This window comes from Lysobacter sp. 2RAF19 (assembly GCF_052115395.1).
Taxonomy (GTDB): Bacteria; Pseudomonadota; Gammaproteobacteria; order Xanthomonadales; family Xanthomonadaceae; genus Noviluteimonas.
In genome coordinates this window covers 443083-527458 of record NZ_JBFRGO010000003.1, presented here as the reverse complement: position 1 = coordinate 527458, position 84376 = coordinate 443083, and the positions used below count along the sequence as shown (strand labels likewise).

Below are 84376 nucleotides of genomic sequence, written 5' to 3'. Positions count from 1 at the left end.
GCGACAGGATGTTGCCGTTCGGATACCCCGGCGCCCAAGCCATGGCTCGGCGGCCGTGGCCGTCATAGCGATAGCTTTCCTTGCCGGTGACGGCTCGCAGGCGATTGCCGAAGTCGAAGTCGAAGTCCTGCCCGTTCTTGTTGTCGAGGCTTCCCTGCACGTCGTACGTCAGCGACGTTGTTGCGAGTCCGTCGTTGCAGTTGGTCGCGTTGCTGCGGACGAACTCCAGGCGCTTCGCTGCGCTGTAGCAGTAGCGCAGGTTTCGCGTCGGATCGACGAGGGCCGTAAGATTGTCGAGCGTATCGTACCCGTACGTAATCGTCCCGCCGAACATCGGTGAGTCCACGGACTTGAGGCGGTCCAGCCCGTCGTAGGTCATGGTTCGGTTGCCGCGCGCGCCGACCAGGCCATCGCTGATTGCAGCCACGTTGCCATTGCCGTCGTAGTCGTAGCTGTCGTCAAGCGTAACGCTTGCGCCGTATGCGTCCTTTCTACGGTCGGGCAACTGCCGCGTGTTTTGGGTCAGCGCATGCACGATGCCATTGCCATAGGTGAACCGGGCAATGGAACCGTTCGGGAAATAGCTCACACCAGTCGCGTAGGTCCCGACCTTGGTCGCCTGGCCTAGCGCATTGGGGGCGTAATCAACTGTGACACCGTTGGGATAGACGTGTGTCGACAGATTGCCGTTGTCGTCGTAACCGTAACCAAGGCCCCACGTGTACCAACCGGGCTGGCTGATCGACTCACCCTGCCCGTCCAACAACCGGCGCCGATTGTAGTGGTAGGAATTGATCACCGGGGCGCCGTCGTTGACGGCGTTGTACGTCGTGATCTGCTCCGGCAACCCATCCGGCGTGTAGGTCCAATCCTGATCACCGACGCCATCAGGGAAGCGCAGAGTCTTCAATCGATTGCGCGCGTCGTACGTCCGATCAGCGCGGCGGCCGGTAGTGTCGATGGCGCAGTCGGTGGTACTCGACCACGGCAGTCCGGCAGCCGACCAGGCGAGGTTGCCCGCGGCGTCATATCCCATGGCCGTTGAGCCGGTCTCCAGCTCTACGCGCTTGCATAGCTGCTGATTGGCGTCGTAGACGTAGTAGCGACCACTCCATTCCGAACTGTCGGCGTTGCTGCGCACGAGCGAAGTCGGCTTGCCGAACACGTCGCGATGGATCGTGGTGCGCGCGCCTTCGGGGAGGAGCATGACCTTCGGCAAGTCCTGCGTCGGCTGGTCGTACACGTAGTACGAGGTGGTGGTCGACTGGCTACGCGGGTTGGTGGTCTTGGTTTGAAAGCCGGCCAAATAGGAGATTGTCGTCGTCAGGAGACCCGTCGCGTCGTTTTCCCAGTTCTGCCTGATCTGTGTGACGCGGCCCAATGCGTCATACGCAGTGGACGTCCCAAGCGTTATCGCCGTGTAATCCGTCAAGGTGGGCAATGCGTACGACTTGAAGATGGCGCGGCCGCCAGCGTCGTAGCGCGACACGTGAACGCTTCGCGTTTTGACGATATCGGCATTGTCGTAAGTCATCGTCACGAGCGGACGCAACAATGCGTCGAAGTAGATCACCTTGCGCGCATTGCCGGTGCTGATTGTTTGCCGCCAGTGCCCACCCACGATGCCGTACTCGCCCGTAGGCACCCACTCGAAGGCTTGCGTGGTCTGGTTCCATTTTTTCGGCTGCGACAGTTCCGGCGTATCGCAAGTGTGATCGACGGTTTCCGAAGGATGGGAGATGCTTGTCAAGCGACCCATCGGGTCGTAGCTGTAGCACGTCCGATAGCCATTCTCGTCCTCGGCCCAGTCGATCAGGCCGAGCGTATTGGCACCAGCCGCAACGCTTGCGCCCAGCGGTTGATCAGGCGTGCCTGGGTATTCGATAAGTTGGGGAACGCCCCGATACCAATTCGAAAACTTGGTTCCGATGCCACGGCCATCGATCAGCTGGCGAAGCGTGCCGTCCGCGTGGTAACCCGCCGTGTATTCCGGCTTGCCGAACTTGAAGGTCGCCGTGGGCAGGGCAGTGACCGCGTGATAGTTGGCACGCGAGGTCTCGACCCCATCGGTGGTCTGGCGCTTGACTTGGCCGAGCACCCATTTGCTCGTGTTGTTGTTGTATTCGGTCGTATCCAACTTGCTGTAGCCCAGCGAGCTGAAGCGCGTCACGCTCAGCGGATTGGCGTACGCGTCGAATGCGTAAATGCCATTCGCCTGATTGATTTGCCAGGTGAAGGTGGTGCTCTGCTGGATCACCTGACGTTGCAGAACCGGCCCATGTTGTTCGGCCGAGTGGTCTCCTCGCGCGTGCGGGCTCGCCCCGATGCGTGCAGGGAACGCCTGGTTCGCGGGATTCAGCAGGTAGGTCGTGCTTTCGGTGCGAAGGATGTTGGTCGGACCGGTTCCGGTTTCGGTCTTGACGAGCTTGCCTTCGCCTTGCCGGAACTTGTTGCTGAAGGTGTAGCGCGTCCACTGATTGTCCGGACCGCTGGTTTCGACCGTTTTGGTAGACGGGCAGCTGGTTCCGGGGCAGTCCTTGGAATAGCTGCCATTGGCCGCACCGTAAACGTATATCCACGTGTAGGGCGTGGCAATGCCGGGGCCCTCGATCCGCTTGGAAATGATCGAGATGCTGCTGTACAGGATCGGATGCAGAGCGATCCAAACAGCGCCCTGGCCCGGGCCCTTGCCGACCCACGCACAAGCTGCGTCGGCGACGTACGATCGACCATGCAAAGTAGGCTTGAACGTAAAGGTGCCGACCGCTCCGGACGGATGCGTGATCGAGCCGGTGTACGTGGATTGTTGCGGATTCATCGGCGAACCCCAGCACTGGGGTTCAGCCTGATCGTCGGCGGCGTGAACGCGAGCGAGGCCTCCGATTTTGTATTGCCACTTCGACGCGTCCGGCAACGTGACGGACAGCAACGTGGAGCCACTCTCGCTGTAGCCGTAGGTCCAGCTGCGTGTGCCATCCGTCATCGATGCCACGCGACCATCCACCCACGTCAGGTCGATGCGACGCCCATCGCTGGCCACGATCGAGCGCAGCTGGCTCCTGACGGTGGGGTCCCAGTCATAGACAACCGAGTTTCCGAAGCGATCCTCGATTCGGGTGGGATAGATCGAGACGGACTTTCGACGAAGGAGGTAGCCGTTGAATGCCATCGTCGTGGCATCGCTGTTTTGTGCGCTGGCGCGTCCGGCCGCCGCGGCTGCGAATCCGCCATCAATCGGCGGCATCCCGACAGCCTTGGTGATTTGCGGCTCGGCCCGCTCCACGATCCAGTCGAACCAGTAACGCGTGCCATCCGGTGCCGTGGCCAGGAAGGCCTCACCCGCAATGTTGTTGTTCAGCGCAGTGCTCGGCAGACACGAGAAATACCACTGCTGTTGGGTCACCCAACGATAGCTCTTGCCGTCGGTCGGCTTGTTCGGGTTGTCTGACGTGACGACCAGCATTTCCTGATCGCCGGCACCAGGCACGTACATGCTGTTGCCGTGCCAGTACTCGCTCGGTGCAAACGTGCCGCCTTGCCCGCCGGTGAGATAGGGCGGCGCGCCTTCTTGGGGAGTCGACACCGTGCACCGCTGACTGCCATTCCCGATGCTGCTGATCCAGCCGGTCTGCCCGAACACGCCATGCAGGCGGGGAATGTCGAATTCCCAGTCGCCGAACGGGAGGGTAGGACGAACCTGCGCGGCCCCATAGGATCCAGTCTTGTCGGTCACCTCGTAACGACGTCCGAACCTGACAGGTACTAGCCCTTTGCCCGGCAGGCTGACGTCGGTCACCTTGAACTCGGTGGTACCCGTAAAGAAATTGGTCTCCTCGCCGAACAGGTCGGCACCCAACGCACCCACGACCTCCGCCGATTTGACGACCTTGCCGTATTCCTGGGGGATGGTGATGTCCTGAGCGGACGCCGTAGGAAGCAACGCGACGCATGCTACGAGCAGCAGCGCAGATAGATCCTTGTACATGTAGTCCCCAATCAACGAAGTTCGCGAGGGTCGCCGGATGCGGCATCGCCCCTAATCAAAAAAGCGACCACTCGTATGGGCGATCCTGCAATCGTCCTGGCGTGCAACCAAGCAGACGACTGCCCGTTGCTCGGCGGACAAATCTCACTACTAGTGGCGCTGCGAAGCGCTGTCGGGCTTGCTCGATTAAGAACGATCGGCTATCTGCAAAGCTTGCTTTGCAGCCATCAAGGATTTCCTCAGCGAGTGCCCCTGATCGAAGCGACCCGCAAGGTGATGCCCCAGCGGCGCGCCAACTCGCGATCGTTCCGCAACTCGAAGCACAGGTCGCATTCGCCGAACATCGCATCGCGGTGCTCACCGGCCGCGTGCCGGAGGCCTTGATCGCGCAGCTCGATCAGCCCGCGCCCCTGCCCGCTTTGCCGGAGCAGATCGACGCGGGGACGCCGGGTGACATCGTGCGGCGGCGTCCCGACGTCGCTGCCGCGGAAGAACGGCTGCATGCGTCGACGGCGCGCATCGGTGTGGCGACTGCGGATCTGTTTCCGCGCTTTACGCTCGGCGGGTTGATCGGTAGTCAGTCGGTGGATGCCGGGAATCTGTTCGAGCGCGACAGCGAGACGCGCGTGGTCGCGCTCGGCATCGATTGGTCGTTCCTCGATGTCGGCCGCGTGCGTGCGCGCATTGCCGCGGCGGATGCGAATGCCGAAGGTGAGCTCGCACGTTATCGGCAGACGGTGTTGCTTGCGCTGGAGGACACGGAAAATGCGTTGATTCGCCAGAATCGGGCGCGCGTCGAGGATGGGCATCGTGAGCAGGCTGCGCTGGACAGTGCGAATGCGGCGCGTCTTGCTCGCGTGCGTTATGAGGCCGGTGCAGTCGATTTGTTCGAGGTGCTCGATGCCGAGCGGGTGCAGTTGCAGGCGCAGGAGGCCCCTCTCCCGCCAGGAGGGGGGTTGGGGAGAGGGTCCGGCTGAGTTGCGCCGGTAGAGCCCGCTCCAAACCGATTGGCGCGCCGCCCGAACGTGTGAAGTTCCAAATTTTTTTGGGAAAAAAATTTGAAACTCCCCACGCTGGGGTATCACCTTGCGGGTCGCTTCGATCAGTGCGCTTTCGCTCGGGCATTTTCTGGGGGCTGCAAAGCATGCTTTGCAGGGAGCTGATCGTTTTCGGGAGAGCGTGCGACGTCAGCTTCAGTATTGTGGCTGCTGGCTATTTCAAGTGCCGCTGCCCAGGAGAAGCCGCCCCAATGAGGCCCTCCTGAAGTCGACTGCCCACTGCGAGACGCCTGACCAATGATGAGGCAGTTACGTTCTTGGTAAGTGAGAACGTCAAGCAGGACACCCGCGCTTGAACGATCGGCTGTCTGCAAAGCTTGCTTTGCAGCCCCCAATCAATGCCCGAGCGAAACCCAAGGATCGAAGCGACCCGAATGGTGATGCCCCAGCGTGGGGAGTTTCAAATTCTTTTCCCAAAAAAATTTGGAACTTCACACGTTCGGGCGGCGCGCCAATCGGTTTCGAGCGGGCTTCACCGACAGACCTTCAAAAAAGCGAACCGTTCGCAGGCTCGGCATAACTCAACCGACCATCGACGATCAACGCCGCCCCCGTATACGGATGCTCCTCACTGCGCCCAGGCGACAAAAGGTGAACCACCTCCCACCCATCGGCCTTGAAGTCATCCGAAATCAACCCACGATGGCACTGCCACCACATCGCCTCCGCACACATCACCGCAGTCGGTGACGCACCCGCAAGCCTGGCCAACGCAACACGCGCATCCCGATACCCGAGCGTCTCCATGTAATCGGCATACCCGCGGAAACTCGCATTCCGCCACCGCGTATTCGGCGAATCCTCCGCCGGCGTGCGCCGCCCGCCGAGATCGACCATCGGCACGTAAGCGATGCCCGCCTGCGGCAGCGTCCGGGCCATCGTCTCCCCGGAGAACTGCGGATTCCGCCGCGACCCCGCGAACCGCCGCACATCGACCAACGTGCGAATCCCCGCCGCATCGAGCATCCCGACGAACACCGCCCACTCGCGCGTCGAATGCCCGATGGTCCACAAGGTGCGCATCCCCGAATGCTAGCGGCTCGCCTGCCCCACGCACGGTGAAACCCCGTTGACGCCCCCGCGACTAGGCTGGTCCACATGAATGGACATACCCCCGTGAGCCTGGCCCGCAGCGCGCAGATCATCGCCTTCCTGCTGAAATACCGCGGCGCCGGCGTCTTTACCGGCATCGACCTCGACAGCGCGGCGGCCAGCATCGATACGCTGGAACCGGGCGAAGGCAACGCCGAACAATTCGTCGACGACCTCGAAGCCCTCGGCCCGACCTTCATCAAGATCGGCCAGGCGCTGTCGACGCGGCCGGACATGGTGCCGCCCGCCTACATCACCGCGCTGCAACGCATGCAGGACGAAGTCTCGCCGGTGCCTTTCGAAATCGTGCGCGCGGTGTTCGAGAGCGAGATCGGCGTGCGCATGAACAAGGTGTTCGCATCGGTCGACGAAACGCCGATCGGCAGCGCATCGCTCGCGCAGGTGCACCGCGCGGTGTTGCGCGACGGGCGCGAGGTCGCGGTGAAGATCCAGCGGCCCTTCGTCGCCGAACAGGTACGCATGGACCTGGACACCATCGCCTCCTTCGCCGACAAGGCCGACCGCATCACCGACATCGGACGGCGCCTGCGCTTCGCCGACTGGGTCCACGAATTCCGCAAGGCCTTGTTCGCCGAACTGGATTACCGCGTCGAAGCCGACAACCTCGAACGCTTCTCCGAGCACTTCCAGGACTATCCCGAGTTGTTCGTCCCGCAGCCGGTGCGCGACCTGTGCTCGGTGCGCGTGCTGACCATGGACCTGGTGCGCGGTGTCAAGGTGACCGCGATTTCCGGCGTGCGGCGCACCGAACAGGACATGGGCCTGCTGGGCAAGGCGCTCATGCAGGGTTACCTCGACCAGATGTTCGTGCATGGCGAAATCCACGCCGACCCGCACGCCGGCAACATGCTGGTGACCGACGACGGGCGCCTGGGCCTGTTCGACCTGGGCATGATCGCGCACGTGCCGCCCAAGCAGCGCGAGCGTTTGCTCAAGCTGTTGTTCGGCGCGGTCGACGGGCGCGGCGAGGAAGTGGCGAGCGAAGCCATCGCGATGGGCACGCGGCTGGAGGACTTCGAACACGAACGCTTCCAGCGCGAAATCGGCCAACTCGTCGCGCGTTACGCCGCGCACGCCGGTTCGCAGTCGATGTCCGAAGGGCGGCTGGTCATCGAACTGGTGCGCATCTCCACGGCCTGCAACCTGCGCACGCCGCCGGAGCTGAGCCTGCTGGGCAAGACGCTGCTGAACCTGGAACAGGTGGCCTTCGCGCTGCAGCCCAACCTGGACGTGAAGCGGATCACCGAAGACCACATCCAGCACGTGATGCGAGAGCGGATGCGGCAGTCCTTCTCGCCGGCCAACATCGCCGGCGAAGTGCTGGAGATGCAATCGTTGTTGCGCGAATCGCCGCGCAAGATCTCCGACATCCTGTCGCTGATCTCCGAGAACCGGCTGATCGTGCACCTGGGCGGCCTGGACGACTCGCAGCTGATGGAAAACCTGCAGAAGATCGCCAACCGCATCACCGCCGGCGTGATCACCGCCGCGCTGATCCTGGCTTCGGCGATGCTGATGCGCGTGGACACGGCGGGGGCGCGCCTGTTCGGCTACCCGGCGCTGGCGCTGGTGTTGTTCCTGCTGGGGACGGTGCTCGGGCTGCTGCTGGTCTGGAGCTCGTTCCGTCGCGACCACAAGGCACGGCCGAAGGAGGAAAGGGGGACGCGGTGAAGCGGGAATGGGGAATAGGGAATGGGGAATCGTTGGACCGGGGCGATTTGAGGCGATGGCGACCTGCGGCGAATCAACTATTCCCTATTCCCCATTCCCCATTCCCCATTCCCCATTCCCCATTCCCTTAGAATTCACACCCCCACGCTTCACCCGCCCCCCAGCAAATGTCCTCCCCCTTCGGCACCGAAACCGTGCTCGATGTCCGTCACTGGACGGACGCCTATTTCAGTTTCACCACCACGCGCGACGACGGCTTCCGGTTCGAGAACGGCCAGTTCGTCATGATCGGCTTGCCGGTGGAACAAGCCGACGGCGCCACCCGCCCGCTGCTGCGCGCGTATTCGATCGCCAGCGCGAACTGGGAAGAGCAACTGGAGTTCTTCAGCATCAAGGTGGCCGACGGCCCGCTCACCTCGCGCCTGCAGCACATCCGCCCCGGCGACACGGTGCTGATCGGCCGCAAGCCCACGGGTACGCTGTTGATCCACGACCTGCACCCGGGCCGCAACCTGTACCTGCTCGGCACCGGCACGGGCTTTGCGCCGTGGCTGGCGGTGATCAAGGACCCGGCGACGTACGAGCGCTTCGAGCGCGTGATCCTCTGCCATGGCGTGCGCAACGCCGCCGACCTGGCGTATCGCGACTACATCGTCAACGAATTGCCGCAACACGAATTCCTGGGCGACCAGGTGCGCGCGCAATTGCTGTATTACCCGGCGGTATCGCGCGAGCCCTTCGCCGTCGACGGCAAGGACCAACGCGGGCGCCTGACCGATCTGATGGCCAGCGGCCGGATGATGGAGCACCTCGGCCTTGCGCCGCTGGACCCGGCGCACGACCGCGCGATGGTCTGCGGCAGCCCGCAGATGCTGGCCGACTTCCGCGCGCTCTTCGATGGCCGCGGGTTCAGCGCCGCGCCACGCATCGGCGTGCCCGGCGAGTTCGTGTTCGAGCGCGCGTTCGTCGAGAAGTAGCGCGTTCCCCACGACCGCGCCTCACCGCCGCGGAAAACCGATCGACGTGCCTTGGAGCACGAAGGGCGTGCCGTAAAGCGTCGGCGTGGCCTTCCGCGCGCGATACGGAATGAACAGGTCCATGCAGCGCCCACCGACGTGCGAGAGGTGCAATCGGATCGCGCTGTCCATGCCCTCGCGCGGCACGTGCAGGTGGATGTCGAACACCAGGGCGTGCGCCACGGCGGCGGCATCGATCTCCGCCACTTCCTTCGCCAGCGCGTGCTGGCACGGCGGGTCCGTGCGCATCGCCGGACCGAACCCGACGTGCACCAGGCGATCGGGCGCCACGACGTAACCACCGAAAGGCTGGAACGCGCCGAAGCGGTCGAGCATCGTGCGGGCGAAGGCCAGCAGTTCGTCGCGCAGCAGGTCGCATTCGGGTGTCATGGTTGCGGCCCCAGGTCGTCGCGCCGGATGACGGTGCTCGCGTCTTCGACGGTCGCGGTGACATGCGTGCGCGTGCCGGTGACGACCACATGCGTGCGACCGGTGGCTTGTGCGTGCTCCAGTTGCGCGCGCAGTTGCGAGGACATCGCCACGCGCTTGGCATCCTTGATTTCGCCCACCTGCGTGGCGTTCTCGAAATCGGGAATCGTGCGGCCGTGTTGCGTGACCACCGGCCGCGTGTTCTTCGCCTCGCCCAGCGCGGCAAGGATGCGGGCCTCGGCGCGAATGCCACGGATGAGGTTGGCCGGGCTGGCGGCGAAGGCGCCGGGGCCGTCCTGGAATTGCGTGACGAACAGGCCGGCCAGCAGGCGCAAACCGCCGAACTGGCCTTCGCGATGCACGCGCGCCATCGCCGCGGCCTGCCCTTGCGGCGGCGCCTGCCCATGCGCGGCCACCCATGCGATGGATTGTCGTCCGTCGGGATCCACGCGCGCGGCAGGGTCGCCATCGGCATAGGCGTAACGCGAGCCGGTGGCGGGCGCCGGATCGACCGACACGAAGCGCGCCGACGCCGGCAGCGCGACGCACGACAACAGCAGGCACAACACCCACGCGAAGACGCGTCGTTCCATGATCGCTCCGTGATCTGCGGGAGGCTCCATCACGCGCCTTCGCGCTCCCGTGCGACAAGACGAAACGCCGCCGGTGCCTGCAGAAGATCGGCTACGGCGCGTTCACTTGTTCTTGACCGCAAGCATTCGCCGGTGGGTTAACGTTTTTCGATATGGAGACGACGCGGAAAGCCGCTTCCCACCCCCTTCCCGACGTGCACCATGCGCCGCCGCTTTCGGTCGCCCGCTTTTTCACGCGCCGCTCCCTGCGCGCGCTCACGCAGGCCGAGCGCGACAAGGTTGTCGAAGCGCAGGTGCAATCCACGCGCCCGATCGTCAGCGGCGTGGTGGCCAGCGGCGCGACGATCCTCGCGCTCACCGGCATGTTCGAATTCGCCGGCATCACGCCGGACATCGGCTGGCCGTGGTGGGCGGTGGAACTGGTCGCGCTGACGGCCGCGGCCTGCGCGATCGCGATCTGGCATCTCAACGATTGGCGCCCGCGCCTGCTGCTCACGGTGTTGAGCGTGTTGCTCGTCGGGATCTTCCTGTCGGTGCCGATGCCCGGCGTCGGCACCGTCCTTGCCGGGCGTACAGGGCTGTTCCAGTTGATGCCGATCGCGCTGCTCGCGCTGATGGCGCGGCGCGTTTCGATCCTGGCCATTTCCGGGGCCATGCTCGCGATCGCCGCGTTGCGCGTGGGCCTGCACGGCAATCCGCCCGCGGGCGCGGCGCTGTATTGGCTGACGCTCGCCGTCTCAATCGGATTCGGCATCATGCTCGGCGGCTATCGCACCGATTTCGCCGTGGGCGCCTACCGCATCCGCCAGAAGCTGCGCGAACAGGCGACCACCGACGAACTCACCGGCCTGCGCAATCGCGCCGGCTGGAACCGCGAAGCCGGCGATGCCTACGACGATGCGATCAAGCGCGGGCGCCGCGCGAGCGTGGTCTTCCTCGACATCGATCACTTCAAGCGCGTCAACGACACCTTCGGCCACGCCACCGGCGACCGCGTCATCCAGCAACTCGGCCAGATCCTGCGCGAACGCGCGGGCGAGCGTTGCCTGTGCGCGCGCCTGGGCGGCGAGGAGTTCGTCGTGCTGCTGATCGACCAGGCGCCCGAATCGGTCGAAGGGTTCGTGCAACGCGTGCGCCGCGAATTCCAGGACGCGGCGCACGACACGGGCGTCACCGTCAGCGCAGGGGTCGCGCACCGCATCCCGGCCGAGAGCATGGGCCAGCACATGCGCCGCGCGGACCTCGCGCTCTACGAGGCGAAGGCCGCGGGCCGCGACCGCATGCAGGTCTCCGAAGCCTAGGCGTTCGCCGGGCGCAGGGCGTCGCGATAACGGCGGCTGCACGGCACGATCGTGCCGTCGCGCAGGACCACGCGCGCATCGCCCGTCTCCAGCGGCTCGATCTGCGCGATGCAATCCAGGTTCACCATGTGGCTGCGGTGCACGCGCACGAAGCGGGCCGGATCGAGTTGTTGTTCGATCGTCGCCATCGTGCTGCGCAGCGGATATTCGTGGCCGCGCACGCGCAGGTTCACGTAGTTGCCGGAAGCCTGCAGCGCTTCGACATCATTGGCGGCGATCAGGAATTCCTTGCCGAGCTTGCGGACGAGGAAACGCTCCGGCCGTTCGGCGAGCATGGGTGCGGGCGCGTCGTCGGGCTGCGACAGCACGCTCGCCTCGCCCTGCCAGCGGCGCAGGAACCAGCGCCACGCTTCCATCGTCACTACCAGGGACGCGTAGCTGCGGACGTCCTTCAGATATTCGTAGCCCCATTCGCGCAGGACCGGGCCGAAGTCGTAGTGCTCGCCCTGCGTCGCGTAGACGGCCTTGCGGATGGCGACCATCGCCGCGACGTGGGCGATCGACCAGGCCACGCTCCCCAGCAAGTGCAGCGGCAGCGCGCGCCGCCAGGTGTCGAAACGCACGGGATTGATGCGCGTGAACCTGGCCGCGGCCGGCACCAGCGCCAGGCACACGACCGCGCTCGACCATTCCCACACCGCCGGTTGCCAGGCCTGGAAGTCCAGGTGCGCCCGCTGGATGTCGAGCCAGGTCACCGCGCTGTTGGCGGCGGCGTTGAGGCAATACATCACGACCCAGAAGCCGACCTCGAAGGTGCGGCGCCAGGGGCGGAAACGGTCCCACGCGGTGGGGCTCATCGGGATGGAGGCATCGACATGCCGCGCATTGTGGCGGAGGGACGCGCTTGGGCGGAACCGGTTCGTCCCTGCGATCCGCGATTCGTCCCCGGGATCGGCGAATCAATCACTTGGCGCTGTCTTTCGCACCACGGCGCGTCGAGGGTGGGCCATCCCAACCACCGGACCGCCACCATGTCCACCACGCGACGCCACGACATCGACGCCCTGCGCGCCATCGCCTTCGGCATGCTCATCCTCTATCACTGGGCGATGCTCTACGTGGGCGGCGACTGGGGCTGGCACATCAAGTCGACCTACACCACCGAAGCGATCCAACTGCCGATGCTCGCGGTCAACCGCTGGCGCATGGACCTGATCTTCCTGATCTCGGGCCTGTCGGTGCATTTCCTGCTGCGCGATTCCGGCATCGGCCGCTTCGTCGCGCTGCGGACCTGGCGCCTGTTGCTGCCCCTGGTCTTCGGCATGTGGGTCGTGGTGCCGATCCAGCCCTACGTCGAAGGCGTGTCCAACGGGCTGGTGGCGCCGGGCTTCCTCGACTTCCTCGTGCGCTATTACGGCCACACGACCTGGCCCGAAGGCGCCTTCGCCGGTTGGGAACACGGCTTCACCTGGAACCACCTGTGGTACCTGGCCTACCTGTGGACCTACACGATGGTGCTTGCGCTGCTGCTGCCCCTGCTGCGTCGCCTGCCCAATCCACTCGCGAAGTTGCGCGGGATCTGGCTGCTGATCGTTCCGGCGCTGCCGATCGCGGTGTTCACCCTGTTGCTGCAGCCGCATTTCGAAGACACCGGCGACCTGGTGCACGACTGGTACCGCCACAGCGTGTACTTCACGATGTTCCTCTACGGGTGGTGGCTGGGCACGAACGAGGCGTTGTGGGCCGAACTCGCGCGCCTGCGCCGCCGTGCCCTGGTCAGCGCGGTCGCCTTGTTCGCCTTCTATGCCGCGTGCGTGTACGTGTTGCCCGAGCAAGTGTCCGACACGCTGCAGGCCGCGATCTGGATCCTGCGCAGCCTGTACATCTGGTGGATGCTCTGCGCGATCCTCGGGTACGGCCGCACCTACCTCGACCGTCCCTTCGCATGGCTGCCGTGGGCGAACGAAGCGGTCTACCCGTGGTACGTGCTGCACCAGAGCCTGATCGTCGGCATTGCCTTCGTGCTCGTGCCGATGCACCTGGGGCCGATCGTCGAAACGGCGCTCGTGTTGATCGGCACCGTCGCCGGTTGTGCGCTGTTGTTCGCGGTGATCCGCCGCGTGCCGGTGCTGCGCCCGGCGTTCGGCATCAAGCGCCGTCAGGCCAGGGCGGCTTCGATGTCCTTGGCCAGCGACTCGGGCGTGTCGGTCGGTGCGTAACGCTTGCGCACCTTGCCATCGCGGCCGACCAAAAACTTCGTGAAATTCCACTTGATGGCGTCGATGCCCAGGAACCCGCCCTTCTCTTCCTTCAACCACTTGTAGAGGGGATGGGCTTGGGCTCCGTTGACGTCGATCTTCGCGAACAAGGGGAAGTCGACGTCGTAGGTCAGCGAGCAGAAGTTCTTGATTTCCGATTCATCGCCCGGTTCCTGGTGGCCGAACTGGTCGCACGGGAAACCGAGGACCACCAGCCCGCGGTCGGCGTAGTCCTTCCAGAGTTTTTCCAGGCCCGTGTACTGCGGCGTGAACCCGCACTTGGACGCGACGTTGACGATCAGCAGTACCTTGCCGCGCCAGTCGGCGAGCGACTTGTCATGGCCGTCGATGTCCTGCGCGCTGAAGTCGAAAGCGGTGGTCATGTTGCCATCCGGGGCGACGGGGGAGTCGCCCCGGAATATAGCTCAGTGCTTGCCGGAGGGTTCGGAGACTTCCTTGACGACCTTGGCGGTCTGGCCATCCTTGCCGGCCAGCGCGATGTCGGCCAGCGACACGATGCCGGTGAGCTTGCCCTTGGCATCGACCACCGGCACGCGGCGGATCTGCGAGGACTCCATCAGCGCGGTCGCGTCCTTGAGGGTGCTGTCTTCGCGCACGCTCTTGACCGGGGCGCTCATCGCATCGGAGGCGGTCGCGCCCATGGTGTCGCGGCCTTCGGCCACGATGCGCACGGCGATGTCGCGATCGGTGACCACGCCCACCAGCGCGCCCTGAGTGTCGACGACCGGGATCTGGCCGCAGTCGTTCTCGATCATCAGGCGCGCCACGTCGCGCAGGGGCGTCTCGGGGGTGGCGGACGCGGGGTTGGCGGTCATCACCGTGGTGACGTTGCTCATGGGGGCGCTCCGTTGGAAAGGGGAACCGGGATTGTTGCGACGCGGCGGTCGGGCGCATGTGAACCGGGCGCGGGCCGGGGCCGAAACGGCCGCATTCACCGGACATGGCTTTCGTCATGCGTAGCCTGCACCGGGCTGGGGTAAATTCGGCAGTTCCGTCCGCCGAGAACCCTACCAATGAAGCACCCGCTCGCCTGCGCCCTGGCGCTCGCCCTCGCCGCAGGCACGCCTGCTTTGACGTATGCGCCCGCCGCGGCCGCGCAGACCCAAGGATCCGCCGTGCAGAACCCCGCCTCCAATCCGTTCTTCGCCGACAGCACGCTGCCCCTGCACTACCCCGACTTCGCGAAGATCAAGGACACCGACTTCGCCCCGGCCTTCGACCAGGGCATGAAGGAAGAACTCGCCGAAATCGAGCGCATCGCCAACGACAAGTCCGAACCGACTTTCGACAACACGATCCTGGCGATGGAGAAGAACGGCCGCACGCTCACGCGCGCCGCCACCGTCTTCTACAACCTGCTGGGCGCCGACAAGAACGACGCGCGCGAACAGATCGACGAGAAGTATTCGCCCATCTTCGCCGCGCACCGCGACGCCATCCGCCTGAACCCCAAGCTGTTCGCGCGCATCCAGTCGCTCTACGACCGCCGCGCCTCGCTGGGCCTGGACGCGCAGCAGACGCGCCTGGTCGAGCGTTACTACACCGACTTCGTCCGCGCCGGCGCCAAGCTGAGCGAAGCGGACAAGACCAAGCTCAAGGACATCAACGGCGAGCTCGCCACGCTGGGCACGCAGTTCGACCAGAAGCTGATCGCCGGCCGCAACGCCGCCGCGGTCGTCGTCGACACGCGCGCCGAACTCGACGGCCTGTCCGATGCGCAGATCGACGCGGCCGCCGACGTGGCCAAGGCGCGCAAGCTCGATGGCAAGTACGTCCTGACCATCCTCAACACCACCGGCCAGCCCCCGGCTGCGCAGCTGACCAACCGCGCGCTGCGCGAGAAGCTGTATCGCGCCTCGATGGCGCGCGGCGACGGCGGCGAGTTCGACACCACTGCGATCATTTCGAAGGTCGTCAAGCTGCGCGCGCAGAAGGCGCAGTTGCTCGGCTATCCGAACTGGGCCGCGTTCGTGCTCGAAGACGAAACCGCGAAGACGCCGCAGGCCGTCAACGACATGCTCGGCAAGCTCGCCCCGCCGGCGGTGGCCAACGCCAGGCGCGAAGCCGCCGACCTGCAGGCGATGATCGACAAGGAACAGAAGGCCAAGGGCCAGCCGACCTTCAAGCTGGAACCGTGGGATTGGTCCTTCTATTCGGAGAAGGTGCGCAAGGAGAAGTTCGCGTTCGACGAGAACGAACTCAAGCCGTACCTGGAACTCGACAACGTGCAGCAGAACGGCGTCTTCTACGCCGCGCACGAGGAATACGGCCTGACGTTCAAGGAACGCAAGGACCTGCCGGTGTACGAGCCGGACGTGCGCGTGTTCGACGTGTTCGACAAGGACGGCAAGCAGCTCGCCATCTTCATCTCCGACATGTACGCCCGCGATTCCAAGCAGGGCGGCGCGTGGATGAACTCCTACGTCGACCAGTCCGAGCTCACCGGCTTCCTCCCGGTCGTGGCCAACCACCTCAACATCACCAAGCCGCCGGCGGGCCAGCCCACGCTGCTGACGTGGGATGAAGTGACCACGATGTTCCATGAGTTCGGCCATGCGCTGCACGGCATGTTCTCGAACGTGAAGTACCCCTACTTCACCGGCACCAGCGTGCCGCGCGATTTCGTCGAATACCCCTCGCAGGTCAACGAGATGTGGGCCGACTGGCCGACGGTGCTGCCGAACTACGCCAAGCACTACCAGACCGGCAAGCCGATGCCGAAGGAATTGCTCGACAAGGTGCTGGCCGCGGGCAAGTTCAACCAGGGCTTCACCACCACCGAGTACCTGGGCGCCGCGCTGCTCGACCAGAAGTGGCACCAGATCACCCCCGACCAGGTGCCGCCGGCTTCGGGCGTGATGGCCTTCGAAGCCGCTGCGCTGAAGAAGGACGGCGTGGACTTCGCCGCGGTGCCGCCGCGTTACAAGACGCCGTACTTCAGCCACATCATGGGCGGCTACTCGGCCGGCTACTACGCCTACATCTGGTCGGAAGTGCTCGATGCCGATTCGGTGGAATGGTTCAAGCAGCACGGTGGCCTGACGCGCGCCAACGGCGATCACTTCCGCGACACCCTGCTCTCGCGCGGCGGCAGCAAGGATGCGCTGGTGTTGTTCAAGGACTTCGCCGGCCATGGGCCGGAGATCGGTCCGCTGCTGAAGCGTCGCGGCCTGGATGGTGCGGCGGATGATTCGAAGAAGCCCGAAGGCGAAGCCAAGCCGACGGAGAAGACCGCCGCGGGCGGTTGATCCTTCGACGCGATCGTTTTGAAAGCGAAAGGGCCGCAATCGGCCCTTTCCTTTTGCATCGGTTTGCGCGGCGATCAGGCCGCCGATTGCACGCGCACGGGCTTGTCGTCGCAGCAGCACACATCCTTGCTCAGCTTCGCCACTTGCCAGGCCGAATGCGCTTCTTCGCGCACTTCGTTCCAGCCCAGTTGCGAATCGCCGCGCACGCGCGACCAGTCGCTCGCCATCTGCGGCTCGACCTTCTGCCAGGTCATGTCGGGATAGAAACCCGTCGCCAGTTCGCCCAGGGCTCGGGCGCGCGCGGAGGTGACTTCGTCGATGTCGCGCGGGGCGGCATGGAGGTGGATGACCATACGGGGCTGGACCTGGGTTACGCGGGGGATGGCGCGCAATGTGCGCACTGCTGTGTAACAACGAAGTGAAAGACCGTTCACCAAAGCGCATTCACCTTCCGGCGATCGCAATACCGCCGCTTACGGAGGAGGCGCTTGCAGGAACAGCTCTGCAGGCGTTAAACCGTCGCCATGAACTCCCCACACTCCCCCGCCGGGGGCCGCGGCGCCCTGCGCGCCACCGTGCGCGCCTGGTCGCGCCAGGGCATCGCGCTGAAACTCGTCGGCTCCTTCCTGACCGCCAACAAGGTGGGCGGCTTCGACTGCCCGGGCTGCGCCTTCCCCGACAAGGTGGGCCATCCGCTCGTCGACAGCTGCGAGCAAGGCCAGAAGGCCATCGCGTGGGAAATGACGCGCAAGGCAGTCGGCGCGGAATTCTTCGACGGCAAGACACCCGCGCAACTGCGGGCGCTGGGCGATTTCGACCTGGAGTTCCAGGGCCGGCTCACCACGCCGGTGCTGTACGACGGACGCGTGGGCACCTTCCGCGCGATCGATTGGGACGAGGCCTACGCGATCGCCGCGCGCGAGTTGCAGGCCTTGCCGCCGCAATCGGTCGCCTTCTACGCATCGGGGCGCAGCAGCAACGAGGCCGCGTTCCTGTGGCAACTCGCCGCGCGGGGCTACGGCAGCCCCCACCTCCCCGATTCGTCGAACTTCTGCCACGAACCCTCCGGCCATGCGCTGAAGCAGAGCATCGGCACCGGCAAGGGCACCTGCACGCTCGAGGACTTCGAGCACGCCGAATTGTTCATCGTCATCGGCCAGAATCCGGCCAGCAACCATCCGCGCATGATGTCGGCGCTGTACGAGGCGAAGAAGCGCGGCGCCACGATCCTCGCCATCAATCCCTTGCGCGAACGCGGGTTCACGCATTTCTCCGATCCGAAGAACCTGGGCGAGCTCGCGCGCGACACCGGCATCGGCGTGGCCGATGCGATTTACCAGGTCGCGATCGGCGGCGACTTCGCGGCGCTCAAGGGCGTGATGAAGGCGCTGCTGGAATCCGAACGCGCGGCGCCGGGCACCGTGTTCGACCAGGCGTTCATCGCGCAACACACCGAAGGCTTCGATGCACTGATCGCGGACCTCGACGCTTGCGACTGGCCGACGCTCGTCGCGCGTTCGGGCCTGGCCGAAGCGCAGATGCGCGAGATCGCGGCCCACTACGCGCGTGCGAAGTCCACGATGATCACCTGGTGCATGGGGCTGACCCATCATCCCGACGCAGTGGCGACGATCCAGCAGGTCGTCAACCTGCTGTTGTTGCGCGGGAACATCGGGCGTCCGGGTACTGGCGCGATGCCGGTCCGCGGGCATTCCAACGTGCAGGGCGACCGGACGATGGGGGCGACCTCGCAAGTCACCGACGCGTGGCTCGACAACATCGAACACACCTTCCCGGGCGTGACCCTGTGTCGCGAAGCCGGACGCGATGCGGCCGGCGTGATCGACGGCTTGTTCGACGGCAGCGTGCGTGGCCTGCTCTGTCTCGGCGGCAACTTCGGCGTCGCTGCACCCGATGCACCGCGCGTACTGGCTGCGCTCGAACGTTGCCGCTTCACGCTGCACATCGCGACCAAGCTCAATCGCACGCATTGCCATCCGGGTGAAATCGGCTTGTTGCTGCCCACGCTCGGCCGCACCGACCGCGACCTGCGCCCCGGCGGCGAGCAATGCATTTCCACCGAAGATTCTTCCAGCACGGTGCGCGCCTCGCGCGGCGTGCAGGCCCCGATCAGCGAACTGCAGCGCAGCGAACCGGCGATCGTCGCGCAACTGGCGCAGGCGATCGGCTGCGCGCCGAGCGTGCCGTGGCGCGAATTCGCCGACGACTATGCCGCGATCCGCGACCGCATCGAACGCTGCCAACACGGTGTGACGGACGGCTTCGAACGCTACAACGATCGCCTGCTGCAGGACGGGCGCTTCATGCTGCCCAACGCGGCCGCGCATCGGCAATGGAATACCGCCAGGGGCAAGGCGCGCTTCATGGCGCACGCCTTGCACGACGACACGCCGGTGCAACAGGCGCGCCTGGCCCACGGCGACGCGGCACTGACGCTGATGACCATGCGCGCGCACGATCAATTCAACACGACCGTGTACAGCAGCGACGACCGCTATCGCGGCATCGAAGGCGACCGGCGCGTCGTGTTCCTCAACGGCGGCGACCTCGCGCGCCGCGGGCTGCGCGACGGGGATCGCGTCGACATCGAATGTCTGGTCGAAGACGGGCACCAACGACGCGTCGAAGGCTTCACCGCACGCGCGTGGGACATTCCCGCCGGATGTTGCGCGGCGTATTTCCCCGAAGCCAGCGGCCTGATCGCCGCGAGCGTGTCTTCGGCGCACACCCGCACGCCGCTGTACAAGGAGATGCCGGTCCGCGTCACCGCGGCCGCGTGAGGCGCGGCTACGCCGGATGGAACACCGGCTCGGGCTCGCGCAACAGCGCGCGACGCCATGCGCGTTGTTCATCGAGCGTGGTTTCGACATGGAACGCCAGTTTGCCCGCGATCCAGGTCGCGACCGCGATGCCGTCGCGATACAACACGCGCGCGCCGAGCTGACGCGGCACCTTGTCGCCGACCAGGACCGTCCCGACGAGGTTCAGCGGATCGAGGGCCGACAGACTCACCAGGGCCCCATCGTGCGGGCGCTTGCGCACGGCGCGCAGCGCGCCGATGGCGTCGGGCAATGCGAACTGTTCGCCCGACAGGCCGGCGATGAAGCGCCCGCCGCGGATTTCGCCGCGGGCCTCCAGGCGGTGATACACGCGCAGCAATTCGCGCCAGGGCGGCAGCCACGCCGCTTCGCGTTCGAGCAGGCGCCAACACACCACGCCATATCGACGCAGCAGCGTGCGCGCGATGTGCTCGACCGATTCGGGTTCGACGGCCTGCGTTTGCGACGGCTTGCGCGTCAGCGTCCAGCGGCCGGCGTCTTCGATGCCGAACAAGGCCGCACGCCGCCCGCGCCGCGCGCCGAAGGCATGCGGGCGCTTGGACTGCGGCACCAGCAGCGCGCGCAGGCCCGCGAACCTGTCGCAGTGCACGCGGCCGCGCGCGACGAGTTCGGTGAGCGCGTCCTCGAGTTCCGTGCGCAGCAGGTGCGCGCCGGCGGTGAGTTCATCGAAGAAGGAGGCACCGTTCTCGCGCAGGTAATCGGCGACCTTCTCCGCGCGCGAAGACAACGCAGGCTCCTCGTCGTTGCGCTGCGCGGCGACCTGCGTCCAGGCCGCGAGTTGCTTGCGCGGCAGCAGCACGATCGGCGTGGCGCGCACGGGCGCGGTGCGGCCGCCCTGCGCATCGGACGGCGCATTGCGCAGGCGTGCCCAGGTCGTGCGGCCGGCGGTGCACAGATCGTCGAGCCACGCGATCGAATAATCGTTGACGCGCGCCGGCAGCAGGTCCGATTCCCACGCCGCCGCGGGCGCTTCGAAGCCTTCCAGTTGCGCGACGACGCCGGCGAGCGCTTCGGGCCCGCTGACGCGCGACGACGGGGACACGCGCTGCCAGTCGAACAGGAAGCGCATGTAGTCGCGCGGCTCGACCGGTTCGATTTCGCGACGCAGGCGGCCGATGGTGTAGCGATGGATGCGGGCCAACAGGTGGCGCTCGCACCATTCGTCTTCGTTCGTCGCCTGCTCGCCGGAACTGAAACGGCCGCGCATGGCGAAGCCTTCGGATTCCAGCGCGGCCAGCGCGAGGTCGACGTCGTTGCGCGGTAATGCGAGCGTTTCGGCGAGCGCGGCCGCGGTGATCGGCCCGACGCCGGTCAGGCGCGCACGCACCAGCGCGAGCGCGGCTTCTTCGCGCGGCCATTCGCGCAGATAAACCTCCGGCGTGGCGATGTCCGGGGCGCAAGACGCGCCCGGATGCAACGCCTGGAGTTGCGGCAAGCGTTCGGCGGCCCACCACTGGCCCTCGCCCACCGCCGCGCGCGTGGCGCGACGGTCCTTCGCCAGCGATTGCAGCAAGGGCAGCCATCCGTTCGCGTCGGCGTCGGCCTGCGTGACGGTGCCGATGCCCATGAGCGCTTCGTGCATTTCGTCGGCGTTGCGCGCATCGGGCCAGGCTTGCGCGCGCACCGCGTCGATCGCGTCGGGATCCAGGCGCGCCAGATCGCCCGGCGCATCGTCTTCGGAGTAGCGGCGCGCCATGACCGCCTGCGTGCGGCGTTCTTCCAGGGGCGCATCGTCGAGGAAGGCATACGGCCGCGCGTTGAGGGCTTCGGCCGCGAAGGGCGATGGTGCGGTCAGATCGCGTGCGACCACTTCGATCTCGCCCGACAGCATGCCGTGCAACACCGACAGCCAACCTTCGGCGTCCATCGCATCGTGCAGGCAATCATCGAGGGTCTGCGCGACGAGCGGATGGTCGGGCACCTCGCGTTCGCCGATCAGGTTCTCCGCGCAGGCGACCTGGTCGGGGAACACGGTCGCGAGCAGATCCTCGGACTTCATGCGCTGCAACTGCGGCGCGACCTTCTTGCCGCCGACGAAACGCGGCAGCGCGAGCCCCGTCGTCGCATTCCAGCGCCAGCGCACGCCGAACAGCGGTGCATCGAGCAAGGCCTGCACGAGGATGTCGAGCGCCGAATTCGGATGCAGGTAGGAGGCCACTTCGATCAGCGGGAAGCTGTGGCTGGTCGAGAGCGACAACACGATCGCGTCTTCGGTCGCGGCCGCCTGCAGTTCGAAGTTGAACTTGCGGCAGAAGCGCTTGCGCAAAGCCAGGCCCCACGCGCGGTTCACGCGCGAGCCGAAGGGCGAATGCACGATCAGTTGCGTGCCGCCGGATTCGTCGAAGAACCGCTCCAGCACGATGCGCCGTTGCGTCGGCATGGTGCCGAGCGCCGTCACCTGCCGCGCGAAGTAATCGGCGAGCTGGCGCGCGGCGGCTTCGTCGAGCCCGATGTCCCGCGTGAGCAGTTCCAGCGGATCTTCCGACGCTTCCACGCGCTCGGACAACACGGTGCGCAGGCGCGAGACGCCGGCGGAGAGTTCATCGGTGCGGCCCGGCGCTTCGCCCAGCCAGAACGGGATGCTCGGCGGCATGCCTTGCGCATCTTCCACGCGCAGGCGGCCGGCCTCCACGCGCAGGATGCGGTAGCTCGTGTTGCCCAACTGGAAGATGTCGCCGGCCAGGCTTTCGACGGCGAAATCTTCGTTGACCGTGCCGATGTTGGTCGACTGCGGCTCGAGCAGCACGGCGTAATCGCCGGTGTCGGGGATCGTGCCGCCCGACATCACCGCGATCTGCTTTCCGCCCGCGCGCCCGCGCAGCCGCTTGTGGACGGCATCGCGGTGCAGGTAACTGGCGCGGTGGCCGCGGCGCGTGGTGAAGCCCTCGACCAGCATCTGCACGATGGCGTCGAAGTCCTTGCGCTCGAGCTGCGCGTACGGCCAGGCGTTGCGCACCAGCGCGAACAACCCGTCCTCGTCCCATTCCTGCGCGCAGACTTCGGCGACCAGTTGCTGCGCCAGGACATCCAGCGGCGCCCGCGGCATGCGCAGCGCATCCAGTTCGCCGCGACGCACGCAGTCGAGCAAGGCCGCGCATTCGGCCAGGTCGTCGCGCGATTGCGGGAACAGGCGGCCCTTCGGCACGCCGCCCACGAAGTGTCCGGAGCGTCCCACGCGTTGCAGGAAGGCCGCGATCGCGCGCGGCGAACCGAGCTGCACGACCAGGTCGACATCGCCGATGTCGATGCCCAGCTCCAGCGACGCGGTCGCGACCAGCACCTGCAATTGGCCGGTCTTCAGGCGTTGTTCGGCCGCCAGGCGCAGTTCCTTGGCGAGCGAACCATGGTGCGCGGCGACGTGTTCCTTGCCGAGCAGATCGCCCAGGTGGCGTGCGGCGCGCTCGGCCATGCGACGCGTGTTGACGAAGACGAGCGTCGTCTTGTGTTGCCGGACCAGTTCGGCGATGCGCGCGTAGACCTGTTCCCACTGCTCGTTGGACATCACCGCCTGCAGCGGCGTGGGCGGCACTTCGAGGGCGAGGTCGCGTTCGCGCGCATACCCGATGTCGACGATGTCGCAATCGGCCACGCCTGCCTCGACGTGGCCGGCGCCAACGAGGAAACGCGCGACTTCCTCGATCGGCTTCTGCGTCGCGGACAAACCCACGCGCGTGAGGCGGCGGCCGCACAGCGCGTCGAGACGTTCCAGCGAGAGTGAGAGGTGGCTGCCGCGCTTGCTCGCGGCGACGGCGTGGATTTCGTCGACGATCACCGTGCGCGCGGTACCCAACATCGCGCGGCCCGAATCCGAACCGAGCAACACGAACAGCGATTCGGGCGTGGTGACCAGGATGTGCGGCGGCGTCTTGCGCATGCGCGCGCGCTCGCTCTGCGTGGTGTCGCCGGTGCGCACCGCGGTGCGGATGGCGACATCGGGCAGGCCCATGCGCGCCAGTTCGGCGCGGATGCCTTCCAGCGGCGCTTCGAGGTTGAGGTGGATGTCGTTGGACAGGGCCTTGAGCGGCGAGACGTAGACGACCTGCGTCGCTTCGGGCAGGCCTTCGGGCGACAGGCCCTGGCGCACGAGCGCATCGATGGCGGCCATGAACGCCGTCAGCGTCTTGCCCGAACCGGTGGGCGCGGCGACCAGCGTGTGGCGCCCGCCTTCGATCGACGGCCAGGCCTGGATCTGCGCTTGCGTGGGGCCGGGGAACGCGCGCGCGAACCACGCCGCGACGGCCGGATGGAAGAGTTCGAGGACGGGGGAACGCGCCGACATTGCCGGCGGATTATCCGCCTGGTGCGCGAGGGCGGGCTGAACGGGCATGGGGCGAACTGTCCCCCCTGCCCGTCTCAATCCGTGCGACGGCTAGCGCGGGGCGATGTAGCCGCCGGGCACGCCCTCCGGCGACAGCACCAGCTGCCACAGGTGGATGTGCCGGCATCGGAACCCCGCCATCGACCCGGCGAGGTAGAAACGCCACATGCGGCGGAAGCGTTCGTCGTAGCGCGCCGGCAACCGATCCCACGCCGCTTCGATGTTCGCCCGCCACGCCTGCAGCGTGCGGTCGTAATCGGCGCCGAAGTTGTGCCAGTCCTCGCACACGAAGCGGCCTTCGATGGCTTCGGAGATCTGTTTGGCCGAGGGCAGCATCGAATTGGGGAAGATGTAGCGCTCGATCCACGGATCGGTGTGGTCGACCGACCGCGCGCTGCCGATCGTGTGCAGCAGGAACAGCCCGCCATCGGGCGCCTGCGTGGACAGGCAACGCCGCGCGACGTCGAAATACGTTGCGTAGTTGCGCACGCCGACGTGTTCGAACATGCCGAGCGAAAAGATGCGATCGAAGCCTTCGTCGAGTTCGCGGTAATCCTGCAGGCGAATGTCGATGGGCAGGCCCGCGCAGAGCTCGCGCGCGTAGTCGGCCTGCTCGCGCGAGACCGTCACGCCGACGCCCTGGATGCCGTAGCGCTCCGCGGCGAATTTCAGGGCCTCGCCCCAGCCGCACCCGATGTCGAGCACGCGCATGCCCGGGCGCAGGCCGAGCTTGCGGCACACCAGGTCGAGCTTGGCTTCCTGCGCGGCGTCCAGGTCGGTGGCCTGGCGCCAATAGCCGCAGCTGTAGACCATGCGCTTGCCGAGCATCGCGCGGTACAGGTCGTTGCCCAGGTCGTAATGCCGTTGCCCGACTTCGAAGCTGCGCGCCTGACTCTGCATGTTCATCACGCGCGCGCGCAACCCATCCCAGATTTCGCCGACGCCGAGCACGCGTTTGTCCAGATCCTTCGACAACAGGCGGAACAGCATCCCGTCCAGATCGTCGACATCCCACCAACCGTCCATGTAGGCCTCGCCCAACCCGAGCGAGCCTTGCGCGAGCACGCGGCGGAAAAAGCGCTGGTCATGGACGCGCGGATCCCAGGGCGCGCGGCCGCCGGTGCGCGTGTCGTCGAAACACAGGCCTGCATCCTGGAACAAACCCGCGATACGCGCCCGGAACGGATGCGGCGACATGGCGGCTGCCTGCGTGCGCCGTGCCTCAGCCGCCGCGGAACAAGGCGCGATACGCCGGCGCCACGTGCGGCAACAGGACTTCGGCGGGGACGTCGACGGTCTGCGTGCCGTCGGCGTACGGCCCCACCTGGTAGGGCGGGAACACGAAGCGCAACGCGGCGATGCGCCCATCGGCGCCGACGCGCGGTTCGAATTCGGAGAACGCGTCGGCCTTGGGCTGCGTGCCGTCGTCGATCATCTCCCCGGCGTTCTTCAACATGTCGGCGCGTTCCTCGGGCGGCACGTCGTCGGCATCGATGCGCTGCGACAGCGCGGTGTGCAGTTGTTCGCGCACGAAATCGGAAATCGCCTGCCAGCCTTTCGCATCGGTCACGAGTTTGTCGGCGCTCAGCATCGCGTTGCGCTTGGGCAACCAGACGAAACGCGCGATCAGCGGCGAGCCGTGCGCACCCCCGGTGTACAGGCTGCCGTCGGCGGCGATCGCGACCAGGTCCGGCGAATCCACCAGCGTGGTGTAGGACAGGCTCAACTCGTAGGGCGCGGTCGGCGTGTCGTTGCCGAGCGCATCGACGGCGCCGATCAGGTCCTTGCGCGAATTGGCCGCATACGCCATCAACGCCGACACCAGGCCCGGGTACGGCGCGGCTTCCTTGGGATACGTGATGCCGATGACGTAGCGCGGCGTGGTTTCCACGACGTCCTTCAGCGGCACCACCGCGGTGGAGGCGGCGGCGGGCTTGGCCGCGGTGGTGGCAGGCGCCACGCCGGGCGCGGCCGCAGGCGCCGGAGACTCACGGCGGCAGGCAGCCAGCGTGGCAACGGCGAGGAAGAGAACGAACAGCGCACGGCGCGTCATTGAGGCAATCCATTGGCTCGAGGGTCGCGCGCAAATTATCGCCAGCGGCGTGACGCCTGAATACACCCGCCGCGCATGCATCCGACATGCGGGAACGCGTTTTTGCTTCGGGCAAAAGAAAACCCGGCGCAAGCGCCGGGTTTTCGAAGGTGCGCCCGGTGCGTTACCGCGCCGGGCATACCGCGATGTCGTGGACCTTAGACGGCCTGGACTTCGTCGGCCTGCAGGCCCTTCTGGCCCTGCACGACCTTGAACGACACGCGCTGGCCTTCCTGCAGCGACTTGAAGCCGGTGCCCTGGATGGAACGGAAGTGCACGAAGAGGTCCGGGCCGGATTCCGGCGTGATGAAGCCGAAGCCCTTGGCGTCGTTGAACCACTTGACGGTACCGGTCTGACGATCGGACATAAACTACTCCTTGAAAAACAGATGGTTGGTGCACGATGCGCACTTTGCGCACCGAGACTGTCCAGCAAGGGGTAATGAGCGAACGATGTAGCGGACCGCGGGCTGACGCCTTGATCTACCGCATCGGGCCACGATGTACCGTGATCCCGCTTGAAACAGTGGGCGCACCTTACCCTACTTTCACGCCAAAGTGTGAATGCGGGAGCACGAAGTTCATTTTCCCGACGAACGTCCCACCACGAGGCTGGGCCTCACCACTCGGTTCGGTGCGGCAGGAGAGCCTGCAGCTCGGCCTGCGTCAGATTGCGCCACTGGCCCACCTTGAGGTGGCCCAACTTCACCGAGCCGATCCTCACACGCATCAGTTGCTTCACCCGGTGGCCGAAATGCGCCGCCATCAGCCGGATCTGCCGGTTGAGCCCCTGCACGAGCACGATGCGGAAGCCGAAACGGCCGAGCTTGCCGGTCTTGCACGGCAGCGTCGTCTCCCCGTGCAGCGGCACCCCGCGGGCCATGCCGCGCAGGAATTCGTCGGTGACCGGGTGGTTGATCGCGACCAGGTACTCCTTCTCCAGCTTGTTCTCGGCGCGCAGGATCTCGTTGACGATGTCGCCGTTGGAGGTCAGCAGGATCAGGCCCTCGGACTCCTTGTCCAGGCGCCCGATCGGGAAGATGCGCTCCTGGTGCCCGATGAAATCGATGATGTTGTCGTTGACGCCCGTTTCGGTCGTGCAGGTGATGCCGACCGGCTTGTTGAGCGCGATGTAGACGTGCCGACGCTTGCCTGGCGCCGCCGCGGCGCGGACGCGCAGTGGCTGGCCGTCGACGAGGACGGTGTCTTCCTCGCCCACTTCGGCGCCCACGCGGGCGCGGATGCCGTTGACCTGGACGCGGCCCTCGGCGATGAGGCGGTCGGCTTCGCGGCGCGAGCAGGCGCCGGTGTCGCTGATGAACTTGTTGAGGCGCATCCGCCCAGTTTACGTGCTTGTCAGACGGTGAGCGCCGCGTACTCCGGATGCCGGGCCACCCAGGCCTTCGAATAGCTGCAGGCCAGGTGCACTTTCATGCCCTCGGCCTTCACCCAGTCCAGCGTCGTGCGCACCAGCTCGGCGGCGACGCCGCGCCCGCCGATCGCCGAGGGCACGCCGGTGTGGAGGATGGTGATCTGCGCCGCGTCGTCGCGGCGGTAGACCAGTTCGGCCTGCACGCCGTCGACTTCGACGGTGAAGCGGCCTTCGGAATCCGGCCCCGCATCCGCTTGATGGCGGATGCGGGCGGCGATGTCGCGCGATGCGTCGGTGTTCATGGGGTCGATGGTGCCATCAACCGCGGGAATCGCGCTTGCCCTGGTTGTGGCGGTCGGTGGCGGCCGCGCTGCCGGCGATGCCCTCCGAGCGGGTTTCCTCCTGCCCTCGGCCAACGGCGCGGTCGCGGGCTTCGTCGGACTGGAAGCCGTCGTGCGCGGGCTGCGCGCCGCCGTCGTGGCCGATCGTCTGCCATACCGGCGTCTCGCGATCGTGCTCGTGCTTCTCGGCGAGCAGGCGGCGGGTATTTTCCAGCGCCTGTTCGGGGGTGATGCTCGAGGCGAAGCTCAGCGTCGACTTGCGCGGCGCCTTGCGGGCGGTGGTCTGCTTCGACGCGGTCTTTTTCGAAGCGGTCTTCTTCGTGGCGGTCTGCTTCGAAGCGACCTTCGTGGGCACGGCTTTCTTCGACGCGGCCTTCTTCGTCGCGACCTGCTTCGAAGCGGCTTTCTTCGTCGCGACCTTCTTCGCGACCGGCTTCTTCGCCGCCGCCTTCTTCACCGCGGTTTTTCTTGCCGCGCCCTTCTTCACTGCCCTCTTCTTCGTCGAAGCGCTGCGCGTCCCGGTCTTCTTCGCGGCGACCTTCTTCGCCGCCTTCTTCAGGGCCTTCTTCGTCGCCTTCTTCGCGCCGGCCTTTTTCACGGCCTTCTTCGCGCCCGCCTTCCGGGCGGCCTTCTTCGCACTTTTCTTCGCCGCCGACTTCTTCGCAGGTTTCCGGGTCGCCATGGCGCTTCCTCGTCAGGTCCAGAGCGCCCGGATACCACGGTGGAGATTCAGCCGGGGTGATCGCTCACTGCAGCGGCGCGAGCAGCCGCTGCGTGAACACCTCGATCAGCCGCGGCTCGACCACCAGCGCGGCGGCGATGCCGAAGGCGGCGCCCCAGAAGTGCGCGCTGTGGTTGATGTTGCCGTGCCCGCCACGCGCATCGGCCCAGGCCGAGTACGCCAGGTAGAGCACGCCGAACACGATCGCCGGGCACGGAATGCCGAAGAACAGGTAGATGCGCCCCCACGGATCGAACAGCACGTAGGTGAACATCACCGCCGCCACCGCACCCGACGCGCCCAGGCTGCGATACGCCGCATCGTGCCGATGGCGCATGTAGGTCGGCAGGATCGCGACCACGATCGCGGAGAGATAGAACACCGGATAGGCCAGCGGCCCGATCGCCTCGCCGTAGAACCGTTCGGCCAGCGGCCCGAAGAAATACAGCGTGAACATGTTGAAGAACAGGTGCATCCAGTCGGCGTGCACGAACCCGTGCGTCACCAGCCGGTCGTACTCGTGCTTGCGATCGATCGCCGGCGGCCACAGGGTCAGGCGATCGAGCAGGCGCGTGCGCGAGAACGACAGCCACGACACCACCACGGTGATCGCGATGAGGATCAGGGTCTGCGGGGAACCCATGCCTCAGACCGCCGCCGTCGCGGGGCCAAGGCTCCATTCGGACAAGCCTTCGCGCGCATACAGCGTGGCGAAGGACGGGCGCGCGCGCATGCGATTGGCGAAGTCGCGAAGGTGCGGCCAATCGGTGGCCGGGCGCGGCATGTTGCGCGACCAGCGCAACAGCATCGTGAGATAGAAATCCGCGGCGGTCAGCCGGTCGCCCAGCAGGTAAGGGCCGTGTTCGGCGATGCGCGCATCCAGGCGATCCCACGCGGCGGCGATGCGCGGCGCGATGGACGCGCGCACGGCATCGGCATTCGCCTCGCCGGCAGGCTCGTGCGGATACCACCACTGGCGGAACAGGGGCTGCACCGCATTGGCCAGGTGGAACATCCACTGGTTGTAATCGGCGCGCTGCGGGTCGTCGTGCGTGGGCGCGAAGCGATGCTGCGGGTCGCGATCGGCGAGCGTCATCAGCAACGCGGCGGCTTCGAAACGCGGCACGCCATCGAGCACGAGCGTGGGCACCACGCCGTTGGGATTGAGCTTGAGGTATTCGGGCGAACGCTGGGCGCCGGTGGACGTGTCGATCAGGTGGAGCGCGTGCGGCGCGTCGAGTTCGATCAACAACCAATGCACGACCAGGCTGGCGGCACCGGGCGAGTAGTACAGGACATCCATGGGCGCGTTCCCTCTGGCAGAGGCGCACATCATATCGGTCGTCTAAGATCGGCCGCTCGCCCCTCCCCGACCGAACCCTCGCCCATGACGCCGATCCGCACGCTGCTCGCCTCCGCCGTTGCCCTGGCCTGCCTGGGCCCCGCCTTCGCGGCCACGCCGCGCGCGGACCTGGTGACCGAATCGGAGCGCTCCGGCTTCGTGCGCACCGGGCGCTTCGAAGAAACCATCGCGCTGTGCCATGCCTTTGCGAAGGCCTACCCCGACGCCGTGCGCTGCACGCAATTCGGCACCACGCCCGAAGGCCGCCCGATGCTCGCGCTCATCGCCACGCGCACCGGCGCGCTGACGCCCGAAGCCGCGCGCGCCAAGGGCCTGCCCGTGCTGCTCGTGCAGGGCGGCATCCACGCCGGCGAGATCGACGGCAAGGACGCGGGCTTCCAGGCACTGCGCCAGGTGCTGGATGGCGAACAGGCCAAGGGCGTCCTCGACAAACAGGTGCTCGTCTTCGTCCCGGTGTTCAACATCGATGGTCACGAGCGTTTCGGCGCATGGAACCGCCCGAACCAGCGCGGCCCCGAGCAGATGGGCTGGCGCACCACCGCGCAGAACTACAACCTCAACCGCGACTACGTGAAGGCCGATACGCCGGAGATGCAGGCGATGCTGCGCCTGGTCGATGCGTGGGACCCGATTGCCTACATCGACCTGCACGTCACCGATGGCGCGAAGTTCGAACAGGACGTGGCCGTGCAGGTCGAGCCGGTGCACGCCGGCGACGCCGCACTGCAGGCCGCCGGCCGCGCCTTCCGCGACGGCGTGATCGCCGACGTGGAGAAACAGGGCGCGCTGCCGGTCGCCTTCTATCCCTCCTTCGCGCAATCCGACGATCCGACGTCCGGCTTCGTCGACGGCGTGTCGCCGCCGCGCTTCTCCACCGGCTATTTCCAGTTGCGCAACCGCTTCGGGATGCTGGTGGAAACGCACTCGTGGCGCCCCTACCCGCATCGCGTCAAGACCACGCACGACATCGTGCTCTCGGTGATGCAGCACGTCGCCAGCGATGGCGCCGAGTGGATGCGCATCGCCAAGGCCGCCGATGCCGCCGACCTGTCGGGCAAGCCGGTGCCGCTGGACTACACGGCCAGCGAGAAGGTGCGCACGATCGATTTCCGCGGCTACGCGTACACGCGCACGCAATCGGAGGTCTCGGGCGCGCTGATGACGCGTTACGACGAAACCAAACCGCAAATCTGGAAACTGCCGCTGCGCGACAACATCATCCCCGGCCGCGTCGTCGATGCCCCGCGCGCGGGTTACATCGTGCCGGCGGCGCATGCGGCGTGGGTCGGCGAAAAGTTGAAACTGCACGGCGTGCAGTTCCATCCGATCCAGGCGCACGACAAGCTCGCCGTGCAGACCTTCCGCGCGACGAGCACGAAGTTCGCCGGCAATTCGGTCGAAGGCCACCAGCGCCTGACGCTCGAAGGCACGTGGAAACCGGAGACGCGCGATGTCGGCAACGGCGCCCTGTTCGTGCCGATCGCACAGCCCAAGGCCCGCCTGGTGATGGCCCTGCTCGAACCGCAGGCGCCCGATGCGCTGGCCGCGTGGGGCGAGTTCAACAACGCCTTCGAACAGAAGGAATACATGGAAGCGTACGTGGCCGAGGAAGTCGCCGAGACGATGTTGAAGGATCGCAAGGTGCGCGCCGAATTCGACGCCGCGCTGAAGGACGAGGCCTTCGCCAAGGATCCCGACGCGCGCCTGGCCTTCTTCGCCAAGCGGCATGCCTCCTGGGACGAGCGCTTCAACCTCTACCCGGTGTTGCGCGTCGACACCGCGCCCTGATCCGACAAGGAGCCTGCGATGACCGTGTTCCGTTGCGTGTTGGCCGCCTGCCTGGCGACGATGCTGGCAGGCTGTCCTGACAGCACGCCCGCGCCCGCCGCGCAGGCGCCGATCCCGACCGAATCCAACTTCATCCATGGCCGCGCCACGTACCTGGAGCGCATCAAGATTCCGCCGGGCGCGGATTTCACGGTGCAGTTGATCGACAACCAGCTCGCCGATACGCCCGATGCGGTGATCGCGACCACGACGCTGGAGGATGTCGCGGGCCCGCCCTACGACTTCGCCTTGCAATACGATCCCGCGAAGTTGCGCCCGAATGGCCAGTACGGCCTGAGCGCCACCCTGCGCGGCGCCGATGGCGGCCTGCTGTTCAACACGCCGACGCGCATCGCGGTCACGCCGGGCGACGGGAAGACGATCGAATTCCGCATGACGCGCGTGAGCAGCGGCGATGCACGGCAACCGCCCGCGCAGACGATGCGTTCGATGTGGACCTGCGATGACATGACCTTCGAAGCGGTCTTCGACATCCCCGGCGAACGCGTGGATCTCGCGCTGCCGAGCGGCGCGGTGTCGCTGCCGCTGGCGCAATCGGCCTCGGGTGCGCGCTACGCCGATCATCTCGGCAACGAGTTCTGGACGAAGGGGTCGGAAGGCACGCTCACGCGCCAGGGCGGCGCGAAGGTCGAGTGCGTGCAGCAGGATGCGCCGCCGCAGGCCGGGTCGCCGTGGGACGCGGCCAAGCGTCGCGGCATCGCGTTCCGCGCCATCGGCAACGAGCCGGGCTGGCTGCTCGAAGTCGGGCCCGGCGAGACGCCGAAGCTGCATGCCGAACTCGATTACGGTGCGCGCAAGCTCGACATCGCGCAGGCGCAGTCGCTCTCCGGCCTGATGGGGTACGCCGGCACGGCCGCCGATGGCACGAAGGTGCGCGTCGTCCTCGAACGCAAGCCCTGCAACGACGGCATGAGCGATGCGATCTACCCGGTCGACGCGATGGTCGATGTCGGCGGCACGGCGTACCGCGGTTGCGGGCGCTTCCTGTCGGAATGATGCGGCGTCAGCAGGTCTCGTATTTCCAGTTGCGCCGCTTGCCTTCGGCCATCCACTCGATGGCCTGAGCAAGGCGCGAGGCGCGTGTTGCTTCGCGCTTGGCTTCCACGATCCAGTCGACGTAATCGCGTTGCGCGCTCGGCGGGAACGTATCGAAGGCCTTGCGCGCTTTCGCGTTTTTCTTCAGCGCCGCCGCCATGTCGTCCGGCAACTGCGGTGGCGGCTTGGGCGATGACGCCTTGCGCACCGGCGGCGTCTTCTCCAGGTTCAACTGCATCGCCTTCTTGAGATGCGCGATGAGCGTCTTCTTCGGCGGCAAATCCTTCACCGACGTCATCTTGCCGTAGCTGCCCATGCCGTCGCGGGGTGCGCCCTCGCCCACCACGAGCGCATGTTTCCAGTAACCGAAGGAGACGTGCTGCTTGTACGCCGCCATCCCGCAGAGGATGCCGCCGCCGTAAACGAAGGTCGGCATCGACCACTTGATCGTTTCCTCGACCTCGGGGCAGGCCTCGTGCACGAGCGCGCGCACGCGTTCGAGGATCGGCCGCGCGAACTCGGCCTGCTTGTCGATGTAAGCGTCGATGCGGGGATCGCGGGTCATGCTTGCAGGGGCCATCGGCCGAGGATTTCGTACGCGCCTTCGGCGCTCGCCATCAAGGCGAAGTCGCGCACGCGCCAGGACAAGGGCTCGATCGCGTGCGGCGCGGGCGTGCGCGGGTCGCGCGAAATGGTCACGTGCGGCGTGTAATGGTTCTCGCGTTGCACGGGCGCACCGTTGGCGAAACAGGCGTCCAGGAGCCGTTCGTGCAGGGCCTGCAACGCGGGCGGCACGTGCGAACAGCCGAGCCAGCCGACGCGATGGCCGAAGCGGTCGGCGCGATCGACGACCAACTCGAATCCCGGCAACGCGATCGATGCGCCCGCGGCACGCGCGGCCTCGATCAGCGTGGGTTCGATCGGTGCGGGCAGCGTGTCGAGGAACAACACCGTCATGTGCAACTTCGCAGGCGCGGTCATGCGGCCGCCCCACCCGGCGTGCAGGCGTTGCGCGTGCGCAGCGAGCGCGTCGCGCAGCGACGGCTCCGGCGCCAGGGCGAAGAACAGATTGCGCGTGAGCGGCATGGAAGGAGTATCTTCCGAAACAAAGCACACCAATGGAAGGCCGAAGTCCGCATGCGGCGACATTTGCGCAATCCGTGGGTCTGGGTGGTGGCGGCACTGCTGTTCGCGGTGTGGCTGTTCTGGCCCCGCATCGTCAATTCCCCCGCGCCCGGCGAAGCGCCGCCTTCGGCGAGCGCGCCCGCGGCCGGCGGCGGCGGTGCTGTCGAGCTTGCGCGCAACGATGCGCCGGCCCTGCCGTCATTCCTTCCGCCGCAAGCGCGCGACACCATCGCGCTGATCCAGCACGGCGGGCCGTTCCCGCATGCGCAGGACGGCAGCGTGTTCCAGAACCGCGAACACCACCTGCCCGACATGCCGCGCGGCTATTACCGCGAATACACGGTCGAAACGCCGGGCGCCGGCGATCGCGGCGCGCGCCGCATCATCACCGGCGGCCAACCGCCTTCGGCCTGGTTCTACACCGACGATCATTACGATTCGTTCCGGTCCTTCGACGTGTCGGGAAGCACGCAATGAGCGACTCGGGCTGGGAACTCGGCCTGGCCGATGCGGACAACGCGGGCGTCTACTTCGTCACGAGCGACGACCTCGACACGCTCGGCGTCGCCGCGCGCGATGCGGGCCTGCAGGTCCGTCGCGTCGACCTGGAAGGCGGCGACAAGCACCAGATCCTGCTGCGCATCGCCACCGCGCTCGATTTCCCGCGCACCTTCGGCCACAACTGGGATGCCTTGTCCGACAGCCTGCGCGATCTGTCGTGGCTGCCCAGTGCCGGCGTTGCCTTGTTGTTCGACAACGGCGGCGCCTTGCAGCAATCCGAAGGCGACGCCTTCGACACGTTGCTGGAAATCCTCGAGGAAACCGGCCAGGCCTGGGCCGGGCGCGACATCCCGTTCTGGTCGTTCATCGCGCTGCCCGAATCGGTGTTCGACGAAATCGACGCCCAGGCTTCCGAATAAGCCTCAACCCGCGTCGAGTTCCATCCACCGGCCGTAAGCCGTATCCAGTTGCGCCTGCACTTCGGCAAGCTGTGCGTTGTGCGCGACGATCGCCGCGCTGTCGCGCTGGTAGAAGGCAGGGTCGTGCATCGTTTCGGTCAACTGCGCGATCTTCGCTTCGAGTTGCTCGATGCGCGCCGGCAATTCCGACAGTTCCTTCTGTTCCTTGAACGACATCCGGCGCTTGGTCTGCCCGCCCTGCGAAGGCCGCACCGGCGCGCTTCGCGCCGACGGCGCCGCCGCGACCTGCGGCCCGCGCTGCCGCACCCAATCGGTATAGCCGCCCACGAATTCGCCGACGCGCCCGTCGCCTTCCATCACCAGCGTGGAGGTCACCACGTGGTCGAGGAAGTCGCGGTCGTGGCTCACCATCAACAAGGTGCCGGGATATTCGGCGAGCAGTTCTTCCAGCAATTCGAGCGTTTCGACATCCAGGTCGTTGGTCGGTTCGTCCATCACCAGAAGGTTCGAAGGCTGCGCGAACAGGCGCGCGAGCAACAGGCGATTGCGCTCGCCACCCGACAGCCGCGTGATCGGCGCGCGTGCGCGCTCGGGCGTGAACAGGAAATCCTGCAGGTAGCCGAGCACGTGCTTGCGCCTGCCGCCGATCTCGACGAAATCCTGGCCGCCGGAGACGTTCTCCATCGCGCTCCAGTCTTCGCGCAGCGACGCGCGCTGCTGGTCGAAGTACGCGATCTCCAGCCCCGTGCCTGCCTTCACCGTGCCGCGCTGCGGCGCGAGTTGCCCCAGCAGCAGTTTGAGCAAGGTGGTCTTGCCGCTGCCGTTCGGGCCGATCAGGCCGACGCGGTCGCCGCGCAGGATGGTCGTGGAGAAATCGCGCACCAGCGCGCGATCGCCGTAATCGAAATCCACGTCGCGCGCTTCGATGACCTTCTTGCCGGACGCCTCGCCCTGCGAGACTTCCATCTTCACGCGTCCCATCTGCTCGCGGCGCGCGGCGCGTTCGACGCGCATGGATTCCAGGCGGCGCACGCGGCCTTCATCGCGCGTGCGACGCGCCTTGATGCCCTGGCGGATCCAGGTTTCTTCCTGCGCGAGCAATTTGTCGAAGCGCGCGCTTTCCTGCGCTTCGGCGTTGGCGCGTTCCTCTCGGCGGCGCTGGTAGTTGTCGAAGTCGCCCGGCCAGCTGGTCACGCGGCCGCGATCGATCTCCACGATGCGCGTGGCCAGCGCGCGCAGGAAGCGGCGATCGTGGGTGACGAAGACCAGCGCGCCGTTCCAGGACTTGAGGAATTGTTCGAGCCAGTCGATCGATTCGATGTCCAAGTGGTTGGTCGGTTCGTCGAGCAACAACAGATCCGGTGCGCTGACGAGCGCGCGCGCGAGCAGCACGCGTCGCTTCATGCCACCGGACAGGCGGGCGAACTGCGCATCGCCATCCAGCCCCAGGCGGGTGAGCGTTTCCTCGACGCGCTGGTCGAGCGACCAGGCATGCGCGGCTTCCACTTTCGCCTGCGCGTCCGCCAGCGCGCGCGCGTCGACGACTTCGGCATGCGCGAGGTGGTGGAAATGCGCAAGCAATGCGCCCGCCTCACCCAGGCCCGCGGCGACGACGTCGAACACGGTGCCGACCGCATCGCCGGGCACTTCCTGTTCCAGGCGCGCGACGCGACGGCCGCCTTCCAGACGCACTTCGCCGTCGTCGGGTTTCAGGTCGCCCGACAACAATTTCAGCAGCGTGGACTTGCCCGCGCCGTTGCGGCCGATGAGCGCGATGCGTTCGTTGGGTTCGATGGACAGCTCGACGTGGTCGAGCAGCAGCGGGCCGCCGACACTGTAGTCGACGTTCTGGAGGGCGATCAGGGGCATCCGGCGATTGTAGTTGCTCAGCCCTTCAGGAGCTGCAGCTGAGCATCGAGCAGCCCACCCTGGTCTTCGCCCATTCCGGCCGCTTCTGCGCGAAACGCGCGAATTCGGGCTGCTCGTCGTAGGGTTTGCGCATCACCTCGAGCAATTCGGCGACCCGGCTGTCGTCGCCCTGTTCGGCCAGGTCGATGGCTTCCTGCGCCAGATAATTGCGCAGGACATATTTCGGATTGACGGCGTCCATGCTGGCGCGACGCTCCTCGGCGGGCCGGCCCTCCTCCTGCAACCGCGGTGCGTAAAGGTTGAACCAGTCCCAGAGCCCGGGCAGCGCTTCTTCGCGTTTTTCCGCGTCGTAGGTGGCGTGGCCGAACAGATCGCCGGGGCCATCGAGTTGCGTTTCGATGTCCGCGTTCGGGTCGAAGCGCGACAGCGCGCGATAGAACAGCGTCATGTCGAACTCGCCCACGCGCAGCATGTCCTGCAGCATCTGGTGCTGTTCGATGTCGCTGTCGCGCGCTTCGCGCAGGCCGAGCTTGCCGGCCGTGTTCGCACGATCGGCAGCCACGTACGCATCCATGTAGCGCTGCAAGCCTTCGTTCAAGGGCGCCACGTCTTCACCGAACAGGGGCGAGAGCGCGTGCGCGAGCATCGTGAGATTCCAGTACGCGATCTTCGGCTGCCATCCGAAGCGATAGCGCCGGCCGCCGGCATCGGTGGTGTTGGGCGTCCATTCCGGATCGAAGTCGTCGATCCAACCGTAGGGGCCGTAGTCGATCGTCAGCCCGAGGATCGACAGGTTGTCGGTATTCATCACGCCGTGCACGAAGCCCACGCGCATCCAGTGCGCCATCAGCGTCGCGGTGCGCTGCGCGATGGTGGCGAACCAATCGCCGTACAGCGTGGCGCCCTGCCCGCGCAGTTCGGGGAAATCGCGCGCGATGCAGAAATCGGCGAGTGCGCGCAGGCCCTCGTTGTCTTCGCGCGTATAGGGCAATTCGAAATTGCCGAAACGGATGAACGAAGGGGACACGCGACAGACGATCGCGCCGGGTTCTTCTTTCGGATTGCCGTCGTACAACATGTCGCGCACGACCGACTCGCCGGTGGCGACCAGGCTCAGCGCGCGCGTGGTCGGAATGCCGAGGTGGTGCATCGCTTCGCTGCACAGGAATTCGCGGATCGACGAACGCAGCACCGCGCGGCCGTCGGCGCTGCGCGAATACGGCGTCGGGCCGGCACCCTTGAGTTGCAGTTCCCAGCGCCGGCCTTGCGCGTCGAGCGTTTCGCCGAGCGTGATCGCGCGGCCGTCGCCGAGTTGCCCGGCCCAATGGCCGAACTGGTGGCCGCCGTAGTTCGCGGCGAAGGGATCCATTCCCGGCAACAGGGCATTGCCGCCGAAGACCTGCGCGAATGCCGGCGAATGCACGTCGGCGTCGCCCAGCCCCAGGGTCTGCGCCATCTCGCGCGAATACGCCACCAGGCGCGGCGCGGCGACGGGCGTGGGCTTCACGCGCGACCACGCGGCCTCGACCTCGCGGATGCCGGGGCCTTCCTGCGGATCGCCGCGGAGCTGCGCGAGGAACCGGTTGTCGAATCTCAGGTTGCCGAAGGTGGCTGCGTGCATCGCGCCATTGTGCCCGCGCGGGCGAAAGGCCGCGTCAGAACGGCCGCGGCAAGCCCAGGAACGGCGCGGCCAGCCACCAGATGCCGACGATGATCGCGCCCCACAGCACGATCTTGAACAGGACGCCGGCGACCTTGAAGGCCAGCCAGATGCAGACGATCAAAATCAGGATCCCGACCCAGGTCATGCCGTACTTCCGCGGTTTGCGAGTGCCGCCGAGCTTAACAGGCGCCGTGTCGCACGCGGAACGCCAGGCTGATGCGCGGGCCGACGGCGTGCCTGCTCTTGGGAATGCCGTGGTCGTACGCGTATTGCATCGCGTGGCTCATCGACAGCAGGCTGCCGGCTTCCAGGTCGATGCGCACCCCGTTGCGCGGCGGTTGTTTCGCGCGGATTTCCATGCGGCGCGGAGCGCCGAGCGACAGCAGCACGATCGGATGCCCGGGAATCAGCGTGGCGAGTTTGTCGTTGTGCGGGGCGACGCTGTCGTTGCCGTCGCGATAGTAGTTGCAGCCCACGTGCGTGAAGGGCACGCCGGTGTGTTCGCGCAACGCGGCGTGCGCCTGCGCGAGCGCCGGCGGCAAATCGTCGGTGCCATCGAGTGCGTAAGCACTGGTGAGCCGCGGGACATCGACCACGCGGTCGTACATGGGGCGGCGTTGCTGGCGCCACTCGATCGCATCGCGCAGTTGGTCGAACCAGCCTGCGGCGCGCGCGGGATCGATGAAGGCGGGGTGGTACCAGCACCCGCCTTCGGCGTCGTCGATGAGTGTGCGCGGGCCCTGGCTGAACAGGTCGTCCGCTAAATGCGCCGCATGCATGCCGGGCATTTTCGCTCGGCGCGCCTCGTCCCGTAAGACGCGCCGGCGATCGTCCGTTCAGCCGGTTCAGCCGGCCGCGGCCTTCTTGCGCGCCTCGGCCTTCTCGCGGTCGCTCTTGTCCTGCTGGAACGCATCGATGTGCGGCAACTGGCGCAGCACCTTCGAATGCGGATCCAGCGTGAAGCTCTCGTCGGCCTTGATCGGCAGGCTGCCCTGCCCGTTCGCCATCGCAACCGTCTCGACGTGGTCGCCCACGCGCACTTCCACCGGCATCGGGAAGGGCTTGCCGCCGGTCTTCCACTCGAGCTTCAGCGTGTTGCCCGCGCGCGTGGCGACCAGTTCCGGCAACGCCGGCTGATACAGATACACGTCGAAGAACCACTGGTAGTCCTTGCCCGTGACCTTGCGCACGGCCGCGATGTAATCGGGCGTGCTCGCGTACAAGGGCTTGAAGTTGCCCGGGCGCGGATCGGTGCGGCCATACACGGCCTGGCGCGTGACGTCGAAGAACTGCTTGTCGCCGATCAGGTTGCGGAAGGTGTCGAGCACCAGCGAGGCCTTGTAGTAGATGTCGTGGCCCGGGCCCTTCTCGTCGCTGTACACGTCCTCTTCGAGCATCGGGCGACCGGCGACGATCGGATGCTTGTTGGCGAGCGTGGCGCGCTGCTTCATCAGGTTGGCCTTGTACTCCATGTCGCCGCGCAGCCATTGCATGTACAGCGGTTGCATGTACGTGCCGTAGCCTTCGTGCAGCCACATGTCGTCCCAGTCCTTGTTGGTCAGCTGGTTGCCGAACCACTCGTGCGCGAACTCGTGTTCGAGCAGCCAGTCGTATCCGTACTCGGACTTCTTGTACTCGTTGCCGTAGGCATTGATGGTCTGGTGTTCCATGCCCAGGTGCGGGGTTTCGACCACGCCCATCTTTTCGTCGGCGAATGGATACGGGCCGATGACTTCCTCGAAGAAGTCCAGCATCGGCGCGAATTCGGCGAACAGGCCCTTCGGCTTGTCGCCCTCGCCCTTCAGGTGCCAGAAGCGCAGCGGGATCGTGTTGCCGTAGCGCGACTTGTAATCGGCCGACAGCAGTTCGTAGGGCCCGATGTTCAGCGCGATCGCATAGGTGTCGGGGTTCTTCGTGCGCCAGTGGTAGGTGCGCCAGCCGTCCTTTTCCTCCATGCCCACCAACACGCCGTTGCCCGCCGACACCAGCGGCGCGGGGACGGTGACGAATTGGTCGACCACTTCGGGTTCGGCCTGCGGATGATCGATGCACGGCCAGAACAGATCGCAGCCGTTGCCCTGCACCGCGCTGGCGATCCACGGCTCGCCGGTCGGCGCCTTGGCCCAGACGAAACCGCCGTCCCACGGTGCGCGTTCGGCGACGTGCGGGAAGCCGTCGTAGACGATGCGCAGCACGGCGGTGCCGCCAGCGGCCAGCGGCCTGGCGAGCGGGATCGTCATGCGGCCTTCGGGATTCTTCCAGCCGGTGACGCTCACACCATCGACGTCGACCGAGGCGACCTTGTAGTTGCGGTCGAGATCCACGACGAGCGCATCGACCGGCTTGAGCGCGCGGAAGGTCAGCGTCGCATCACCGTCCAGGTGCTTGCGCGCCGGATCGACCTTGAACTTCAGGCTCGCGGTCTGGAAGACGACCGCCTCCTGCTCGGGTGCACGCGGCACGCCGGTCTGCAGGGTGAGGGGCGTCAGTTCGGGTTGCTTGGTCGGCGCGGTGTCCGCGGCATGGGCCGGGGACGCGAGGGCGGCGATGAGGGCGCAGGGCAGCAGGGCGACGCGAAGGGACATGCGCAGGCTCGTGAAGCGATGGGATCGCGCGACGATGCCACACCGCGGGCCGTGCAACCCCCTGCCTCAAGTCACAAAGCGGGTGAAGCCGCGCTCAGTGCTGGAACAAGCCGGCCTGTTGGGCGTCGGCATCGCGGACTTCGTCGGCCGTTCGGAACCCCGTGGCACCCAGGGCGGCCACCAATACGGCGCACAGCGTGGCGCGTGCGGCGATGACGCGCAGCCTGCGGTTGAGTCGACGAGTCATGCGGAAGGCCCCTGTTGCACTGGGGATGCAGATTCCGGGAGCAGCCGTGGGGGCGGCGTGAAGCGCCCCGCCCTGCCCTAACGCTTGGTGGTGATCGCGCGGCGCAGGTTGTTGCGGGCGCGTGCGTCGAGCCGCAAGTGGAAGAAATCGCTCAGGAAAATACGTTCGCGCCCCAGCAGGCTCTTCAGGAAGCGCTTGCGGTTGATCGCGAACAACCAGCCGGGCACCACGCCCCGATATTCGGCCGTGATCCCGCGGTCGTAGGCGTCGAACACCGCCGTCTCGGCGCCGAGGATGGCCATGTCGCAATCCAGGAACCGCCGCGTGTCCTCGTCCGGCACATCGCGTGGCGACACGCTGCCGTGGCGCGCGGTGAGCTCGATCAGCTCGGCGATGCGATCCACATCCAGCCCGTCCATCGGCCACTGCAGCAGATGTTCGCGCGCAAGGTCCGCCGAGCGCGTTTCGTTGTCCTTGGCGCCGGCGACGTAGATCGCGTCGTGATACAGCACGGCGAACGCCACCTCGCGCGGATGCGTCCAACCGGGCCCCTGGGCGACCGCGTCGTAATGCCGCAGGACTTCGCCGACATGGTGGAGGTCGTGATACGCACGCGGCGGCGTGGCATAGGCCTGCGCGATCGCCTGCGCCTGTGCGGGCGGCAGTTCGAAGGGCAACAGTTCGAAGGGAGCGCTCATCGCGATGCACGATGCCAGTGCAGCACCGCTTCGGGCAACCAGGGCGCCAGGTCGATGTCGAGCGCATCGAAGGCGCCGAGGACATCCCGCACCGCGGTTTGCGCGGGGGTCGCGCCGAAACCGCCGGGGCGCGGGGTCTGTCGGTCGTCGACGCCCAGCGCGCTGGTCCAGTCGAACAACAGGTCGGCACGCGCTTGGAGCGCCGCACGCAGCCAGGGCCGCAACGGCGCGTGCCGAATGTAGCCCTCGCCTTCCAGGTCGCGCGCCGACGCCTCGAGCAGCGCCGACGCGCCTCGATACCACTCGCGTGCGCCACCTGCGTCTTCGCGCATCGTCAGCGGGCGTGGTGCGTTGTGCGCGACGAGCTCGCGGCGCAAGCGCAGTTCGAGGCGACGCGCATCGGGCACCGATTCGGTTTCGATCGTGAAGGCGCGGTCCAGGTCGAATTGTTCGTACCAGCGCGCATGCAACTGCTGCAGGCGCGCGAGCGGATCGCGCGAGAACCCGAGCTTCAGCAGATCCTCGACCACGACCGGCAGGACGTAGAGATGGCAGCGGCCGCGGCTGTGCGTGCGGCCCGCGGGATCGCGGCGGTCGATGGGCATGGCGCGATGGTCGCGCCGCGGACATGGTCGCCGCGTCGACGCCGCGTCAGGGCGTGGTCGCGGCCGCGCGTCGACGCAGCAGTTCGGCCTCGCGCTCGTTGCGCGCGAGCGTGGCAGCGCGTTCGAACTCGGCGCGCGCTTCGTCGAAGCGGCCGAGCTTCTGCAGCAGATCGCCCCGCACGCTGGGCAGCAGGTGGTAGTCGCGCAATTCGCGCGCATCGACCAGGGCATCGACCAGGTCCAGCCCCGCCTGCGGGCCGTAGGCCATCGCGAAGGCCACGGCGCGATTGAGTTCGACCACGGGCGAACCCATGCGCGAGGCGAGCACGTCGTACAGCGCGGCGATGCGCGGCCAGTCCGTGTCCTGCGCGGTCGGTGCACGCGCGTGGCACGCAGCGAGGGCCGCCTGCAACGCGTAGGGACCCTCCGCGCCGCCGAGGCGTTCGGCGTGGCGCAGCGACGCCAGCCCGCGCTGGATGTACAGGTGATCCCAGCGCGTGCGGTCCTGTTCGAGCAGGAGGATGGGCGTGCCGTCGGGCTTGGTGCGCGCGCCGATGCGCGAGGCCTGCAGTTCCATCAACGCGAGCAACCCGTGGACTTCCGGTTCCAGCGGCGCGAGCGCGACGAGGATGCGACCAAGCCGCAAGGCTTCGTCGCACAGCGCCGGGCGCATCCAGTCGGTCCCGCTGGTGGCGGCGTAGCCTTCGTTGAAGATCAGGTAGACCACGCCGAGCACGGCGGACAGGCGTTGCGGCAGTTCGTCGCGCCCCGGCGTTTCGAACGGCACGTTCGCCTCGCTCAGTGTGCGCTTGGCGCGCACGATGCGCTGCGCGACGGTCGGCTCGGGCACCAGGCACGCGCGCGCGATTTCCTCCGTCGTCAGCCCGCCGAGCAGGCGCAGCGTGAGCGCGACCTGCGCGTCGCTCGACAACACCGGATGGCACGCGGTGAACACCAGGCGCAGCACGTCGTCGCCGATCACATCGTCGGCGGCCGATTCGGGATCGGCCGCGAGCAACGCGGGCTGCCAGTCTTCGTCGTGGTCGATCGTCGCCTGCTTGCGCGCGTGCAGGTCGCGCTGGCGCACGCGGTCGATCGCGCGGCGCTTGGCGGTCGCCATCAGCCAGGCGCCCGGTTTGTCGGGAACGCCGTCGGCGGTCCAGTGTTCGAGCGCGGCCAGGAAGGCGTCCTGCGCGAGTTCTTCGGCCAGGCCGACGTCGCGCACCATGCGCGCAAGACCGGCGATGAGCCGGGTCGATTCGATCCGCCACACCGCGTCGATGGTGCGGCGGACGTGCGCTTGCGTGGATGTCTCCATGGGCGGCGATGACAACACCGCCGCCGCGGTCACGCAACCGGCATGCGGCGTGTTACCAGCAACCGGCCGTCGTGGGGCTGTGCACGTTCTTTTCGTTGAGCGTCATCGTGCCGCACTTGTCCTTGCGCTGGCCGTTCTTCGGCACCGCCCGCAGCGTGTAGGTCATCGCCGCCGGCGAACCGGAGGCGAAGGAGACGTCGTACCACTGGCTGACGTCGGCCGAGCAGGACGGCGACGGGCCGCCCTGGTAGGTCATCGCCGAGGTGTAGTAACGCTCCATCCTGCCGGCCGCCTCGGTGAGGCAGCCCTGCGCGGCGGCGCGACGCGTCTTCAGCGTGGCGAAGCCGTAACCGGCCACCGCCATCGCCGCCAGCGCCGCGACGATCCCGACGGTGATCATCAGCTCGAGCAGGGTGAAGCCACGTTCGTTGCGTTTCATCGGTCGTCAGTCCTTGAGGATTTCGCGCCACATCACACGGCGTGGATTGCCATCGGGCGGATTGCCCGGGTCCGAACCCATCGAGCCGTCGGTCTTGGAGTAGAACAGGCGGTCGCCGACGAACACGACCTTGGTCGGGCTCGCGCCGGTGCTGACCGAACTCACGCCCACCTGCACGGGCCCGCTCGGCGTGTTGATGGTGATCGTGTCGAGGTTGGTGAAGCTGCCGTCCTTGTTCATGTCGAAGAACGGTTCGGGCAGCGCGGTACCGCTGAAGGCATCCATCGCGTTGATGAAGCCCGAGCCGCCCGCTTCGCACGTCGATGCAGTCGGCGGGATCATCGTCGAGGTGACCACGGACGTGCCCTTCAACTGCGGACGGACCACGACACGTTCGCCTGCCGTCGGGTTGTTCCAGTCCAGGTACCAACCCTTCTTGCCCGAGGCCAGCGTCCCCACCGGTTCCAGCGCGCGGTAGATGCGGCCGTTCACCGTGGTGGTGCCGGCGATGGTGCGCTGCTGCAACTGCGACTGGGTAATCGTGACGTTTTCGTCGATCAGGCCGTACATCGTCTGCACGGTGTTGTCGTTCACGTCGCCCAGTGTCATGTAGCTGCCCGTGCCGAAGAGCACCCACTGGCGCCCGTCTTCGGGGTTGCGCGCCACGGCGACGCCCGAGGTGATCGGCTGGCCGCTGCGCGTGCGGTAGAGCGGCTGACCGCCGGCGGCGATCGTCCAGGTGCCCGCGGTCGCACCGGTGAAGTCGAACTTCCACAGGTTGCCGTTGCGGTCGCCGGCGTAGATGTAGTCGGTGGTGCCGTTGCCGTCGACGTCGCGGGCGCGCGGGTCGAACAGCGCGTTGTCGCCGCTCGAACCGGTGTCGATCTTCTTGATCACCGCGCCCGTGGCGAGGTTGACGACGAACAACACCGCATGGCCGTTGGTGCTGTTGATGCCGTTGCCGAACATCACCGCCTTGGTGTTGGTGGCGTCGTTGAGCGTGATGATCTGCGGCTCGTTGGTCACCATGCCCATGTCGCCGCCGTCGTCGCGCAGTTCCCACAGCACGTTGCCGGCAGCGAAGCTCGAAGGCGTGGTCACGTCCAGGCCGAAGACGCCCTTGCCGCCGCGCCCGAGCGCGCCGACCAGGTAGTTCTTGCCCGGCGTCTGCTTGAGGGTCGAGACGATGACCGGGCCGTCGACGAAGTACTTGTGGGTGTACTGCGGGTCGCTGAGCGTGGCCAGGTCGGCGAAGTTCAGGCCGCCCGGGACGAAGGCGAACAGCTCGGCACCGGTCAGCGCGTTGAAGGCGTGCAGCATGCCGTCGTTGGCGCCGACGTAGAGCGTCTTGGTGTCGGGCGCGTACATCGGCGAGGAGTTGACGATGTCGCCGAGCAACGAGTCGCGGTTGCGCAGGGTGCCGCCCAGGCGACGTTCGGAACCCCAGTCGCCCTTGATGTAGTTGACGTTGTTCGGGCCGGTCACCGGCGCGATGCCGGTGGTGCGCGCGAGCGCGGCGGTCTGCGCCGTCGTCGGGAAGGTCTGGCCGGCGGTGCCGTTCCAGGTCAACACATTGCGGCCGGCGTAGGCGATCTGCGGCGAGGACTTCCAGGCCGGCGTCGCCGCCAGGCCCGCGGCGGTCGCATCCCACGCGCTCATTTCGCCGATCCACTTACCGGAGACGTACGTCGCCTGGTAGATGCGCGAGTCGGTGGTGAACGAGGTCGAGTTGGCGGTCACGTTCGACGCCGAACCCAGGCGCGCGGCCACGGTGGCCAGCGCGTCGACCATCGCCTGCGCGAATTCGGTCGGGTTCTTCGCCGCGACGAAGTTGCCGTGGCCGTTGACCGAGGCGTGCCACAGGTCGTCGATGCGGTCGGCGTCTTCGGTATCGGTCGGGTCGCCCCAACGCTTGGTGCCGTTGGTGATCGAGGTCAGGTCGACGGCCGGGTTGAGGTTGCCCTGCAGGCCGATCGACACGCCCATGGTCACCATGTGCTGCCAGAACGCCGGGTCTGCGATCGAGGTGGGCACGTTGTTGGTCAGCGCGCTGACCAGGTCGCGCTTCCAGTAATGCATCGCGACGTCGGCGAGCGTGTTGCCGCGCGTGTTGGTGGTGCCCGCGAAATTGTCCTTGTAGGGGCTGGCGATCGCGTAGCTGTAGGACTGCGAGTTCGGGCCGGTGATGGACGGACCGGCGGTGCCGTCGGTGTCGCCGACCGGGCTGTTGTAGCCGCTGTCGTCGTTCCAGTAACCGTCGGTGGTCAGGATCGCGAAGTTCTGGCGGCAGCTGAGCTGGTTGGCGCCGGTTTCCGGGCCCCACGGGCCGGTGGCGGACGTGTTGGAGAAGTATTCGCCCGCGCGTTGCAGCGCGCCCTTCAGCGGCGTGCCGTTGCTCGCGGCGGCGGCATGCAGCGTGTTGAACCACGTGGTGCGGTTGGTACCGCTGAACACACCGTTGTTGGTGCCGACCGGGATGTTGACCGGGCTGCGGTTCCAGATCGAGTCGTAACCCACGCGCAGCGAGTTGCCGGCCAGGCGGCTGAAGGCTTCGCTCGCGCCGGCCTTGGCCACCTTGATGCGCGTGCGGTGGTAGGAATACCAGGTCGCGTAGTTGACCAGCTCCGCCGACAGCGAGCGCTGCACGAGCGCGTTGTTGGCGTCGCGGTACTGCGGCGTGGCCGAGGTGCAGTTGATCCAGTCGCTGGTGCCGGTGCCCGTGCCGCAACGGTTGGTCGTGGTCAGCGTGGCGGTCACGCCGACGGTGCGGAAGGAGGAGTCGGCGACGAAGTTGACGTAGTACGTGCCCGCGGTCGGGTTGTCGATCGTGCAGGTTTCGGTGTTGCCCTTCGCAGTGGAACGGCAGTCGTAGGTGCCCGTCGACGGCGTGGCGTTGTAGCGCAGGTACAGGTCGGCGCCGTTGCCCTTGCCGTCGTCGGCGTTGGTGTTCTTGCCGAACTTGCCGCCGGAAGAACTGACCGTCAGTTGCTCGATGCCCACCGGCACCACGATCGCGATGCGCGCCGAGGTACCGTTGGTGTTGGTGTCCTGCGCGGTGGTCGGGAAGCCCGAGGCGTTGTTCGTGTTGGCGATGACCGTGCCGTATTCGCTGCGCACGATGTCGCCGCCGGCCGGCGTGATCTGGTAGCGCCAGTAGGAACCGGTGGCGCCCAGGTTGGTGGCGCCGTCCTTCGGCATGTAGAACGTGCGCGTCGCGGAGCCCAGGTTGGTGGCGCTGCTCAACTGGCTGTCGTCGGACCAGGCGCTGGAGTACGTCGTGCCGCTGGTGTAACGCGTGTCGTCGGCCTTGATCCACGCCTGGTAGGTGATGCCCGGGTTGTAGTACAGCGTGTTGCGCGCATAGGTGGTCAGCGCGATGTTCACCGGGCTCACCGCGGGCACTTCGCTCGAGCTGTTGGCGCCGGGCATGAAGTCCCAGGCCATCGAACCGGAGTCGTCGAGGATGAACCGCACGTTCGCCGGCGGATACGCGGTGCCCGACTGCAGCGGCACGTCCGGGATCGTGACCGCCACGCTGGGCAGCGCGATCAACGTCGTGCAGAAGGCGAAGACCAGCGCGGTCAGGCGCGAGGGCGTCGTGCGGGTTTTGACGGTCTGGGCAACCATGGCCATGACTCCGTTCAGGGCACTGCGTAATTGGTCTGGAGCATCACCGACGAGCGGCCCGAGGCTTCGCTCAACGCGGTGATGCGGTATCGGCTTTCGAAGCCCGTGCACACTTCATTCGGATCCTGAGAGACGCACTGGCCCGCCGATTCGACGTTCGTCGCCAGCAACTCGACGATGTACTTGGCGCCCACCGACTGCGTGCCCATGTCGATGTCGACGTTCCGCGCGGTGCTCCACGCCGACGCACCGGGCGCCCAACGCGGCGCATCGGTCGCAAGCGGAATCGCGCACAGGCCGTTGAGGCAACCGCTGGAGGGCAGCGTCGGCTTCTGCGAGGCGAGCTGTTCGCCCTGGCGCAGCGCGGCTTCGGCGGCCTGGAAGCTGGAACTGCGGTCGGCCATGTTCGCGCTCATGCGCTCTTCCATCAGCGTCGAGCGCAGGCTGACGATCGCCAGCATCGACATGACCAGCAGCAGGATCAGCACCACGACCAGCGCGATGCCGCGCTCGCCGTTGCGGGAAGGAATCGAGGGAATGCGGTTCATGACAGTCGGTTCCGCAAGGTGACGGTGTGTTCGAGGCGACGCGTGATGTTTTCGCCGGCCTGGGTGTCGTCGTCGACCTCGACCTCCAGCACGACGCGCACGGCGATCACGTCGGCCTGGCTCCATTGCGTGGCGGTGATCGAGCCGGCGGGCACGTAATCGTTGGCGCCGGCGAGCAGGAAGCTCAGCTCCATGTCCTGCACGCCATCGGCGATTTCCTGGATCTGCACGCTCGGCGCGCCGTTGGTGTTCACCACCGTGGCCTGGTAGAGCGAGCGGCCGCCGCGCGGGTTCGCGCCGATGTACCAGCGCGACATGTGCACGTGCGAGATCTGCGACAGCGCCGGATACGAATAGACGTTGCCGGGCGAGGAACACAGCGTCGGCGAGGCGTAGAGCAGGCCCGTGGTGCAGTTGCCGGGGACGAAGGTGCCGTTGGCGACGTGCTGCAGGGTGTCGGTCGTGCCGTTGGACGCCGAGGTGATCTGCAGCAGGGCGGCCTGCTTGAAGTCGCAGACCAGGGCCAGGTCGCCGGTGCGGAACCCGTGGTTCACGGTGCCGACCTTGAACGTCGCCGTGCCGGCGTTGTGCGACACGACGGTCACGCTGTCGCTCAGGCCCGACTTGAGTTCGACCGCGTCGGTGCCCGCGATGCGCGCGGGGCTGACGGTGCCGAAGGAGTCGCCCGGGAACGCGGTCGCGCCGTCGAAGCCGTGGATGCGGCTGTCGAAGTTGAGCCACCAGTTGGTGCTGGAGCGCAGCACGTTGGCCACCTTGAGGTTGGCCTCGCACGCGGTGCCGGTGGATTCGCGCATCTCGCGCGACATCACCTCGTAGGCGGTGCGCACGTTTTCCTGCACGCGGCCCAGGTGTTCGCTGGTGGTGTAGACCTGCTTGTTGGCGAGGAACATCGCCAGCGCCGCGGAAGTGACGATCAGGCCCAGCACGAGCGAGATCATCAACTCCACGAGCGTGAAGCCGAGGGCGGCGCGCGGCGAGGCGGGACGGGCGAGTCGGATGGACATGGGCTTCCTCACAGCTGCGTCGTCGTCACGACAGGCTCTTTGACCCGGCCACCGGCGCGCGAGTCGTCCCACGAAACGGTGATCGTGCATTCGCGCGCGGTGCAGTTGATCGTCCCGCAGGCGTTCGGGCCGAGGACGTCGGTGCGCCGCATCGTTTCCATCCAGTGGTGCAGGTCGTTGGCGACGATGTCGCCGGTGTTCGGTACGGCGCAGGTTTCCGGGATGTTGTAGTCGCCCTTGATCGCGCGGTCGTCGTTGGCGCGCATCGCGTCGAGGATCGCGTAGGTCTGCGCGACGGCCTGGCTGCGCTCCAGCGCGCTCTGGCTGTTGCGCAGCGCGGTCAGTTGCATCGCGGCGATGCCGAGCAGGCCGAAGGCGAGCACGACGACGGCGATCAGGACTTCGACCAGGCCCACGCCACGCTGGGCGCGCGGCGAGGACGGGCATCGGTGGGAGGGGATGCGATTCATCACGGAGGATTCCCGGGAGCGGTGGCGCAGTCGGCGTCGGTGTCCACGCGCGAGGTCGACATCCGGCTGCCGACACCGATCTCGATGCGGCGGCGGTTTTCGGCCGGGCGGTTGGTGGGCATGCACAGATCGATGCGGCCGACGAGCATGTCGGCGTTGGGCGGCGTGCGTGCGAAGCCGTCGGCGCGGAAGGTCACCTGGCTGCCGTTGGCCGTGGCCAGGTTGGTGCTCGCCAGGATCCGCACGTTGGAGGGCAGCACGCTCTGGCGTACCAGCGTGTCGGTGCCCGAGTTGTAGAGGTCGTTGGCGTTGACGTCGACGTAGGTGATGAACCCCGTCGCATCGCTGGCGTTGGCCGGCGCGCAGGTCGGCGTCGACGAGGTCGGGTTGCGGCTCAGGCACACCGTGGTGCGGTGGTTGAACCGCATCGCCTCGATGCGCGCGGTCTGCAGCGACGTCAACAGTTCGTTGGACGCACCGGCCAGGCGGTTGTTGTTGATGGTGACCTGGAACTGCGGCACGGCCACGGCCGCCAGGATCGCGGCGACGAAGACCGTGACCATCAGTTCGATGAGCGTGAACCCGGCCGCTGCGATGCGCGGCGCGAATACGCGTCGACGTGCTTGAAGGATCTCCCCCACGCTGCCTTCCCCTTCGAGGCGAGCTAGTGGGCGCTATTAAGCCTGCGGCCTTGTCCCGAATGGAAGAGTTTGCGTCTCCACTGATCAGTCCTGTGACGACCGTTCGTCACTCCACGGCCGCTTGATCCCCCGCCGGCAGCCCTGCCCCGTGTGAATCCGTGACGGGCGTCCGAACACGGATCACGACCCAACCGATGAGCGCCGCACCGGCCGCGCACGCCGCGCCGATCACGAACGCCAGGTGGTATCCCCCGTTGAGTGCGGCGACCGCCTCCACGCCCGCCGCCTGCAGCGACGCCGTGCGTGCCGAGGCCAGGCTGGCGAGCACGGCGAGCCCGAGCGCACCGCCCATCATGAAAGACGTGTTGACCAGGCCGGAGGCCAGGCCCGAATCGGCCGGCGACACATCGCTCATCGCCGCGAGCAATACCGGATTGAACGCAAGCCCGGCGCCGATGCCGAGCAACACCATCCCCGGCAACACATGCGTGGTGAAGTCGCCTTCCACCGGCGCGGCGGCGAAACAGGCGAGCCCCGCGGCCGCGAGCAGCAAGCCGACCGCGAGCGGCCCGCGGATGCCGAAGCGCATGACGATCTTCGCCGAGAGCCCGAGCGAGAACGCCGCCATGATCAGGTTCGCCGGCAGGAACGCGAGCCCGACCTGCATCGGCCCGTAGCCGAGCACCAGTTGCATGTAGAGCGCGGAGAGGAAGAACCAGGCGAACATCGCCGCGGCCCACAACACGCCCACCACGTTGGCGGTGGCGACGTTGCGCAGCTTGAACATCGCCAGCGGCATCAGCGGTTCGCGCACGCGCGACTCGATCACGAGGAACGCGCCGAGCAACACCAGCGCCGCGGCGAGCAGGCCGAGCGTCGTCGGCGACGTCCATCCCGCTTCGTTGCCGCCGACGATCGCGTACACCGCGAGCATCATGCCGACGGTGACGGTCACCGCACCGGCGACATCGAGCTTGCCGCCCGCCGCGTGCCCGCTCCCACCCGGCAACAGGCGCAGGCACAGGGCGAAGACGATCACGCCGATCGGAATGTTGACCAGGAAGATCCAGTGCCAGTCCAGCGCGCTGGTGAGCAAGCCACCGAGCAACACGCCGACGCTGCCGCCGCCCGCGCACACGAAGCCGTAGACGCCCATCGCCTTCGCGCGATCGGCCGGTGCGTGGAAGAGCATCATGATCAGCGACAGCGCGACGGAAGTGACCACCGCGCCGCCGAAACCCTGCACGGCGCGTGCGATCACCAGTTCGGTGCGGGAAGACGACAGCCCGCACCACAACGAAGCCAACGTAAACGCCACGATGCCCGCGAGGAACAGACGCCGGTGCCCGTACAGGTCGCCGAGCCGCCCGCCCAGCAGCAGAAAGCCGCCGAAGGTCAGCAGATAGGCGTTGACGACCCATACCAGCGAGGCGTCGGTGAACCGCAGGTCCTGTTTGATCGACGGGAGCGCGACATTCACGATCGTCGAGTCGAGCACGATCATCAGCACGCCCAGGCACAAGACCATCAGGGCGATCCAGCGGCGACGGACATCGAGTTGCATGCGGGGGATCCTGGTTGCGATTCGATTACTGGCGTTGCGCGTTGCGCGCGGCCGCTTCTTCGAACAACTGCTTCTCGCGATCCTTCAATTCCTGCGGCATCGCGTCGCCGAAATCCTCGGCCTCGAACAGCGGGCGGATCTCGATGTCCGAATCTTCGTTCGGCATCGGGTTGGGACAGCGCTTGACCCACTCGATCGCTTCTTCCATCGAACGCACCTGCCAGACCCAGAACCCGGCGACGAGCTCCTTGGTTTCGGCGAACGGGCCGTCGCTCACCGTGCGGCTCTTGCCCGAGAAGCGCACGCGCGCGCCGTCCTTCGAAGGCTTGAGGCCATCACCGGCGAGGAGGATGCCGGCCTTCACCAGCGCCTCGTTGTACGCGGTCATGTCGCGCAGCAATTCTTCGGTGGGCAGGGCGCCGGCTTCGGAACCGGGGGTGGCTTTGACGATGACCATGACGCGCATGAGCGGACTCCTTGTTGGGGGTGACGCCAAGGACGACGAACGGGGGCGATGCGGATCGACAGGGGTTCGGAAAATAACGCACAAAAAAAGACGGCGGCCTTTCGGCCGCCGTCCTGGTGTCGCTTGTTGCCTTGCCGACCCGATTAGTGGGTCGCCGGGGCGCCGGCAGCGTCGGCAGCCGTCGAAGCGGCGGCCGGAGCGGCGGCGGTCGACGCGGCCGGGGCCGTCATCGAAGCGGCCGGCATCGCCGTCGCCGGCATCGCCGGGGTCATCGGCGCAGCCGGGGCGGCCATGGTGGCCGGGGCAGCGACGGTGGCCGAAGCGGCCGGGGTGGCTTCTTCGTTCTTCTTGCAGCCAACCAGGGCCACGGCGATCAGCGCGCCACAGGCCAGGGCGAGCTTGGTCTTCGTTTCGTTACGCATGGAGTCCTCCTCGTCCGGGCACTTCGCCCGAGGGTCAATCTTGCAGGAATACGGGATCTGTCGTGATGTTCGCGTTGTCCCCCGCGGGTCATGGCCGCTTCCACCCATGTCCGGCCATGCAAGCGTCGAACCCATCCTCGCGCGGTTTACCGGCATCGAGGTCGCGGGTCTTCGCATCGCAATCGGCTTGTGCGGTGTCGAAGGGCGTGGCGCCTTCGCCGGTCCAGCCGCGCTGATGAGCGCAACTGCAGGCAAGGGACGCAACGACCAGGGACGACAACACACGCAAGCGCATCGGCGGACACAAGGTAAGCGGCCGGCGCGCATCCTGCATGAAACCGCGCGCATTTGTAATCCCCCTCCCCCCACTATTTCGCCCCTGAAGCCCCTTTGGCATGAAAATCGCGTCGAATCGCATGCATTGGACCCGTCAGGCGGCGGGGTCGACGGGGCGAATCGACCCGACCGGCACCGGGTTTGCGCAAGCCGACCCTCATTCGCCGGGCAACTGTTCGGTCCCGACGACCTCGCGAACGGCCAGCGACTCCCAGATCGCAACCACCAGCAACGCACCGTTGGCAAGCATGGCCAGGTGCAGCGGCGAGAGCAGGTGCGCGGCCGTCGGCCATGCGAGCAGGACGAGCAACCCCAGGCCGACCAGGTGCGACAGCGGCGGTGCGCGGCGGTCGTTGGTGATCCATTTGAAGGTCGCGTTGCCGAGCAGGTAGAGGATCGGCCCGCCGAGCACGATCGCCGATCCGAGCACCCCGCCCCGGTGCGGATGCGCGATCACCAGTTCGTCGGCCACCGCCGAGGCGATGATCCCGCCGACGATGAGGATGTGCACGTAGGTGTAGGCCGAACGCGCTTCGCGGCCGGGATCGTCGGCGCGTTCGATGCGTTGGGTCGCGCGCTGGGCGCCGGTGTCGAAGTAGATCCACCACATCAGGATCGTGCCGAGAACCGCGTTGGCGAAACCGGTGGACGTGGGCAGGTCCCATTCCCGCGCGGCGAAGGTCATGCCGGTGACCAGCAGCGATTCGCCCAGCGCGATGATGATGAACAACGCGCAGCGTTCGGCCAGGTGCGCGCCTTCGACATCCCAGTCCTCGATGGTCGAACGGCCCAGGCCCGGTACCCAGAAATACGAAATCGGCGCGAGCGATTCGATCGCCAGCGCGAGCGCCCACCATCCCAGGCGTGCGTCGTGCGTGGTCGTCGCACCGGCGATCCAGCACGCCGAAAACACGATCGTCCACACCAGCAGGCGTTGGAAGTTGCGCCGGCGGTGCAGCGGCTCGGCGCGCACGGCCCACAGGAAGAACAGCGTGCGGCCGATCTGCAACGCGGTGTAGGACAGCGCGAACAACACGCCGTGCGCGTCGAAGGCCTTCGGGATCGCAATCGAAATGCCGAGTCCGGCGAGCATCAGGGCCAACAACGCCACGCGGACGGGAATGCGCTCCGGATCGAGCCAGTTGGTGACCCACGAGGTGTCGATCCACACCCACCACACGCCTAGCAGCAGCAAGCCCACGTGCATCAGGCCGGTGAGCGAGAGATCGCCCACGAGCGTCCGGGACAACTGGGTGACCGCGAAGACGAAGACGAGGTCGAAAAACAGCTCGACCATCCCCACCTTGCCGCTGTCGGCGGCGTCGCGCGAGCGCAACAGGGACGGACGGCGTTGGCGCATGCGGCGGGCTCGCGGTCGGAAGGCCGTCGATCATGCCGGAGCGCACGTGGCGGGCACGCTCACGGCGCGCGCGCGACAATCCCTTCGAACCCGAGGTCTCCATGACATCCCACGCCCACGCCCTCGCCGACTGGCTGCATGCGCATCCGCGCGTGTTCGTGCTGACGGGCGCCGGATGCAGCACCGCCTCGGGCATCCCCGACTATCGCGATCGCAACGGCGAGTGGAAGCGCAAACCGCCCGTCACCTACCAGGCCTTCCTGCACGAGCCCGCCACGCGTGCACGCTACTGGGCGCGCAGCCACGCAGGTTGGCCGATGGTCGCGCGCGCGCGGCCGAACGCGGCCCATCGCGCGTTGGCGGCGCTCGAACACGCCGGCCGCGTCGCGTGCCTGGTCACGCAGAACGTCGACGGATTGCATCAACGCGCCGGCAGCCGCGCGGTCATCGATCTGCATGGGCGCATCGATGCCGTGCGTTGCCTGGCATGCGGCGCCTTGTCTTCGCGCGATGACGTGCAATCGCAGCTGGCCGCGCGCAATCCCGAATGGACGCATGCGGTCGAAGCGGCGATCGCACCCGACGGCGACGCAGACCTGGATGCGATCGACACGACGGCCTTCGTCGCGCCCCATTGCGAAACCTGCGAGGGCTTGCTGAAACCCGACGTCGTGTTCTTCGGCGAGAACGTGCCGCGCGATCGCGTCTTCGATGCGCAGGCGGCCTTGCAGGCGAGCGACGCGATGCTCGTCGTCGGTTCCTCGCTGATGGTCTATTCGGGCTACCGGTTCGCCTTGCGCGCCCGCGATGCCGGCCTGCCGCTTGCGATCCTCACGTCGGGGACGACCCGCGCGGATGGGATCGCGACGCTCAAGCTCGACGCCGACAGCGGAGAAACACTCGACAACGCATTGAATCTGTTGGGAATCCAGAGCGCCGGCGTCGCCGCATAGCCCGATCCGCCCCATGACTTCCTTCATAGACAAAATGGTCTAGACAACTCGGTCTAGGCGGCGTAGCGTGGCCACATCGCCTCAAGCACGCGCCCTCGCCGATGACCGACCGCAAGCCCACCGCCGCCGAACTCGACCTGCTCAACACGCTCTGGCGCATCGGTCCGTCGACCGTCAAGGACGTGCACCAGGCGATGCAGGACGAAAAGCCCAGCGTCACCTACGCCAACGTGCTGCGCCTGGCGCAGGTCATGCACGGCAAGGGCTTGCTGGTGCGCGACGAAACGCAGCGCTCGCACGTCTACGCCGCGGCGCAGGCGCAGGACGCGCTGCAGACGCACCTGCTCACCGACTTCATCCAGAAGGCCTTCGCAGGCTCCGGTAAGGGCCTGGTGCTGGCCGCGCTGAACGCGCACGTCTCCGACGCCGAGCGCGACGAAATCCGCAAGTTGCTGGACGCCCACCAGGACGACGAGGGATCGCGCGATGCATGAGTTCATCGAACACCTGATTCCGGCGATCGGCCAGGCGCTTGTCGATTTCACCTGGCAGGGGGCGTTGATCGGCGCCTTCGTGGGGCTCGTGCTGCGCATCGCGCGACATTCCCGGCCGCAGGTCCGCTATGCGATCGCGTGCCTGGCGCTGCTGGCCCTGGCCTTGGTGCCGATCCTCAGTGTGTGCCGCGCGTTCTTCGATGCGACGTGGGCGACGACGCCCTTCCAGGCCTTCGCCGCGAACCACGACGTCGTGGCCGTCGACGGCAGCGATGCGCCTGCCGACTGGCAAACGCGCCTGGCCTTGATGCAGCCGATGATCGTCGCGCTGTGGGCCGCGGGCGCGAGCGTGTTTTGCCTGCGCACGCTGTTTGGCGTTGCCTGGGTGCAGCGCATGCGTCTTTCGCCGCAGCCGCCCTTGCAGGCGCGCTGGCAGGCGACGCTCGATGCGCTCGCGCTGCGATTCCACCTGCGCGGCGTTGCGCTGCGCCTGGTCGAATCGCTGGACTCGCCGGTCGTCGCCGGATTCTGGCGCCCGGTCGTGTTGCTGCCGATGTCGGTTGCACTGCGCATGCCGCCCGATCTGGTCGAAGCGCTGCTCGCGCATGAACTGGCGCACGTGCGTCGCCACGACTATCTCGTGAACCTGCTGCAGCGCGCGGCCGAAGCGCTGTTGTTCTTCCATCCCGTCACCTGGTGGCTCTCGCATCGCATTCGCGTCGAACGCGAACTCGTCGCCGATGCGATCGCCGCGCAGGTCATCGGCGACGGGCGCCGCCTCGCGGTCGCGCTCGCCACGCTGTCGGACCTGCAACGCACACGTCCCGCCCTGCCCCACCTCGCGCATGCCGCCCACGGAGGCCACCTGATGTCCCGCATCCAGCAATTGCTTCGCCCGCAACCGCGCCATCGCCTGCCCGCCGGCCGGATCGCGCTTCCCCTGATCGGCGTCGCCGCCGCGTGCATCGCCTTCTATGCGCAGGCGCAGATCGGCAAGGCGCCGGAAGCCGCGCCGGTCGTTGCGCACGTCCCTGCTGCCGCGCCGGTCGCACCTGCCATCGCCGCCGCGCCTGCGACGCAAGCGGCGCCTGCCGCGCCCGCCGCGCCCGCCGCCGAAGCCGCACCGGCCGATGCGCCCGCGCCGGTCGCCGAACCCGCGCAAGCGCGCGAACCTCTCGCGCAAGTCACGCGCTACGGCCACGACGACAACGCATGGGCCCTGGTCCGCAAGGGACGCGATGGGTATGCGATGTCCGGTTCCACCGACGACATGGACGACATCGCGGTGGCCAAGCGCAGCCTGCAGCGCGACTTCATCTGGTTCCGCCGCGACGGCAAGGCCTGGGTGATCGACGATCCGTCGATCGTCGGCCGCGCGCAGGCCGCGTGGAAGGACAGCGAGGCGCTCGGCACCCGCATGTCCGCGCTCGGCGACCAGATGGACGTGCACGGCAAGAAGATGGAAGCGCTCGGTGCGCAGATGGAAAAACTGTCGAAGGCGCAGATGCCCTCGCCCGACATGATGGCCGCGCAGGAGCGCATGGCGGCGCTGGGTCAACAGCAGATGGAGCTCTCCGGTCGCCAGCAGTTGCTTGCGATGAAGCAACGCAAGGCCGGCACCGACGCCGAAAGCGAAGCGCTCGACAAGCAGATGGACGACCTGGGCCGCCAGATGGACGCCCTCGGCAACCAGATGGAAGCGCAAAGCAAAATCATGGAGCGCGAGTCGCAGAAGGTCGAACGCGACCACGCGCCGATCGAACGCATCAGCGCGCAGATGGAAGAAGCCTCCAAGCCGATGGACACCCTGGGCAAGCAGATGGGCGAACTCGGCAAGCAACAGGAGAAGCTCGCGAAGAAAGCGGAGAAGGACCTGGACGTGTTGATCGGCGAAGCGATGCAGAAGGGATTGGCGAAGCCGGCGCCCTTCGCACGCTCGGCGCAATAAGCGACACCGCCCTCCCACGGGGCAAAAAAAACGCCAGCCGCGAGGCTGGCGTTTTCGTTTCAGGCAAATCGCGGATCAGGCGCGCGAATCGCGACGCCCGCCGGGCTTGCCGGCCGCACTGCGATGCTGCTTCGGACCAGCATGCGCGTGGCGCGGCTGCGCCGTCGCAGGCTTGCCGTGCGGACGATGCCCGCGCTGCGGACGCTGCGTCGGCTTGCCCGCGTTGAACGGCGAAGCATCCAGGCGGATCGGACGGCTCGGCTCGAAGCCGCGCACCGGGTCCATCTGGATCTCGGCCTTCAACATGCGCTGGATCTGGCGCAGCAGACCGCCTTCGTCCGGCGAGACCAGCGAGAGCGCTTCGCCCGTTGCGCCGTTGCGACCGGTGCGGCCGATGCGGTGCACGTAGTCTTCGGCGACCATCGGCAGGTCGTGGTTGATCACCAGCGGCAGGTTCGGGATGTCCAGCCCGCGCGCGGCGACGTCGGTGGCCACCAGCACGCGCGCCTTGCCCGACTTGAACTCGTTCAACGCACGCTGGCGCGCGGCCTGGCTCTTGTTGCCGTGGATCGCGACCGCCGACAGGCCGGCCGCCACGAGCTGTTCGGCCAGACGGTTGCAACCGTGCTTGGTCTTGCCGAACACCAGCACCTGCTCGGTGTGGCGCTTGGCGAGGATGTCGATCAACAGGTCGCGCTTGCGCGCACCGTCGACCGGATGGGCGCGGTGCACGATCGTTTCGGCGATCGTGTTCTGCGCCGCGACCTGCACCTGCTGCGGCGACTTCATGAATTCCAGCGCCAGCTGCTTGATGTTGGACTCGAACGTGGCCGAGAACAGCAGCGTCTGGCGATTGGCCGGCACGCGCGCGAGCACGCGCTTGATCGCCGGCAGGAAGCCCATGTCGAGCATGCGGTCGGCTTCGTCCAGGACGAGCAGTTCGACCGCGTCGAGCTTGGCGGTGCCGCGCTCCAGGTGGTCGAGCAAGCGGCCCGGGCAGGCGACGAGGATGTCGACGCCGCGGCGGAAGGCATCGATCTGCGGCTGCATGCCCGCGCCGCCGTACAGCGTGGTCACGTTGAGGCGCAGGTGGCGGCCGTAGGCCTTGATGCTGTCGCCGACCTGCACCGCGAGTTCGCGGGTGGGGACGAGGATCAGCGCGCGCGGCTTGCGCGGGCCGGTGGAAGCGGCGGGCTTGCCTTCCGAAAGGCGATGCAGCAACGGCAGGCCGAACGCGGCGGTCTTGCCGGTACCGGTCTGCGCGCCACCGAGCACGTCCTGGCCGCTGAGGACCAGCGGAATCGCTTCGGCCTGGATCGGCGTGGGGGTGGTGTAGCCGTTGTCGGCGAGCGCGCGCAGCAGCGCGGGCGAAAGCCCGAGGGTTTCGAACGTCATTTGGAGCTCCGATGTGAAGCACGCCGCGCATGGCGGCGTGCACTCGAAGCTTTCCCTGATACCGCGCTGTCGAGTCAGTTTTGTGCGCCCCGGCAGGTAGCCGGCGCGTGTCGCGCGACGAAAGAGGTACGGAGTTGGGTCCGCCAAGATGGGACCCGGGGGCCGGGAAAACGCTACGGCCGTGCGCGAGCGGGGCGAACCTTAACACGGTCCGGCGCCCAAATCAGGCCCCGGGCGCAAAAAAAACGGCGCCCCGGAGGGCGCCGCTTCAGGATCCCGGTTCTGATGCCGGGCGTTCGATCCCTGATTACTGGTACTTGTTGGTACCGATCGTCCGCGAGGACGAGCTCTTCCACAGGATGTCGCGCTCGATCTTGCTGGACCAGCCGGTCATCGTGAACGGCGTGCGGCTGCGGGCGCCCAGTCGCGTGTAGTTCTGGTACGACAGGTTGCCGCTGTGGGTCACGCCCGAGGTGCCGGTGTTGTAGACCACGCCGGTCGCCGAGTTGTAGCGGATCGTGTTGTTCGTGATCTTCAGGCTGGTGATGCCCGTCGTGCTCATGCCCAGGCTGCCGTTGCGTTCCATCGTGCACCCGGTGATGGTGATGCCCGAAGAGCGCTTCCACATGTTCACGCCGTACTTGTTGTTGTTGTTCATGCGGCAGTTCTGGATCAGCACGCTGGAGCACGTACCGCCTTCGTCCGGCTCGATGTCGATGCCGCACTCGGGCGCGGTGCCCTTGGTGTAGCTGAACTCCGAGTCGTAGACCTTGATGTTGCGGCAGTGCGTGAGCGACAGGCCCTGGCGACGGTTGTTGGTCGAGATGATGTTCGCGATGACCACGTCGTTGGCGCTGCCGCCGATGCAGACGCCATCGCCGGTGCACTTGGACACGCGCAGGTCGCGAATCGTCACGCGGGTGACGCCGCCACCGATGGAGATGCCGTGGCCCCATTCGCTGGTGCCCGAACCGTAGTGGTGCGTGTCGCGGTCGCCGATGAGCTGGCCGCCGGAGACTTCCACGTCCGAGCCGCCGCTGATCAGGATGATGTAGTGGCGCGACAGCGAAGAGGTCTTCGCTTTGAGGATCGCACCGGAGGCAAGCTTCAAGTGCATCTTGCTGCGCAGGCGGATCTTCTTCGACGTGTCGATCATGTACGTGCCGGCCGGGATGGTGACCGTGCCGCCGGAGGTGGGCAGCGAGTTGATCGCGGCCTGGATGGCCGAGGTGTCGTCGTGGCTGCCGTTGCCCACGGCGCCATAGTTCTTGACGTCACGGACCGTGCTGCCGCGAGTACGGCTCGGGGGAGTCGTCAGGGCGAAGGCCGGCATCGACACACCGCCGATGACCAGCGGAGCGGCGAGGACGAGCGAGTTGCGGAGAAATTCGCGACGAGGCATTCCTGCCTCGCGCACATCGTGCACGAGATTCGTGTTGTTCAAGGTCTGAGCCCCTTTCGTTGGCGGGTCGACAATTGCGCCCAATGAGCAGCTGGTCGACCAAGTCAATGGAAGTGAAGAAGTACTGCGACCGATCACGCTGGAGCGTCGTTGTGTTTGTCGACGTCTCGTGATGGCGTGGACGGACTGTACACGTCGCGACAAACGTTTCACCCCCTCATCACCCATCCAAACACGATTGGCGCATTCACGTTGCTTGTGGTTCAGACGAGTGACGACGAGCGCGCATGAATGCGATTTCGATTAACACGCAAATAACTTTTGACCGCGTTTTTTACGGCTTTTTTCCAAGAATCCTGTGCGGTGCAACATCCATGCCGTCGCTCGACACCGCTGTGTTCGCGCATTGCGTTACTGCAGAGCGCACAACTGCGCGCGCAATGCCCTCATGCGCAGGACGGCCGCAACGCAGTCATGCTCGCGTTCGTTCGTAAAGTCTGCCTCCCAACTTCCCGCGCGAGCCCCCCGTGCGCATCCATCGTCTCAACTGCATCAGCACGCGCCCCTTCGGCGGGCGGCTCATCGATGGCACCACGCACGGCGTGCTCACGCGCGGCCGCTGCGTCAGCCATTGCCTGGTGGTCGAAACCGGTGAAGGCCTGTTGCTCGTCGACACGGGCCTGGGCATGGGCGATGTCATGGATCCGGAGCGGCGCCTCTCGCCTGCCGCGCGCAGGCTCTTCGCGCCGGAGCTGCGCCCGGAGATGACCGCCGTGCGCCAGATCGAAGCGATGGGGTTCCGGGCCGACGACGTGCGCGACATCGTGCTCACGCACCTGGATTTCGACCAGGCCGGCGGGCTCGACGATTTTCCGCACGCACGCGTCCACGTCTTCGCGCAGGAAGTGGAATACGCCGCTGCGCAAGCGAGCTGGCGCGCCAAGCAACGTTATCGGCCGATGCAGTGGTCCACGCGCACGCGCTGGATCCAGTACGACGCACTGTCCGAAGCCCCGTGGAAAGGCATGCCCTGCGTGCGCGACCTCGTCGGCCTGCCGCCGGACGTCATCGTGATGCTGCCCTTGCACGGGCATACGCCCGGACACGCGGGCGTGGCGATCAGCGCGGAGAACGGCTGGCACCTGCACTGCGGCGATGCGTACGCCGACTCGCGGGAAATGAACGTCGATCCGCACGGCCGCCTGGGCATGCAGTTGTACGAGAAGCTGACCACCACCGACCCGGCGGCCTTCGCGCAAACGCAGCAACGCCTGCGCGCGATGCGCTACAAGCACCCCGACGTGATCCTCAATTGCGCGAAGGACCCGCGCGAATTCGAACGCCTCGCAGGACGCGCCGCGCATTTGCCGGCCGATCCCATCAAGCCGCTGGCGCGCGACCCTTACGTCGAGAAGATCGTCCGCAAACGCACGGGCCCCGCGCTCCAGGAACCCACGCCCACGCGCACCGCGACCGGGCTGGAAGTGGTCCACCACGATGCCGCGACATTCGATCTGGAACCCTTTGCGGCACCGCGCGGCAACGCGCCCCCCCAACCGAGTTCCTGATGGCGGCACGCAAGGACGCAAGCCTTCGCATCGCGACGTTCAACGTCAACGGGATCCGCTCGCGCCTGCCGCACCTGCTGCGGTGGCTGGAGAAGGAAGCCCCGGACATCGCGTGTCTGCAGGAATTGAAGGCCGCCGACGAAGGCTTTCCGATCGACGCGATCCGCGACGCGGGCTACGGCGCACTGTGGCTCGGCCAGCGCTCGTGGAACGGCGTGGCGATCCTCTCGCGCGGCGGCGACCCCATCGAAAGCCGCCGCGGTTTGCCCGGCATGCGCGATGACCCGCACAGCCGCTACATCGAAGCGGCGGCGCACGGCGTCATCGTCGGCTGCCTTTACCTGCCGAACGGCAATCCCCGGCCGGGCCCGAAGTTCGACTACAAGCTGCAATGGTTCGATCGCTTCATCGAACACGCGCAGGCCTTGTTCGACAGCAAGCATCCGGTGGTGCTCGCCGGCGACTACAACGTGGTGCCCACCGACGCACTCGACATCTACGATCCCACGCACTGGCGCAAGGATGCGCTGCTGCAACCGGAAAGCCGGGAACGCTATGAAGCCCTGCTCGCGCAAGGCTGGACCGACGCACTGCGCACACTGCATCCCGAAGAGAAGATCTTCACCTTCTGGGATTACTTCCGGAACCACTGGCCGCGCAATGCGGGCCTGCGGATCGACCATCTGCTGCTGAGTAGCGAACTCGCGCCGCGCTTGAAGGCGGCCGGCGTGGATCGTTGGGTCCGCGACCTGGAAGGCGCGAGCGATCATGCGCCGACGTGGGTGGAGCTCGGGGCGAAGAAGGTCGTGAAGAAAGTCGCGACGAAGAAAGGCGCCAAGCGCAAGGCGTAACCCTCCCTCGCTCCGCGCAAGGGAGGGTCGATTCGCTATTTGAAGTTCAACTCGCGGAGCAACTCATCTCCCAACAACGTCCGCATCACCGTGCGCTTGCCCGAGGCCTCGTCGGCCTGCCGCACGTTCATCTTCGTCACCTTCTCCTGGATCGGCTGCATCTTCTTGTCCATGCCGTCGAGCATGGCCATGTTCGGATACGTCACGACCAGATAGAGGTCCGCTTCCTGCGGGTTGTGCGCCTGGGCGCCGTACACGTGGTAGTCCAGGACGTAGCCGGCCTTCTTGGCCTCTTCCATCACGGGCCTCCAGTTCTTGCTCAGGTAGTCCATGTAGTTCTCGAACTGCCCGTCCACCACCTTGATGGCGGAGACGTTGGTGACCGTCCCCTCCGTGTAGGCGCTGTCCTGCGCGAAGGCGGGAATGGCGACGAGCGACAACAGCGTGGCGCAAAGCCACGCGACCTGGCGTTTCATGTGTCTCTCCTGTAGTGCGCGCAAACCCCTGACGCAGCACTCAACGCGGGCAAGCAGCCGTATCGGACACAGCGAACTCGGCCGTGGGCCAACAGCCGCTTCATCGGGATTTCACCGTTCAGGCCGGAACGTCGGCCGCAAATTGCCGCCCCCGGACCCCATCGATGATCAGCGCCGCCGACATCCTTTCCGCCCGCATCCTCGTCGTCGACGACGACCTCGATGCCCTGCGCACGCTGCAGGAGGTGCTGACCAGTGCCGGTTACACGTCGGTGGCCTGCACCACCGATCCGCACGCAGTGCTCGAACTGCATCGCGAACAGGATTTCGACGCGATCCTGCTCGACGTGCTGATGCCCGGCATGGATGGCTTCGAAGTGATGGAAGCGCTCAAGCCGTGCGAGCGCGATGGCTACCTGCCCGTTCTCGCGCTCACCGCCGAATCGGGCCATCGCACCCAGGCCTTGCGCTACGGTGCGAAGGATTTCCTGCGCAAGCCCTTCGATCCGGAAGAATTGCTGCTGCGCGTGCGCAACCTGGTCGAAGTGCGCCTGCTCTACAAGGAACGCCGCATCGCCACGGTGATGCCCGCGGCCGCCTGAGCGGCAAGGTGCCCGAGACCAGCTGCGGGATCCTGTTGTGGCGTCGCGACGCCGATGCCGTGCGCGTGTTGCTCACGCATCCGGGCGGCCCCTTCTTCCGCAATCGCGACGAGGGGGCGTGGACGATCCCGAAGGGCAAAACCGAAGGCGACGAAACACTCGAAGCCACGGCCTTGCGCGAATTCGAGGAAGAACTCGGATCACCACTGGAAGGCGCGCTCTACCCGCTCGGCCAGATCACCCAACGCAGCGGCAAGCGCGTGCACGCCTTCGCCGTCGAAGGCGATTTCGATGTCACGCAGTTGCGCAGCAACACCTTCGAAATCGAGTGGCCGCCCCGCAGCGGCCAAGTGCAACGCTGGCCGGAAGTCGACCGCGCCGCGTGGCTGACCTTCGACGAAGCGCGCGTGAAGTTGCTGGCCGCGCAATGCGCATTGCTCGACCGCCTGGAGGTCGCACTCAGGGAAGGGATGCCAGGAATTGCTCCGCCCGCCTGAGCGCTTCGTTGCCTTCGGCCGTCTCCAGGTCGAACTGGTATTCGTGGGGCAACGCGGGCCTGTGGTCGGCCGGCCAGAACAAGGCGTCGACATGCACGCCCTGCGCGCGCAAGGCATCGGCCAGCAGATACGAATGCGCCTGCAAGGGATCGTCGTTGCCCACCGAAACGAACGCCGGCGGGAACGCCTTCGTCACGAACCGCGCGACCGAGTACGTGGCCATGCGCGGGCTGTTCCAGAAATCCTTGCGCCCCATGTAGGCCCACATCACCGAGCGGATGAACCACGGTGGTTTGCCGCCCGCCGACGTGCGCGTCAACGCCGCATCGTACGGGCCGCAAAACAGCAGCACGCCGACGATGCGCGCAGGCTCGACGGCCGGGTGGATGCCCATCTCGCGCGCGTACTCCGGCGAGGTACTGAGGTTGGCCAGTTGCGCCGCGATCTGCGCGCCTGCCGAATCCCCGGCAAGCACGAAGCGGTCGCGCCCCATGCCATAGCGCGGCGCATTGGCCGACAACCATGCCAGTGCGCGATTGGCCTGCTCCACCGGCACCGGGTAATGCGCCTCGGGCGCACGCGTGTATTCGATGCTCGCAACGCCGTAGCCTTTCGAAGCCAGGATGCGCGCGTAGTTGGCGACCTCCGACTTGCGGCCGGCGACGAAGCCGCCACCGTGGATCCAGACGATCGTCGTGCGCGGCGGTTTGCCCGCGGGAACGAACAGGTCGAGTTTGGCGTCGGGGTCGCGTTCGTCGTATTCGACGTCGCGCATCTGGTTGATGCCCGTAGCAGGCACGTGCTTTTCGAGCTTGCGCGCGGTTTGCGCGCCGCCGTAGTCGAACACCGCGCGGATCGCGAGCGCCGAGGGCCACGGCGAGAACCGCGTCCAGGCAAGGAGCGCGAGTATCACCAGAAGGAAAACGAACAGCGTCCGCTTCACTCCCCTGCCCTTGCGTGCCTCCCTGGCCATGCCCTTCCCCTTCAGCGCAATTGACTGTCCTTGCTTCCGCGACGGTTGTAGCCGCTGAAGGCCTGCTCTTCTTCGTCCGCCGCTTCCTGGCACGGCACGCAAAGGCGCACGCCGGGAACGGCCTCGCGCCGCGCGTCGGGAATGCGTGCGCCGCACTCTTCGCACTGCTCGAGCGAGGGCCCCTTCGGCATCCGATCGCGCACGCGCTGCACGCCGTCCTTCACGGTGGCGTCGATCTGGTCGTTGACGGCGTTGTCGCCCGCCCACCCGGTGGCCATGCACCGCTCCAATCGCAAGGGACGCAAGAGAATACGCGTGGACAAATGAATGCAACGCGCCCGTGATCGCCGCGTAACGACCGCCCGTGCAAATTCACGCCTCCCCCACCCGACGGAGCCCCCGCCATGGCAGTTCCCTACATGCCCTCCGGTTACCACTCCCTGACGCCTTCGGTCGTCGTCGACGATGCGAACAAGGCGATGGACTTCTACAAGAACGCCTTCGGCGCGAAGGAAACCTATCGCCTGCCGATGGGCGAGAAGGTCGCGCACGCGGAAATGGACATCGACGGCTCGCGCTTCATGCTCTCCGACGAATTTCCCGAATGGGGCGCGCTCTCGCCCAAGTCGCGCGGCGGCGCCACCGGCGGCATGCTCATCTATGTCAAGGACGCCGACGCGGCGATCGACAAGGCCGTCAAGGCAGGCGCCACCGTCGTGCAGCCGCCCGAGGATCAGTTCTGGGGCGATCGCATGGGCACGGTGGTCGATCCCTTCGGCCACAAGTGGATGCTCGGCACGCACAAGGAAGAAGTGTCGAAGGAAGAAATGGAACGGCGCGGCAAGGCGTGGCTGGAAGACATGAAGCAACGCACGAACTGAAAAACACCATGACTTCCGACACGGTCGCGTCGATCGCTTAAACCAAACCGCACGACCCCTCATCCATCTCCGGGACCGATGGCACGGTGCGCCGTGCCCTCGGTTTTGCATTCTTTCGCAATTGCCCGGGGGTTTGAGATGCGTCGTTCCGATCGCCTGCGTGGCGCAGTGTTATGCGCGGCCCTGTTGCCGCTCTCCATCGCCAATGCGCTTGCGCAGGAGGCCGCCGCGCCGCCGGACAAACCCACCGTCGAAAACGCCGCGCGCACCTACACGCCCGACGACTTCAAACGCTTCGCACCGAACAACGCGCTGGACATGCTGGAGCAGGTGCCCGGCTTCGTCATCCGCACGCAGGTGGTCGAACGCGGCCTGGGCCAGGCCACCGGCAACGTCCTGATCAACGGCCAGCGCATCTCCGCCAAATCCAACGACGTGCTGAGCCAGTTGGGTCGCATTCCCTCCGGCAACGTGGTGCGCATCGAGATCGTCGACGGTGCGACGCTCGACATACCCGGCCTGTCGGGCCAGGTGGCCAACGTGGTCACCAAGGCCGCCGGCATCAGCGGCCAATGGGAATGGCGCCCGGACGTGCGGCGCGATTTCACCAATCCGCAGCTCACGCGCGGCAACGTCTCGGTCAGCGGCGCGGCCGGACGCATGGACTGGACGGTGGGTTTCACCAACAACGCCAACCACAGCGGCGCCGGCGGCCCCACCGTGATCTACAACGCCGACGGCTCGGTGCGCGAAAACCGCAACGACGAATGGACCGGCGAGAGCGATGCGCCGACGCTCAGCGCGCAATTGGCGTGGACCACCGAAAGCGGCGGCAAGGGCAACTTCAACGGGCGCTACCAGCGCCTGATCTTCGATTACGTCGAAAACGGCATCCGCGTCGGCGACCCCACCGTGCCCGACCGCTTCCGCACCGTGCTCGAGGACGAAGGCGGCTACAACTGGGAATTGGGCGGCGACTACGAGTTCAAGCTCGGCCCGGGGCGCCTGAAGCTGATCGGCCTGGATCGCTATACGCACGATCCCTTGGTCGACACGGTGTTCGATGATTATCTCGATGGCGACATCACCCCCACCGATGGCGCGCGCTTCCGCCGCATCGGCAACGAAACCGAACGCATCGCGCGCAGCGAATATCGCTGGAAGGGATTCGGCGGCGATTTGCAGGTGTCGGGCGAATACGCGTTCAACAAACTGGAAAGCGCTTCGACGCTGTCGGTGTCCAGCGGCACCGACGATTTCGTCGTCGTGCCGCTGCCCAACGGCACGGCCACGGTGCAGGAAGACCGCTACGAGCTCATGACCAGCTACGGCCGCGAGCTCACGCCCGACCTGCAGTTGCAGGTGAACCTGGGCGGCGAATACTCGCGCCTCGAGCAAGTGGGCGCAGGCGGCCTGACGCGCACGTTCCGCCGGCCCAAGGGCCTGGTGTCCTTCGCGTGGAAGCAGTCGGAGAACATGGACTGGAACTTCAAACTCGAGCGCCGCGTGGGCCAGCTGAATTTCTACGACTTCATCGCTTCGGTGAACCTCACCAACGACCAGGCCAACGCGGGCAATCCCGATCTCGTGCCGCCACAGACCTGGGAGTTGTCGGCCGAAGGCAACCGCAAGCTCGGCGCGTGGGGCACCACGACGCTGCGCGTCTACGGGCAGCGCATCGACGACATCGTCGACACCATTCCCATCGGCCTGGACGGCGAAAGCCCCGGCAACCTCGAGAAAGCCACGCTGTACGGCTTCGAGTGGAAGGGCACGATCAACATGGATCCGCTCGGCTGGAAGGGCGCGAAGATCGATGCCACCTGGCAGATGGAACGCAGCAACGTGCAGGATCCGCTGACGTTCGAGGACCGGCCGATCAGCAACAACCTCGCCGAACTCGCGTCCATCGCGCTGCGCCACGACATCCCCAACACCGACTGGGCCTGGGGCGGCGCGATCGACTACTCCTACTACGAACTCGACTACCGCCTCACCGAAGTGGGCCGCCAGTGGGAAGGTCCGATCTGGGGCAACCTGTTCGTCGAACGCAAGAACCTCCTCGGGATGACCATCCGCCTGCAGGCGAGCAACCTGGGCGATGCGATGTCGATGTGGGACCGCACGGTGTACGTCGACCGCCGTACGGGCCCCATCGATTTCCACGAGATGCGCAACCGGACGATCGGTCCGATCTACAGCATCACGTTCAGTGGGAAGTTCTGATCACGCCGCCGCCTGCTTCCCGCAATCGGCGTCCATGTCTTCCATCTGGCGCACTTCGCACTCGACGTTCCATTCGTCGCCGTGCACCTGGAGGAAGCGCTCGGTCAGCTTGAGCGCTTCGGCCAGCGAATCGGCCTTGAGGATGGCGTAGCCGCCGATCACTTCGCGTGTCTCGGTGAACGGGCCATCGGTGCGGCTGAGCTTGCCGTGGTTGTTGCGCAGGCGGACGCCTTCGGACGTGGGGCGCAGGCCGCCGGTGTCGAGCAACACGCCCTTGGCCGTGAACTCCTCGATGAGCTTGCCCATCTCGGCCATCAGGCGCTCGCTGGGGACCTGGCCATTGTTTTCCTGCACGCGGACGACGGAAAAGAAACGCATGGTGGAACTCCTCGCTGGGGTGGATGGAAAGGGCCGCTCCCGGGGGGAGGCCTGCCCGTTTCATCTCGTTCGACGAGTGGGGGCGGCGCGGATCGACACGCGCCGCGAATTTATTTTCCGTCGCGCTCCCGGCGCCAGACCCCGAGGATGGCGGCGGCGCTCCGGGCGGCATCGGCCTGCGTCGTGGCCCAGTTGGAGACCGAGATGCGCATGGCGCCCCTGCCCTGCCAGGTCGTCCCGGCGAGCCAGCACGTGCCTTCCTGCTGCACGCCGGCGATCACCCGCCGGGTGCGTTCGTCGTCGTCGCCAAAACGCACCAGCACCTGGTTGAGGACCACGTCGGTGAGGATCTGTACGCCCGCTTCCTGCGCGAGGGCAGCGGCCATTTCGCGCGCACGGGCGCACAGGCCATCGACCAGGCGCGCGGTGCCTTCCCGGCCCAGCGCCCGCAGGTTCGCGTACACCGGCACGCCGCGCGCGCGGCGCGAGAAGTCGGGCACCCAGTCGACGGCATCGCGCTCGGGGCCCTTGGTCTGCACCAGGTAGGCCGCCGCGGTGGTCATCGCCGCGCGATGGTCTTCGCGCGATTTGACCAGCGCCACGCCGCAGTCGTAGGGAACGTTGAGCCATTTGTGCGCGTCGGTGGCCCAGGAATCGGCGAGCTCCACGCCGTCGACCAAGGCGCGCGTCGCATCGCTCGCACTCGCGCGCGCCCATAAGCCGAAGGCGCCGTCGATGTGCAGCCACGCGCCGTGCGCGTTGCATGCTTCGCCGATCTCGCGCAACGGATCGAATGCACCGGTATTCACGTTGCCCGCCTGCGCGCAGACGATCGTCGGGCCTTCGAGCGTGGCCAGCAGCGCGCGCAATGCCTCGGGTTCCATGCGGCCCTGCGCGTCGGACGGAATACGCCTGATACAGCGCGTGCCCAGTCCGAGATAGCGCAACGCGACATCGATGGTGATGTGCGATTCGGCCGAGGCCACGACGTTGATCCGCGGCGCGCCCTGCAAGCCGTCAGCTTCGACATCCCAGCCCACGCGCCGCAACACGCCGTGGCGCGCGGCGGCCAGGCACGTGAGGTTCGCCATCTGGCAGCCGGTGACGAAACCCACGCCGCAATCGCGCGGCAGATCGAACACGTCCAGCAACCACTCGCCCGCAACTTCCTCGACGACCGAAACCAAGGGCGAGATCACGTAGATGCCGGCGTTCTGGTCCCACGTCGATACGAGCCAATCGGCCGCGAGCGACACCGGCGTCGATCCACCGATCACGAACCCGAAGTAGCGCGGCGAGTTGCAGGCCACCGCCCCGCGCGGCGCCTGCGATGCGAGCAGGTCGAGCACGGCCTCCGGTGCTTCGCCTTCGACGGACAGCGGCGCGCGCAAGGCGGCCATCAGTTCGTCGCGGCTCGCGGTGGAGCCGACGCGGCGTTCGGGCAGCGCGTGCAGATAGTCGAGCGCATGCGCGTGGGCGCGCGAGAGCAGATCGTCGTAGGGCGCGGTCATGTCCGGTTTGCCTCGATCACGTAGTCGCTCATTCCGTCGGCCAGCTCGACTTCGCCGAGGAACACCTTGCCCGCCGCATGCTCCTGCGCCAGCAGCGCGGCCTCTTCGGCATTGTGGCTGCGCACGATGATGTCGATGTTCGGATTCAGGGTGCGCGCGACTTCCGACATTTGCCGCACGCTGAAGGTGTCTGGCGTGGCGACGATGAGCCAGCGCGCACCGGTGATGTGCGCCTGCGCGAGGGTCGCCGCTTCGGAGGCATCGCCCGAGACGGCCGCGAACCCTTGCGCTCGCAGTTGCTCCACGCGCTCGCGGTTCTGCTCTGCGACGACAACGGGGATCCCGCCCGCGGTCAACTGCTGCGCGATGCGCTTGCCCACGCGGCCGTAGCCGACGAGCACGGCATGGCCGGAGAGGTATTTCGCGTCCGTGGTCATCGGCAGCGCAGCCATGGGGTCGACCGGTTGTTCCAGGCGCCGCGCGAGGGCCGAACGTTTGCGGATCGCCTTCTGCAGCGGCTCGATCGCGGCGAACAACAACGGATTGAGCGCGATGGAAATGATCGCGCCGGCCAGCACCAGGCTGTTGCCCTCCTTCGGCAACACGCCCAGCGACACGCCCAGGCCCGCGAGGATGAAGGAGAACTCGCCGATCTGGGCCAGGCTCGCCGACACGGTGAGGGCCGTGTTGAGCGGATAGCGCAGCAACAACACCAGCAGCGCGGCGGCGAGGGTCTTGCCGAACACGATGATCGCCACGACCGCCAGCACCCGCAGCGGTTCGTGCACGATCACCATCGGGTCGAACAACATGCCGACCGAGACGAAGAACAACACCGCGAAGGCATCGCGCAGCGGCAGCGACTCCTCGGCCGCGCGATGCGAGAACTCCGATTCGCGCAGCACCATGCCCGCGAAGAACGCGCCGAGCGCGAAGGACACGCCGAACAATTCCGCCGCGCCGAACGCGATGCCCACCGCGCATGCCACCACCGCCAGCGTGAACAGTTCGCGCGACCCGGTCTGCGCCACCCACCACAGCATGCGCGGGAGCACTTTGCGGCCGGCGACCAGCATCACCACGAGGAACGCTGTCACCTTCAACAGCGTGGTGCCCAGCGCGAGCCACAGGTTGGCGCCGCCTTCGGGCGCCGCCGTGCCCCCCAATGCGCCGGCGATCGGCGGCAACAGGACGAGCACCAGCACCATCGCCAGGTCCTCGACCACGAGCCAACCCACCGCGATGCGGCCGTTCATCGAATCCAGTACGCCGCGCGCCTCCAGCGCGCGCAGCAGCACCACGGTGCTGGCCACCGACAAGGCGAGCCCGAAAATGATCGCCGCGCCCCACGACCAACCCCATTGATGCGCGACCAGTGCGCCCAGGCCCGTCGCCGCCGCGATCTGCAGCACCGCGCCGGGCAACGCGACCTTGCGCACGTCCAGCAAGTCCTGCAACGAGAAATGCAGGCCGACGCCGAACATCAGCAGCATCACGCCGATTTCGGCCAGTTCGGCCGCAAGGCCCGTATCGGCGACGAACCCGGGCGTGAAAGGCCCGATCAGCAAACCCGCGAGCAAGTAACCCACCAGCGCCGGCAACCGCAGGCGCGCGGCGATGAAACCGAGGATCAACGCCGCGCCGAACGCGGTCGCCAACGTCGAAATGAGTGTCAGGCCATGGGGCATCGTGCAGGGGATCCTCGGTTCACGCGCGACTCACGCGGGCTACGACTCTACAACCTGAACGCGACAAGGGCTTCACGCGAATTCTCAGAATCGATTCAGCGCTACGGCCGCCAACTGCACACAGTTCCATCAACCCACAGGTGTGCCATGCGTTTCGAACGGAATCTCATCCTCGCAGGCGCCATCGGCCTGGTCCTCGCCGGTGGCCTGGTCGCGCCCGATGCCTCGGCGCGCCAGAACGACAAGCAGCACCAGGATGCGGAGAAGGACAAGCATTCCCCGCAGAAAGCGCACCCCGAGGCGCAGAAGCACAACGACCAGGCGCGCCAGCAGGCCGAGCAGCGCCAGAAGGCGCAGCAGCACCAGCAGGCCGAACAGCGCCAGGCGCAGCAGCGCGAGCAGGCCCAGCATCGCGAGGCGCAACAGCGCCAGGCGCAGCAGCGCGAGCAGGCCCAGCATCGCGAGGCGCAACAGCGCCAGGCCCAGCAGCGCGAACAGGCGCAGCATCGCGACGCCGAACGTCGCCAGGCCGACGCACGTCGCGAGGCCGAGCATCGCCAGGCGCAACAGCGCAATGAAGCCCAGCATCGCCAGGCCGAAGCCCGGGACGAAGCGCAGCGTCGCCAGGCCGATGCGCGCCGCGACGCGCAGCATCGCGCCGACCTCCAGCACCAGGCCGATCGCCGGGAAGCGCAGCAACGCAATGTCGCGCACCAGCGGGAAGTCACCGAAGCGCAGCGCCAGCGCATGAGCCAGATGCAGCGCCAGCGCGAAATCGACTATCGCAACTACATGGCCGCGCGTCGCACCGCCGAGCACAACCGCATCGCCGCGCTCCAGGCGCAGCGCCGCTCGCAGCAGTACGCCTACCAGCAGTGGTACTGGCAGCAGCAGCTGGCGCAGCAGCAGCGCCTGGCCGCGCAGAACTATGCGCGCGATGCGTACTGGAATGCGCCGGTGTCCTATCGCTACGTCCGCGACGGCCGCTACTACGACGCCAACCGCTACCAGGCCGAGCTGCTGCAACAGGCCGTGCGCGAGGGTTACCAGATGGGCGTGCGCGCCGGCATGGCCGACCGCCGCGACGGCTGGCGCAGCGACTGGCGCAACAACTTCGCCTACCAGGACGCGAGCTACGGTTACACCGGGTATTACGTCGACCGCAGCGAGTACAACCACTACTTCCGCGAGGGTTTCCAGCGCGGTTACGAGGATTCCTACGGCAACGACTACCGCTACGGCACCTATAACGGCAACGGCGACAACTACGACTTCGGCAACAACAACGGCAACGACAACATCGCGGTCATCCTGACCAGCGTGCTGCAGTCGATCCTCGGCTTGCAGCAGTACTGACGCTCAGTCGTCTTCGTCTTCGAAGACGTCGTCGAAGCCCACGGTGGCGACTGCATCCTCCTGCGGATCCACGGGATCCAGGAGGGTGTAGGCGTCTTCTTCGCGCGAGCGGATGCGGCGCGACACCGGATACGCCTCCAATGCCGGTTGCGGCATGCGCGCGAGGAAACGCTGCGGAAACCAGGGGCCTTCGATCCAGTCGGCGATTTTCGCCGCCTCGACGAACACCGGGCCATCGGGCACGAGCGGCGGCGGTATCGCCGCGTTGCCCGCAGTGAGCACCGCGAAGGAATATACGTGCGGCTCCGCGCGATGCCAGTGATCCCACAGGCCCGCCGCGAACAACACCTGCCCCGCCTGCGACTGGATGAAATACGGCTGCGCCGGCGACACGCTCCGATCCCACTTGTAGTACCCGTTCAAGGGCACGATGCAGCGCCGTTGTTCCCACGGGCGCTTGAAGATCCGGCTGCGCGGCGCGCGATCCAGGCGCGCGGTGACCGTCGTGTATTTCGTCTCCGGCAACTTCGACCAACTCGGGATCAGGCCCCAGTCGAAGTCTTCGACGACCAAGCCTTCGCCGCGATCGAGCAACACCGCGGCAGGTTTGCACACCGCGATGTTGAAACGGTCGGGGCACGCGGCAAGCGCCGACACCAGCGCCTTGGGCAAGCCACGCGGGAAGCTCTCTTCGGAAAAGGACTGCACGAATCGGCGCATGCGACCGATCCTCCGCCGTCGCATGTCTTCGCACAGTCGCGCGCAAGCTCTGCAGTAAATCCGCAACGCGCATTCACGTCGGCACAACACGCGGCGGCGCTGAATCTCCCACCCCGCAGCACGTTCCTGCACGCCGCCCACGGAGCGTCGCATGTTCGTCCGTCGTGTCCTCACCGTCGTGCTGTTCGCGAGCGCGGCGTGCGCCCCCGCCCTGGCGGGCAACGGTGCGCTCAACGTCGGCGCCAACGTCGTCTCGCACCGGCCCGCGGTGCAGGCACCAGCCGACTTCCCCCTGCCCGCACGCAGCCAACGACTGACGTCCAACGCATTCGGCGGCAGCTGGTACGTGCCCGATGCCGTGGAAACGACGGCGGCGTTCTATCGCAACGCGATGGTGCAGCGCGGCTATCGCGTCCTGACCGACGACGCCCGCCCCGATGCCGTGCGCCTGCATTGGGAACGCGGCGGCGAACGCGTCGAGATCCGCCTGCAGCCCGTGCTGGGTGATCACGCGGCGACCCGTCTGATCTTCAGCGCGAACGCCGGCTGATCCAGAAACGTCCGTCACCGAATCGCCGGCAGACCCGCTAACGTCGAGCCTCCTCCGACACAGGCGCTGCGCATGCGTTGTCCCCACTGCCCCGACGCGACCCTGATGATGACCGACCGCCAAGGCATCGAGATCGACTACTGCCCGCAATGCCGCGGCGTGTGGCTCGATCGCGGCGAGCTCGACAAACTCCTCGAGCGCGCTTCCAAATCCGTTGCCGCCTCCGTTCCGCAAGCGCCGCAACCTGCGTACGCGCCGCACCCGCATCACCCGCACGGCCAGCCCTACTACAAGAAAAAGAAGCACTGGCTGAGCGAAATCTTCGACTGATCCACGATAACCGGAGCGACTGCAACAGGACGCGCAAGGGGCTAGCGGAACCGCACCGTCGGCCGCAGCGACTCGCCGCATCCGCAGGGTCCGTCCACGCAATAGCGCACCGCGCCCTGCAAGGCCGCCAGGCAACCGGCTTCGTCGATCGCGGTCGCGGCGATCTCCACTTCGCCCGTGGGGTCGCGCAGCCAGATGATGTCGCGCAGGAGGTCGGGCCGCAGCACCACGCGCCCCACGCGCGCGCTATGTCCCCGGCGCAAGGCCCAGCACACCTGCGCGACATCGACGGCTTCGACGCCACACACGGCCGTATGTCTCAGTTCGACCGCGCGGCGACAGCGTCGAACATCTCCGACGCCAGTGCCTGCCGCGCCAAGCACACCAGCAGGGTGCGTGCGCGCGTGGACGCATCCACCTCGCGTTCGTCCATGTCGCGCGCGGCGAACCGCGCCATCTCGCGCAACCATTCCGAGGTCTGCGATTCGATCAGGCGTTCGATCCACCCCGGCCCGCCGTGATCGAGCAAGGTCGCCACGACGCCCGCCGCCGCGGCGAGCGCCTCTTCGGACGAACGACCCGTCAGCAGGAACACGGCACGCAGGCTCTTGAGCGCGTTGTCGCTGGCACGGACGAAATCGGGGCGGTCATCGACGTCTTGCATGGCACGGGCCTTCCATCGGGGGTGATGGGAAGGTGCACCTGCAACGCGCCCGCGTCAGTCGTCCCTTGGGGCAACCGGGTGCAAGCCGAATGAAGTTGACTGGGTAGGACGAATCCTAGGGTGCTGCGGACGCGCGCCTATCGTTCCCCGTACGCAAGCCCGACCATCATCTCGGCGAAGTGTGCAACGCCGACTTCGCCCTCTTCGTGGGCGCCGCGATTCCTACTCCTCGGCGCGCGAAGGCCCCACGCACAGCGCGCATTGCCGCCCGCGACGCGTGTTTTCGATGCGGCCGAGGGTGTAGATCCACGCACTGATCCCGCCCCAGACCAAGGCTTCGCTCACGGCGTAATGCAGCGGGTGGTCGCGCAGGACGTGGGACAGGAAGATCAGCGGCGCGGTGACGGAAAAGGAAGCGAACAACCAGCGGAGCCAGGGCATGTCGGGTATTCCGGTCGAGGGTCGATGACAGGGACGCCCGCCCGCGCCGGATGTGACCGCCCTACTCCATCGCCGGCAACAGCTTCTCCGTGAACAGCTTGAAGGTCAGCAGGTGCGGCTGGCGTTCGTTGTAGTTGGTGGTCGTGATGACCACGACCGCCCGCTTGTCGGGCACGAGGAACACCGCATTGCCGCCCTGGCCGGCCATCGCCGGGTAGGTGCGAATGTCCTTTCCGACCGGCACCTTCATCAGCCACCACAGGTAACCGTAATCCGCTTCCTCGCGCGCGCTGGCCTGCGCGCTCAGCGAGGCCTCGACCCACTCGGCGGGGACGACTTGCTTGCCATTCGCACGCCCGCCGTCGAGATACAGCTGCCCGATCTTCCACAGATCCCGCGTGCGCAGCCCGAGGCCACCACCGGCCTGCGCCAGGCCGAGCGGCGAGAACTGCCATTCGGGCTGTTCGATCCCGATCGGCGTGAACAGGCGCCGCTGCGCGTAGTCCTGCAACGGCTCGCCGACGGCGGTCTGCACCACTTCGCCCAGCGTGGTGACGCCCGCGGTGCAATAGCGGAAGCTGCGACCGTGCGGCGCGTCCTTCGGCTTCGGCATCCATGCCGGAAAACCCTGCACCGGCAGGTCCGCCCAGAACTGCACCCAATCCTCGACGATGTACATGCGCTCTTCATTGCCGCGCGAGAACTGGTTGTCGTCGTCGCACTCCACGAGCGCGGACATCGTCAGCAGATCTTCGACGGTGATCGCTTCCTTGCGCGGATCGGGATTGAGCATGCGCTGCCTGCGCGCGGGCGGCAGCAGGTCGAACACACGCGCCTGCTTGCCGGGGATCTTGCCGTCGGCGATCGCCAGTCCCGCGAGGATGCCCGCGACGGTCTTGGTCGCCGAGCGTGTGTTGCGACGCGCCTGCGCGCCGCCTTCGTCGAAGTAATGTTCGTAGACGACCTTCCCGTCCTGCGCCACGAGCACGCTCGTGATCGCCTTGAAGTCGCCGTTTTCGACGGCCCGGGTCGCGGGCGCGAACGCGTCCTGCGCCTGCGCGGCCAAGGGAAGCAACACGCACATCGCCATCAGGCACCAACGCGGCATCGACCATCTCCTGCAAGGAAGATCGCAGGCTAGCACCGCCGCAACAGGCGTTCTTGTATCCGCGCAACCTCGCCACGACCCAGGGCCAGACGCCGGAATGCGCCCGGTGTCATGCCGAATTCGGCGACGAAACACCGGTGCAGGTGGCTCTGATCGACGAACCCCAGCGCGGCCGCCGCCTCCACCACCGAGCGACCGTGCGCAATCTCCGACAAGGCGCGATGCAGGCGCCGCTGCCGGATCCAGTCGCTCGGCGCCTGACCGAAGCGCCGGCGGAACATGCGCGCCAGGTATACCGGGTGCAGGTCCACGAGCGTGGCCAGTTCGCGAATCGAAGGCGGCGCGGACAAATCGGCGTCGAGGCGTTCGACCACGCGATCGAGCACCGCATCGGCGCGAGCGCTCGCCCGCTGCGCATCCGCATCGGCGAACAACTCGGCGACGATCGCTTCGACCGCCAGCGGCGAGGTCGCCTCCCATCGCCACAACTCCGGCAGCAAGCGCATCGCCCGGCGCAGGGCGCGGCGATCCAGGCGCACGGAGGCGTCCGGTGCTTGAATCCCGCCCGAAAACCGCTGCCAGGCAGCGAGCGGCATCGTCAGCGTGAGAAACAAGCCTTCAAGCGACTTGAAGCGATCCCGATGCTCGGTCCCCGGTGGATTGAAGATCAGCGCAGGCTCCACGCACACCGCCGGCATGCCGCGCGCATCGCTCGCATACGGACCGGCGAGCAACAGCACCAGGTGCATGTCGTCGTGCTGGTGGTGATGGATGTCGTGCTCGGGAATCGTGGGCCGCAATTGCGCCAGGGCGATGTCGGCGGTCGCCTGCTGGCGCACGCAGTGGCCCAGGACGCCGAGGGAGATGGGGGATGGCATGGCGCCCGTGTTTTAGCACGCCGCGCCGGCTTACATCGCGATTCCGCCTTCCAGTTTCGAAGGCGCCGGCAACGCGATCTCGCCCAGCATCTCGCGCAGGTCGAGCTCGACCTCCTCGCAGATCTTCGTGATCGGCACGTCGTTGGCGCCGCCTTCGAAGGGGTTCTCGGTGCTCGCGCCGACTTCGTCGAGGGAGACATACATCCACGAGATGACCAGGCTCAGCGGAATGGCCAACCACACCGCGTACTCGCCGGCCCGACCGCCGATGGTGCTGCCCAGGCGCGCCAGCTCGCTGATCATCCCGAAGGGCAGCAACACACTCAGGATCTTGACGAACGCCGAATGGATGAATGCGAATTGCCGCGGATACGGGTAGTTCTTGATGCGCTCCACCTTGCCCTGCAAATCGCCGAATTCCCGCGTCGCGCGCTGCACTTCGGCGAATGCGTTCGCCGGAATCACGCCCGCATCCAGCAATCGCTTGGCGTCGGCGCCCTGCATCGCCAACACCTGCCAGGGTGGATTGCGCGCTTCGAGCACCAGCGCGGCTTCCTCCGGCGCCAAGAAGCGCGAAAGCTCGAAGGTCAGCGTCTGCGCATGCTCCGGCACCGTGTAGTACTTCTGCCATTCGATGAAGTTCGCCTTGTCGTGCTGCTCCCACGGCTTGTGCTTGCGCAATTCATGGCGCAGCGCGGCGAGCCACGCCAGGTGCCGATTGATGAGCGCCCTGGCGGCATCGGCATCGGGCACCAAGTCGCGGCAACTGGCGCCGAAGGAGCGGCTGCTGCTCGCGATCGAGGCCCACAGCAATTGCGCATCCTGCATGCGACCGTAGGTCTGCAGGTTCTTGAACCCCGCCGACAGCGCGACCGTGGTGCCCAGCAGGAACACGATCGCGAAGGGAATCTGCAGGAAGCGCAGCCCCGCCACTTCGTACAGCAACACGGGCACCGTGCTGACGATGAGCAGCACGTAGATGCTGCGCCGCGTCCATAGCAGGAACTCGGACACGGTGTAGGAGCGTTCGATCAGCATGGCGCCTCTCCCGGTTCATGCATGGGGCGAGGTCACGCGCGGCGGCACCGGCCTGGTCCGCTCGATCCCGAACGCCGTGTACACCCAAAGGAAACCGAAGAAGCCGAAATACGCGGCCACCAGTACGCGCCCCAGGCCGTTCTCGACCGCAGCGACATTGGCGCCCGGCCCCAGCACCGCCGCGATCGCCGGCGTCGCCGCGCCCGCACCGATCGCGCCGAGCACCACGAACGCCACCGCGAACACACCCAGCGCGATCTTGAACCCCAGCCCGCGATACCGGATCGACCGCACCTTCCCGCGATCCAGCCACGGCATCGCGAACAGCAAACCGATCGCGCCGAACATCGTCGCCACGCCGAGCAGCTTGTGCGGGATCACGCGCAACATCGCGTAGAACGGGGTGAAGTACCACACCGGCTTGATGTGTTCGGGCGTGACCAGGCGATTGGCCTGCGCGAAGTTGTCGTGCTCGAGGAACCAGCCGCCGAAGGTGGGCGCGAAGAAGATCACGAAGGCCGCGAGGACCAGGAACGCGCTCGCGATCAGCAGGTCTTCGAACGAGTAATACGGGTGGAACGGGATGCCGTCGAGCGGATTGCCGTCGGGGCCCGGCGTATCGGCGATCTCCACGCCCTCGGGGTTATTCGAGCCGACTTCGTGCAGCGCCAGGATGTGCATCACCACCAGCAACAACAACACCAGCGGCAAGGCGATGACATGCAACGCGAAGAAGCGGTTGAGCGTCGCATCGCTCGGCAGGTAATCGCCCATGATCCATTCGGTCAGGTCGTGGCCGACCACGGGGATGGCCCCGAACAGCGAAATGATCACCTTCGCGCCCCAGAACGACATCTGGCCCCAGGGCAGCACGTAACCGACGAAGGCCTCGGCCATGAGCACCAGGTACACCACCATCCCGAGGATCCACACCAGCTCGCGCGGCTTCTTGTACGAGCCGTACATCAGGCTGCGGAACATGTGCAGGTAGACCACGACGAAGAACAGCGACGCGCCCGTGGAGTGCATGTAGCGGATCAGCCATCCCCACTCCACGTCGCGCATGATGTGTTCGACCGAGTCGAACGCACCCGCGGCCGAAGGCGCGTAATGCATCGTCAGGAAGATGCCGGTCAGCAACTGATTGACGAGCACCACGCCCGACAGCGCACCGAAGTAGTACCAGAGGTTGAGGTTCTTCGGCGCGTAATAGTCGGTGGTGTGCGCGGCGGTGAAGGACAACAGCGGGAGGCGCGCCTCGATCCAGGCGAGCACGCGGTTGTTCGGGCGGATCTTCCTGTAATGCAAGCTCATGGCGACACCTGGGTTTCGGGTGCCAGGACCACGGTGTGTTCGATGCCCTGGCGGAACATCTTTGCGTAGGGGCAGAAGCGCTCGGCCTGTCGCACCAGCTCGGCGGCGAGGCCACGCTCGACGCCCGGCAGGTGCGCGCGCAACTGCGCAGACAACAGGAACAGGCCGTCGATCGGGTCGCGCGCGAAGGTCACCGATGCCTCCACGCGCGCGTCGTGCACGACCACGCCACAACGCGTGGCGAGCAGGCTCATCACGCCATGGAAGCAGGCCGCGTAACCCGCGGCGAGCAATTCCTCGGGATTGCTGCCGCCGCCCTCCCCGCCCAGTTCGACCGGCAGGCGAAGTTGCGCGAGCAATGCGCCGTCGCCGGTCTGCACGACGCCCGACGCGCGCCCGTGCCCGGCCTCGCCTCCGGTGACGACCACGCGCCCCGTATACAGCGGCTGCGCCTGATCGCCGAAGAACTTGTCCAGCAACTGGGTCGACGGCGGCGTGGGCCGGGTCATGCGTTGGCCGATGGCGTCTGGCTGCCGTAGTCGGATTGCGCGAACCAACGGTCGAAATCCAGCGCACCCTGCCACGCTTGTCCCGCGGGGACGAGTGTCTCGTCGGTCAACTCGCCGCCGAAGTACAGCGCGTGCGGATCGGCGATCACGTCGCGCGAATCCTTCACGCGATCCATGAAGCGATGCGCCAACTCCGACAGCGGCGCGCGCTCGGGCCCGGCGATGTCGAGGCTCGCATTCGCCGGCGGCTGCAAGGCCGTGCGCGCGACGGCGTCGGCGACATCGTCCGCCGCGATCGGCTGGACGAGCGCCGAGGGCAGGCGCACGGTATTGCCTTCGGTCGCCGACTGGATGATGCCCGGCAGGAAATCGAAGAACTGCGTGGAATGCACGATGGTGTATGGCACGCCCGATGCGCGGATCAGGCCTTCCTGCGCGTCCTTCGCGCGGAAGTAGCCGTTCGCGCGCGTGTTCGTTCCGACGACCGACAACGCAACATGATGGCCGACGCCGGCGCGCATCTCCGCGGCCAGGATGTTCTTGCCGGCCGTCTCGAAGAACGACGTCGCCGAGGCTTCGTCGAAGGCCGGCGAATTGGAAAGATCGACGACGACGTTCGTGCCCTGCATCGCCGCCTCCAGGCCGTCGCCCGTGAGGATGTCGACGCCCGTCTGCGGCGAGGCCGCAATCACTTCGTGTCCCTGGACGCGCAAGCGTTGCACGACCTTGCTGCCGATGCGTCCGGTGCCACCGATGACGAGGATTTTCATGTTCGCTCTCCGTGTGTATCGCAAGCCTCGATGCTAGGAATCGTTGGCGCTTGCGAGTAGCCCCGCCATCGGCGCCAGCGTGTTGCTTTCCGCGCACCAATCGCGCGGCAGGGTGTCCAGGTCGATCCGGCGGATTTCGGTCGTCATGAAGTCGATGAACGCGCGCACGCGCTTGGGCAGCTGTTCGCGGCTGAGATAGCAGAGGTAATGCCCGCGATCGTCGGGCGCGTACTGGCGCAGGCAGCTCACCAGCCGGCCCTCGTGCAAGGCATCGCACGCCTGGTAGGCCGGCAGTTGCGCCAGGCCATCGCCGCGCAGCACCGCTTCCAGCGCCAGCTCCGCATCGTTGAACGTCAGCGCGCCATGCGGTGTTGCGGAGGTCGCCTTCCCGTCGACCTTGAACCACCACGGCTGCAAGCGCCCATTGGCCGCGCGCTGGTTGATGCAGGGGTGTTGCGCGAGATCCTCGACGGTCTCGGGCAAGCCGTGGCGCGCGGCGTACTCCGAGGAGGCGCACACCACCAGTTGCATCGGGATCAATTGCTTGGCGATCACCTGGCTGTCTTCGAGCGCACCCTCGCGAAACGCGACGTCGATGCGATCGTTGACCAGGTCCAGCGGCCGCTCGTCCAGCACCAGTTCGACCTCGACCTCCGGATACAGCGCGCGGAAACGCGACAGCAGCGGTGCGACCACCTTGCGACCGAAGCCGCAGGTCGCCGACACGCGCAGTTGTCCACGCGGCCCGCCTTCGCGCAGGTCGCGCATCTCCGCCATCGCCAGCAGGATGCGCTCCACGCCGGGGCGGCAGCCCTCGTAGAACCGCTCGCCTTCGGACGTCAGCGACGTCGAGCGCGTGGTGCGCGAAAACAGGCGCGCACCCAACTGCCCTTCCAGTTTCTGCACGCTTCGGCTGACCGCCGAGCGGCCGATGCCGAGCCGATCGGCCGCGCGCGCGAAGCTGCCTTCGGTCGCGACCGCGAGGAAAGCCACCACGCCGGCATAGCTGGTCGACAGGCTGTGGGTCAGCAGATCGTGCGCCGGGTCGTGCGCCTGCAACAAAGGACTCATGTTGGATCACCTTTCGAATCGGTTTCCGCGCGCGCAAATGCACGCACGACGCGTCGCGCCTCCGCCAGGTGCCGTGCACAGTCGTCCCTGTGCACGCCGGTCAGGCGTTCGACATCCGTATCGCTCGCATCGAACACCGCGTGCAGCAGGAACACCACGCGCGTGACCGGCGGCAGTTGCGCCAGCACGGCGAGGAATTCGGACCACACGCGTGCTGAGGGAGGCTGGTCCATGCCGGGAAGACGATTGGGCGCACGCACCTGTGACAGGCGATTGATGCCCCTCGCGCAACAGCCCGTGTCCGGACGAACGGCTACCGCTCGCGCGATGCCGGGCCTAGATTGCATCGCATCTCCAACCCGGAACCGCCCCATGTCCCTGCGCCTGGATTACAACGCCGCTTCGCCCGAGCTCACCAGGAAGTTCGCCGAAGTCAGCCTGCTCGCCCACAAGGGCGCCATCGAAACCTCGATCATCGACCTCATCAATATCCGCGCCTCGCAGATCAACGGCTGCGCGTTCTGCGTGGACATGCACAGCAAGGAAGCCACCATCCACGGCGAACGGCCGCTGCGGCTGTACCACATCGCGGTGTGGCGCGAATCCACGCTGTTCTCACCGCGCGAGCGCGCCGCGCTGGAGTGGACCGAAGCGCTGACCACGCTGCCGCCGCACGGCGTGCCGCAGGCGACCTTCGATGCCGTGCGCGAGCACCTGTCGGAGAAGGAGTTGGCCGACCTCACCTACTGCATCGTGACGATCAACGCATGGAACCGCATCAGCGTCGGTTTCACCGCGGTGCCGGGGTCGATGGACAAGGCCTACGGTCTGACGCGCGCCAATCTGTCCTGATCGGAGAGCCGCCATGCGTACACGCACCCTGGTCTCCCTCCTGCTGACGGCCGTGCTCGGCGTCGGCGTCGTCACCGCATCGCAATCGGCCGGCAACGCGCCGCCCGGGCCCAAGGTCACGCCGCTGATGACTCAGCCGTTGCCCGAATCTCCAGGCAAGGAAGCGCTGATGTTGCTCGTCGAATATCCGCCGGGCGCCGTCGAGCACAAGCATCGCCACGACGCGCACGCCTTCGTCTACGTGCTCGAAGGCCACATCGTGCTGGGCGTGCAGGGCCAGCCCGAGGTCCCGCTGGGCCCGGGCCAGACCTTCCACGAGGGCCCGAACGACATCCACACCGTCGGCCGCAACGCCAGCCA

The 84376-nt window shown here is 66.8% G+C and carries 83 protein-coding genes and 1 pseudogene (1 of these 84 cut by a window edge); 25 read left to right on the top strand and 59 right to left on the bottom strand.

The genetic code is table 11. The annotated features are described in order from the left end of the window. Positions 1-3985, bottom strand: a 3985-nt coding sequence (locus AB4059_RS13995; protein ID WP_498979691.1) for an RHS repeat domain-containing protein, incomplete at its 3' end; no start/stop codon positions are given. Between the two features lie 353 nt (positions 3986-4338). On the opposite strand from AB4059_RS13995, the gene AB4059_RS13990 reads away from it, so the two are divergent. Then, positions 4339-4962 (top strand): TolC family protein, encoded by a 624-nt coding sequence (locus AB4059_RS13990; protein ID WP_498979689.1) that lies wholly within the window; start codon positions 4339-4341, stop codon positions 4960-4962. Between the two features lie 567 nt (positions 4963-5529). On the opposite strand, the gene AB4059_RS13985 is transcribed toward AB4059_RS13990, so the two are convergent. Beyond that, the gene (locus AB4059_RS13985; RefSeq protein ID WP_498979687.1) at positions 5530-6066 is read right to left on the bottom strand and encodes a DUF488 domain-containing protein; all 537 of its coding nucleotides are present in this window, start codon (positions 6064-6066) and stop codon (positions 5530-5532) included. Between the two features lie 75 nt (positions 6067-6141). On the opposite strand from AB4059_RS13985, the gene AB4059_RS13980 reads away from it, so the two are divergent. Next, positions 6142-7827, top strand: coding sequence for an ABC1 kinase family protein (locus tag AB4059_RS13980; protein WP_498979686.1), 1686 nt, complete (start codon positions 6142-6144; stop codon positions 7825-7827). 167 nt (positions 7828-7994) lie between these two features. Beyond that, entirely contained in the window at positions 7995-8804 is an 810-nt protein-coding gene (locus tag AB4059_RS13975; protein ID WP_498979684.1) for a ferredoxin--NADP reductase, read from the top strand. A gap of 21 nt (positions 8805-8825) precedes the next feature. On the opposite strand, the gene AB4059_RS13970 is transcribed toward AB4059_RS13975, so the two are convergent. Beyond that, positions 8826-9233, bottom strand: a complete 408-nt coding sequence (locus tag AB4059_RS13970) for a hypothetical protein (RefSeq protein WP_498979683.1) — start codon at positions 9231-9233, stop codon at positions 8826-8828. Beyond that, on the bottom strand, positions 9230-9865 hold the full coding sequence (locus tag AB4059_RS13965; RefSeq protein ID WP_498979681.1) for a putative toxin: 636 nt from the start codon (positions 9863-9865) through the stop codon (positions 9230-9232). The genes AB4059_RS13970 and AB4059_RS13965 overlap by 4 nt, the downstream gene beginning before the upstream one ends. A gap of 152 nt (positions 9866-10017) precedes the next feature. Between AB4059_RS13965 and AB4059_RS13960 the strand changes: the two genes are divergently transcribed. Then, a complete protein-coding gene (locus AB4059_RS13960; protein ID WP_498979679.1) occupies positions 10018-11166 on the top strand; it encodes a GGDEF domain-containing protein in 1149 nt (382 codons plus the stop codon). Here AB4059_RS13960 and AB4059_RS13955 read toward each other — a convergent pair. Beyond that, positions 11163-12023: a LytTR family DNA-binding domain-containing protein gene (locus tag AB4059_RS13955; RefSeq protein WP_498979678.1), complete on the bottom strand. Its 861-nt coding sequence runs from the start codon at positions 12021-12023 to the stop codon at positions 11163-11165. The genes AB4059_RS13960 and AB4059_RS13955 overlap by 4 nt on opposite strands. A 174-nt stretch (positions 12024-12197) precedes the next feature. Here AB4059_RS13955 and AB4059_RS13950 point away from each other — a divergent pair, with 174 nt between their 5' ends. Next, on the top strand, positions 12198-13385 hold the full coding sequence (locus tag AB4059_RS13950) for an acyltransferase family protein (RefSeq protein WP_498979677.1): 1188 nt from the start codon (positions 12198-12200) through the stop codon (positions 13383-13385). On the opposite strand, the gene AB4059_RS13945 is transcribed toward AB4059_RS13950, so the two are convergent. Then, entirely contained in the window at positions 13325-13807 is a 483-nt protein-coding gene (locus AB4059_RS13945; protein ID WP_498979676.1) for a glutathione peroxidase, read from the bottom strand. The two genes, AB4059_RS13950 and AB4059_RS13945, sit on opposite strands and share 61 nt — an antisense overlap. 42 nt (positions 13808-13849) lie before the next feature. Continuing rightward, positions 13850-14281 (bottom strand): CBS domain-containing protein, encoded by a 432-nt coding sequence (locus AB4059_RS13940; RefSeq protein WP_498979675.1) that lies wholly within the window; start codon positions 14279-14281, stop codon positions 13850-13852. Between the two features lie 177 nt (positions 14282-14458). On the opposite strand from AB4059_RS13940, the gene AB4059_RS13935 reads away from it, so the two are divergent. Continuing rightward, the gene (locus tag AB4059_RS13935) at positions 14459-16693 is read left to right on the top strand and encodes a M3 family metallopeptidase (protein WP_498979674.1); all 2235 of its coding nucleotides are present in this window, start codon (positions 14459-14461) and stop codon (positions 16691-16693) included. A gap of 74 nt (positions 16694-16767) precedes the next feature. Here AB4059_RS13935 and AB4059_RS13930 read toward each other — a convergent pair whose 3' ends face one another. Then, the gene (locus tag AB4059_RS13930) at positions 16768-17046 is read right to left on the bottom strand and encodes a hypothetical protein (protein WP_498979673.1); all 279 of its coding nucleotides are present in this window, start codon (positions 17044-17046) and stop codon (positions 16768-16770) included. 171 nt (positions 17047-17217) lie between these two features. On the opposite strand from AB4059_RS13930, the gene AB4059_RS13925 reads away from it, so the two are divergent. Continuing rightward, the gene (locus tag AB4059_RS13925; RefSeq protein ID WP_498979671.1) at positions 17218-19494 is read left to right on the top strand and encodes an FdhF/YdeP family oxidoreductase; all 2277 of its coding nucleotides are present in this window, start codon (positions 17218-17220) and stop codon (positions 19492-19494) included. 7 nt (positions 19495-19501) lie between these two features. Here the strand turns inward: AB4059_RS13925 and AB4059_RS13920 are convergent, their stop codons facing one another. The 9 genes and pseudogenes from AB4059_RS13920 to AB4059_RS13880 form a co-directional block, all read right to left on the bottom strand. Continuing rightward, positions 19502-23833 carry an Lhr family helicase gene (locus tag AB4059_RS13920; protein WP_498979669.1) on the bottom strand — a complete coding sequence of 1444 codons (4332 nt, stop codon included), beginning with the start codon at positions 23831-23833 and terminating at the stop codon, positions 19502-19504. 90 nt (positions 23834-23923) lie between these two features. Then, entirely contained in the window at positions 23924-25069 is a 1146-nt protein-coding gene (gene cfa / locus AB4059_RS13915) for a cyclopropane fatty acyl phospholipid synthase (RefSeq protein WP_498979668.1), read from the bottom strand. A gap of 25 nt (positions 25070-25094) precedes the next feature. Continuing rightward, a complete protein-coding gene (locus AB4059_RS13910) occupies positions 25095-25925 on the bottom strand; it encodes a DUF3298 and DUF4163 domain-containing protein (RefSeq protein WP_498979666.1) in 831 nt (276 codons plus the stop codon). A gap of 197 nt (positions 25926-26122) precedes the next feature. Further along, positions 26123-26332, bottom strand: coding sequence for a cold-shock protein (locus AB4059_RS13905; RefSeq protein WP_036164817.1), 210 nt, complete (start codon positions 26330-26332; stop codon positions 26123-26125). Positions 26333-26583: 251 nt separating this feature from the next. Continuing rightward, the gene (locus AB4059_RS13900; protein WP_498979665.1) at positions 26584-27300 is read right to left on the bottom strand and encodes a pseudouridine synthase; all 717 of its coding nucleotides are present in this window, start codon (positions 27298-27300) and stop codon (positions 26584-26586) included. A 20-nt stretch (positions 27301-27320) separates the two neighbouring features. Continuing rightward, the gene (locus AB4059_RS13895; RefSeq protein WP_498979664.1) at positions 27321-27638 is read right to left on the bottom strand and encodes a GNAT family N-acetyltransferase; all 318 of its coding nucleotides are present in this window, start codon (positions 27636-27638) and stop codon (positions 27321-27323) included. A 307-nt stretch (positions 27639-27945) separates the two neighbouring features. Continuing rightward, a pseudogene (locus tag AB4059_RS13890) lies at positions 27946-28359 on the bottom strand (histidine biosynthesis protein HisIE); the annotation flags it as partial. A gap of 64 nt (positions 28360-28423) precedes the next feature. Next, positions 28424-29041: a rhomboid family intramembrane serine protease gene (locus AB4059_RS13885; RefSeq protein WP_498979662.1), complete on the bottom strand. Its 618-nt coding sequence runs from the start codon at positions 29039-29041 to the stop codon at positions 28424-28426. A gap of 3 nt (positions 29042-29044) precedes the next feature. Next, positions 29045-29701, bottom strand: a complete 657-nt coding sequence (locus AB4059_RS13880; protein ID WP_498979660.1) for a glutathione S-transferase family protein — start codon at positions 29699-29701, stop codon at positions 29045-29047. A gap of 84 nt (positions 29702-29785) precedes the next feature. On the opposite strand from AB4059_RS13880, the gene AB4059_RS13875 reads away from it, so the two are divergent. Both AB4059_RS13875 and AB4059_RS13870 read left to right on the top strand, forming a co-directional pair. After that, the gene (locus tag AB4059_RS13875; protein WP_498979658.1) at positions 29786-31549 is read left to right on the top strand and encodes a M14 family metallopeptidase; all 1764 of its coding nucleotides are present in this window, start codon (positions 29786-29788) and stop codon (positions 31547-31549) included. Positions 31550-31567: 18 nt separating this feature from the next. Beyond that, positions 31568-32605, top strand: a complete 1038-nt coding sequence (locus AB4059_RS13870; RefSeq protein WP_498979656.1) for a YbaY family lipoprotein — start codon at positions 31568-31570, stop codon at positions 32603-32605. 7 nt (positions 32606-32612) lie between these two features. On the opposite strand, the gene AB4059_RS13865 is transcribed toward AB4059_RS13870, so the two are convergent. Then, entirely contained in the window at positions 32613-33209 is a 597-nt protein-coding gene (locus AB4059_RS13865) for a YdeI/OmpD-associated family protein (protein WP_498979654.1), read from the bottom strand. Beyond that, positions 33206-33730 carry a 2'-5' RNA ligase family protein gene (locus AB4059_RS13860; RefSeq protein ID WP_498979653.1) on the bottom strand — a complete coding sequence of 175 codons (525 nt, stop codon included), beginning with the start codon at positions 33728-33730 and terminating at the stop codon, positions 33206-33208. Before AB4059_RS13860 ends, AB4059_RS13865 begins: the two co-directional genes overlap by 4 nt. 63 nt (positions 33731-33793) lie before the next feature. Between AB4059_RS13860 and AB4059_RS13855 the strand changes: the two genes are divergently transcribed. Both AB4059_RS13855 and AB4059_RS13850 read left to right on the top strand, forming a co-directional pair. Continuing rightward, a complete protein-coding gene (locus AB4059_RS13855; protein ID WP_498979706.1) occupies positions 33794-34246 on the top strand; it encodes a guanyl-specific ribonuclease in 453 nt (150 codons plus the stop codon). After that, positions 34243-34689, top strand: a complete 447-nt coding sequence (locus tag AB4059_RS13850) for a barstar family protein (protein WP_498979652.1) — start codon at positions 34243-34245, stop codon at positions 34687-34689. Before AB4059_RS13855 ends, AB4059_RS13850 begins: the two co-directional genes overlap by 4 nt. Positions 34690-34692: 3 nt before the next feature. Here AB4059_RS13850 and AB4059_RS13845 read toward each other — a convergent pair whose 3' ends face one another. The 19 genes from AB4059_RS13845 to AB4059_RS13755 all read right to left on the bottom strand — a co-directional run bounded on the left by AB4059_RS13845 (position 34693) and on the right by AB4059_RS13755 (position 54572). Then, the gene (locus AB4059_RS13845; RefSeq protein WP_498979650.1) at positions 34693-36558 is read right to left on the bottom strand and encodes an ATP-binding cassette domain-containing protein; all 1866 of its coding nucleotides are present in this window, start codon (positions 36556-36558) and stop codon (positions 34693-34695) included. A gap of 25 nt (positions 36559-36583) precedes the next feature. Continuing rightward, positions 36584-38179 carry a protein adenylyltransferase SelO gene (locus AB4059_RS13840; protein WP_498979648.1) on the bottom strand — a complete coding sequence of 532 codons (1596 nt, stop codon included), beginning with the start codon at positions 38177-38179 and terminating at the stop codon, positions 36584-36586. A 34-nt stretch (positions 38180-38213) separates the two neighbouring features. Then, positions 38214-38366: a hypothetical protein gene (locus AB4059_RS13835; protein ID WP_498963250.1), complete on the bottom strand. Its 153-nt coding sequence runs from the start codon at positions 38364-38366 to the stop codon at positions 38214-38216. Between the two features lie 34 nt (positions 38367-38400). Further along, positions 38401-39009 carry an alpha-ketoglutarate-dependent dioxygenase AlkB family protein gene (locus tag AB4059_RS13830; protein ID WP_498979647.1) on the bottom strand — a complete coding sequence of 203 codons (609 nt, stop codon included), beginning with the start codon at positions 39007-39009 and terminating at the stop codon, positions 38401-38403. Positions 39010-39066: 57 nt separating this feature from the next. Further along, complete coding sequence (locus AB4059_RS13825) at positions 39067-40806, bottom strand: M1 family metallopeptidase (RefSeq protein WP_498979645.1); 1740 nt, start codon at positions 40804-40806, stop codon at positions 39067-39069. A 94-nt stretch (positions 40807-40900) separates the two neighbouring features. Beyond that, positions 40901-41053 carry a hypothetical protein gene (locus tag AB4059_RS13820; RefSeq protein WP_498963257.1) on the bottom strand — a complete coding sequence of 51 codons (153 nt, stop codon included), beginning with the start codon at positions 41051-41053 and terminating at the stop codon, positions 40901-40903. 77 nt (positions 41054-41130) lie between these two features. After that, complete coding sequence (locus tag AB4059_RS13815; protein WP_498979643.1) at positions 41131-41751, bottom strand: HD domain-containing protein; 621 nt, start codon at positions 41749-41751, stop codon at positions 41131-41133. Then, positions 41748-42356 (bottom strand): GIY-YIG nuclease family protein, encoded by a 609-nt coding sequence (locus tag AB4059_RS13810; protein ID WP_498979641.1) that lies wholly within the window; start codon positions 42354-42356, stop codon positions 41748-41750. The genes AB4059_RS13815 and AB4059_RS13810 overlap by 4 nt, the downstream gene beginning before the upstream one ends. 46 nt (positions 42357-42402) lie before the next feature. Then, on the bottom strand, positions 42403-43674 hold the full coding sequence (locus AB4059_RS13805) for an RNA polymerase sigma factor (RefSeq protein ID WP_498979640.1): 1272 nt from the start codon (positions 43672-43674) through the stop codon (positions 42403-42405). A 52-nt stretch (positions 43675-43726) separates the two neighbouring features. Beyond that, positions 43727-44113, bottom strand: coding sequence for a type IV pilin protein (locus AB4059_RS13800; protein ID WP_498979639.1), 387 nt, complete (start codon positions 44111-44113; stop codon positions 43727-43729). Between the two features lie 6 nt (positions 44114-44119). Then, the gene (locus tag AB4059_RS13795; RefSeq protein WP_498979637.1) at positions 44120-47740 is read right to left on the bottom strand and encodes a PilC/PilY family type IV pilus protein; all 3621 of its coding nucleotides are present in this window, start codon (positions 47738-47740) and stop codon (positions 44120-44122) included. Positions 47741-47754: 14 nt separating this feature from the next. Then, positions 47755-48288, bottom strand: coding sequence for a pilus assembly PilX family protein (locus AB4059_RS13790; RefSeq protein ID WP_498979636.1), 534 nt, complete (start codon positions 48286-48288; stop codon positions 47755-47757). After that, positions 48285-49313 carry a prepilin-type N-terminal cleavage/methylation domain-containing protein gene (locus AB4059_RS13785; RefSeq protein WP_498979634.1) on the bottom strand — a complete coding sequence of 343 codons (1029 nt, stop codon included), beginning with the start codon at positions 49311-49313 and terminating at the stop codon, positions 48285-48287. The genes AB4059_RS13790 and AB4059_RS13785 overlap by 4 nt, the downstream gene beginning before the upstream one ends. 8 nt (positions 49314-49321) lie before the next feature. Beyond that, on the bottom strand, positions 49322-49783 hold the full coding sequence (pilV, locus tag AB4059_RS13780) for a type IV pilus modification protein PilV (protein ID WP_498979632.1): 462 nt from the start codon (positions 49781-49783) through the stop codon (positions 49322-49324). Beyond that, the gene (locus tag AB4059_RS13775; RefSeq protein ID WP_498979630.1) at positions 49783-50424 is read right to left on the bottom strand and encodes a GspH/FimT family pseudopilin; all 642 of its coding nucleotides are present in this window, start codon (positions 50422-50424) and stop codon (positions 49783-49785) included. The genes pilV and AB4059_RS13775 overlap by 1 nt, the downstream gene beginning before the upstream one ends. Positions 50425-50530: 106 nt before the next feature. Continuing rightward, positions 50531-51988 (bottom strand): DHA2 family efflux MFS transporter permease subunit, encoded by a 1458-nt coding sequence (locus tag AB4059_RS13770; protein ID WP_498979628.1) that lies wholly within the window; start codon positions 51986-51988, stop codon positions 50531-50533. A 25-nt stretch (positions 51989-52013) separates the two neighbouring features. Beyond that, positions 52014-52454 (bottom strand): YciI family protein, encoded by a 441-nt coding sequence (locus tag AB4059_RS13765; RefSeq protein WP_498963278.1) that lies wholly within the window; start codon positions 52452-52454, stop codon positions 52014-52016. A 143-nt stretch (positions 52455-52597) separates the two neighbouring features. Next, the gene (locus tag AB4059_RS13760) at positions 52598-52876 is read right to left on the bottom strand and encodes a hypothetical protein (protein ID WP_498963280.1); all 279 of its coding nucleotides are present in this window, start codon (positions 52874-52876) and stop codon (positions 52598-52600) included. Between the two features lie 493 nt (positions 52877-53369). After that, positions 53370-54572 (bottom strand): low temperature requirement protein A, encoded by a 1203-nt coding sequence (locus tag AB4059_RS13755; protein WP_498979627.1) that lies wholly within the window; start codon positions 54570-54572, stop codon positions 53370-53372. Positions 54573-54673: 101 nt separating this feature from the next. Between AB4059_RS13755 and AB4059_RS13750 the strand changes: the two genes are divergently transcribed. From AB4059_RS13750 to AB4059_RS13740, 3 genes are all read left to right on the top strand, one after another. After that, complete coding sequence (locus AB4059_RS13750) at positions 54674-55525, top strand: NAD-dependent protein deacetylase (protein WP_498979625.1); 852 nt, start codon at positions 54674-54676, stop codon at positions 55523-55525. A gap of 101 nt (positions 55526-55626) precedes the next feature. Beyond that, on the top strand, positions 55627-56019 hold the full coding sequence (locus tag AB4059_RS13745) for a BlaI/MecI/CopY family transcriptional regulator (RefSeq protein WP_498979624.1): 393 nt from the start codon (positions 55627-55629) through the stop codon (positions 56017-56019). Next, a complete protein-coding gene (locus AB4059_RS13740; RefSeq protein WP_498979622.1) occupies positions 56012-57967 on the top strand; it encodes a M56 family metallopeptidase in 1956 nt (651 codons plus the stop codon). The genes AB4059_RS13745 and AB4059_RS13740 overlap by 8 nt, the downstream gene beginning before the upstream one ends. Before the next feature lie 75 nt (positions 57968-58042). Here AB4059_RS13740 and AB4059_RS13735 read toward each other — a convergent pair whose 3' ends face one another. Further along, positions 58043-59362, bottom strand: a complete 1320-nt coding sequence (locus AB4059_RS13735; RefSeq protein WP_498979621.1) for a DEAD/DEAH box helicase — start codon at positions 59360-59362, stop codon at positions 58043-58045. A 307-nt stretch (positions 59363-59669) separates the two neighbouring features. Beyond that, positions 59670-60764: a right-handed parallel beta-helix repeat-containing protein gene (locus tag AB4059_RS13730; protein WP_498979619.1), complete on the bottom strand. Its 1095-nt coding sequence runs from the start codon at positions 60762-60764 to the stop codon at positions 59670-59672. A 527-nt stretch (positions 60765-61291) separates the two neighbouring features. Between AB4059_RS13730 and AB4059_RS13725 the strand changes: the two genes are divergently transcribed. After that, positions 61292-62332 (top strand): MBL fold metallo-hydrolase, encoded by a 1041-nt coding sequence (locus AB4059_RS13725; protein ID WP_498979617.1) that lies wholly within the window; start codon positions 61292-61294, stop codon positions 62330-62332. Continuing rightward, positions 62332-63183, top strand: a complete 852-nt coding sequence (gene xth, locus AB4059_RS13720; RefSeq protein WP_498979615.1) for an exodeoxyribonuclease III — start codon at positions 62332-62334, stop codon at positions 63181-63183. Before AB4059_RS13725 ends, xth begins: the two co-directional genes overlap by 1 nt. A gap of 35 nt (positions 63184-63218) precedes the next feature. Here xth and AB4059_RS13715 read toward each other — a convergent pair whose 3' ends face one another. Further along, positions 63219-63659, bottom strand: coding sequence for a hypothetical protein (locus tag AB4059_RS13715; RefSeq protein ID WP_498979614.1), 441 nt, complete (start codon positions 63657-63659; stop codon positions 63219-63221). 164 nt (positions 63660-63823) lie between these two features. Between AB4059_RS13715 and AB4059_RS13710 the strand changes: the two genes are divergently transcribed. Together AB4059_RS13710 and AB4059_RS13705 are read left to right on the top strand one after the other, a co-directional pair. Further along, complete coding sequence (locus AB4059_RS13710) at positions 63824-64261, top strand: response regulator (RefSeq protein WP_498979613.1); 438 nt, start codon at positions 63824-63826, stop codon at positions 64259-64261. Positions 64262-64269: 8 nt separating this feature from the next. Continuing rightward, a complete protein-coding gene (locus AB4059_RS13705; protein WP_498979612.1) occupies positions 64270-64758 on the top strand; it encodes an NUDIX hydrolase in 489 nt (162 codons plus the stop codon). On the opposite strand, the gene AB4059_RS13700 is transcribed toward AB4059_RS13705, so the two are convergent. Then, entirely contained in the window at positions 64721-65731 is a 1011-nt protein-coding gene (locus tag AB4059_RS13700; RefSeq protein ID WP_498979611.1) for an alpha/beta hydrolase, read from the bottom strand. The genes AB4059_RS13705 and AB4059_RS13700 overlap by 38 nt on opposite strands. A gap of 11 nt (positions 65732-65742) precedes the next feature. Continuing rightward, on the bottom strand, positions 65743-66009 hold the full coding sequence (locus AB4059_RS13695; RefSeq protein WP_498979610.1) for a DksA/TraR family C4-type zinc finger protein: 267 nt from the start codon (positions 66007-66009) through the stop codon (positions 65743-65745). A 126-nt stretch (positions 66010-66135) separates the two neighbouring features. On the opposite strand from AB4059_RS13695, the gene AB4059_RS13690 reads away from it, so the two are divergent. Next, the gene (locus AB4059_RS13690; protein WP_498979608.1) at positions 66136-66612 is read left to right on the top strand and encodes a VOC family protein; all 477 of its coding nucleotides are present in this window, start codon (positions 66136-66138) and stop codon (positions 66610-66612) included. A gap of 138 nt (positions 66613-66750) precedes the next feature. Then, a complete protein-coding gene (locus AB4059_RS13685) occupies positions 66751-68838 on the top strand; it encodes a TonB-dependent receptor plug domain-containing protein (RefSeq protein WP_498979607.1) in 2088 nt (695 codons plus the stop codon). Here AB4059_RS13685 and AB4059_RS13680 read toward each other — a convergent pair whose 3' ends face one another. The 4 genes from AB4059_RS13680 to AB4059_RS13665 all read right to left on the bottom strand — a co-directional run bounded on the left by AB4059_RS13680 (position 68839) and on the right by AB4059_RS13665 (position 73234). Next, positions 68839-69216 (bottom strand): YciI family protein, encoded by a 378-nt coding sequence (locus AB4059_RS13680; RefSeq protein WP_498979605.1) that lies wholly within the window; start codon positions 69214-69216, stop codon positions 68839-68841. Positions 69217-69326: 110 nt separating this feature from the next. Continuing rightward, entirely contained in the window at positions 69327-70727 is a 1401-nt protein-coding gene (locus AB4059_RS13675; protein ID WP_498979604.1) for a pyridoxal phosphate-dependent decarboxylase family protein, read from the bottom strand. After that, a complete protein-coding gene (locus AB4059_RS13670) occupies positions 70724-72415 on the bottom strand; it encodes a cation:proton antiporter domain-containing protein (protein WP_498979602.1) in 1692 nt (563 codons plus the stop codon). The genes AB4059_RS13675 and AB4059_RS13670 overlap by 4 nt, the downstream gene beginning before the upstream one ends. 129 nt (positions 72416-72544) lie before the next feature. Continuing rightward, a complete protein-coding gene (locus AB4059_RS13665; protein WP_498979600.1) occupies positions 72545-73234 on the bottom strand; it encodes a hypothetical protein in 690 nt (229 codons plus the stop codon). On the opposite strand from AB4059_RS13665, the gene AB4059_RS13660 reads away from it, so the two are divergent. After that, positions 73163-73771 carry a hypothetical protein gene (locus AB4059_RS13660; RefSeq protein ID WP_498979598.1) on the top strand — a complete coding sequence of 203 codons (609 nt, stop codon included), beginning with the start codon at positions 73163-73165 and terminating at the stop codon, positions 73769-73771. The two genes, AB4059_RS13665 and AB4059_RS13660, sit on opposite strands and share 72 nt — an antisense overlap. A 3-nt stretch (positions 73772-73774) precedes the next feature. On the opposite strand, the gene AB4059_RS13655 is transcribed toward AB4059_RS13660, so the two are convergent. Beyond that, positions 73775-74491 carry an SOS response-associated peptidase gene (locus AB4059_RS13655; RefSeq protein ID WP_498979597.1) on the bottom strand — a complete coding sequence of 239 codons (717 nt, stop codon included), beginning with the start codon at positions 74489-74491 and terminating at the stop codon, positions 73775-73777. 151 nt (positions 74492-74642) lie between these two features. Here AB4059_RS13655 and AB4059_RS13650 point away from each other — a divergent pair, with 151 nt between their 5' ends. Beyond that, a complete protein-coding gene (locus tag AB4059_RS13650) occupies positions 74643-75041 on the top strand; it encodes a hypothetical protein (RefSeq protein ID WP_498979595.1) in 399 nt (132 codons plus the stop codon). Between the two features lie 72 nt (positions 75042-75113). Beyond that, positions 75114-75371, top strand: coding sequence for a TFIIB-type zinc ribbon-containing protein (locus AB4059_RS13645; RefSeq protein ID WP_498979593.1), 258 nt, complete (start codon positions 75114-75116; stop codon positions 75369-75371). Positions 75372-75412: 41 nt separating this feature from the next. On the opposite strand, the gene AB4059_RS13640 is transcribed toward AB4059_RS13645, so the two are convergent. The 11 genes from AB4059_RS13640 to AB4059_RS13590 form a co-directional block, all read right to left on the bottom strand. Further along, positions 75413-75679: a hypothetical protein gene (locus tag AB4059_RS13640; RefSeq protein ID WP_498979592.1), complete on the bottom strand. Its 267-nt coding sequence runs from the start codon at positions 75677-75679 to the stop codon at positions 75413-75415. An 11-nt stretch (positions 75680-75690) separates the two neighbouring features. Further along, entirely contained in the window at positions 75691-76035 is a 345-nt protein-coding gene (locus AB4059_RS13635) for a hypothetical protein (RefSeq protein WP_498979591.1), read from the bottom strand. Between the two features lie 222 nt (positions 76036-76257). Continuing rightward, positions 76258-76476, bottom strand: a complete 219-nt coding sequence (locus tag AB4059_RS13630) for a hypothetical protein (RefSeq protein WP_498979589.1) — start codon at positions 76474-76476, stop codon at positions 76258-76260. 61 nt (positions 76477-76537) lie between these two features. Beyond that, the gene (locus tag AB4059_RS13625; protein WP_498979588.1) at positions 76538-77584 is read right to left on the bottom strand and encodes a serine hydrolase domain-containing protein; all 1047 of its coding nucleotides are present in this window, start codon (positions 77582-77584) and stop codon (positions 76538-76540) included. Between the two features lie 29 nt (positions 77585-77613). Continuing rightward, the gene (locus AB4059_RS13620; protein WP_498979586.1) at positions 77614-78462 is read right to left on the bottom strand and encodes a helix-turn-helix transcriptional regulator; all 849 of its coding nucleotides are present in this window, start codon (positions 78460-78462) and stop codon (positions 77614-77616) included. A 30-nt stretch (positions 78463-78492) separates the two neighbouring features. Next, on the bottom strand, positions 78493-79500 hold the full coding sequence (locus tag AB4059_RS13615) for a bestrophin family protein (RefSeq protein ID WP_498979584.1): 1008 nt from the start codon (positions 79498-79500) through the stop codon (positions 78493-78495). Positions 79501-79515: 15 nt separating this feature from the next. Further along, entirely contained in the window at positions 79516-80814 is a 1299-nt protein-coding gene (locus tag AB4059_RS13610) for a cytochrome b (RefSeq protein WP_498979583.1), read from the bottom strand. Further along, positions 80811-81323 (bottom strand): OsmC family protein, encoded by a 513-nt coding sequence (locus AB4059_RS13605; RefSeq protein ID WP_498979581.1) that lies wholly within the window; start codon positions 81321-81323, stop codon positions 80811-80813. Before AB4059_RS13605 ends, AB4059_RS13610 begins: the two co-directional genes overlap by 4 nt. Then, on the bottom strand, positions 81320-82093 hold the full coding sequence (locus AB4059_RS13600; protein WP_498979580.1) for an SDR family oxidoreductase: 774 nt from the start codon (positions 82091-82093) through the stop codon (positions 81320-81322). The genes AB4059_RS13605 and AB4059_RS13600 overlap by 4 nt, the downstream gene beginning before the upstream one ends. Positions 82094-82126: 33 nt before the next feature. After that, complete coding sequence (locus AB4059_RS13595) at positions 82127-83164, bottom strand: LysR family transcriptional regulator (RefSeq protein WP_498979578.1); 1038 nt, start codon at positions 83162-83164, stop codon at positions 82127-82129. Continuing rightward, on the bottom strand, positions 83161-83397 hold the full coding sequence (locus AB4059_RS13590) for a sigma factor-like helix-turn-helix DNA-binding protein (RefSeq protein ID WP_498979577.1): 237 nt from the start codon (positions 83395-83397) through the stop codon (positions 83161-83163). Before AB4059_RS13590 ends, AB4059_RS13595 begins: the two co-directional genes overlap by 4 nt. Positions 83398-83536: 139 nt before the next feature. Here AB4059_RS13590 and AB4059_RS13585 point away from each other — a divergent pair, with 139 nt between their 5' ends. After that, positions 83537-84016, top strand: coding sequence for a carboxymuconolactone decarboxylase family protein (locus AB4059_RS13585; RefSeq protein ID WP_498979576.1), 480 nt, complete (start codon positions 83537-83539; stop codon positions 84014-84016). Between the two features lie 13 nt (positions 84017-84029). Next, a protein-coding gene (locus tag AB4059_RS13580; RefSeq protein ID WP_498979575.1) for a cupin domain-containing protein crosses the window boundary here: on the top strand, positions 84030-84376 show its 5' portion. Its footprint extends 73 nt past the window's final position; 347 of the gene's 420 nt are visible here — the first part of the coding sequence; it begins with the start codon at positions 84030-84032; the stop codon falls past the right edge of the window.

Bases quoted from the DNA above. Each gene is read 5' to 3' on its own strand.
- AB4059_RS13985 (WP_498979687.1), bottom strand. From the start codon at position 6,066: ATGCGCACCTTGTGGACCATCGGGCATTCGACGCGCGAGTGGGCGGTG.
- AB4059_RS13980 (WP_498979686.1), top strand. From the start codon at position 6,142: ATGAATGGACATACCCCCGTGAGCCTGGCCCGCAGCGCGCAGATCATC.
- AB4059_RS13975 (WP_498979684.1), top strand. From the start codon at position 7,995: ATGTCCTCCCCCTTCGGCACCGAAACCGTGCTCGATGTCCGTCACTGG.
- AB4059_RS13970 (WP_498979683.1), bottom strand. From the start codon at position 9,233: ATGACACCCGAATGCGACCTGCTGCGCGACGAACTGCTGGCCTTCGCC.
- AB4059_RS13965 (WP_498979681.1), bottom strand. From the start codon at position 9,865: ATGGAACGACGCGTCTTCGCGTGGGTGTTGTGCCTGCTGTTGTCGTGC.
- AB4059_RS13960 (WP_498979679.1), top strand. From the start codon at position 10,018: ATGGAGACGACGCGGAAAGCCGCTTCCCACCCCCTTCCCGACGTGCAC.
- AB4059_RS13955 (WP_498979678.1), bottom strand. From the start codon at position 12,023: ATGAGCCCCACCGCGTGGGACCGTTTCCGCCCCTGGCGCCGCACCTTC.
- AB4059_RS13950 (WP_498979677.1), top strand. From the start codon at position 12,198: ATGTCCACCACGCGACGCCACGACATCGACGCCCTGCGCGCCATCGCC.
- AB4059_RS13945 (WP_498979676.1), bottom strand. From the start codon at position 13,807: ATGACCACCGCTTTCGACTTCAGCGCGCAGGACATCGACGGCCATGAC.
- AB4059_RS13940 (WP_498979675.1), bottom strand. From the start codon at position 14,281: ATGAGCAACGTCACCACGGTGATGACCGCCAACCCCGCGTCCGCCACC.
- AB4059_RS13935 (WP_498979674.1), top strand. From the start codon at position 14,459: ATGAAGCACCCGCTCGCCTGCGCCCTGGCGCTCGCCCTCGCCGCAGGC.
- AB4059_RS13930 (WP_498979673.1), bottom strand. From the start codon at position 17,046: ATGGTCATCCACCTCCATGCCGCCCCGCGCGACATCGACGAAGTCACC.
- AB4059_RS13925 (WP_498979671.1), top strand. From the start codon at position 17,218: ATGAACTCCCCACACTCCCCCGCCGGGGGCCGCGGCGCCCTGCGCGCC.
- AB4059_RS13920 (WP_498979669.1), bottom strand. From the start codon at position 23,833: ATGTCGGCGCGTTCCCCCGTCCTCGAACTCTTCCATCCGGCCGTCGCG.
- cfa (WP_498979668.1), bottom strand. From the start codon at position 25,069: ATGTCGCCGCATCCGTTCCGGGCGCGTATCGCGGGTTTGTTCCAGGAT.
- AB4059_RS13910 (WP_498979666.1), bottom strand. From the start codon at position 25,925: ATGACGCGCCGTGCGCTGTTCGTTCTCTTCCTCGCCGTTGCCACGCTG.
- AB4059_RS13905 (WP_036164817.1), bottom strand. From the start codon at position 26,332: ATGTCCGATCGTCAGACCGGTACCGTCAAGTGGTTCAACGACGCCAAG.
- AB4059_RS13900 (WP_498979665.1), bottom strand. From the start codon at position 27,300: ATGCGCCTCAACAAGTTCATCAGCGACACCGGCGCCTGCTCGCGCCGC.
- AB4059_RS13895 (WP_498979664.1), bottom strand. From the start codon at position 27,638: ATGAACACCGACGCATCGCGCGACATCGCCGCCCGCATCCGCCATCAA.
- AB4059_RS13885 (WP_498979662.1), bottom strand. From the start codon at position 29,041: ATGGGTTCCCCGCAGACCCTGATCCTCATCGCGATCACCGTGGTGGTG.
- AB4059_RS13880 (WP_498979660.1), bottom strand. From the start codon at position 29,701: ATGGATGTCCTGTACTACTCGCCCGGTGCCGCCAGCCTGGTCGTGCAT.
- AB4059_RS13875 (WP_498979658.1), top strand. From the start codon at position 29,786: ATGACGCCGATCCGCACGCTGCTCGCCTCCGCCGTTGCCCTGGCCTGC.
- AB4059_RS13870 (WP_498979656.1), top strand. From the start codon at position 31,568: ATGACCGTGTTCCGTTGCGTGTTGGCCGCCTGCCTGGCGACGATGCTG.
- AB4059_RS13865 (WP_498979654.1), bottom strand. From the start codon at position 33,209: ATGACCCGCGATCCCCGCATCGACGCTTACATCGACAAGCAGGCCGAG.
- AB4059_RS13860 (WP_498979653.1), bottom strand. From the start codon at position 33,730: ATGCCGCTCACGCGCAATCTGTTCTTCGCCCTGGCGCCGGAGCCGTCG.
- AB4059_RS13850 (WP_498979652.1), top strand. From the start codon at position 34,243: ATGAGCGACTCGGGCTGGGAACTCGGCCTGGCCGATGCGGACAACGCG.
- AB4059_RS13845 (WP_498979650.1), bottom strand. From the start codon at position 36,558: ATGCCCCTGATCGCCCTCCAGAACGTCGACTACAGTGTCGGCGGCCCG.
- AB4059_RS13840 (WP_498979648.1), bottom strand. From the start codon at position 38,179: ATGCACGCAGCCACCTTCGGCAACCTGAGATTCGACAACCGGTTCCTC.
- AB4059_RS13835 (WP_498963250.1), bottom strand. From the start codon at position 38,366: ATGACCTGGGTCGGGATCCTGATTTTGATCGTCTGCATCTGGCTGGCC.
- AB4059_RS13830 (WP_498979647.1), bottom strand. From the start codon at position 39,009: ATGCCCGGCATGCATGCGGCGCATTTAGCGGACGACCTGTTCAGCCAG.
- AB4059_RS13825 (WP_498979645.1), bottom strand. From the start codon at position 40,806: ATGTCCCTTCGCGTCGCCCTGCTGCCCTGCGCCCTCATCGCCGCCCTC.
- AB4059_RS13820 (WP_498963257.1), bottom strand. From the start codon at position 41,053: ATGACTCGTCGACTCAACCGCAGGCTGCGCGTCATCGCCGCACGCGCC.
- AB4059_RS13815 (WP_498979643.1), bottom strand. From the start codon at position 41,751: ATGAGCGCTCCCTTCGAACTGTTGCCCTTCGAACTGCCGCCCGCACAG.
- AB4059_RS13810 (WP_498979641.1), bottom strand. From the start codon at position 42,356: ATGCCCATCGACCGCCGCGATCCCGCGGGCCGCACGCACAGCCGCGGC.
- AB4059_RS13805 (WP_498979640.1), bottom strand. From the start codon at position 43,674: ATGGAGACATCCACGCAAGCGCACGTCCGCCGCACCATCGACGCGGTG.
- AB4059_RS13800 (WP_498979639.1), bottom strand. From the start codon at position 44,113: ATGAAACGCAACGAACGTGGCTTCACCCTGCTCGAGCTGATGATCACC.
- AB4059_RS13795 (WP_498979637.1), bottom strand. From the start codon at position 47,740: ATGGTTGCCCAGACCGTCAAAACCCGCACGACGCCCTCGCGCCTGACC.
- AB4059_RS13790 (WP_498979636.1), bottom strand. From the start codon at position 48,288: ATGAACCGCATTCCCTCGATTCCTTCCCGCAACGGCGAGCGCGGCATC.
- AB4059_RS13785 (WP_498979634.1), bottom strand. From the start codon at position 49,313: ATGTCCATCCGACTCGCCCGTCCCGCCTCGCCGCGCGCCGCCCTCGGC.
- pilV (WP_498979632.1), bottom strand. From the start codon at position 49,783: ATGAATCGCATCCCCTCCCACCGATGCCCGTCCTCGCCGCGCGCCCAG.
- AB4059_RS13770 (WP_498979628.1), bottom strand. From the start codon at position 51,988: ATGCAACTCGATGTCCGTCGCCGCTGGATCGCCCTGATGGTCTTGTGC.
- AB4059_RS13765 (WP_498963278.1), bottom strand. From the start codon at position 52,454: ATGCGCGTCATGGTCATCGTCAAAGCCACCCCCGGTTCCGAAGCCGGC.
- AB4059_RS13760 (WP_498963280.1), bottom strand. From the start codon at position 52,876: ATGCGTAACGAAACGAAGACCAAGCTCGCCCTGGCCTGTGGCGCGCTG.
- AB4059_RS13755 (WP_498979627.1), bottom strand. From the start codon at position 54,572: ATGCGCCAACGCCGTCCGTCCCTGTTGCGCTCGCGCGACGCCGCCGAC.
- AB4059_RS13750 (WP_498979625.1), top strand. From the start codon at position 54,674: ATGACATCCCACGCCCACGCCCTCGCCGACTGGCTGCATGCGCATCCG.
- AB4059_RS13745 (WP_498979624.1), top strand. From the start codon at position 55,627: ATGACCGACCGCAAGCCCACCGCCGCCGAACTCGACCTGCTCAACACG.
- AB4059_RS13740 (WP_498979622.1), top strand. From the start codon at position 56,012: ATGCATGAGTTCATCGAACACCTGATTCCGGCGATCGGCCAGGCGCTT.
- AB4059_RS13735 (WP_498979621.1), bottom strand. From the start codon at position 59,362: ATGACGTTCGAAACCCTCGGGCTTTCGCCCGCGCTGCTGCGCGCGCTC.
- AB4059_RS13730 (WP_498979619.1), bottom strand. From the start codon at position 60,764: ATGCCTCGTCGCGAATTTCTCCGCAACTCGCTCGTCCTCGCCGCTCCG.
- xth (WP_498979615.1), top strand. From the start codon at position 62,332: ATGGCGGCACGCAAGGACGCAAGCCTTCGCATCGCGACGTTCAACGTC.
- AB4059_RS13715 (WP_498979614.1), bottom strand. From the start codon at position 63,659: ATGAAACGCCAGGTCGCGTGGCTTTGCGCCACGCTGTTGTCGCTCGTC.
- AB4059_RS13710 (WP_498979613.1), top strand. From the start codon at position 63,824: ATGATCAGCGCCGCCGACATCCTTTCCGCCCGCATCCTCGTCGTCGAC.
- AB4059_RS13700 (WP_498979611.1), bottom strand. From the start codon at position 65,731: ATGGCCAGGGAGGCACGCAAGGGCAGGGGAGTGAAGCGGACGCTGTTC.
- AB4059_RS13695 (WP_498979610.1), bottom strand. From the start codon at position 66,009: ATGGCCACCGGGTGGGCGGGCGACAACGCCGTCAACGACCAGATCGAC.
- AB4059_RS13690 (WP_498979608.1), top strand. From the start codon at position 66,136: ATGGCAGTTCCCTACATGCCCTCCGGTTACCACTCCCTGACGCCTTCG.
- AB4059_RS13685 (WP_498979607.1), top strand. From the start codon at position 66,751: ATGCGTCGTTCCGATCGCCTGCGTGGCGCAGTGTTATGCGCGGCCCTG.
- AB4059_RS13680 (WP_498979605.1), bottom strand. From the start codon at position 69,216: ATGCGTTTCTTTTCCGTCGTCCGCGTGCAGGAAAACAATGGCCAGGTC.
- AB4059_RS13675 (WP_498979604.1), bottom strand. From the start codon at position 70,727: ATGACCGCGCCCTACGACGATCTGCTCTCGCGCGCCCACGCGCATGCG.
- AB4059_RS13670 (WP_498979602.1), bottom strand. From the start codon at position 72,415: ATGCCCCATGGCCTGACACTCATTTCGACGTTGGCGACCGCGTTCGGC.
- AB4059_RS13660 (WP_498979598.1), top strand. From the start codon at position 73,163: ATGAGCCAGATGCAGCGCCAGCGCGAAATCGACTATCGCAACTACATG.
- AB4059_RS13655 (WP_498979597.1), bottom strand. From the start codon at position 74,491: ATGCGCCGATTCGTGCAGTCCTTTTCCGAAGAGAGCTTCCCGCGTGGC.
- AB4059_RS13650 (WP_498979595.1), top strand. From the start codon at position 74,643: ATGTTCGTCCGTCGTGTCCTCACCGTCGTGCTGTTCGCGAGCGCGGCG.
- AB4059_RS13645 (WP_498979593.1), top strand. From the start codon at position 75,114: ATGCGTTGTCCCCACTGCCCCGACGCGACCCTGATGATGACCGACCGC.
- AB4059_RS13635 (WP_498979591.1), bottom strand. From the start codon at position 76,035: ATGCAAGACGTCGATGACCGCCCCGATTTCGTCCGTGCCAGCGACAAC.
- AB4059_RS13630 (WP_498979589.1), bottom strand. From the start codon at position 76,476: ATGCCCTGGCTCCGCTGGTTGTTCGCTTCCTTTTCCGTCACCGCGCCG.
- AB4059_RS13625 (WP_498979588.1), bottom strand. From the start codon at position 77,584: ATGCCGCGTTGGTGCCTGATGGCGATGTGCGTGTTGCTTCCCTTGGCC.
- AB4059_RS13620 (WP_498979586.1), bottom strand. From the start codon at position 78,462: ATGCCATCCCCCATCTCCCTCGGCGTCCTGGGCCACTGCGTGCGCCAG.
- AB4059_RS13615 (WP_498979584.1), bottom strand. From the start codon at position 79,500: ATGCTGATCGAACGCTCCTACACCGTGTCCGAGTTCCTGCTATGGACG.
- AB4059_RS13610 (WP_498979583.1), bottom strand. From the start codon at position 80,814: ATGAGCTTGCATTACAGGAAGATCCGCCCGAACAACCGCGTGCTCGCC.
- AB4059_RS13605 (WP_498979581.1), bottom strand. From the start codon at position 81,323: ATGACCCGGCCCACGCCGCCGTCGACCCAGTTGCTGGACAAGTTCTTC.
- AB4059_RS13600 (WP_498979580.1), bottom strand. From the start codon at position 82,093: ATGAAAATCCTCGTCATCGGTGGCACCGGACGCATCGGCAGCAAGGTC.
- AB4059_RS13595 (WP_498979578.1), bottom strand. From the start codon at position 83,164: ATGAGTCCTTTGTTGCAGGCGCACGACCCGGCGCACGATCTGCTGACC.
- AB4059_RS13590 (WP_498979577.1), bottom strand. From the start codon at position 83,397: ATGGACCAGCCTCCCTCAGCACGCGTGTGGTCCGAATTCCTCGCCGTG.
- AB4059_RS13585 (WP_498979576.1), top strand. From the start codon at position 83,537: ATGTCCCTGCGCCTGGATTACAACGCCGCTTCGCCCGAGCTCACCAGG.